This window comes from Streptomyces sp. NPDC090083 (assembly GCF_044747445.1).
GTDB lineage: Bacteria > Actinomycetota > Actinomycetes > Streptomycetales > Streptomycetaceae > Streptomyces.
On sequence record NZ_JBIVED010000011.1, the window covers coordinates 115344 to 227551 of the forward strand.

The window sequence follows — 112208 nt, forward strand, 5'->3', positions numbered from 1 at the left end:
CGGGGCGCAGCAGTCCCCGCTCGTACGCCTTCGCCAGCCGCTGCGGGACGAGATGGCGTACGCCGTCGACGGTGACCGGCACCAGTGCGGGCGTCGTGGCCTTCCACTGGGCGCGGCGGTGGCGGGTGTTGCTGCGGGACATCTTCCGTTTGGGGACGGCCATGGGGATTCCTCCTCGGTGGGCGGGCGGGCACCGAGGACGCTATATGAAAATGGATGCCATTAGCAATTGGGGGGTCGGGCAGGCTCCTCACCGCCGTGACCGGACCCGCCCTTCCCGGGGCGGGTCGATGAACTGCAGCTCCAGGGTCACGGGCGGCGCGGCGATTCCGGGCCCACCCGCGGCGGCCCACTCCAGCACTTCCTCCGTGCAGTCGTCGTCCATCGCGAAGCCGACCCAGGTCGGCCGCCCGCCCGCACGGCGCCCCGCGGCCGACGGCTGGACGACGATCACGTTCGCCTGGTCGCAGGGGCCCAGGCAGTCCGTCGTCCGGACCGCGAAACCGTGCTCGGCGGCGCCGGACCGCAGCCGTTCCAGCTGCCGGGCGTGGTCCGTCCCGGGGTGTTTGCGCGGGTCGCCGCAGCAGCAGCCCCGGCACACGACCAGGGTGCAGGGCCGGGCGGCGCCGATCAGGAAGGTGCGGGGGACGGGAATCGCGGCAGACATGGGAGAAGCATGAGGCCGGGCCGCTCGCGGGCCGCCGCCGGGGTGCCGGGTCCGGCTGTCTAGGGTGGCCGGGTGACTGCCGACAACAAGCGCCCGCTGGCCGTGTTCGACCTCGACAACACCCTTGCCGACACGGCACACCGGCAACGGTTCCTGGAGCGGAGGCCGCGCGACTGGGACGCCTTCTTCGGCGCCGCGCCGCACGACCCGCCGCTCGCGGAGGGCGTCGCGCTCGCGCTGGAGCAGGCCGAGGAGTGCGAGGTCGTCTACCTCACCGGGCGCCCCGAACGCTGCCGCCGTGACACGCTCGCCTGGCTCGCCGCGCAGGGGCTGCCCGAGGGCCGGGTCCTGATGCGCCGCGACGACGACCGCAGGCCCGCCCGGCGCACCAAGCTGGAGAAGCTCGGGCAGCTCGCCCGCGACCGAGAGATCCGGGTCCTCGTGGACGACGACGAGCTGGTCTGCGACGACGCCGAACGGGCCGGATTCCGTGTCGTACGGGCCCGCTGGACCGCCCCCTCCGCCGCGCTCGACGCGGCACAGGAGGGGGAGGGCCGGACCTGAGGTTCGTGGCCGCCGCGGCGGTCAGTCCTCGTCCTCGATACGGAAGCCGACCTTCAGGCCGACCTGGTAGTGCTCGATCCGGCCGTCCTCGATCTGGCCCCTGACCTGGGTGACCTCGAACCAGTCGAGGCCGCGGAGGGTCTGGGCGGCGCGGGCGACGCCGTTGCGGATGGCCTGGTCGATGCCCTCGTGAGAGGTGCCGACGATCTCGGTGACCCGGTACGTGTGCTCGGACATGCGGGTGCTCCTCTCGGCCGTGACGGGCGCGTCACGCGTCACTCCACCGTGCCCCACGGCGCGGCGGCGCGCGAGACGGCCCGTCACCCGGGATCAGCGCACCACGCTCAGTGACAGCGCGAAGCGTCCCTCCCGGTCGGTCCACCAATGGGTCAACTCCAGCCCGGTGGCGGCCAGTTCGGACCGCACGCCCTCCTTGCGGAACTTCGCGGAGATCTCGGTGCGCAGGTCCTCGCCCGCCGTGAAGTCGACGGCGAGATCGAGCGCGGGGATCTTCACGGTCTGGTCCGCGCGGGACCGCAGCCGCATCTCGATCCACTCGTGGTCGCGGTCCCAGAGGGCGACGTGGTCGAAGGCGCCGGCGTCGAAGTCCGCGCCGAGTTCGCGGTCGACGACGGTCAGGACGTTCTTGTTGAACGCGGCCGTCACCCCGGCCGCGTCGTCGTACGCCCTGACCAGGACGTCCTCGTCCTTGACCAGGTCGGTGCCGAGGAGCAGCGCGTCGCCGGGGGAGAGGAGCGAGCGGAGTCCGGCGAAGAACGTGGCGCGTTCCGCCGGGAGCAGGTTGCCGATCGTGCCGCCGAGGAACGCCAGCAGACGTGGGCCCGGGGTCTCCGGCAGGGTGAGGTCGCCGGTGAAGTCGGCGATCAGGGCGTGCACGGCGAGCCCGGGACGCTCCTCGACGAGGGCGTGCCCGGCCTGCGTGAGCGCGCTCTCGCTGACGTCGACCGGGACGTACACGGCCAGGCCGGTGAACGCGTCCAGTAGATGGCGGGTCTTGTCCGAGGAGCCGGAGCCCAGCTCGACGAGTGTGCGGGCGCCGGTCGCCGCGGCGATCTCGGCCGCGCGGTCGACGAGGATCTCCCGTTCGGCGCGGGTCGGGTAGTACTCGGGCAACTCGGTGATCCGCTCGAAGAGTTCACTGCCGTGGGCGTCGTAGAACCACTTCGGCGGGAGGGTCTTCGGGGTGCCGGTGAGGCCCTCCAGGACGTCGGCGCGCAGCGCCGCGTCGGTGGCGTCCTCGGGCAGGGTGCGGGTGAGAAGGAACGGACTCACGTGCGGGGCTCCTTCGGTGGTGCGAGGTCTTTCAGGGGGGTGAGGAGGACCTCGGTGCGGGTCGCGGTGAGCAGTGTGCGGTCGGGAACCTCCTGCCAGTGCGGGTCGTCGTCGTGGGGCTCGGAGGCCACGACCGTGCCGTGGCCGGGCCGCGCGAGGTGCCAGAGGGTGTCGCCCCAGGCGGTGGCGGCGATCGTCTCGCCGTCGGTGAGAAGGAGGTTGAGGCGGGAGCCGGGGGCCGCGTGGGCGACCTCCGTCACCGTGTCGGCCAGTGCCTGGCCCATGTCGTCGCCCGCCCGGAGCCGGGCGAGGACCAGGGCCCAGACGAACGCCGAGTCGCAGCGTGCCTCCAGGGACAACAGGTCGACCGGCGGCAGGTGCCGGGCCAGTGCCGCCACTGTCCGGGGCCAGCCGGTGACGGCGCCGTTGTGGCTGAACAGCCAGGGGCCCGCGGCGAACGGCGCCGCCGCGGCTTCCCCGTCGGCGCCCGCGAACGTCGCGTCCCGCACGGCGGCCAGCAGCGCCCCCGAGCGGACCACGCGGGCCAGGTCGGCGAAGGACGGGTCGCCCCAGATGGGCACGGCCCGCCGGTAGCGGCCCGGCACCGGGTCGCCCTCGGCGTACCAACCCACCCCGAAACCATCGGCGTTGACCGTGCCGTGCCGCTGCCGCCGGGGCTCCCAGGACTGCCGGAACAGGCTGTGCTCCGGGTCCACGAGGAGCCGGCCGAGCGGCTCCTCGGGTCCCAGGTACGCCAGGTGGCGGCACATCAGACGGCTCCCGAGCGGGCTGTGCGGAAGCCGGAGAAGATCTGCCGCCGGATCGGATAGTCCCAGTTGCGGAACGTGCCCCGGCAGGCCACCTCGTCCACCGCGAACGAACCGCCCCGCAGCACCTTGTACTCCGGGCCGAAGAACACCTCCGAGTACTCCTTGTACGGGAACGCCCTGAACCCCGGGTAGGGCAGGAAGTCGCTCGACGTCCACTCCCACACGTCACCGATCAACTGCCGCACGCCCAGCGGTGATTCGCCCGCCGGATAGCTGCCGGCCGGGGCCGGGCGCAGATGGCGCTGGCCGAGGTTGGCGTGTTCGGGCGCCGGGTCGGCGTCGCCCCACGGGTAGCGCATCGAGCGGTCCGCCGTCGGGTCGTGGCGGGCCGCCTTCTCCCATTCGGCCTCGGTCGGCAGCCGCCGTCCGGCCCAGCGGGCGTAGGCGTCCGCCTCGTACCAGCAGACGTGCACCACCGGCTCGTCGAGCGGCACGGCCTCCGTGACGCCGAACCGGCGCCGCAGCCACTGGCCCGCCTCTCGGCGCCAGAACCCGGGCGCGGTGACGGAGTTGCGGCGGATGTGCGCCCAGCCCTCCGTCGTCCACCAGCGCGGGTCGTCGTAGCCGCCGTCCTCGATGAACGCCAGATACGCGCCGTTCGTCACCGGGGTCGTGTCGATGTGGAACGAGGCCACCTCCCGCCGGTGCGCGGGCCGTTCGTTGTCCAGCGCCCACGGCTCGGTGGAGGTGCCCATCGTGAACGGGCCGCCGGGGACGAGGACTTCGGACGGACCCGTGAACAGCGGGACCGGCTCCGGGTCCGGGGCCGTCAACGCCTGCGGCCCGGTGCGGAGCTGATGGGTGATCAGCATCGTCTCGTCGTGCTGCTGTTCGTGCTGGGCGACCATGCCGAAGGCGAAGCCCATGTCGGTGAGCCGGTCCCCGCGGAAGGCGTGGCTCTCCAGGACGTCCGTGACACGGCCGCGCACCTCGGCCGCGTACCGTCGTGCCTCCTCGGGCGGCAGCAGCGGCAGCGAGGGGCGTTCCGAGCGCGGGTGCTCGAACGCGTCGTAGAGGCCGTCGATGTCGGGGCGCATCGCGTCCCGGCCGCCGACGGCGCGCAGCAGCCACAGCTCCTCCTGGTTGCCGATGTGCGCGAGGTCCCAGACCAGCGGGGACATCAACGGCGAGACCTGGGCGGTGAGTTCGGGCTCGTCCACGCAGCTCGTGAGCAGCGTGGTGCGGTCCCGGGCCGTGGTCAGGGTGGTCAACGCCCGTTGCCTGAGCGCCTCGATGTCGATGTCGGCCGAGGTGTCGGCAGGGATGCCTGCGTCGGCGGCGATGTCGGCGTCGGTCATGTGCGGATGTCCTTCCCGTGCGGGCGGCTGTCCGTACCGCGCACGCGGTCGAGCAGATCGTCGGCGGGGCAGCGGCCCCTCACGACGTAGCGGTCGAAGAACGCGCGGACGGCGTCCATGACTCCGGCGGTGGCGCCCAGCCGGGGCAGGGCCTCCAGCGCCGCGGCGAAGCAGACGAGGGCGGCCTCCTGAAGCTCCGGGTCGGACAGGCCGTGCCGGGCCGCGTCGATCCACAGCGGATTGTGCGGCGCGGGCAGGCCCTGGGCCCGTTCGGCCAGCGGCTTCACGGCCCGGTACGCGGTCTCGGCCGCCTCCGGGTCGTCGAACAGCGCCGTCGTCACGGCCAGCGGCACGATCCAGCCGTCGTCCCCGGGCTGCGCGTCGATCATGCGCAGTTCGAGATGGCCGCGCGGTCTGACCGGCGGGAACAGCGTCGAGACGTGGTAGTCGAGATCCTCCCGGGTCGGCGGTCTCGGCGAGCCCGATCTGATCCACTCCCGGAACGTCAGCCGTTCCGGGACGTCCCACGGTCCGCTGTCCCGCCGGATGCACATCACCGGCGCGTCCAGGACGAGGTCGGTCCAGGCGTCGCGCGGCGCCGCGTCCAGACGCGGACCGCCCGCGCGGCCGGCACCGATCTCCATCCAGATGAGCTGCCGGGTGGAGCGCCAGCCGGTGGGGCCGCGGCCGACCAGCGGTGAGTTGGCGAACGCGGCCACCAGGACCGCGCCCAGCTGGTGCGCCAGCCACCAGCGCCGCCCGAGGCCGAGCGGGCCCGGTTCCTCGTGACCGGCGTCCAGGCACACCTGCACGGACGCCGAGGTGCACATCATGCGGCGGCCCGCGGGACCGGTGCGGTCGAGACAGCGCTCCATGGCGTCGTAGCGCGGCTCGTGCAGGAACCGGCGCGGCGGATGCCAGGGGTCGTGGCCGATACCGACCAGTCCCAGGCCGTCGCGGCGCAGGACGGCGCGGACGGCGTCCAGGTCTTCGGAGACGGAACCGATGCACTCCATCAGGGAGGCGGCGGGCGACGAGCTGAGTTCCAGCTGGCCGCCGGGCTCGACGGTGAGCGCCGACCGCAGAGGCACGGTCCTGAGAGCGGAGTAGGCCGCTTCGAGTCGTTCGGGTGTCACGGGGAGCTGCGGCAGGCGCAGCTCGTGGACGAGCCATTCCACTTCGACCCCGAGCGTGCGGGGCGGACCGGTCTTGAAGCAGATGCCCCTGACCAGGGCTTCCACCTCGGGTTCGGTGACCGCGGTGCGGGGCTCCGTACAGTCGCCGCAGTCACTTGCCGTATCGGACATGTCGGGATCCTCCTGAGATTCCACCATGCCACCGGCCCGGTTTCTGTTGGGCCCGGGGCGGCACACTCGTCCCACCCAAGACCCTCGCGGCTGGTCGCACAAGGGTGCGTATTGCCACGTTCGGGATTGGTAATCTCCGGTTCGCCGGCCGTTGGCGGGGCCCGGAAACTCCGTTGCACCGCACGACCAGCATCGCTCACGATGAACGTATGAGCACGACGGGGGAGAACCCGGGAGAGATCGCGGGGGAGATCGCGGGGGAGATCGCGGGGCGCGCGCTCATGGCGTACACGGGGGTTATGCCATGAGCGCGCGCCTGCGCGGCATCGCACAGCAGACCGAGCGGATCGTCGCGGCCGGGGCCTATCGCGCCGCGGACGGGCGCGAGGTGTCCATCGCCGCCGAGACGGAAACCGCCCGCGCGGGCACCCGCCTGTACGGCCCGGAACCGGTGCCGGCACCGCCGTTCCCACCCGCCGGGACGGTCATCGAGGTGACCGGCGAGAGCAGCCTGGAGGTCGCCCGCCGTCTCACCGGCCCGGTCGCCGTCCTGAACTTCGCCTCGGCCCGCAACCCGGGCGGCGGTTTCCTGAACGGCGCGCAGGCCCAGGAAGAGGCCCTGTGCCGCGCCTCCGCGCTGTACACCTGCCTGCTGGAAGCCCGTGCCTTCTACGACCACCACCGCGCCCACCGCGATCCGTTCTACACGGACCGGGTCATCCACTCACCGGCCGTCCCGGTCTTCCGCGAGGACGGGGGCCGCCTCCTGGACGAGCCGTACACGGCCGGTTTCCTGACCGCCGCCGCGCCGAACGCGGGGGTGGTGCTGCGCACGGCACCGGAGCGCGCGGCCGAGCTGCCGCGGGCGCTCGCCGTCCGGGCGGAGCGGGTGCTGGAGACGGCCGTCCTGCACGGCTACCGGCGGCTGGTCCTGGGCGCCTGGGGCTGCGGGGTGTTCCGGAACGACCCGGTCCAGGTCGCGGGCGCCTTCCACGCGCTGCTCGGGCCGGGCGGACGGTTCGCCGCGGCCTTCGAGCACGTGGTGTTCGGCGTCCTGGACCGCACACCGGGTGCGACGGTCCGGGACGCGTTCCTGCGGACGTTTCCGGAGCGCCTGCTCCGGAGCTAGCCGTGCGGACCGGGCCGGTCAGGTCCAGCCGTAGCGCTCGTGCAGCCGGTGCCGGACGAGGTTGAAGCGCATCTGGTCGATCGCGCAGGCCTCGCGCCGCATGCCGTCCTCGTGCAGGCGCAGGACGCGGTCCACGTCGACCCACGAGTCGCGCCCGGACTTGTCCCAGGGGCCGCTGCCGATCGCCACCCACTCGCGGTCGCCGTCGTGGCGCTTGCTGGACAGCTGGACGGCGAGCAGGGTCCCGCCGGGCTCACGGGCCACCACGAGCACCGGGCGGTCCTTGCCCCGGCCGTCGTTCTCCTCGAACGGCACCCAGGTCCAGACGATCTCGCCGGGGTCCGGGTCGCCGTCGTGCTCGGGGGAGTACTCGGTACGGACCCTGCCGACCTCGCGCGGGTCGGCCTCGGTGGTGGCGGTGGGGCCGAAGCGGCCCGGAACGTTCTCATCGGTATAGGCGGTCACGGAGGCACCTTAGAACGTGCCTCCGTGACCCCGGACGCCGGGCACCGGTCGGACGATCACTCCTCCTCGGCGCTGCGCCCTTCTACTCCTTGTCCTACTCCTTGTCCACCGACACCTTCTGCGCCGGCGGTGCGGTGACCCCGTTGAGACCCGAAGTCCCGGTCAGGGGCTGCCCGTTCGGGACGGGCTCGTTCTGGTTCATCGAGGCGAGCAGCTGACGGGCCAGACCGAGACCCGTGCCGCCCATGGTGAGCGCCTTGGCGAGCATGTCCGCCATGCCGTCGGCCCCGTTGAGGACCACCATGTTGTCGACGCTGCCGAACGCGGACGCGCCCGCCCGCACGATCTCCGGCCAGTTCTCGGCCAGTTGCTGCGCGACCACGGCCTCCTGGTTCTCGGCGAGGGCCGCGGCCCGCGCCTTGATGGCCTCCGCCTCGGCGAGACCCTGTGCCCTGGTCGCCTCGGCCGCCGCGAGACCCTTCGCCTGGGCGGCCGCCGCCTCGGCCTCACCGGTCGCCCTGGTCGCCGTGGCCGCCGCCGCACCGCGTGCCTTGGTCGCCTCGGCCTCGGCGACCGCCGCCGCCTTGACGCGATTCGCCTCGGCCGCCGCCGCCAACTCGGTCTCCTGCGCCTTGGCCTGGGCCGCCGAGATCCGTGCGTCGCGCTCGGCCTCGGCGCGCGCCCGGGTCTCGTAGGCCTGGGCGTCCGCGGGCTTGCGGACGTCCGCCTGGAGCTGCTGTTCCCGCCGCAGCGCGTCGAGTTCGGCGATCCGGGTCTCCTGTACGACGACGTCCTGCCGGGCGGCCGCGTCGGCGAGCGGGCCGGCCTGGCGGGCCTTCGCCGCCGCCTTGTCGCGCTCGGCCTGGTAGCCGGCCTGGAGGATCTCGCTGTCCCGGGTGGCCTCCGACATCCGTGCCGCGGCCTTCTGTTCGGCCTCGGTGGCCAGCCGGTTGGCCTCGGCCTGCGCGATGCGCGCGTCCCGCTGCACGGCCGCCGCGTGCGGCATCGCGAGGTTCTTGATGTACCCGGTCGGGTCCTCGATCTCGTGGATCTGCAGCGAGTCCACGATCAGACCCAGTTTCTCCATCTCCGTACCGCACGCGGCCCGGGTCTGCCCCGTCAGCTTGTCCCGGTCGCGGATCATGTCCTCGACCGTCAACCCGCCCACGATGGACCGGAGATGACCGGCGAACACGTTGTGCACCCGCTCCGACATCATCTTCTGCTGGTCGAGGAAACGCCGTCCCGCGTTGGCGATCGACACGAAGTCGTCGCCCACCTTGAAGATGACCACGCCCCGCACCTTGAGCGGAATCCCCTGCGTGGTCACGCAATCCACGTGCAGCTCGGTCTCGTTGAGGTCCAGCGAGATCTTGCGCACCGCCTGCACTCCGGGCATCACGAGCGTGCCGCGCCCCGTGACGATGCGGAACCCCATGCCTTCCTCAAGGCCTTCGGTGCGGTGCTTGGAACCCGAGATGATGAGTGCCTCGTTGGGCTCGGCGACCCGCCACATCGCCTTGAACAGACCGATCAGTACGAGCACGGCGACAACCGCCGCCCCCGCCACGACGCCGATGACCATCGGCATTCGCCCCCTTGTGATGGTGCCCTTTCGGCACCGAACGAAGGGAGTGTGCTCCCGCCCGGGAGCGGGGTACAGACGCTGACGGATCCTTGTTGCAATCTTGACGCATGCGCCCCCGGACAGCTCTCACCTGCGAGGGAGCCGGCTCAACTGTCGTATGCCTGGGTGACGTAGACCGTCCGCGGCGGCAGGTACTCCACCACCATCACCACCGTCCCCGGCTCGATCCGGTCCGTGCCCGCGGCGGCGTACGCGAGGAAGTGCTCGGCGCCGCCGCGCACCCGGACGATCACCTCGCCGACGAGTCCGGGTCCGATCGTCCCGGTGACCCGTCCCATCAGCCCGACCATCGACGCATCCTGCATGGTCACAGGGTACGGGCCCGACCCGCCCGTGCCGCCGGGGAGTTAGCGGCGGGCTCCGGCCACCGCTCGTGCCAGCGCAGTTCCGCCTCCGCCTGCGCGGCGAGCGACAGGAGCAGCGGTTCGCTGTGCGAGGGGCCCAACAGCTGGGCGCCGACCGGGAGTCCGTCCGCCACGAAACCGGCGGGGACGCTGACGCCGGGCCAGCCGAGGACGTTCCACGGCCAGGCGTAGGGGCAGGCGGCGACCATCGCGCGGTCGGTGGCGGGACCGCCGAGGTTGTGCAGCGCGCCGACGAGGGGCGGGGGAAGGGCGGTTGTCGGTGCGAGGACCACGTCGTACATCCCGAAGAACGCGCCGATCCGGTCGTGCAGGACGGCCTCCGCGCGCCGGGCCGCCCGCAGCGGGGCCCCGCCCAGCAGCCGGCCGAGGCGGGCGGCCTCCAGGGTGCGGCGGTCGAGGAGTCCGGGGTGCGGTGCCTCGCGGACCCGCTCGGCGATGCCGGCGGTGGCGCGGGGGAGGAAACCCAGTCCGATCCGGCCGTAGGGCGGATCGTCCTCCACGACCGTGTGGCCCAACCGCGCGAGTGTGTCGGCCAGTTCGAGGACCCGGGCCCGTACGTCCGGGCGCAGCCGGGCGGGCAGCGCGGTGAACGGCGGTTTCAGGGCGAGGGCGATGCGCAGGCGGCCGGGGTCGCGGCCCACCGCGTCGGTCAGGGTGAGCGCGGGCGGGCGGTGCGGGTCCCGGGCGTGGTTGCCGCTCGCCGCGTCCAGGAGCAGGGCCGCGTCGGTGACCGTGCGGGTGAGGGTGCCGTTGACCGTGATGCCGTGGAAGGCCTCGCCGCGCGGCCAGGTCGAGATGCGCCCGCGCTGCGGTTTGACGCCGACGAGGTGGGTCCAGGAGGCGGGGATGCGGACCGAACCGGCGCCGTCCGAGCCGAGCGCGGCCGGGACCAGCCCCGCGGCCACCGCGGTCGCCGAGCCGCCGGACGAACCCCCGGGCGTGTGGCGGGAGTTCCACGGATTGCGGGTCGCGCCGAACGCCGGCCCCTCGGTGAACGGCCACTGCCCGAACTCGCAGGTGTTGGTCTTTCCGACGACGATCGCTCCGGCCGCCCGCAGCCGTCGTACCGCCTCTCCGTTCTCGGCGGCCGGCGGGAACGTGCCCCGGCAGCCGAACGCGGTCGGTTCGCCCGCCACGTCCATGTCGTCCTTGACGGCGACCGGCACTCCGAGGAGCGGTTTCCTTGCTCCGGCGGCGAGTTGCGCGTCCGCCGCGTCGGCCTCGGCGAGCGCGGCCTGCCTGCGGACGATCCGGAAGGCGTTGAGGGAGCCCTGGGTCGACTCGATCCGCGCCAGGGCCTGTTCGGTGAGGGCGCGGGAGGTCACCTCGCCGGCGGCCAGGGCGCGGGCGGACTCGGCCAGGCCTGCGGAGCGGTCGGGCGTCATGGCGGGCACCTCCGGGAGCGCGCGGGTCTACCGAACGGTAACGTCCGGCGGCCCGGTGCGCCGCGGATGCGGCAACTTCCTCTGACACGCGGGTAGTTCGGTCTGCGTCACAGCTGCCCCACAGAGATCAGCGGGTGCTGCGCGCACCATTGACGTGTTCCTGTCCCACCCCTACCTTCTGATCGAATTGACGAACCGCGTTCGAGATCGCGAACGTCCGAGTCTCCGGGAGAGCCGCCCGTGACCACACGTCCCCCCACACCGTCCCGCCGCACCCTCCTGCGCGCGCTGGCCACCCTGCCCGCCACGGCGCTCGTCCTGGGCGAGGCCCCCGGACTGCTCGGCACCGCCCAGGCCGCCGCACCGGCGAGCGGCTACGCCACCCGGTACACCATCGTCCCGTTCCTCAACAGTGACGACGGCACCGTCGACGTCTACCAGTCCGACGACGCCACCGACTTCCGGCTCGTCCGCTCCGCCGCGTACACCCCGCCGAGCAACCGCATCCGCGACGCGTCCGTGTTCCGGCACACCGACGGCTACTACTACCTGACGTACACCACCCACACCTGGCAGGACGTCAGCACCACCATCGGCTTCGCCCGCAGCGCCGACCGGCTCGGCTGGACGTTCCTCTACGACTACCCGGTCCCGATCACCGGCCTGTCGCGCGCGTGGGCGCCCGAGTGGTTCGTCGACGCCGACGGCAGTGTCAACGTCATCGTGTCCTGCTCCACCACCGACGACGAGTGGATCTTCACGCCCTACCGGCTGAGGGCCACCAACTCCGCGCTGACGGAATGGAGTTCACCGGTCGCCCTGTCCGGCATCGGCCCCAACCACATCGACACCTACATCGTGCGGACCGGCTCGACCTACCACGCCTTCACCAAGAACGAGACGGCGAAGTACATCGAGTACGGCACCGCCACCAGCCTCACCGGCCCCTACACGCTCACGAGGACCGGCGACTGGGCCGGCTGGGGCAGCTACCGCGAGGGCCCCTCGGTGGTGCGGCTCGACAACGGAGGCTGGCGGATCTTCTTCGACGGCTACGGCGACGGGAACTACTACTGCAGCGACAGCTACGACACCTTCGCGACCTGGTCCGCGCCGACCGCGCTGACCACCCTCTCCGGCACGGCACGCCACTTCACGGTCATCAAGGAGACCGTGACCGGCGGCCCGAGCCTCGCGACCGGCGTCACCCGGTCCTTCCAGTCCGCCAACTACCCGACCCGCTACTGGCAGGAGCAGTCCGGACTGCTCAACCTGCCGGTCGTGACCGGCTCCAGCACCACCGCCCTGAAACAGGCGTCCACGTTCAGCGTCGTCGCGGGACTCGCCGACGCGACCGGCTTCTCGTTCCGGGACACGGCCGGCAACTACCTGCGCCACTACGACTTCCGGGGCCGCTTCGACGCCTACGACGGCACGGCCGCCTTCGCTGGGGACGCCACGTTCTACGCCCGGACGGGCACCACCACGGGCGCGCTGCGCCTGGAGTCGTACAACTACCCCGGGCGTTACCTGCGCCACTACAACTACCAACTGCGCGTGGACCCGACGGACGGCACGGACCTGTTCCGGACGGACAGTTCGTTCGTACCGGTGACGGCGTGGGCCTGAGACCCGACCGCACTCCCCGCGCCCGGTCGCCCCGCGCCGGTGAACTCGCCGCCTCTACACGGTGGTTGACGGGGCGCGGCGGCGGGTCTCCGTGAGGTGGACGTCCACGTACCGGGCAAGGATCATGCCGCTCTGCGGGTTGTCCGCCGCGTGGCTGATACAGCGGAGCAGGGTGACCGAGTCCAGGGCGACGCCCTCGCGGGCCAGCACGAAGACCAGGGCGAGGAAGGCGGCGCGGGCGTTGCCGTCGTCGAAGGGATGGAAGAAGCACACGTCGAGACAGGCGCGGGCGGCCCGGGCGGTCAGCGGGAGGGGGCGGCCGGCGTCCCGCGCGCTCTCGGCCAGGCAGGCGTCCAGGCGTTCGCGGAGGCCGGGGCCGAGGCCGTAGCGCTCCCGGCCGTTCTTGGCGAAGGCCGGGAGGGTGCGGAGCGGCGGTGGTCCGGGTGTGCCGAGGACGTGCCGCTGCCAGCCGCGCAGCACCTCGACATCGAGGGTCACACCGCGTGTCGCGTCGGCCCTCACCAGGTCCAGAGCGGTGAGCAGGCCCTCGCCGCGGGCGGTGGAGACGGCGCGGTCGAAGGCGCGCACGTACTCCGCGGCGCCGTCGCGCGCGGGAGTCACCGGCCCGTCACCGCCGCCGTCCGGCGCGTCCTCCCACCGTGTGGCCGCGCGGACCGCGAGCCAGCTCCGCAGGTGGTCCGGCAACGGGCCGGAGGCGGGCGGTCGTACGGCGTCGTCGGGCCGCAGGGAGAGGGCGAGGCGTTCCGCGACGTCGTCGACCAGGACCCGGTCGGGGCCGGTCCAGCTCCTGAACCGGCCGTCGATCGCCTCGTCGACCAACTCCCGTGCCATTTCGGGGTCCACGTGCCAGCGGCTGAGGAACCAGAAGAGGACCTGACGGCAGTGTCCGTACCAGCCGCTGCCGGAACCGGTGCGGTCGTAGGCCTGGAGGATCAGGTTGCGGGCGGCGCACTCCCACAGGATTCGCTGGTCCGTCACGTCCGACAGGTCCAGCGGGAACGCCTCGAACCGCTCCGCGAGCCGTTCCAGCCAGTCGCGCCACTCGCACAGGCCGTCGACGACCCGGTCGAGGGTCTCCTCCGGCGTGGTGAACGAGTGCGGCACACAGCACCAGCTGCCGACCGGCCCGCCGCCGTAGTCCCCCTCGTCGTGCGCCCAGCGCCAGCCCGTGGCCCAGGCGCCGTAGTGCTCGGCCAGGGCATACGACATGGCGTCGGCCCAGGGCCTCGCCAGGTCCCGACTCCACTCGTGCAGAGCGGAGTCGCCGAAGGGGACGTCGGGGCGGGGAGGCATCCGGTGGGCCGGGCCGAGTGAACGCACCGTCTCCGCCGCCTCCTCCGGGTCGAACGGATGACGAGCGGGGTCGACCTCGTCCCAGTCCAGACAGCCCGGGTTCAAGTCCTTCTGCACCGCGCAAGCCTGCCGATGCGCGGGGCGCGCGGACAACCGAATTACGGCGAGGTCACCGCGGGCTCGGCGACGGCTCGTTCGGGAGCACGGCGTGGCCGGACGCGCGTAGCGTCGGCTCGTGGCGGAGCCGCGCGAAGGTGATGGCCAGGGCGACGGCCTGGACGGCGGCGCAGCACAGGACGACCGTGTCGAGCCGGGTCGGCGGGGTGACGGCGACGAGGATGCCGGCCACCGGGAAGGGCAGCAGCAGGAGCAGCATGGTCAGCGAGAGCGTGGTGCCGAAGGCCGAGGCCGGGATGACCAGCGAACGCAGGGTCCGCAGCACCACGGTGAGCCCGCCGTCGCCCGCCATGAACAGCGCGATGAGCACCGTGTAGGCGGCGTAGGACGGGGCTTGGGGCAGAGCGAGACAGGCCGCCGAGGCGAACGTCGCGCACACCACTCCCACCCCCCACAGGTCGACGCGGCTCAGCGCGAGCCGGCAGCAGGTGATCGCGAGCAGGGTGGCGGCGGCGGCCACCGACCAGAGGGTGCCCACGTCGGCGGAGGAGCGGCCGAAGTTCTCCACCACGATGACGGGGCTCGCCGACTGGAGCAGGCCGAGCGCGAGGTTGGAACAGGCCAGGCCCGCCACCAGCCAGCGCAGGGACGGCAGTCGGCGCAGCATGCGCAGCCCGGTCCGCAGACCGCCCGGGGTGCGTTCGCCGACCGGGCGGCCGGCGCGCAGCGGGGTGGGCGGGGTCTGGAGGCCGAGCACGGCCGCCAGCAGGGAGAGTCCGGTGAGACAGCCGAGCATCCAGCCGGGTCCGACCAGCAGCAGGAAACCCGCGAGCAGCGGGCCGACCAGCATGGCGGTCTGGTCGATGCCGATGAGCACCGACTGCACTCCGTGGGGCCGGTGCTCCGCCCGCCGGGTGACGATCGCGCCCACCGCCTCGTTCGCGACGAAGCTGAACTGGGTGAGGGTGCCGGTCACCGCGGCCAGCACCAGCACGGTCACCGTCTCCGCGGTGCCGCGCGGCAGCATCGTCAGCGCCACGGCCGCCCCCGCCAGCACCAGGGCCCGCAGTAGCGAGGCCACGAAACACACGATGGCCGCGCCGCGCCGGTCCACCACGTTCCCGGCCAGCACGAACGCGGCGATCCGCGGCGTCCACTCCAGCGCGAACGCCAGACCCGTCAGCGACGCCGAGCGGGTGATCGTCAGGACCAGCAACGGCATGGCGTACGTCGCCATGGAGAACGCCAGGGCGTCGCTGGTGCGGGGTGCGTAGATCCGTCGGAACAGGCTGCCGGACGGAACGGCTGCATGGCGACCGGCCGGCGGCCGGTCCTCGTGCAGGGTGATGGCCACGGAGTGGGGGGCTTTCGGTGAGGCGTATCACGGAGGGGGAAACGAGTGGTGACGTCCCGGGCGAAAAGAATTCGCGGAAGGCGGAAGGCGGAAGGCGGAAGGGGAGAGCGGAAAACGCCCGCACGCAAAGGGAGTTGAGGCGTGAAATATAGCGCAGCCAATTGAGTTGCGGCATATCCCGTGCGGCTGTCACCGCAAGAAGAGGAGAGGCATTCACGGCATTTCCCATCACATCCGCTGCGCGGGGTCCCGGCCCGCCCCGCCTACCGGTGGTCCCGGTTCCGTTCAGCGGAACCGGACGCGACAGGCGCAGGCCGGGGGCTCACGGTGGTCGTGACCGGGTGCCGAATTCACCGGTGGGTCCGACGCGGAGGGAACGGATGAATGCAGGGACGACCGGGCCGCACCCCGGTGACGTTCGATATTCCGTACTGGGGCCTTTGGCCGTCGCCGGTGCCGCGGGTGGGGCCCCGCCGCTCGGCCCGCTCAAACAACGCATGCTGCTCGCCATGCTGTTGTGCCGCCCCAACACCGTCGTCTCCGTCGACGTACTGGTGGACGCCTTGTGGGAGGACGGGCCGCCCCGGACGGCCCGCAAGAACGTCCAGGTGTACGTCTGGGCGCTGCGACGGCTCCTGGACGGCGTCGGCGCGGGCGGACGGCTGGTCCGGGGAGTCGGCGGCTATCTGCTGAGCGTGGACGACGGTCAGCTGGACTCGCTGCGGTTCCGCGAACTCGCCGACGCCGGACGCGAGGCGGCGGACAAGGGGGAACTCCCGCTCGCCGCCGCTCTGTTGAAACGGGCGTTGGGCCTGTGGAACGGACCCGCGCTCCCGGAACTCCGCCGTTCGCGGGCCCTGTCCGACGAGGCCGAGCGCCTGGATCTCGGGTACTTGCAGGGCTACGAGGACTGGGCCGAGGCCGAGTTGTGGCTCGGCAACGCCCGTGCGGTCGTCGGCACCATCGCCGAGCTGACGGTCCTGCACCCGCACCGCGAACGCCTGCGGGCCGCCCACATGACCACGCTGTTCCAACTCGGCCGGCAGACCGAGGCGTTCGCCGTCTACGACGACTACCGGCAGTTCCTCGCCGGGGAGTTCGGCCTGGGCCCCAGTCCGGTGCTCGAGGCCCGGTACCGCTCGATGCTGGCCGGCGGCGAGAACCTGACCGGCCGGCCCCGAGGCCTCCCGGCCGTTCAGGAATGGGCCGGGCGCCCGGCCCCCGCCACCGCCAGATGCGTCGAGACCGGCCCCTGACGCCCGGTGAGCGTGCGCAGGGTCCGGCGGCGTTCCGCCCCGGTCGGGTCCACGGGGACGACCATGATCTCGTCGGCGCCCAGGGCGTCCGCCAGATGGCCGACGGCCTCGGCCACCGTGTCCCGCCCGCCGTACACCACCTGCTGGTCCTCCAGGAACCTGCGGGCCAGGAAGTCCTCCCGGGCCGACGGCGGGGACGCCTGCGCGGCGGAGCCCGTGCGTTGCCGGACGGAGACGCGCGCCGCGTGCAGGGCCAGCCGCTCGGCCTCGTCGTCGCTGCCCGCGCAGAGCACGTTGAGCGAGGCGATCAGATGGGGGCGGGCGTCGTGCGGGCCGGGGACGAAGGCCGCCCGGTACCGTTCCACCGCCGCCGGGCGGCACTTGGAACGGCCCAGGTGGTGGCCGTAGACGAAGGGCAGGGACCGTTCGGCCGCGGTACGGGCCGAACCCTCGCCCGCTCCGAGGACGTGCACCTCGGCCGGTGCCTCGACACGGGGGGAGAGGTGCAGGGCCGGGTTGTCCGGCAGGCGGGACGGGTCGTCCGACGGGTCGAGGAACTCGGTGAGTTCGTCGATCAGCGCGGGGAACTCGACCATCGCTCTGGCGTCGCGGCGCAGTGCCGACTCCAGGGCCGCGCGGTAGGCCGGGGTGCCGGCGGTGTTCGAGGAACGGCCCAGGCCCAGGTCGATGCGGCCGGGGTGCAGGGCGCCCAGGGTGGCGAACTGTTCGGCGACGACGTACGGGGCGTGGTTGGGGAGCATCACGCCGCCCGAGCCGACCCGGATGCGCCGGGTGCGGGCGGCGATGTGGGCCATGAGGACCGGCGGCGCGCTGCTGACGAGGTCGGGGGAGCCGTGGTGCTCGGCGACCCAGAACCGGTGGAACCCGCACTCCTCGGCGACCTGCGCCAGCTCGGCGATCTCCTGGACGGCCCGGCCGGGCGGGACCCGGCCGTCCGTCGCGCCCACGTCCAGCACGGAGAGGCGGACGGCCGGACCGGTGCCGTCGGTGTCGAGGTGGCGCTGTGCTGTGCTCACGAGGAACTCCTGTCCTGCGCTGGGGTGGTGGACCGGGCGGACGGCTCGGGCAGGACGAGGGGGACACCGGCCAGCAGGGCCAGCGCCACCGCGAAGAGCGCAGCCGCCGAGGACAGCGACATCTGGGCCAGCAGCAGCCCGGCGGCCAACGGCCCCAAGGGCTGGAGGAGTTGGGCGAGCAGACTGCTGGTGGTGGCGACCCGGCCGTAGATCTCCTCCGGCACCGCGACCGCCATGATCGTGGCGAACGTCGCCGAACTCACCGGGGTGAGCAGGCACAGCGCGCAGAACCCGGCGACGAACGCGACGGTGCTGCCGCAGGTCCAGGCGACCGCCAGCAGGGCGGCCCCCAGCGCGGGCGCCGCCGCCAGGGTCACCTTCAGAGGGACATGCCGCTGGAACAGCGGGGTGAGGAGCGAGCCGGTCAGGCCGACGACCGCCGCCGCGCTCATGGCCGTTCCCACCAGGACCGCGCCGTGCGGCCGGCGGCCCACGCCGAGGATCAGCGCGAACGCCAGGGCGGAGAACGCCACGTTGAGCCCCGCGAAGTACGCGGCGGAGCAGCGCATGAAACGGTCCCTGATCAAGTACCGCCATCCCGCGGTGAATTCGGTACGGAAGCGGACGCGCTGCGGAGGTGGTTCCGCCGGGGCGCGCCTCGACCGGACCGCCGCCGCCACGCAGAGCGCCGAGGCGCCGAAGGTCAGCGCGTCCACCGTGAACGGCACGGAGGGGGAGAGCGACAGCAGCAGCCCGGCCGCGGCGGGCGCGGCGATGTCGGCGCCGTAGGCCCGCGCCTGGTTCAACGACATCGCGGCGCCGAGCTGTTCGGGCGGGACGATGCGGCGGATCACCTTGTTCTGGGACGGCCGGAACACCTCCAGGGCCGTGTCCGAGACGATCACGGTCGCCAGCGCCAGCGCGATCGGCACCGGGCGCAGCAGGACGTAGAGCGCCACCGCCCCCACGGCGCACATCCGGAGCAGGTCGCAGACGAGCATCAGGGTGCGCTGGTCGTAGCGGTCGCTGAGGTAGCCGGCGGGCATGCGGGTCACCAGGGCGATGACGAGGGAGGTGGTGCCGATGGTGGCGGCCACCGTGGCGGAGTAGCCCGCCGCCAGCAGGACCAGCGGCAGCACGACGAACGTCATCGACGAGCCGAAGTCCGACAGTGCCTGCCCGATCCACAGCAGCCGGAACTCCCGGTTGCGGCCGAGGCGTTGGGTCTGCACCGTGTTCAGGGGCGCGGTGGCGGTCATGCGCCGGGCCCGGTCGGCGCGAGCAGGTCGTCCAGCAGGAAGTTGGTGTTGGTGCGCGCACCGGGGCGGGTCGTGCGGAACCGGTCGAGGAAGAGCGCGACCCCGGCCGAACCGGTCGCCAGGTCGCAGCTCTCCCGCACCGTCTGCTCGCCCGGGAACACCACTCCCTCGGGCCGCTGCACCGCGCTGCACAGCGCCGCCTCGGCCGCCCGCTCCGCGTCGCCCAGCAGCTCGGCGTCGCCCAGGAACTCGTAGGCGTCCAGGAGGGCGTTGCCGAGTCCGCTGATCCCGTGGAACAGCTGGGGGAACGTCGTGTACTTGCGCCGCACGTCCGGCAGCAGCGCCTCGATGTGCGCGCGGAGCGACGCGTCGCCGGTCACCTGGTGGTAGCGCAGCAGGGTGGTGAGGATGCCCGCGGTGCCCTCGTCCCAGTAGTGGCGCAGCACGGCGGCCGGTTCGTCGGTGGCGGCGACGGGCGGGAAGGACAGCAGCCCGGAGGGCGCGTACGTCCCGGACGACAGGTCGAACTCCAGCCCGGCGCGGCCGAGTTCGAGGGTGGCCGGGTCGCCGGTCGCCGCGTGCAGGGCCAGCAGGAACATGGCCACACCGGACGCGCCCTCGCCGTAGCCGACCGGGGTCTGCCCGCCCGAACCCGGCCAGTGGGCCCGGCCGTTCTCGTGCCGGGCGCTCACCGCGGTCTGCGCGAAGTGCTTGCCGATGTCACGGGCCCGGTCGAGGAACTCGGTGCGTCCGGTGTCGCGCCACAGCCGCAGACAGGCCATGCCGTGCCCGGCGGCGCCGGTCAGCACACCCGGCTCGGTGTGCAGCAGCGGATGCCCGGCGGAGTCGCGCAGGACCCGCACGGCGATGTCGTGGTGGCCCAGCTCCGAGAGCACCCAGGCGACGCCGGCCGAGCCGTAATAGAGGCCCGGCGGCAGCGACTTGGGACCGGCCGGTCTGCGCAGCGCCCAGGCCAGGAAGGTGTCCGGCACCTCGTTGCCCGTGACGTGCAGGGCGTGGAGGCAGCCGTAGACGCCGTGCGCGACGGACAGCGGGTTGGTCTCGAAGACCAGCATGTCCGCCGGGAAGAGCCGGTCCTCGCGTTGCGGGTCGGCGGTGGTGCGCAGGTACTGTGCGACGCCGTCGAGGGTGGCCGCGATGCGCTTGCGCAGGCCGGTCTCCGACTCCGGGGCCGGGGTCACGCGCTCGGCCAGCGGCGGCAGTCGGCGCCAGGCGGTGGTGAACGGCAGGTCGGTCAGACGGCGGCGCAGGACCGCCGGGTCGGGCAGCGGCGCGTCCTCGTCGTAGAGGTCCCGGATCAGCGCGACCAGTTCGGCGGGCAGCGCGAGATCGGCGGCCACCGAGTCGAGCAGGCGCAGGGGTACGGCGTGGTCGACGAGGTCGTTCTGCTGGCAGGTCAGGACGCAGCACAGGATGATCCCGCCGAGCGCGTAGTAGTCGGAGCGCCGGTCGCCCTGTCCGTTGGCCATCGCCCGCCGGGTGACCGCGCCGGGAGTGCCCAGCCCGGCGCCGCCGCCGACCCCTTCGTGGAAGGCGGACTCCAGGTCGATGACACGGATGCGGTCGTCCGCGGTGACCATGATGTTGGTCGGGGACAGGTCGCCCAGCACGATGCCGCGTTCGTGGCAGGCTGCTATCGCGTCCGCGACCTGGAGCCACAGCAGCCTGAACCGGTCGTAGTAGTCGGTCAGTCCGGCCGCCGTCAGGTCCAGGCCGTACAACGGGTTGTGGGTGACGCTGAGATGACCGAGGTGGCTGCCGTCGATGTGCTCCTCGGCGATGAACGCGTGCTCCCACTGCTCGAAGTACGCGACGGGGCGCACGAACAGTCCGGTGTCCGCCAGTTCCGTCAGCAACTCGTACTCGTGGCGCAGCAGATGGACCGCGTCGATGCCCTCGGGCCCCACCTCGACACCGGGCCGGGCCTCGCGCAGGACGACGTCGGCGCCCGTCTCGGTGTCCACGCCGCGGTAGATGCCGCCGCGGTTGCTGAACGCCAGCGCGCTCTCGACCTTGAACCGGTCGTGGAGCAGGCCCTGGCTCGTACCGGCGGTGCCCTTGGGGGCCGCAGCGGTAGTTTTCCCGGTGGAGGAGGCGGCTGCGGTGGCGGCCGTGCCCGTCGCCGGTTCGGCGTCGGCGTACGGGTCGCGGGCCCAACTCGGCGCGTGCCAGAAGGGGGTGCGCACGTCCCGGACGAGTGAGCCGTCCGGAGCCCTCATCATCAGGTCCCGCAGCCCCAGCGGCTGGAGCTCGAAATGGCTGACGAACCCGCCGTAGCGGTAGGACACCACGCGCGAGCCCGGACAGCGCCGGTCGGACAGGACGTACGGCCCCTCGAAACCCCGCAACGCCTCCGTCAACTCCGCTGCGACAGACCGGAATTGAGTGTCGTCCTCGGGATAGACCGTGATGAACTTCCCGCTGGAGGCGCGCGGGAACGTCTTGCCGTTGGCCTCGCGCACCGCCATCGGGTCCATCAGGAACTTGAAGCGCACTCCCGCGTCCCTCAGCACCGGCAGCGACCGCCGCAGGGTCTCCGCGCTGGTGCGCGAGGTCGCCGAGACATGCAGCTTCCAGCCCTCGCCGACCACGGGCGCGCCCGGCGGCTCGGCGATGACCCAGTAGCCGCGGCGCCAGGTCCGCCAGGCGTCCGGCACGACCGCCTGGTACTCGCGCAGATGCTCACTGCTCGGCGCGCGCCGGCTGAAGTCCTCGAACCACCGCGGATCGTGGTTCATGTACGGCAGTACGTTCTCCCATGGCAACTGCATCTCGGCCCGCCCCTTTTTCGCCTGCGTGAATACGAACCCGGAGGTGGTCCCGGACGGCGCCGCCGCAAGGTGGCCGGTGCCGTCGGGACCGCCGTGTTCAGGTGGTGTCAGCAGCTCGTGATGGCACAGGAGCTGCAGCTGAAGACGATGGAGCTGGTCGGGGTCTCGATCTCCATGCTCTGGAGGGACAGCACGAATGCCGCGTCGACGGGCTCGATGGTGTGGGTCATGACAGTCTCCAGTCTCAGATGATGTCGGCGGGATCCGCTGACAAGTCCCAGGCTGGGGAGAACCGCTTCGGGAATGGCATGACGGCGGTTTGGATCCGGTATGCCCTCACGCGGGACCGGCGCCGGACCAGCCGGCGTTCTCGGTGACCTGGCCGTCCTTGCCCGTTCTGGACGCGGCGAGACTGGCGGAGGTGACAGCGGGCGGGATCCCGTCGGTGTGCGACAGGGCCCCGCCCGTGGGTGCTTCGTGGCTCAGCGGCGCGGCGCCGGGTCCGTTCCCGCTGTCGCGACCGGGGCCGGCGTCCCGGTGGTGGCGGTGCTCCCACCGGCCACCGGAGCCGACGCGGAAGCGGCGTCCTGCCGCGGGCGGCGCAGCAGCAGCACGCACACCAGGGCCGCGAGGAGCGTCAGCGACCCGGCGACCACCAGACACAGCCGCATGCCGTCGAGGAAGGACTCGCTCAGCGCGCCCAGGGCCCGGCCGGTGTCCGCGCCGAGGTTCATGTGGGCCACGGCGCCGAGGCCGTTCGCGTCGGCGGTGGAGACGATGCTCTGCCGGGTCGCGCCGGTCACCCCGGCGTCGGTGAGGTGACCGGGCAACGTGTTGAGCGCCCTGGTGGAGAGCAGTGCGCCCAGGACGGCCGGCCCGAGCGCGCCGCCGACCTGGCGGAACGCGTTGTTGCCGGCCGCCGCCATGCCCGCCTGCTGATGCGGCACGGAGGCCACGGCGGTCGCGGTCATCGGTGTCAGGACCGTGCCGATGCCCAGGCCCAGCAGCGCCAGCCGCCAGGCGATCGACCCGAACGAGGTGCCGGAGTCGACGCCGGTCAGCGAGAACAGCGCGCCGGAGATCACGAGCAGACCCCCGGTGATCAGGACGCGCGGGGCGACCCGGTGCATGAGCCGGCCGACCGGCTGGCCGACCACGATCGCCGCCGCGGTGACCATGAGCAGCCGCCAGGCCGCCTGGAGCGTGTCGAGCTGCTGCACCAGGCCGAAGTACAGGCTGAGCAGGAAGAAGAAGCCGATCAGCGCCAGGAAGGTGATCATCGCGACCAGGGTGGTGGCGGTGAACGCGGGGCTGCGGAACAGCGTCAGATCCAGCATCGGGCTGTCGCTGCGCCGCTCGGCGAGCACGAACGCGATCCCGCCGGCCACCGCCGTGAACAGGGCCACCATGACCTTGACGTCCGTGAACGAACCGGCGCCGCCCTCGATCACGCCGTAGACGAGCGCGGTGATGGCGAGGGTCGCGGTGAGCTGGCCGGGCCAGTCGAGCCTGCGGCCGTGCGGGGCGCGGGAGTCGGGGAGCAGCCGGGCGGCGACGCCCAGCGCGATCAGCGGGACCGGTACCGAGACGAGGTAGATCCAGCGCCAGGAGGTGTGGTCGAGGATGACACCGGCGATCAGCGGGCCGATCGCCAGCGCGGCCATGAGCGCGGTCGCCCACAGGCCGATGAACTTGCCGCGCTCCCGGTGGTCGGGCACCGCGTGGCTGATCAGCGCCAGCGTGGTCGGCAGCAGGGTCGCCGCGCCGAGTCCGGCGAAGGCCTGGCCGATCCACAGCACGTGCACCGACTGCGCGGACAGTGCCACGGCGGCACCGGTCGCGGAGAACAGCAGACCCGCCTGGAACACCTTCTTACGTCCGTGCACATCGCCGAAGACACCGGCTGTGAGGATGAACGCGGCCATGGGCAGGACGAACGCGTCCTGGACCCAGGACAGTTGGGCGGTCGACGCGTGCAGCGCCGACTGGATGGCGGGCAGGCTCACGGCGACCGTGGTCACCGGCAGGTAGGCCACGAAGACGCCGAGGCAGGCCATCACGAGGGTGGCAGCCCGTCGATCGGGCCGCCCGCTCGCCGGGGTCGTGACGTTCACGGGGAACTCTCCTTCTGGAAACGCGGTGCCCTCGAACTCGAACAGGCACGCGCCCCAGGATCGGCTTCCCCATGCACAATCACCAACGTGGAACCGGGAAGCGTCCCATAACATCCATCGAGCCGCTCACTGATGGCAGACTTTCTCCATGACCGACGAAGTCGACGGGAAAATCCTCCGCGCACTCCAGTGCGCGCCACGCGCCTCGTTCCGGGTGATCGGCGAGGTCGCGGGGGTCTCGGAGCAGACCGCCGCCCGCCGCTTCCACGCCCTGCGCCGGGCCGGGGTGATGCGGGTCGTCGGTCTGATCGACCCCTCCGTGCACGGCCAGGCGCGCTGGGTGGCCCGCATCCGCTGCCGCCCCGACCGGGTCGGCCCGCTGGCCGACGCCCTCGCCCGCCGTCCCGACATCGCCTACGCGGGCCTCGCGTCCGGCGGTTCGGAGATCATCTGCGTCATCAGCGCACCCGTGCACGTGCCGCGCGACGACGTCCTGCTGCGTCAACTCCCCAAGTCCGCCTCGGTCCTGGACGTCAGCATCGACCTGCTCATCCATCCGTTCGGCAGGTCTGGAGTGAGCGACTGGACGGGCTACGGCGGTCACTTGACGCCCCATCAGATCCAAGGCCTCGTGGGCGACCGGTCCGACCTGCCGACGGGCCCGCCCGTGCGGCTCACCGACGAGGACACCCCGCTGCTCGGCGCGCTCGCGGACGACGGCCGCGCCACGCACACCCAGCTCGCCGACGTCACCGGCTGGTCCACGGCCCGCGTGGCCCGCCGGCTGGACGCCCTGGAGAGTTCGGGAGCGCTCGCCTACGACGTCGAACTGCTCTCCGCGCGCCTGGGGTTCGCGCTCAACGCCACCCTGTGGCTGCGCGTCGCCCCGGCCCGCCTGGAACGCGTCGGGGAAGAGCTCGCGGCCCACGACGAGGTCGCCTTCGCCGCCGCGATCAGCGGTGACTCCAACATCATGGTCGTCGTCATCTGCCGCGACACGGAGGACCTGTACCGCTATCTGACCACCAGGGTCGCCGCCGTCCCGGGCATCGACGGCTACGGCGTGAGCATCCACGTCCACCGCCTCAAGCAGGCCACCTCGCTCATCTCGCGCGGGCGACTGGTGCCGCCGGCGTTCGGGTAGCGGGGGCGGGACGCGCGGTGCCGGATCACCCGTGGTCGGCGGATGATCCGGCCCACGACCGGCCTGCGGTGTCGCCGGGTCGCGCGGTCCGTCAGCGCTTGGTGTAGATGAAGCCGACCTTGTCGACCTCGTCGCCGGAGCGCCCGTGGAAGCCGGCGATCTGCCAGCCGGACGGGGCGGTGCGGGTCACGCAGTCCGAGGTGGTGGTGCCACCGGCCAGGGTGTTGCCCAGGTTGGTGGTGAACTTGGCGTAGTAGATCCGCGTGGTGTCGCTGTACTTGCCCTCGCACAGGTACGCCGAGGTCACGTACTCGCCGCTGCCCAGGGTCAGTGAGGACGCGGTGCCGCCCGTGCCGCCGTGGGTGAGCGTGGTGCCGTTGGCGAGGGTGACGCCGACCTGGTCGACGCGGGAGCCGGAGCGCAGCGAGATCCGGGTGGCGCGGGCGGCGGCCGGGACGCTGTCGATGTCCTGGTAGTAGTCGCCGTGCGGGCCGCCGAACTGGTCGCTGAGCTGGAAGTCCGCGTTCTGCGACCAGGTGAAGCCGACCGTGATCGGGTCGTGGTCGGAGAGCATCAGCCCGTCCGAGGTGAGGAACTTGGCGTGCTCGTTGTTGTACGAGGTCGCGTTGAGCGTGACCAGCTTGCTGCTGCGGTAGAGGACCTTGTCCACGACCTCGCAGGTGTTGGGCACGGTGGCGCCGGTCTGGTCGCACACCAGCGCGTCGCTGCCCTTGGCCGGTGCGGAGCCGCCGCGGATCAGCTTGACCCAGGCGTCGGTGAGGCCGTTGGCCGCGCCGAACTCGGCGATGGTGTCGGCGGAGCGGGTGTAGCGGGTGTTCGTGTCACCCATCACCACGACGGCGTTGCCCGCCGAGTGGGTGCTGATGAACGAGGTCAGCTGGGTGAGGTTGTCGGCGCGGGAGGCCTCGTCGCCGTCGTTGGTGCCGGCGTTGGTGTGCAGGTTGTAGAAGTCGACGTACACGCCTTCGGAGAGGCGCTCCCGCATGAACGTGAAGCCCTTGGGGGTCAGGCAGTCGCCCGAGTCGATCTGGCAGGAGTTCCAGCGGACGCGCTCGAAGTCGTCCCCGTCCCAGGCGTAGTCGGAGACCGTGTTGAGCCCGCTGCCGATGCCCGCGCCGCCGCTGGTCGCGGTCCGGTAGGGGTGGGTGTCGGTGGAGTACAGGTAGGCGTGGTAGTTGAAGTCCTCCTGCACGTTCACGATGTCGTACGGGGCGATGCGCGTGCCGATCGCGGTGGTGCTCGTGTCGCGCGGCGTCGAGGCGCTGGACAGCGACTCGGGCAGCCCGGCGACGTTGTAGGTGAGCACGCTGAAGCTGCCCGAGGTCGCGGCGGCGGCCGGTGTGGCGGCGGCCACCGAGAGCCCGCCCAGGGCCGCGGCAGTTGCCGCCAGGCCGGCGAGGAGTCTGCGCATGGGGAAGTGCCTCCTGCGGAGTGACAGAGGGGGAGATTGATGCGGCGAGCATGTCAAAATGTAGCGACAAGCGCTTGCTATGACTCCCCCTCGGACGTACCGAACAAGGAATTCCGGGTGGCGTGGAGATGGCCACGTCCCGCTGTTCGCCCGGTTGTTGCCGGTACGGGGGGATGCGGTCCGTGGGCGATGGGCGCCGGGCGCACGTCATCGGGGTTGGGCGATGCGCGCGGACCGGTGCTACGGACGCGCCAAGTGCCGCATCGTGAGGGCGAGTTGGAGACGCAGCCGCCCCTGGGGTGTGCGTACCGGCCAGCCCAGCAGGGACTCCGCGTGGGTCAGGCGGTCCTGGAGGGTGGAGTGGTGGACGTTGATCTCGGTGGCCGCCGCGCGCAGGCTGGAGGTGTTGGCGACGGCGTTCAACGTGGCCAGCAGCCAGGGCGCGTTGGCCGCCGCGGCCTCCAGGTCCCGCACGTCCGACGGTGGTTCGGCACCGGGCGCGACCAGGTCGGCGAGGAGGGCGATGCCGCCGAGTTCATCGGCGCGGACGATGCGCCGGCCGGGGTCCTGTGCGGTGCCGTCGGAGGTGAAGCGCAGGGCGGTGCGGGCGGCGGACCAGGAACGGGGCAGGTCCAGGACACGGACGGCGGGTCCGATGCCCAGCCGGCCCGCGGGCAACTCGGTCTCCGGGTGCGGGGGTTGAACGCCGTGGCCGTCGGAGAGCGCTTGCTGATCGCCGTCCGGGACGGATCGAAGGCCGGACCCGCCCGTCGTCTCCCGGGACGCGGCGACGACCCGGGGCGGCGCGTCCGGCGCGGCGACGACCCTGGCCCTGGTCGCCGGGTCGGCCGGGTCGAGTCCGAGGCGCCGGGCCGCGTGCAGCCGGGCCGCCTCGGGAGCGGTGGCGTCGAGCAGGGTCTCGGTCGACTCCGGGTCGTCGGCGGGAACCCGGCCCCGGGTGCGGTCCAGCACCACGCGGACGGCACCGGCCGCCCGCTCCAGGATCATCGCGTCGACGACACTGGGCGCCGACCCCGCCGTACGCTCCAGCCACAACGCGGAGGCCCCGCCCGGTGTCAGCGCGACGGCCGGCCAGGCGGGATCCGGCGGTGCCGCGCTGTCCCGGCGCGTCCCGTCCGCCTCGACCCGCACCCGGACCCGCCGCTCGGCGTCGACCAGGCGCGCGGCGCACCCGGCGAGCACCGCCGCCCCGCGCACCAGCGCCTCAAGACCGGCCCGCGACTCGGCGAGCCGATCGAAGTACCCGATGACCCGCACGGCGGCACCGGCGTCCGGATCCAGCGCGGTCAGGCGCCCGGCCAGCTCTTTCATGGGTCCATGGTGCGCCATGGGCGGGGCGGAGAGGAGTGACGGGAGCGGGCCGGCGGAAAACCGGTCGGCCCGCGACGGCTGCCGGACAGACCGGGGCCCTGGCCGGGGTCCCGCCCCTCGCGCCGAGTGGGTCAGTCCTGGGGCGCCTTCGCCGCGGTCACGTTCTCGATCACGTGGCCGAGCCGGGTCTGGGCCCGGGTCAGGTCCTCGATACGGGCGGCGATGCGGTCGCGTTCGACGATCAGCCGGTCGAGCATGGCGGGGGTCGCGACGCCGGTGCTCACACACGGCAGGAGTTCGACGACGGTACGGCTGGAGAGGCCGGCCGCGAAGAGGTCCTGGATGAGCTGGACCCGGTCCAGGGCCTCGTCGGGATAGTCGCGCTGTCCGCCGGACGTCCGCGCCGATTCCAGGAGCCGCTGTTCCTCGTAGTAGCGCAGGGCCCGCACGCTGACCCCCGACCGTCTGGCGAGCTGTCCGATGCGCATGGCGCAGGTGACTCCCTTCCCGCTCGTATCCCGCTGGTGTCCCGCTCGTACCTCACGTCGATGTGAGGTTCAGGCTAGCGACACGGGCTCCGGTGGCACGCCCCGGGGGCGGTCGGCCGTGCGAGGTGCGGGGTCGCCGGGACCGTCCGAGTGCACAGGGGCGCGACCGTGCCGGGCGGCGGTTGTGGCTTGCACCTCACGTCGACGTCAGGTTCTAGAGTGCCGGGCGTCGGGACGAAACACGTCGTTCCGGCCCGTCGAGGTAAGGCAGACCCCTATGCGCGCAGCCCGGTTCCACGAGTACGGCGGAGCGGAGAAGCTGGTGATCGAGCAGGCTCCCGAGCCCCGTCCCGGACCCGGTGAGATCCGGATCCGCGTCGCGGCGGCCAGTGTCAATCCCATCGACTGGAAGCTGCGGGCCGGTGCCCTGCGGGAGCTGATTCCCGTGGAGCTGCCCGCCGTTCCCGGGCGCGACGCCGCCGGTGTGGTCGACGAGATCGGCGACGGGGTGGAAGGGGTCACCATCGGCGACCGGGTCTTCGGACTGGGTGGCGTCACCGGCGCGACCGCGGAGCTGTTCGTCCTGTCGGCCTGGGCGCACGCCCCGGCCACCTGGAACGACGAGCAGGCCGCCGGTGCCGGTCTCGCGTCGGTGACCGCGATGCGGGGGCTCGACGCGCTCGGCCCCCTCGCGGGGCGGACCCTCCTGGTGGAGGGCGCCTCCGGAGGCGTGGGCAGCGCGGCGGTGGAGATCGCGGTGGCGCGCGGAGCCACCGTGATCGGGACGGCCAGTGAACGCAACCACGATTTCCTCACCGCACTCGGCGCCGTACCCACCACCTACGGCCCCGGCCTCGCGCAGCGCCTCGCCGCCCTCGCTCCGCACGGCGTCGACATCGTGCTCGACACCGCGGCCTCCGGCTCCCTGGACGACCTCGTCGCGATCGCCGGTGACCCCCAGCGCGTCGCGACGGTCGCCGACCACGCCCGCGGGCAGCGCCTGGGCACGCACGTGGTCAACGCGGAGAACGACCCGAGTCTCCTGGCCGCGGCGGCGGAACTGGGCGGGCAGGGCCGCTACACACCCCGTATCGAGGAGGTCTGTTCCCTGGAGCGGATCGCCGAGGCCCACGCGCGCGCCGAGGGCGGACGCACCCGGGGAAAGATCGTGATCCGCATCTGAACGGGCCGGCCCGCGATCGGTACCGGAGGGAACCGGCTGGAGCGGTCTCCGCCCCGCCCGGCCCCCGCCCGGTTCCCGCGCTTCTTACACCGTGGCCAGCAGCCTCCGCAGCCAGCTCAGGTGGGCCGCCCTCGCCGCCTGGGACACCGCCGCCTGGGGGGCGAAGCCGTCGAAGCCGTGGAAGCCGCCCGGCCAGACGTGGAGTTCGGCCACTCCGCCCGCCTGCCAGAGGCGGGACGCGTAGGCGACGACCTCGTCGCGGAAGGTCTCCGCCGAGCCGACGTCCAGGAAGGCCGGGGGGAGGCCCGTGAGGTCCTCCGCGCGGGCCGGAGCCGCGTACGGGGAGACGTCGGGGCCGCCCCGGCTCTCGCCGAGGAGGGCGGTCCAGCCGGTCTCGTTGGCCGTGCGGTCCCAGATGCCGACGCCCGCCATCTGGTGCGCGGACGGGGTGTCGTTGCGGTCGTCGAGCATCGGGCACAGGAGGAGCTGGCCGATCGGGCGCGGGCCGCCCCTGTCCCGGGTCAGCAGCGCCAGCGCCGCCGACAGGCCGCCGCCCGCGCTCGCGCCCATGACGACGATCCGCTCCGGGTCGCCGCCGATCTCCTCGGCGTGCTCCGCCGTCCAGAGCAGACCGGCGTACACGTCCTCGACCGGCGCCGGATGCGGGTGCTCGGGCGCGAGCCGGTACTCCACCGACACCACGACCGCGTCCAGCTCCCGCGCGTACTCCAGTGCCCCGGTCACCCCGACCCGCCGGTCGCCGAGGACCATCCCGCCGCCGTGCACGTGGTAGACGACGGGCAGCGCCCCCGACGTCGCCGGTGCGGTCGGGCGGCAGATCAGCAGCGTGATGGCGGGGGCGCCTGCCGGTCCCGCGACCTCGCGGTCCTCGACCGCGAAGGCGCCGTCCAGGGTCAGGTCCAGCTCCAGCGACTGAGTGATCGCCGGGCCCCGGCGGATCTCGTCGATGTCCTCCGGCGACATCCCGGGAGAGATGTACTCCCTGATCAGTTCGAGTGCCGCGGCGAGCTCCGGGTCGAACGGGGGCGGGGGAGGGACGGCGGTCATGGGCTTCTCCTGACGCGTGATGCGGCAGCTCGTACAGCCATGGTCCGCGTGTCCGTCCCCGATCGGCCCACCGCCGGACGGCGGAACCTCCCCGCCGTCCGGCGGGTGCCTTGTCGGGACGTGACCCGTTGTTCACCGCCGGGACGTGGAAGGGATCCCGCACGCCCCCGACGATGTCCGAACCCCTACGGGCCACCCCATGTGGCGCCCCACACGCCGTTCCCGCACCAGGAGCACCACCCGTGACCATCTCCCTGACCGTCTGGCTGCTGACGATCGCCGCCCTGTGCGCCCTCGTCGGCGTCGACTTCCTCATCGGCCGCACACCCCACGACGTGTCCATCAGAGAAGCCGCCGTCTGGACCGTCGTCTGGGTCGTCCTGGCCTGCCTGTTCGGCCTGGGACTGCTCTTCCACGGCGGCAGCGGGCCCACCGGCGAGTTCTTCGCCGGGTACATCACCGAGAAGTCGCTGAGCGTCGACAACCTCTTCGTCTTCGTCCTGATCATGGGCAAGTTCGCGGTGCCCTCGCAGTACCAGCAACGCGTGCTGATGGTCGGCGTGCTCGTCGCGCTCGTGCTGCGCGCCGGGTTCATCGCGGCCGGTGCCGCGATCATCTCCACCTTCTCCTGGGTCTTCTACCTCTTCGGCGCGTTCCTGATCTGGACCGCCTGGAAGCTCGTCCAGGACGCCCGCAAGGGCCACGGGCACGACGAGACCGAGGAGTACGAGGAGAACAAGCTCCTCAGGATCGCCGAACGCCGCTTCGGTGTCGCCGACCGCTACCACGGCACCAAGCTGTGGATCCGGGAGAACGGCAAGCGGGTCATGACCCCGATGCTGGTCGTGATGCTCGCCATCGGCTCCACCGACGTCCTCTTCGCGCTCGACTCCATCCCCGCGATCTACGGCCTGACCCAGGACCCGTACATCGTGTTCACCGCCAACGCCTTCGCCCTGATGGGCCTGCGCCAGCTGTACTTCCTCATCGGCGGCCTGCTGAAGAAACTCGTGCACCTCAGCTACGGCCTCTCGGTCATCCTCGGCTTCATCGGCGTCAAGCTGGTGCTGCACGCCCTGCACGAGTCCGGCGTGCACGTCCCGGAGATCTCGATCCCCTTCTCGCTCGGCTTCATCGTGCTCGTCCTCGCGGTGACGACGTTCACCAGCCTGCGCGCCACGAGGGACCGGGAGACGTGACCCGCCGTCGAGCCGCAGGCGTGGAGGTTGACTTCGAGAGCGCTCGAAGACCTACCGTCACGAGGGAAGGCGAAGGTCCGTGAGGACCGGGCAGCGGACGTGACGAGGGAGTCGGGCATGCGGGTCGGCGTACACATCAACCGGTTCAACCATTCCGGAGGTCCCGCGGCGATCGGGCCCGAGCTGGCCGCGTCGGCGGTCGCGGCGGAGGCGGCGGGCGTCAGCTGGCTCTCGGTGATGGACCACTACTTCCAGATGGAGTTCAACGGCGGCGCCGAGGACGCCATGCTGGAGGCCTACACGACGCTCGGCTTCCTGGCCGGGAACACCTCCACGGTCCGTCTCGGCGCGCTGGTGACCGGTGTGACGTACCGCAATCCGGGGCTGCTCGCGAAGATCGCCACCACGCTCGACGTGCTGTCCGGCGGCCGGGCCACGCTGGGCATCGGGGCGGCCTGGTACGACCGCGAGCACCACGGACTCGGCGTGCACTACCCGCCGCTCGCGGAGCGTTTCGAGCGGCTGGAGGAGACCCTGCGGATCTGTCTGCAGATGTGGGACCCGGAGGCGAACGGCCCCTTCGAGGGCAAGCACTACCGCCTCGCCGAGACCCTCTGCGTGCCCGCGCCGGTCAGCAGCCCGCACCCCGAGATCATGATCGGCGGCAGCGGGGAGAAGAAGACCCTGCGGCTGGTCGCCCAGTACGCCGACGCCTGCAACCTGATCGTGTCGACCCCGGACGAACTGCGGCACAAGCTCGGCGTGCTGCGCGGGCACTGCGACACGCTGGGGCGGGACTACGACCGTATCCGCAAGACGATCGTGCACACCGGCGAGTCGGTGACCACGGGTGACCTGGACGCGTTCCTGCGCGAGATCGACGGCTTCACCAAGCTGGGCGTCGACACGGTGATCCTCGGCCCGCGCACGGGCGAACCGGCCGAGTGGATCGAGCGGTTCGTGGCGCCCGCGGTGCCGCGGCTGGCCGAACTGGACTGACCGGAGAGGCCGTCGCGAGACGAAGGGGCCGGAGTCCGGGCGGACTCCGGCCCCTTCACGCGCGGTGCCTGGATCAGGCGGCGACGACCTCGCCCGCGTGGCCCTTCAGCGCGGAGAGGACCTCGGTCAGCTGGGACACGACCTCGGCGTCCTCGGACGGGTGGGTCTCGGCGAAGCGGGTCACGGAACCGGGGATCGAGAGCTTGAGCTCCTCGATGACCTTGCCACCGGCGATGCCGACGGCCTTGCGGGCCTCGTCCTGCGCCCACACGCCGCCGAACTGGCCGTAGGCGGTGCCGACCACGACGACCGGCTTGCCGCCGAAGCCGCTGGCGCCGTAGGGGCGGGACAGCCAGTCGATGGCGTTCTTCAGGACGGCCGGGATCGTGCCGTTGTACTCGGGGGAGAAGAAGAGGAACGCGTCGGCGGCACCGGCGGCCTCACGGAGCTTGGCGGCGGCGGCCGGAACGTTGCCCTCGACGTCGATGTCCTCGTTGTAGAACGGGATGTCGGCGAGACCCTCGAAGATCTCGATGTCGGCGCCCTCGGGCGCGAACTTCACCGCGGCCTCGGCGAGCTGGCGGTTGTGCGAACCGGCACGCAGGCTGCCGACGAGCGCGAGGATACGAACAGACATGGGGGACTCCAAGAGGGGGGCTGAAACACTGCCGTTACGATCCGGACCGAGGTCCGTTTAGATTTGTATCAGGCTAAGCGGACCGCGGTCCAGTTTTGTTCCTAGTGCTTTACGCTGTCTTCATGTCCAGCGCCCTGCCGCCCTTTCCGAAGCCCGAGGAGTCCATAAGCGAGCCCCAGTTGCTGGAGGTCCGCTCCTTCGCCGACGAGCCCTGCCTGCGCGCCGACGCGGCCCGCAACCGCGCCAAGCTGCTGGAGGCGGCCGCCCGGCTGATCGCCGAGCACGGGGTGGCCGGCGTGACCATGGAGGCCGTGGCCGCCGCCGCCGAGGTCGGCAAGGGCACGGTCTTCCGCCGCTTCGGCGATCGCACCGGTCTGCTCATGGCCCTGCTCGACCACTCCGCGCAGACGCTCCAGGCCGACTTCCTCGGCGGCCCGCCCCCGCTGGGCCCCGGCGCCCCGCCGGTCGAGCGGCTGCGGGCGTTCGGAGTGGCCGTGCTGTACCGCTCCGCCGAGCAGCTGGACCTGCAGCTGGCCGCACAGCCGGAACCCACCCGCCGGTTCGCGCACTCCGCACTCCGCGCACTGCGCACACATGTCACGGTGCTCCTTCGGCAGATCGTGCCGGACGCGGACTGCGAGCTGCTGTCCCACACGCTCATGGCCTCTCTGGACCCTGCCCTCATCCACCATCTGACACGGCAGTGCGGTATGCCCATGGAGCGGCTGGAGACCGGCTGGATCGACCTGGTCGACCGGGTGACGGGGACTCAGGCGCCGCGCTGAGCAAGCCGGTTGGACCGGGCGCGGCCCAACCACCCTGCCGGGTCGGCCTGTTGAACCCCGCTCAACCCCCCTGGCTCGCGAAGAAGTCCAGCATCCCCTGCGGTGCGTCCTCGCGGAACATCAGCGTGCCGTTGGCCGCGGACCCCGCCGCCGACTCCCCGGCGCGCGGGAACAGCGTCGCCTCGTAGGCGGCGAGTGCGGCCTCGGTGTCGTCGGGGTGGGCGGCGAGGGCCCGGCCCAGGTCGGCGGCGTCGATCATGGCGAGATTGGCGCCCTCGCCCGCGAACGGTGACATCACGTGGGCCGCGTCGCCCAGCAACGTCACCCCGGGCACCCGCTCCCAGCGGTGCCCGACCGGCAGGGCGTGGATCCGGCGCGGGACCAGCGCCCCGTCGGCGTCGGTGACCAGGGCCCGCAGGCTCTCGTCCCAGCCCTCGAAGTGCTTCAGGACGTACGCCTTGGCGGCCTCGGTGTCCGTGAAGTCGACGCCGTCGAACTCGTCCTCCGGGACGGTGAGCGCCACGTAGACGTGCAGGCTGCCGTCGGTCTCGCGGTGGGCAAGGAAGCCCTGGCCCGCGCCGAGCGCGAAGAGCATGCCGCCGCCCACGACCTCGGCGCTCGCCGGATGCCGGGCATCGGCCTCCAGCAGGTCCAGTTCGGCGAACGAGATGCCGGTGTACGAGGGCCGCGCGTCCGAGAGCAGGGGCCGTACCGCGGACCAGGCGCCGTCGGCGCCGATCAGCAGGTCGGTGGTGAAGACGGAACCGTCCGAGAGGGTGACCTCGTGCCGGCCCTCGCCCAGCGCGCGCACGTCGGTGACCCGCGCGCCCCAGCGGACCGTGTTCTCGGGCAGGCCGTCGAGCAGCAGGTCGCGCAGGTCTCCGCGGTCGACCTCGGGGCGCTCCCCGTCCTCGTCGTCGGCCTCCTCCAGCCGGACGGTGCCGTGCTGGTCCAGGATGCGCATGGCCTGACCGCCGGGGTGGATCAGCTTCCGGAACTCGTCGTGCAGCTGCGCCGCGCGCAGCGCCTCCTGGCCGGTGTCGTCGTGGATGTCGAGCATGCCGCCCTGGGTGCGCGCGGCGGGGGAGTCGTCCCGTTCGAGGACGGCGGACTCGATGCCGTTCACGTGCAGGACCCGGGCGAGCGTGAGCCCGCCGAGTCCGCCGCCGATGATCGCGACGGGGTGGTGGAGGGTGGTCATGGTGAACCTCCTTGAAAGGGAAGGGACTTGAGGGGAGTTGAGGGGAGTTGAGGGGGCGTCAGTCCGGTACGGCGGTCCGCTCGATGCCGGTGATGAGCGCCTGGATCCGCCAGGAGAGGCGGGCCTCGTGCGCCCCGGAGAGCAGGTCGCCGGAGAGCGCGGCGATGTGCGGGTGGGTCCGGTCGGACACCCGGCGCAGGGCGCCGGTCAGGGCGTCCCAGTCGTCCTGGGCGGTGTCCTGCGCCGGGTCCTCCACCGCGTGCTCCGCGGCCGTCGCCGTGGCCTGCTGGAGCAGCAGGTCCACGCCCCACGCCGCCTGCGCGGGCGGGACGCCTCCCTCGTCGAGCAGGGTCAGCAGGGTCTCGATCAGGTTCAGGTAGTGCGGGCCGCTGGGCCAGGCGGTCAGTGCCGAACGGGCGAGGCTCGGGTGCTCGAAGAGCATCCCGGTGTAGGCCGTGAGCACCTGCTCCAGCCGCTCGCGCCAGGAACCCTCCGCCGGGACGGGCCCGATCGTGCCGAGCAGTTCGTCCAGTACCGCCGCGTGCAGCTCCGCGGTGTTGCGGACGTACACGTACAACGAGGCCGGGCCGGTGTCGAGCTCCTGGGCCAGCCGCCGCATGGTCACCTTCCGCAGACCGTCGGCGCGGAGCACCGCCACCGCGGCGGCGACGATGGCCTCCCTGCTCAGGGCGGGTTTCGCCGGCCGTTCACGGCGGCTGCGCGGGGAGTCGGGGCGAGCTGTCATGCCTCGACGGTAACGAACATGTTCGCTCCGAACAAGTTCGTGACGAACATGTTCGTAAAAACCCGGACCATGTTGCCCTCGTGACGACCGTTCCCCCGCCGCACTGCGGGGCCCCGGCTTCTGCCAAGATGCCGTACGTCATGGTGCAGATACCGAAAACGCCCGAAGCCCCGTCCCCCGCACCGCGCTCCGTGCCCACGAGTGCCGATGTGGCCCGCCTGGCCGGCGTCTCACGCGCGACCGTCTCCTACGTCCTCAACAACACCAGCGCCGTACGGATCAGCGAACCCACCCGCCGCCGCGTCCACGAGGCCGCCAAGGAACTCGGCTACGTCCCCCACGCGGCGGCCCGCAGCCTGCGCGCCGGACACAGCCGCATGGTGCTGATGCCCGCGCCGACCGTTCCGGTGGGCCTGCTCTACAGCAAGTTCATCAACGACCTGCAGTGGGCGCTCGGCCGCCTCGACTACACGGTCGTCCAGCACGGCTCCGTCGGGCTGCACGGCGACGAGGCCGCCCGCGCCTGGGCCGAACTCCGCCCGGTGGCCGTGCTGGTGCCCGGCGCCGGACTCGGCCCCGAGAGTGTCGCAGTCCTCAAGCGCTCCGGCGCGCGGGCCGTCCTCACCCTCGGCCCCGAGAAGGTCGAGGGCGCCCACGCCCTCCTCCTCGACCACGAGGCCGTCGGCCGCCAGGCGGGCCTGCACCTGTACGGCCGCGGCCGGCGCCGGATCGGCGTGGTCGTCCCCGAGGAACCCGGCCTGGAGGCGTTCTCCCGCCCCCGCCTCGAAGGGGTGCGGCGCGCCCTGCTCGGCACGGACGCGACGACCACCGAACTCCCGCTCGGCTACAGCGAGGAGAGCGCCGCCCGGGTCGCCCTGCGCTGGCGCGACCTCGGCCTCGACGCGGTGTTCGCGTACAACGACGAGTACGCGATGCTCCTGATGCGCGCCCTCCAGGACGAGGGCATCCGCATTCCCGAGGAGACGGCCGTGATCGGCGCCGACGACCTCATGATCGGCCGTCTGCTGCGCCCTCGCCTGAGCACCGTCCGCCTCCAGCTCCCCTCCGGCCGCGACCTCGCCGAACTCGTCGACAACGCGGTGCAGGAGCCGGGCGGTGCACCGGGCACGCATGAGCTGCTCGGCGCGTCGGTGGTGCATCGCGAGTCCAGCTGACCGGGGCCGCGAAACGGCCGTACCGGACTAGGATGTTGCACGCTCAACCATGATGTTGCACGCTCAACCAGACAGGGATGCGTGCGACACCGGACGCGGCTCCCACGGCCGTGTCCGGAAGAGCGCATCCCGTCGCGCGGCCGTCCAACCGGCCGCGCCGACACGGGACTTGCGCTGCCCGGGTGGGTCCCGCCGGTAACGGATCGGAGAACCGCCATGACGCTGCTCGACCCCAAGACCTGGCAGTCCCGCCCCCTGTCGGGCCCCGAGTACCCGGTCACCGAGCCCGCCACCGGCGACACGCTCGGCACCGTCACGCTCGCCGCCGCCGAGGACGTCCGCACCGCCGTGGCGGCGGCCCGCGGCGCGCAGGCCGCATGGGCACGCCTCCCGCACTTCGTCCGCGCCGGTGTGCTGCGCAAGGCCGGTGACCTGTTCGCCGCGCACGCCGAGGAGTTGCGCGAGTGGATCGTGCGCGAGTCCGGCTCGATCCCCGGCAAGGCGGACTTCGAACTGCACGTGGCCGCCCAGGAGTGCTACGAGGCCGCCGCTCTCGCCTCCCGCCCGGCCGGCCAGGTGCTGCCCACGGAGGCGCCCCGGCTGTCGTACACCCGGCGCGTCCCGGTCGGGGTCGTCGGCGTGATCGCACCCTTCAACGCCCCGCTGATCCTCTCCATCCGCTCGGTCGCCCCGGCGCTCGCGCTCGGCAACGGGGTCGTCCTCAAGCCGGACCCGCGCACCGCGGTCTGCGGCGGGCTCTCGCTCGCGGCGGTCTTCGCGGAGGCGGGCCTGCCCGAGGAACTGTTCCAGGTCCTGCCGGGCGGTGCGGAAACGGGCGCGGCCCTGGTCGCCGACCCGCAGGTCCCGGTGATCTCCTTCACCGGCTCAACCGCCGCCGGGCGCGCGGTGGGTGAGGCGGCGGGGCGTCATCTCAAGCGCGCGCACCTGGAGTTGGGCGGGAACTCGGCCCTGATCGTGCTGGCGGACGCCGACCTGGACGCGGTGATCTCGACGGCCGCCTGGGGTTCGTTCTTCCACCAGGGCCAGATCTGCATGACGACCGGCCGCCATCTCGTGCACGAGTCGCTGTACGACGAGTACGTCGAACGCCTCGCCGCCAAGGCCGACCTGCTCGCCGTCGGCGACCCGCACCGCGCACAGGTCCACCTCGGCCCGATCATCGACGGGGCCCAACTGGCCAAGATCCACGGCCTCGTCGAGGCCAGCACCGCCAAGGGAGCCAGGCTCGCGGCCGGCGGCACGCACGAGGACCTCTTCTACCGGCCGACCGTCCTCGCGGGGGTGGACGACGAAAGCCCCGCCTACACGGAGGAGGTCTTCGGCCCGGTCGCGCCGGTACGGTCCTTCGCCACCGCGGACGAGGCGGCGGCGCTGGCCGCGGCGGGGCCGTACGGACTGTCGCTCGGCATCGTCACGCGCGACAGCGCCCGCGGCCTCGACCTGGCGGAACGCATCCCGACCGGGATCGTCCACATCAACGACCAGACCGTCAACGACGAGGCCGTCGCCCCCTTCGGCGGGGTCGCCGCGTCCGGCACCGGCGCCCGCTTCGGCGGCGAGGCCAACCTGGAGGCCTTCACCGACGTGCGCTGGACGACGGTGCGCGGGGACGTGGCGTCGTACCCGTTCTGAGGTCCGGAGAACGGGACCTGGAGGAAGACCCGGAGAAACGGTCCCCGAGTCCCCGGGGCCTACTGACCGTTCTGCTCGGCCTGCGCCTGCTGCTCGGCGACCGACTTGCGGACCTCGTCCATGTCGAGCTTGCGGGCCTGGCCGATGACGTCCGTCAGGGCGGCCTCCGGCAGGGCACCGGGCTGGGCGAACACGGCCACGCGGTCACGGACGATCATCAGCGTCGGGATCGACTGGATGCCGAAGGCCTGCGCCAGCTCGGGCTGGGCCTCCGTGTCGATCTTGCCGAAGACGAGGTCCGGGTTCTCCTCGGCGGCCTTCTCGTAGACCGGGGCGAACTGACGGCACGGCCCGCACCAGGACGCCCAGAAGTCGATCAGCACGAAATCGTTGTCCGTGACCGTCTGGTCGAAGTTGTCCTTGGTGAGCTCCACGGTGCTGCTCATGACGTACATCCCTCTTCCTCGATGTGGGGGGCGAAGCCGTCCCGGACAACACGGTCGTCCGGTCCCGTATTCCGCGCCCCTACCCGTGTGGCCTCGGCGCACACCACCCAGCAGACTGACCCCATGACGGAAACGGAATCCAACGTGTACGACGTCGTGGTGCTCGGGGCCGGGCCCGTGGGGGAGAACGTCGCCGACCGCACCCGTGCGGCCGGCCTCTCCACCGCGATCGTGGAGAGCGAACTGGTCGGCGGAGAGTGCTCGTACTGGGCGTGCATGCCCAGCAAGGCCCTGCTGCGCCCGGTCATCGCCCGCGCCGACGCCCGCCGCGTACCCGGCCTCGGCCACCTCGTCCAAGGCCCCCTCGACACCTCCGCGGTCCTCGCCCACCGCGACTACGAGACCTCGGGCTGGAAGGACGACGGCCAGGTCCAGTGGCTCGACGGCATCGCCGCCGACCTCTACCGCGGCCACGGCCGCCTCGACGGCCCCCGCACGGTGACGGTCACGGGCCCCGACGGCGTACGGCACGTCCTCACCGCACGGCACGCCGTCGCGGTCTGCACCGGCACCCGCGCCCTTCTGCCCGACCTGCCCGCCCTCGCCGACGTCAAGCCGTGGACCAGCCGCGAGGCCACCAGCGCCCAGGCCGCGCCCGGCCGGCTGATCGTGGTCGGCGGCGGAGTCGTCGCCGTGGAGATGGCCACCGCCTGGCAGGCACTGGGCTCCCAGGTCACCCTCCTCGTCCGCGGCAAGGGCCTGCTGCCCCGCATGGAGCCGTTCGCCGGCGAACTGGTCGCCGACGCGCTCGCCGAAGCGGGCGTCGACCTGCGCACGGGCACGTCCGTCACCTCGGTGACCCGCGAGAACGGCACCGTCGTCGCCGTCACCGACGGCGGCGACCGCATCGAGGGCGACGAGATCCTCTTCGCCACCGGACGCGCCCCGCAGACCGACGACATCGGCCTCGACACGATCGGCCTGGCACCGGGCTCCTGGCTCACGGTGGACGACACCCTGCGCGTCCAGGACAGCGACTGGCTGTACGCGGTCGGCGACGTCAACCACCGCGCCCTCCTCACCCACCAGGGCAAGTACCAGGCCCGCATCGCGGGCGCCGCCATCGCCGCCCGCGCCGAGGGCGTCCCGCTCCTGGAGACCGACCCGTGGGGCGCCCACGCGGCCACCGCCGACCACGACGCCGTACCCCAGGTCGTCTTCACCGACCCGGAGGCCGCGTCCGTCGGCCTCTCCCTCGCCGAGGCGGAAGCGGCCGGCCTCCGCGTCCGCGCCGTCGACGTCGAGTTCGCCTCGGTGGCGGGCGCGGGCCTCTACGCCGACGGCTACCGAGGCCGCGCCCGCATGATCGTCGACCTGGACGACGAGATCCTCCGCGGCGTCACCTTCGTGGGCCCCGGCGTGGGCGAACTGATCCACTCGGCCACGATCGCCGTCGCCGGCCAGGTCCCGATCAACCGCCTGTGGCACGCGGTCCCGTCCTACCCGACGATCAGCGAGGTGTGGCTGCGGCTGCTGGAGGCGTACCGGGGCTGACACCCCGGCCTGCCGCCACGTAACCCAACACGCCTGATCCCCAGGCCGGTTGACGGCCGGTCAGCCGACGGCCGGACAGCCGGCCGGCCGATTCCCTACGGCAGCTCGAAGCCGAGCGCAGCCGACGCCGCATCCGGTGTCGGCTGCGCCCAGCGCTCCGCCATCGCCTCGTTCGAGGACAGCGAGCGCAACTCCGCCCGGTCCAGGTAGAGCATCCCGTCGAGATGGTCCGTCTCGTGCTGGACGATCCGCGCGGGCCACCCGGTGAACACCTCGTCCACCGCCCGCCCGTGCTCGTCGAGGCCGGTCAGCCGCACCGACGCGTGCCGCGCGACGACCGCCTGCCAGCCCGGAACGCTCAGGCATCCCTCGAAGAACGCGGCCCGCTCCTCGCCGACGGTCTCGTACCGCGGATTGACCAGCACCCGGAACGGCTGCGGCACCCGCCCGCGCGCCGCCCGCACCTCGTCCGACCCCGGGGCCGGATCCTCGATCACCGCGATCCGCAGCCCCACCCCGACCTGTGGGGCCGCGACGCCCACCCCCGGCGCGGCATGCATGGTCACGCGCAAGGCCTCGACGAACCGGGCCAGCAGCGCGGGCTCCAGCTGGCCGTCGAAGGGCTCGGTGACCCTCCTGAGCACCGGATCTCCGGCCGAGACGATGGGCAACGGGCCTTCTACGGCGAGGAGTTCCTCGATCCGTTCGGCCAGGGGTGCGCGATCACTGGGAAGTGCCATCGCGCCAGGATGCCATGGCCGCCGACCCAGTCCGATGTGACCCACGCCACGCGAAGCCACGGGAACTCGCGGCCTCCACGCGCCGACTACTGGACCACCAAGGCCCGACACATCACCCGCCCGACCCCGTCCCCCCCCTCCTCGCCCCCGGAGAGACCTGCCCATGTCCACCGCTCCCTCGACCACCACGGCCGAGGCCCCGCAAGAGCCCGCCCCGGCACCGTCCCCCAGCCGCTGGGCCCCGCTGCGCCCCCTCGTCCTGCGGCTGCACTTCTACGCCGGAGTCCTCGTCGCGCCGTTCCTGCTCGTCGCCGCGGCCACCGGCTTCCTGTACGCCGGCGCCTTCCAGGCCGAACGGCTCGTGTACGCCCATGAGTTGACCGTCCCCGTCGGCGACCGCGAGCTGCCGATCTCGCAGCAGGTCACCGCCGCCCGCACGGCCCACCCCGAGGGCACGGTCTCGGCGGTACGGCCGTCCCCCGAGGCCGGTGCCACCACCCGCGTGATGCTCTCCGGCGTCAAGGGGATCGCGGCGGACCACACCCTCGCGGTGTTCGTCGACCCGTACACCGGCAAGGTCCGCGGCGCGCTCGAACAGTACGGTTCGACGGGCGCGCTCCCGCTGCGCACCTGGATCGACGAATTCCACCGCGATCTCCACCTCGGCCAAACCGGCCGTCTCTACAGTGAGTTGGCCGCGAGCTGGCTGTGGGTCATCGCGGGCGGCGGCCTGGTGCTGTGGTTCTCCCGGCGCCGCGCGCTGCGCAAGGTGCGCGGCACGAGCGGTCGCCGCCGCACCCTCGGCCTGCACGGCACGGTCGGCGTCTGGGCCGCCGTGGGCTTCATCTTCCTGTCGGCGACCGGACTGACCTGGTCGACCTACGCGGGCGCCAACATCGACCAACTCCGCACCTCCCTGGGCCAGTCCACGCCCTCGGTGTCGGCGGCGGCGGGCGGCGAGCACGCGGGGCACGGCGGTTCCGCCGCGACCGGCGACGCCCAGCACGGCGTGGGACTCGACAGGATCCTCGCCCGCCGCACGCGCCGAGGGGCTCGGCAACCCCGTCGAGATCGTCCCGCCCGCCGACGCGAACTCCGCGTACGTCGTCCGGCAGGTGCAGCGCAGCTGGCCGGAGAAACAGGACGCGGTCGCCGTCGACCCGGCCACCGGCAAGGTCACCGACGAACTCCGTTTCGCGGACTACCCGTTGCTCGCCAAACTGACCCGCTACGGCATCGACCTGCACACCGGCGTCCTCTTCGGCCTCGTCAACCAGCTGGCCCTGATGCTGCTCGCGGGTTCCCTGATCCTGCTCATCGTGTGGGGCTACCGCATGTGGTGGCAGCGCGGCCGGGGTTCGTCCTTCGGCCGTCCGATACCGCGCGGGGCGTGGGCCCAGATGCCCCCGCTGCTCCTCGTCCCGTGCCTGGCGGCGATCGCCGTACTCGGCTATTTCGTACCGCTGTTGGGGATCCCGCTGGCCGCGTTCATCGCCGTGGACGTGGCGCTGGGCGAGATCGCGCACCGCCGGGGGAGCCGGACGTACGCCAAGTAGCGGCGTGCCGGGGTACGCGAGGGGCCCGGTTCCTGACCGGAACCGGGCCCCTGTCGATGCGAGCCGCGGAGTCTCAGACCTGCTCGAAGTCGCCCGCGAGCGCCGAGGCGATCCGCAGGTGCGAACCCGCCTCCTCGTGCCGCCCCTGCCGCTCCAGCGTGCGGCCGAGCATCAGCCGGGCGTAGTGCTCCACCGGGTCACGCTCGACCAGGACGCGCAACTCGGCCTCGGCGCGCCGCAGTTGGGCCGAGTGGTAGTAGGAGCGCGCCAGCAGCAGGCGCGGCCCGGTCTGCTCGGGCACCTCCTCGACCAGCCCGTCCAGCACCCGCGCCGCCGCGGCGTAGTCCTTCGCGTCGAAGAACATCCGCGCGCGCTCCCAACGCTCCGCCGGTGTTCCGTGGTCGTAGTACGTCATGTCCACTTGACCTCCTTCGAGCTGCACAACGGACCGGGTTGGTTGAATATTCCACTACCTCTCCGGCCGTCGCGCTCGCCCCGCGTCCCGGCGTCTCAGCTGCCGGCGGCGGCCAGTTCCGCGTTCGCCCGCTCGGTGACCAGGGTCAGCACGCGGCCGGCGGCGAGGAGGTCCGCCTCGGGGATGCCGCCCCAGATCCTGGCGCTCGCGACACTCGTCTCCTGGGTGATCCGTTCGTACAGGGCTCGGCCCGTGTCCGTGATCCGCACGTCGGACGCGTCCGCCGCGAGGAGCCCGGACGCGATGAGGCCGTCGATGGTGCCCCGCACGGAGTCCTCGTCGGCCTTGAGGGCCGCGACGGTGTCCGCGGTGAGCCGGGCGCGGCCGACGGGCGCGGCGGCCAGGGCGACCGGCCGCAGGACGATCTGCTGCTGGAAGCCGAGGCCCTGGCGGGCGAGGACGCTCTCCAGGACGGCGCGGGCGGCGTAGTGGGCCAGGCCGAGCGCGCGGGCGTCCGCGGGGGCCGTGGTGGTCGAGGTCATGGCTGCTCCTTCTCGTGCTCACTCGTGTGGTCCAGAGGTGTGTCGAGCAGGGTCGTCAGATCCCGGCCGAACTCCCGGGCCCGTGCGCTGTCGAGCCCGCCGAGCGGCTCCAGCAGCTGTTCCAGGAGTCCGTGGACGACCGTGATCGCCCGCCGGGTCACCTCGCGGCCCTGCTCGGTGAGGGCCAGTTGGATCGCGCGGGGGTCGCGGGGGTCCCGGGCGCGCTCGACGAGACCCGCCGCCTCCAGAGCGCGGGCCAGCTTCGAGACGTAGAGCGCCTCCAGGCCGGTGTGGTCGGCGAGGTGCCGCTGACTGGGGCGCAGCCCGGAGTGCTGCATGCCGTACAGCGACGCCACCAGGGAGTACTGCGCATGGGTCAGCCCCAGGGGCGCCACCGCGCGGTCGACGGCCACGCGCCACTTCATCGACAGCCGCCAGACCAAAAAACCGGGCGTCGCGCCCTCGGGTACCGTGCTCATGCTCGATACAGTACATGGCTACTATGTCCATGGCTACTATTTCCGACCGGCAAGACGGCGGAACGGTGAAGAGGCGAAGAGGCGAAGAGGAAGAACGGCGGGACGCCAGAAGGGCAGAACGGCAGAACGGAAAGGAGGCAGGGGGACGGTGGGCGGGAGCACGGGGTGCGGGGCGCGGGAAGGTGCGGGGGACTCACGGCCTGACGGAACGGCTCCGGCGGGGCTAGGTTGTCGCCATGAGCAATCTTGATCGCGAAGCGGTTCCGGCCCTGTGCGGCGGCCGCGGTTTCGTGGTGGCGGAGCCCGTCCGTGAACTCCTCAGCCCGCGCCGGGTACAGCTCGGCGCCTCCACCGAAGTCCGCCGCCTGCTGCCCAACCTGGGCCGCCGTATGGTCGGCGCCTGGTGCTTCGTCGATCACTACGGCCCCGACGACATCGCCGACGAGCCCGGCATGCAGGTGCCCCCGCACCCCCACATGGGCCTGCAGACGGTGAGCTGGCTGCACGAGGGCGAGGTGCTGCACCGCGACTCGACCGGCAGCGTCGCCACGATCCGCCCGCGCGAACTGGGCCTCATGACCTCCGGCCGCGCGATCAGCCACGCCGAGCAGAGCCCGAAGACCCACGCGCGCTTCCTGCACGGCGCGCAGCTGTGGGTCGCGCTCCCCGACAGCGACCGGCACGTCGAGCCGCACTTCGAGCACCACGCCGAACTGCCCGTCGTCACCGCGCCGGGCCTGCGCGCCACGATCGTCCTCGGCGACGTCGACGGGGCGACCTCGCCCGGTACGACGTACACCCCGATCGTCGGCGCGGACCTGGCCCTCGCCGCCGGAGCGGACGTACGCCTGCCGCTGGAACCCGACTTCGAGTACGCCGTCCTCGCCATGTCCGGCGAGGCCCACGTCGACGGCGTCCCCGTCCTCCCCGGCTCGATGCTCTACCTCGGCTGCGGCCGCACCGAACTCCCGCTGCGCGCCGCTTCGGACGCGGGCCTGATGCTGCTGGGCGGCGAGCCGTTCGACGAAGAGCTGATCATGTTCTGGAATTGGATCGGGCGGTCCCAGGAGGAGATCGCGCAGGCGCGGGAGGACTGGATGACGGGGTCGCGGTTCGGTGAGGTGAAGGGGTACGAGGGTGCTCCGCTGCCCGCGCCGGAGTTGCCGCCCGTGGGGTTGAAACCTCGCGGGCGAGTGCGCTGAACTGCGGATACGTCTGAGTGCGGGTGGCGTTGACGGTGATCAGGAGGGTGACCACGTCGCGTTCGACCCGGTTGCCGATCTGACGCGGGTCCCACCCTGACAGTGCGTTCAGCGCACGCCAGCGGGGTTCGCCGGGGCCGCCGCGGCGCACCGCGCGGGAGATGATGGGGCGGGAATGACGGAACGCGAGATCAGAGGCTTCCATGGCGAAGCGGGTTCACCAACCCCGTGAGGACGCGGAGTTCGACTTCATCCTCGGGATGAGCGGAGTCCCGGTCCTCGCGTACTTCATCGGGACATGGCCCAAGGCGGTGGAGCCCTGCCGGGCGATGGACCTCGTCATGGGCGGGATCGCCGACGACTCCACGGGCCGTGTGACGGTCGTCCGCGCCGACATCACGCGGTGCCCGGCCGCGACCGAGCGATACGGGATCACCGGAGCCCCGTCCTACGTCCTGCTGAAGGAGGGAGAGGCCGTGGCACGCGCCACGGGGCTCATGACCGTCGCCGAGGCGCGGGAGTTCTTGCACGGCCACCTCTGAACGGCCGTGCCGCACGCGCCGGTTCAGCAACCACGCGCTGGCGCGGGCGTATCCGGCGACCGGCTCGCCGTGCAGACCTCCGGCAGCGGCCGTCGTCACAGTCCTACGCCACTCCGCGACCCCGCCACACTGTCCTGCCCTGTCCCGCCCGCGCGACGGCGGTGTGCCGGTCGGCGCCCCGACCGCCGCAGGGCCTCCGTGGCCCCCGTCCCTCGTTTCCCGCGGCGGCCTACCCTCCGGCCCTGATCTCCCCGGACCCCCGCTCGATCAGCCGGGTCGGCACGGTGACGGTGCGGGTGGGGGACTGGTCGCCGTCGAGTCTGCGGAAGAGTGTCTCGGCGGCCGTCCTGCCCACCTGCTCGGTGTCCTGGGCGATGACGGAGATGCCGGGGCTGAGGACGTCGGCCAGCGGGAAGTCGTCGAAGCCGACGTGGGCGACGCCGTGTTCGAGGCCGAGGGCGCGCAGTGCGCGGACGGCTCCGATGGTGACCAGGTTCTGGCTGGTGAACAGTGCCGTGGGCGGGTCCGGCAGTGCGAGGACCCGCTTGGTCGCGGCGATGGCGGCGGCCTCGCTGGCCCCCGCGTGGTGGACGAGTTCGTCGTCGTAGGCGATGTGCGCCAGTTCCAGGGCGTGCCGGTAGCCGTCGAAACGCTGGGCGGCGGTGAAGATGGTCGCCCGGTCGCCGAGGTAGGCGATCCGGCGGTGGCCGGCCTTCAGCAGGTGGTCCACGGCGGTGATGGCGCCCTGGCGGTTGTCGGAGACGACGCTGTCCGCGTCGAGCAGGCTGGGTTCGCGGTCGACGAAGACCATGCAGGTGCCCGAACGCTGCTCACTGATCAGGTAACTGTGGTCGTGGCCGGCCGGGACGATCACCAGCCCGTCGACCCGCCGGTCGATGAGCGCGCGGGCCAACTCCCTTTCCCGGTCCGGGTTCTCGTCCAGGCTGCCGACCAGGACGAGGACTCCGCGTTCGCGGGCCACGTTCTCGACGGTGCGGGTGAGGGCGGCCGAGAAGGGGTTCGCGGCGTCCTCGACGAGCATGCCGATCATCGAGGTCCGGCCGTCTCCGCGGCGCAGGCTGCTGGCGGTCAGGTTGGGCCGGTAGCCGAGTCTGTCGGCCGCCTCGCGCACCCGGGCGGCGATGGCCGGATCGACGGTGGGGACCTCGTTGACCACGCGCGACACCGTCTTGATGGCCACGCCGGCCAGCGCCGCCACCTCACGCATGGTGGGGCGGCTGCGGGGGGACCGCGAGGGCGGTTCGCCCAGAGTCATCGTTGTCTCCCACTGATTCTGCGTTACCTACTCGTTGCCCACGCATGTCTACCAGTGCCTTGACGGGCTCGTCCACGCGGGCCCACTATCCCGTCCAGTCAACGTTGTCTCAACGTCGACCTCGGGACGGCTCCGAAAGGGATCAAGCCATGAACATGTCCACGAACATGTCCACCAGCCACGCGTCGGTCCGACGCGGCAGGCGCACCCGGGCGGCGGCGGTCGGCATCACCGTATGCCTCGGCGTCACCCTCGCGGCCTGCGGTTCCTCCGACGGAAGCTCCTCATCGTCCGGGTCGGGCGGCGGCGGCAAGGTGGGTGTGTCGCTGATCCTGAAGACGCTGAGCAACCCCTACTTCGTGAGCATGGAGAAGGACGCCAAGACCCAGGCCGGCAAGGACAACGTGAGCCTCACGGTGGCGGCGGGCACCACCGACGGCGACACCCAGACCCAGATCACCGCCATCGACAACGCCATCTCGCGCGGCGACAAGGGCATCCTGATCACCACCAACGGCGACGCGGTGAACACCGCCCTGAAGCGGGCCAAGCAGGCCGGCCTCTTCGTGATCGCCCTCGACACCGCGCCGAACCCGGCGAACGTCGCGGACATCACCTACGCCACCGACAACGAGCAGGCCGGCAAGCTCGACGGCCAGTACGCGGCGGCGGCCCTCGACGGCAAGCCCGCGGTCATCGCCATGCTCGACCTGTTCAACAACCAGGTCGTCAGCGTCGACATCGACCGCGACCACGGCTTCCTGGAGGGCATGGGCATCGACCCGGGCAGCAAGACCGAGAACGGCAAGGAGGCCAAGTCCGGGAAGTACACCGGCGGCAAGGGCGGCACGTACACGATCGCCTGCCACCAGCCCACCCAGGGCGCCATCGACGGCGGACGCACGGCGATGGAGAACTGTCTGTCGGCCAACCCGGACATCAACGTGGTCTACGCGATCAACGAACCGGCGGGCGAGGGCGCGTACAACGCGCTGAAGGCGGCGGGCAAGGAGAAGAACGTCGCGATCTACGCGATCGACGGCAGCTGCTCCGGCCTCAAGAACGTCACCAGCGGCAAGTTCGCCGCGGACGCCGTGCAGTACCCGGGCAAGATGGCCGCCCTCGGCGTCAGCTCCATCGCCAAGCTGGCCCGCGGCGGCAGCAAGCCGGACGTGACCAGCGGCAAGACGTTCTACGACACCGGCACGGCCCTCGTCGCGGCCAAGGCCGTCAGCGGCATCACGGTCCAGTCCCCGTCGCAGGCCGCCTCCGCCTGCTGGGGCGGCTGACCCGCTCCGAGCCGGGTGCGCCGTCGGCTCCGGCCCCGGCCCCGGCGGCGCACCCGCACCCCATGAGCCCCGAGCACGGACGAAGGCCCGCACGAGGGCTCACACACAGGCCCGCACACAGGCCCGCACGAAGGTCCGCACGAGGGAATGAACCGGAAGGATCCCCTGTGACCACCCACGTGGACAGCAAGGCCACACCGGCACCGGCGGAGGAGTTCCTCAACCGGCCCGCCACACCGGCCCAGCGCATACACGCGGTGCTGCACCGTCAGCCGGCGCTCAGCCCGGCGATCGTCCTGGTGCTCGCCGCGATCGTGTTCTCCCTGGTCAACGAGCGCTTCTACGCCCTCCAGAACCTGTCGCTCGTCGCCCAGCAGGTGGCTGTCGTCGGCTCGCTCGCCGTCGGCCAGACCGTCATCATCCTCACTGCCGGCATCGACCTGTCCATCGGCGCGGTCATGGTGCTCTCCTCGCTGCTGATGTCGAAACTCGTCGCGGACAACCACCTGCCGGGCGTGCTGGCCCTGCTCGCCGGAGCGGTCGTCGCCATCGCCGCGCAGGTGGTCAACGGACTGCTGGTCACCAAGATCAAGCTGCCCCCGTTCATCGTCACCCTGGGCACCCTCAGCGTGTTCACCGCGATCACCCTGATCTACGCCAAGGGCCAGACCGTCTCCCTGGAACCGGGCAACATCCTCATGTGGAGCGCCGACACGATCTCCATCGGCCAACTCAACCTGACCACCGGTGTCCTGCTCATGATCGGCCTGTACGTGGTGATCGGCTACGCGCTGCGCTACACCGCCTGGGGCCGCCACCTGTACGCCGTCGGCGACGACATCGAGGCCGCCCGGCTGGCCGGCATCTCCGTCAACCGGGTCCTGCTGAGCGCCTACATGGTCGGCGGTTTCGCCATCGCCGTGGGCGCCTGGATCCTGGTCGGCCGGGTCGGCGGCGGGGACCCCAACAGCGGTCTCAACGCCAACCTCCAGTCCATCACCGCCGTGGTCATCGGCGGCACCAGCCTCTTCGGCGGACGCGGCGTGGTGATCGGCTCGCTGATCGGCGCTCTCATCGTCCAGGTCTTCGTCAACGGCCTCGCGCTGGCCGGCATCGACCCCAACTACCAAGTCCTCGCGGTCGGCATCCTGGTGATCGCGGCCGTCTCCGTCGACCAGTGGATCCGGAGCGTGAAGTCGTGACGACCGCCACCGCCACCCCCGTCCTTCAGGCCAAGGGCCTGGTCAAGGTGTTCGGCAGGGTCGTCGGCCTCGACGACGTCGACCTCACGCTCCACGCCGGCGAGGTCCTCGCCGTCATCGGGGACAACGGCGCCGGCAAGTCGACCCTGATCAAGTGCCTGTCCGGCGCCCTCGTCCCGGACCGGGGCAGCATCCTCGTCGACGGGAAGGAGGTCGCCTTCAAGCGGCCTCAGGACGCCCGCGAGTCCGGCATCGAGACCGTCTACCAGACCCTCGCCGTCGCCCCGGCGCTGGACATCGCCAGCAACCTGTTCCTCGCCCGCGAGATCCGCCGCAAGGGCGTGCTCGGCTCGGTGTTCCGGATGCTCGACACCGGCGAGATGAAGAAGCAGGCGTCCGACCACATCAAACGGCTCGGCATCAGCACCCTGCAGAACATCAACCAGGCGGTGGAGACCCTCTCCGGAGGCCAGCGCCAGTCCGTGGCCGTCGCCCGCGCGGGTGCCTTCGGCGGCCGGGTCGTCATCCTCGACGAGCCCACCGCCGCCCTCGGCGTCCGGGAGACCGGTCAGGTGCTCAAGCTCGTCCGCGACCTGCGCGACCAGGGCCTCGGCGTCATCCTGATCAGCCACAACATGCCCAACGTCTTCGACGTGGCCGACCGCATCCACATCCAGCGGCTCGGCGGCTGCGCCGGGGTCATCACCCCGAAGTCCCACTCCATGGAAGACGCGGTCGCCATCATGACGGGCGCGAAGAAGCTGGTCGCGGAGACCGGCTGACGGCACGTGGAGGCGCAGTACCGACGCCGTTCAACCCCCTCCATGCCCACGCCCACGCGCACGCCCACACCACGCGAGGACTCGACACCATCGTGAAGAAGACCCTGTACGCCGAATTCACCGCTCGCGAAGGGGCGCAGGACGACGTGGCCCGCCTGCTGGGGGACTACGCCCGGAAGGTCCGCGAGGAGGACGGCAACCTCGCCTTCGACGTCTACACCAAGGCATCCGACCCACGTGCCTTCTGGATCTTCGAGGTGTACCGCGACGACGACGCCTTCCGGACGCATGTGAAGGCTCCCTACGGCGCCCCGTTCAACGCGGCCCTCGCCCCGCTGATCGAGGAGGACGCCTCCGCGCTGACGTTCCTCGACGAACTGGACTGAGGAGGGTGTCCATCATCGGTCTGTGACGGCCGAGTCGGGCACCCTCTTGACCGCACGGCAGGGCACGGCGACGACGGGACCGGCGCGACTCCGTCCTGCGCCGCCCAGCCGTCCCGTTCCCAGTAGTGCGGTCACCGACCGCTCTCCGGTCCATCGGCTCCTGACCGTCCGACGGTCGTCGGGTGTACGGGAGCCGGGTCCAGGCGGAGCGTCATGTACGTCTCGCCACTTGCCGGAGGGCGGGTCCAGGAGCGGGTGGTGAAGGTGTGCAGTCGTCCGGCCGTGAGGGCGTGACGTGGCAGGGACGCACCGAACTCCCTGGTGACCGCCTCCAGTAGCCGTCGTTCCGCTTCGGCGTCGGATCCGTCCTCCGTGTCACGGAAGAACTGGTCCGGTTCCAGCGCCGCCGGTATCTCCCCGCTCCGCCGGATCTCGCCGCCCTCGTACGTGAACGCGTACTGCTCGGCGCCGTCCTGGGCCACCGAGAGATGGAAGAACGGCTCCCCGGGCCCTGCCCTCAAGCCGCTCCACACCACCACCGCACGGGTGCCCGCGCCGGCCGTCGCGGCCGGGGAGACGAAGCGCGGGCGGTTGAAGGGGGCGGGGTGGTCGTCGAAGGCGAAACTCCAGCGGGCGCCGGCCCGGCCGACGGCCACGAGAGCCTTGTCGTCGTAGGACGAGAACTCCCGCTGATGGCCCATCGACGCGTGGCGTGCGTCCCAGAGGGTCATGGGGGCGTTCAGCACGGTGTCGTGCCCGTCCTCGTCCTCGTCCGCGAGACGGCCCGGCAGCTCCTCCGGGCTCACGCCCTCCACCAGGACGAACCGGTACGACGTGCGGTTGTTGCCCCGGTCCGGTTCCGCGAGCCAGGCCAGGTCGCCCGGGTCGAGGTCGGGCGCCGGGACCGGCGGCCCGCCTGTCTGGCCGGCTCTCGGTGTGGACAGCAGCTCGCGCCCGCGCTCCGGGGTCAGCAGGTGACCCAGCAGCGGGTCGGCCACCCACGCCAGCGGAGCCAGGTGGTCCGGGCCCAGCGGTTCCCACAGGGGCAGCGCGCCCATCAGCGTCCGCCACGCCTTGTCGGACTCGCCCCACCGCGCCAACTCCCGTGCCCGGTCGACCGCTTCACCGAACGGACCGGCCGGTGCGTACCGGTACGTGCCGTTCCGCACCTGATCGAGCGTCGCGAAGGCCAGGGACATCAAGTCGTCGTCGGCGCCGCGCAGATGGAACTTCAGGGTGGAGTCGTCCCGGTACGAATGCTGCGCGTGCTCGGCGACCAGCGCGGGCAGCAGCTCGGGCGCGTACCGCGGATCCGTCACGAGACCCTCGAAGTACACCATGTACGTCTCCCCGAGCAGCCGGCGTATCTGGTCCCGCAGTCCGGCCGCCCGCGGTCTGCCGTATCCCTTGGCCTCGTCGAGCGTCTGCTCGGCCTGCTCCCAGCCGCCGCGCAGCGCCGCGAGCCGGGCCTCCTCCACCCTGCTGTCCAGCTCGCGTGTCGTGTCGTTGGCGAACACCGGCTCCGCGTCGGTCTCCCGGGCCGCCAGGCTGTGGAACTCCCGGTGCATGTCCCGCATGAACGCGAGGAAGTTCGCGTGCCGCTCGGGCGGCTCGGCTCGCCAGCTCGCCCAGGTGTAGACGGCCCACTCGCCGTCCTCGTCCACGTCCTCGGGGTCCATGAGGACGTGGGTGATGTCGGACTCGACGTCGAGCTGGAGCCCGCGCCGCCACAGGTCCGCCTCCCGCCAGTCCTCGGGCCTGGAGTCCTCGTCGAGGTGCTCGGAGCAGATGTCCGCGAGGCCCGACTCGTTGTTGTGCCAGTGCGCTTCCTCGGTGCCCGCCAGCAGCCACACGAACGCGCCCGCGTTCCGCCATCCGTCGCTGACCTTCAGGAACTCCCGGTACGACGGGGGTAATTGCCGGCCGAGACGCTCCTCCGCGGCCGCTATCCGGTCCTCCGAGGCAGGCGGGAGACCGAGCCAGCGCGCCTGTCGGGCGGCCTCGTCGTCCGCGCTCCGCGTCTCGCTGTCCGGCAGGGAATCCGCCCATTCCCCGCTCCACTTGAGCAGGAAGGACCGCCAGTCGAATGCCGTGGAATCCGTCATGTTCCCGATGCTGGCACCCACCACTGACAACGCCCGTGCGCGCTGTGGTGAGGGGTACTGGGGAGGGCTGGTGGGGGACCGGGCGGTGCAGGGCGGGGCGGTGCGGCGCAGGGGCGGTGTTGGACTGAATGTATAGTGTCTGGACACACAGTCTGACGCTGGAAGGGTGGGACATGACGGACGGCGGTCCGGCCCTGGATGCCGAGCGGGACGCGATCATCGGTGCGCTGGTGCCCGTGGTCGACGGGATCGCGGCGACCTTCGGCGCGGTGTGCGAGGTGGTGCTGCACGACTACCGGCGCCCCGAGCGGTCCGTCGTCGCCGTCGCGGGATCTCTCACCGGGCGCTCCGTGGGCGGGGCGATGAGCGAGATCGGGCTGCGGATGCTGGCGCGCGGCGACGAGGCCGCCGACGAGCTCAACTACCTCACCCGCACGAAGAACGGCCAGCAGCTCAAGTCGTCCACGATGGTCCTGCGGGACTCCACGGGTGCGGTGTTCGGCGCGCTCTGCGTCAACGTCGACGTGACCGCCGTGCAGCAGGCGCAGGCCTTGTTGACCGGGATCGCCGGTACCGCGGCGACAGCCGGGGCCACCGGGATCGCCGGGGCCGCCGCGGCCCGGACGTCGGCCACCACCACCTTCGGCAACGACATCGGCTCCGTCGTCGAAGCCATCGTCGACGCCCATCAGCTGCGGCGGAACAGGACGTGGGTCCAACTCGACCGCGCGCAGCGGCTGGAGCTGTTCCGGGGTCTCGACGAGCACGGGGTCTTCGCTGTGCGCCGGGCGATCGAGCAGGTCGCCGCCCGGCTCGGCATCTCCCGCGCCTCCGCCTACAGCTACCTCTCACAGGCCCGCGCGGCGACGGCCGCATCACCCGGACCCGCAGCCGATACGGCTTCTGATTCCGTCTCCCCTGGAGGACACCCGTGACGACCGGCACCCCGCCCATCACCCTCGACGACGTCCGCGACGCCGCCGCGCAGATCAAGGGCGTCGCCCACCGCACACCGGTGCTGCGCTCACGCACCCTCGATCAACTCGTCGGCGCTGAGGTGCTGTTGAAGTGCGAAAACTTCCAGCGGATCGGCGCCTTCAAGTTCCGCGGCGCCTACAACGCGGCCTCCCGGCTCACACCCGAGCAGCTCGCGCGCGGCATCGCCGCCTACTCGTCCGGCAACCACGCCCAGGCCGTCGCCCTGGCCGCCCGCGAACTCGGCACCACCGCGGTGATCCTGATGCCCGAGGACGTCCCGGCCTCGAAGCGGGCCGCCACCGAGGGATACGGCGCCGAGGTCGTCACCTACGACCGCTACAACGGCGACCGGGTGGCCATCGGCGAGGCCCTGGCCGCCGAGCGCGGGCTCGCCCTCATCCCGCCCTACGAGCACCCGCACGTCATGGCCGGACAGGGCACGGCGGCGCTCGAACTCGTCGAGGAAGTCGGGGAGTTGGACGCCATCGTGGTGCCCGTGGGCGGCGGCGGACTGATCTCCGGCACGGCCACCGCCGTCAAGGGGCTGCACCCCCGTACCCGCGTGATCGGCGTGGAGCCGGAGGCCGGGGACGACACCAAGCGGTCCCTGGAGGCCGGCCGGCGCGTGTCCGTCCCGGTGCCGCGCACCATCGCCGACGGCCAAGCGGCCGACATCCCGGGGGAGTTGACCTTCTCCGTCAACCAACGGCTGGTGGACGAGATCGCGTTGGTCACCGACGAGGAGATCAAGGACGCGATGCGCTTCGCCTTCGAGCGGCTGAAGATCGTCGTCGAGCCCAGCGGCGCGACCCCGCTGGCCGCGCTCCTCGCCGGGCGGGCGGGCCGACTCCCGGGCCGGGTGGGGATGATCGTCTCGGGCGGCAACATCGACAGCGAGCGGTTCGCGCAGCTGTGCGCGCGTGCCTGACGCCCGCCACCCCTCCCTCACTTGACGCCTGACGCCCGTTCCCGTCTCCGCCGTCAGGCGTCTGGCGTCACGCCTCGTACCGTACGACCTGCCCCTCGGCGTACGTCACCGCGTCGGCGTGGCCGAACAGCCCGGGCAGGCCGCCCGTGTGCACGAACACGGTCCGTTCGCCGGGCCGGATGTCGCCGTCCCGGACGGCCGCGATCAGGCCCGCCATCGCGCGTCCGGTGTAGGTCGGGTCCAGGACGAGCCCGGCGGTGCGGGCGGTGAGGGTGAGGGCCTCGGCGGTGGCGGCGGTGAGGGTGCCGTAGCCGTCGCCGATCTGGTCACGTCGTACCCGAAGTGCCTCCGACGGGGGCAGGCCCGCGAACTCCCTTACGGCGGGGGCCGGTTCGGGCAGTGCGCCCACGTCGACCCCGAGGACCGCGTCCGGCCCGAGCGCGGTCACCAGCCCGGCCATCGTGCCGCCCGAGCCGAGCGCGACGACGGCCGTACGGAGATCGGGGAGTTCCTGGCGCAGCTCCTCGCCGCAGCGCGCGTAGCCGCGTGCGCCGAGTGCGCTGGAACCGCCGAACGGGATCGGCGCGGGCCGTGCGCCCGCCGTGCGCAGCCGTTCGCACACCCCGGCCGCCGCGCGGTCGAGTCCGGCCTGGTCGACCTCGCCCGCCCAGGCGATCCGGGCGCCGAACAGGCCGTCGAGGGCGAGGTTCCCGGAGCGCGAGGCGCCCGGCGAGCCGCGCAGCACCAGCACCACGTCCAGCCCCAGCCGCGCTCCGGCCGCCGCCGTCAGACGGGCGTGGTTGCTCTGCGGAGCGCCGGTCGTGACCAGCGTGTCGGCGCCCTCGGCGAGGGCCGCGCCCACGGTCCACTCCAGCTTGCGGATCTTGTTGCCGCCGCCTCCGAGGCCGGTCAGGTCGTCGCGCTTGATCCACAGGTCGTCCGGACCGAGCCCGATGGCGGCGGCGAGTCTCGGCGCCGGTTCGACGGGGGTCGGGAAGGTGGCCAGTTCCACGTGCGGGGTGCTGTGCAGGTCGCTCATGTCGCCATCATCGCGCGTCCCGGGCTTGCCGATGGAAACCGATCGGTTTACTGTTGTCGACGTGAGGAAACCGATCGGTTTCCGATCTCCTCCGCCTCACACCCCTCCTCATCCTCATCCTCATCCCGGGAGTTCCCATGACGAACATCGAAGGCGCCGTAGTCCTCGTCACCGGCGGCAGCCGCGGCATCGGCCGGGCGCTGGTCTCGGCCCTGTACGAGCGCGGCGCCAAGAAGGTGTACGCCACGGCCCGCGACCCGAAGACCGTCACGCACCCGGACGCGGTGCCGCTGGCGCTGGAGGTCACCGACCCCGCGTCCGTCGCGGCGGCGGCCGAGCAGGCGCAGGACGTCACCATCCTGATCAACAACGCGGGCGCGTCCGTGAACGCGAACTTCCTGGACTCGCCCGTCGAGGACATCCGGCGCGAGTTCGAGACCAACTTCTACGGCCCCCTCCTCGTCACCCGCGCCTTCGTGCCGATCATCGAGCGCAACGGCGGCGGACACCTCCTCAACGTCCACTCGGTGCTCTCCTGGGTCGGCATCCTGGGCTCCTACAGCGCGTCCAAGGCGGCCTTCTGGTCGCAGACCAACTCCCTGCGCCTGGACCTGAAGCCGCGCGGCATCGACGTCACCGGACTGCATGTCGGCTACGTCGACACCGACATGGCCGCACACGTCGACGGGCCCAAGTCCGCCCCCGAGAGCGTGGCCGCACAGGCTCTCGACGGCATCGAGTCCGGCGCGTTCGAGGTGCTCGCGGACGACCTGACCCGTCAGGTCAAGGCCGGCCTCTCGGCCGAAGGGGCGGCCCTGTACCCGCAGTTGGCGGCCTAGCCGGAGCCAGGCCGTGGTCAGATCGGCAGCAACCGGCCGACCAGTGCGCTCAGTTGCCGCACGTTCCGGCACTCGTGCATCTCGACCAGCTCCGCGTACTGCGGTGCGGCCGAGTCGCCGGTGCCCCACTGGGAACGCTGCTCGGGGTTCAACCAGTAGACGCGCCGGGCCCGTTGGGTGATCTGCCGGACGGCCGGGAGATTCGGGTCGCTCATGTTGGTACGGGCGTCACCGAGTACGAACACGGTCGTGCGCGGGCCCACCGCGTCGCCGTACCGCTCGGCGAACTCGCCCAGCGCGACGCCGTAGTCGCTGCTTCCGTGCCAGCCGGTGAGGGTGGCCTCGTCGCGGATGCGGGTGCCGAGGCCCTCGGGATCGGCCGTGCCGTGCACGAGGAGCGGGGTCACCTCGTCGAGCCGGTTGACGAAGGCGAACACGCGCACCTTGCTGAACTGGTCGTGCAGCGCCTGCACCAGCAGCATCGTGAAGTCGGAGAAGCCCGACACCGAGCCCGACACATCGCACAGCAGCACCAGTTCGGGCCGGACCGGCCGTCGCCGGCGCAGCACCGGCCGCATCGGCACCCCACCCGTGGACAGCGAGCCGCGCAGAGTGCGGCGGAGGTCGATCGTGCCCCGGGACGCGCGACGGCGGCGCGCGGCGAGCCGGGTGGCCAGCTTCCGGGCCAGCGGCTGAACAGCCCTGCGCAGTTCGGCCAGTTGGGCGCGACCGGCGAACAGGAAGTCGACGCGGTCGGCGGTCGGCGCGACGGCCCGCCGCGCGATCTCGTCCCGCCCGCGCCGCTCGGCCACCCGCCTCCGCGCCTCCACGGCGACCTGGCGCCGGAACCCCTCGATGCGCTGCCGGATCTCGTCGTCCAGCAGCCGGTCGGCGAACCCGGACTGTCCACCCTGCTCCCGGATGCTCGCCCGCACCCGCGCGAGCAGCGTCTGCGGACGCAGTCGGTCCAGCGTCTGGTACGACGACCAGCCGTCCGACGAGGGGGAGTTGCCGTAGCCGCCGAATCCGTCGACGGCCTCGGCCGCCAACTGGCCCATCATCGCCCGGTCGTTGGCGGCGAGGGCCGCCGCCAGCCGGTCGCGGAGATCCTCGCGGTCGGCGGCCGGCTCGCCCTGCGGCGCGCCGACGCCGTGCGGGAAGTAGAGGTCGAAGACCGGGTCGAACACCGGGCGTTGGGCGGCGCCGTGCAGCAGGGTCGAGGCCAGTCCCTCGCGCAGCAGCTCGCGGTCGCCGAATCCGAGCGCCTCCATGGCCAGTGCGGCGTCCACGGTCTCGCCGGTGCCGATGCGCAGACCGTGCGCGCGCAGCGCCCCGACGAGGCCGGTCAGCCGCCCGGTGACACCGGCGGCGGTCACACGGCGTCCAGGTCGAGCTTCGCGGCGGCCCGCAGGATGTCGTCCTGATGCTTGAGGAGGACGCCGAGGGTGTCCCGTACGACCGTCTCGTCGAGGGTGTCGGCGCCGAGCGCCAGGAGGGTGCGCGCCCAGTCGATGGTCTCGGCCACCGACGGCACCTTCCGCAGCTCCATCTCGCGCAGTGCCCCGACCACCCGGACCACCGACTCGGCCAGCGCCGCACCGAGCCCCGGCACCTTCAGCCGTACGATCCGGCGCTCCAACTCCTCGTCGGGGAAGCCGATATGGAGGAACAGGCAGCGGCGGCGCAGGGCCTCCGAGAGTTCGCGGCTGGCGTTCGAGGTGAGGACCACGAAGGGCCGGCGGGTCGCGGTGACCGTGCCCAGTTCCGGGACGGTGACCTGGAAGTCGCTGAGGATCTCCAGCAGCAGGCCCTCCACCTCGACGTCGGCCTTGTCGGTCTCGTCGATCAGCAGGACCTTGGGGTCGTCGCCGCGGATCGCCGTGAGCAGCGGGCGGGGGAGCAGGAACTCCTCGCTGAAGATGTCGGTGCGGGCCTCGTCCCAGCTCTCGTCGCGGCCCGCGCTGATGCGGAGCAGCTGCTTGGCGTGGTTCCACTCGTACAGTGCGCGGGACTCGTCGACGCCCTCGTAGCACTGGAGCCTGACCAGCCGGGCCCCCGCGACCTCGGCGACGGCCTTGGCCAGTTCCGTCTTGCCGACGCCGGCCGGGCCCTCGACGAGGAGCGGCTTGCCGAGGCGGTCGGCGAGGAACACGGTCGTGGCGACCGCCGGCGAGGCCAGATAGCCGGTCTCGGCGAGGCGGGCGGCGACTTCGTCGACGGAACGGAACACGGGGCCTCCGGCGGATCGCGGGTGGTGCGTCGGTGCGCGACAGCTTTCCAAGCGCTTGTTCACCTTTACTGTCACCCGGGATCGGGGGTCCGCGCAAGCGTGTACACCGATCGGTTTCCTCTCCGTCCCCGGCGCGGTAACCTCGGGGTATGGCCACGACAGACAAGGCGTCCCCCCGCGATCGGCTGCTCGACGCCGCGACCGAGTTGTTCTACCGCGACGGCGTCTCCATCGGCGTGGAGGCGCTGTGCAGGTCCGCCGGGGTCTCCAAGCGGTCGATGTACCAGCTCTTCGACAGCAAGGACGAGGTGCTCGCCGCGAGTCTGGAGCGGCGGGCCCCCGGGTACGCGGCGCGGCTGATCGCCGGGCCGGACGACGCCGGTACGCCGCGTGAGCGCATCCTGTACGTGTTCGAGCAGGCGGAGAAGTCGTCGACGGAGGCCGGCTATCTGGGCTGTCCCTTCCTCGCCACGATGATCGAGCTGAAGGATCCCGCGCATCCGGCGAGCAAGGTCGCCCGGGCGGCGAAGGAGGCGCTCCAGGAGGCGTTCCGGGACCAGGCGGAGGCGGGTGGCGCGCGTGATCCTGGGCTGCTGGCACGCCAGTTGATGCTGATCTTCGACGGGGCCAGTGCGCGGGCCGGGGCGCGGCTGGAGTCCCTCGACGGGCTGACCGTGGAGACCGTGCGGGTCTTGCTGGACGCGGCGGGGGTTGCCTGAGGGGTCGGGCTGTCGTCGGTCGGCCGCGGGTGTGTTGTGGCTGGTCGCGCAGTTCCCCGCGCCCCTAAGGGGGGTGCAGAACGGGGGTGTTGTGGGGGGGGCCGGGGGGGGGGGGGCCCCCCCCCCCCCCCCGGGGGGGGGGGGGGGCCCGGGGGGCCCCCCCCCCCCCCACAACACCCCCGGGCGGGCTCAGGCGGCCAGGGCTACCGCCTCCGTCGCCGGGGTGCGCAGCACGCGGCGGGCGGTCAGAAGGCTGGTGCCCAGGGTCACCGTCGCGGCCACCGCGGTCACCGTCAGCCAGATGCCCAGGCCCTGGTGCGGGAGCACCCCGTCCGTGCGGACCATCGTGAACGGGATGATCCCGGCCAGCGCGGCCACCGTGCCCGACAGGACGCCGGTGAGCGTGAGGATCGCCGTCTCCGTGCCCACCGTGCGCAGGACCTGGCCCGGTGTCGCGCCTGCCAGGCGCTGGCCGCCGAACTCCCGGGAGCGGTAAGTCGTCGCCGCGTAGAGGGAGTTGACCAGCATCACGCAGACGAAGACGACGATGATGCCGACGACCGTGAAGTTGAGGGTCTCCAGGTTCTTCGCGTCCACCGACTTCGTCAGGCCCGTAGCGCGTACCGCGTCGCTCTCCACCGCCTGCATGGACAGCGTCGCCGTGGACACCGCCGTGAAGAGGATCAGGGACATCAGGATTCCGGCGAGCTGGTCGGTCCGTTCGCGGAGGTTGCGGACGGCCAGCCAGCCGGAGGATCCGGCCGGTCGGAGGTGGCCGAGCACGGTCTTCAGCAGGCGGGGCGCGAGGAGCGCGAGGCCGACCGAGAGCAGGATCGCGCCGTAGGCCGGGGCCGCCATCAGTGCCGCGTCCGTGGCGGAGAACGCGAACGTTGCCGTCACCGACAGCCCGCCCGCGATCAGCGCGGCGTAGGTCAGGAAGGTGCGGGCCCGGCCCTGCCGCCGTCGCCCGCGGGTGGCGCGTCGTACGGCCAGGAACGCGGCGCCCGCCGACGCCGACAGTGTGATGCCCAGGCCGGATTGGAGGGCGAAGGGGCCGAAGGAGTAGTCGACGGACCGGGCCACCTGGCCGCTGTCCTCGAACGCGCCGAGCAGAGCGCGACCGCCGAGCATCGCGGGGCCCACGGCGAGGAGCGCGCCCAGCAGGGCGACGGCCACCGCCTCACCCACGACCATGCGCTTGAGCTGAGCCGGCGTCGCTCCCGAGCAGCGCAGGGTCTCCAACTCCCGTGCGCGCTGGCGGACGTTGACCGTGAGGGTCGACGCGACGGCGAAGAAGACCAGCAGGGTGCCGTAGCCGCCGACGACGCTCGCCGACGTGGACAGGGTGTCGGCGCTGACCGGGTCGACGCCGTGCCGATTCGCCGTGTCCTGAAGGGAGTTGAAGGTCATGATGATCGCCGCGCCGAGGAAGGCGGCCAGCAGGGTGGCCAGGAAGCGGCCCGGCCGCTGCCGGATCGAACGCATCGCCAGGACGAACATCGCTCACACCCCCGCCGTCATGTCGTCGCCCAGGTGCGCCAGCCGCTCGGCGACCGCGTCCACGGTCGGCGCGTGCATCCGGCCGGCCAGCCTGCCGTCCGCGAGGAACACCACCGAGTCGGCGTACGAGGCGGCGACCGGGTCGTGCGTCACCATCACCACGGTCCTGCCGTGCACGCGCACCGCCTCCCGCAACAGCAGCAGCACACCCCGCGCGCTGCGCGTGTCCAGGGCGCCGGTCGGCTCGTCCGCGAAGATCACCCGGGGCTCGGTGACCAGCGCGCGGGCGATCGCCACCCGCTGGCGCTGACCGCCGGAGAGCTGGTCGGGGCGGTGGCCGAGCCGGTCGCCGAGACCGACCGAGGTCAGCACCTCCCGGGCCCGCGCACGGTCGACGCGCCGCCCGGCGAGCTTCAGCGGCAGCACCGTGTTCTGCGCGACGGTGAGCGTGTCCAGCAGGTTGTACTGCTGGAACACGAACCCGATCCGACTGCGCCTGAACCGGGTCAGCTCGGCCTCGGTCCCGCCCGTCAGCTCCGCGCCGTCGACCATCACGATCCCGCTGTCCGGCCGGTCGAGCCCCGCCGCGCACTGCAGCAGCGTCGACTTGCCGGACCCCGAGGGACCCATCACCGCCGTGAACGTGCCGCGCTCCAGGCTCAGCGTGACCCCGTCCAGCGCGGTCACCGCGCTGTCGTCACGGCCGTAGGTCCTGCTCACCCTGACCAGCCGCAGTGCCTCGGCGGCGGGTTCCTTGTCGTGTGTCCGTCGTGCGCTGCGGAACATCGCCCTCACCCTCCGTGCGGCACGCCCTGTGCCTCGTCAACGACGCTACGGAGAAGGCCGGTTGCCCACACTGGGCGCAGAACCCGTATCGCGGGGTGTACTCAGCGACACCCCCGGCGGACGACAAGCGGCTTCCCGGCGCGCGTCCTCCTCACGCCCGCCACGGCGTTCGTCGCGTCCCTCTGCACCCGCTGGAATCCCTGGGGGACCGCCCGTACGGGTCACCAGAACGCGCCGCGGCCCGGTCCACCCGGTGCAATGGACCTGTGACCGCGCCCCCGGACGACTGCCTCGCCCGCAACGAGTGGATCTGCGGCGAGTACCTGAGCACCCGCCGCCACATCCTCGTCGACGCGGTCGTCCAGCATCTGCAGCTGACCGCGGTCTCCGTGCTCATCGGCCTCGCCATCGCCCTCCCGCTCGCGGTGGCGGCCCGCCGCTGGGGCTGGGCCGCGGGCCCGGTCCTCGGGGTGACGACGATCCTCTACACGATTCCGTCCCTCGCGATGTTCTCGCTGCTCCTGCCCGTCTACGGCCTCTCGGCCACGCTCGTCGTCGCCGGACTCGTCCTCTACTCGCTCACCCTGCTCGTCCGCAACGTCCTCGCGGGCCTGCGCGCCGTCCCCGAAGAGACCCGCCAGGCCGCACGCGGCATGGGATACGGCCCGATCCGCCTCCTGCTCACCGTGGAACTGCCGCTCGCCCTCCCGGCCGCGATGGCCGGCCTGCGCATCGCGACCGTCTCGGCGGTCTCACTCGTCACGGTCGGCGCGATCGTCGGCTTCGGGGGACTCGGCAACCTGATCTACGCGGGCATGAACACCTACTTCAAGGCACAGGTGCTCACCGCGTCCGTGCTCTGCGTGGTGATCGCGATCCTGGCCGACGTGCTCCTGCTGCTCGTCCAGCGCCTGCTCACCCCCTGGACGAGGGCGGTACGCGGATGAACACCCTCACCGACGCCTGGCACTGGCTCACCGACTCCGCCCACTGGTCGGGCGACGACGGCATCTGGCACCGGCTCACACAGCACCTCGTCCTCACGGTCGTCTGCCTCGTCATCAGCTGCGTCATCGCGCTGCCGATCGCCCTCGTCCTCGGCCACCTCGGCAAGGGCGGCGCACTCGCCGTGAACATCTCCAACATCGGCCGCGCGGTGCCCACCTTCGCCGTCCTGGTCCTGCTGCTCCTCACCCCGGTCGGCAGGTGGGGCGAGGGGCCCACGGTGGTCGCCCTCGTCCTGTTCGCCGTACCGCCCCTGCTCACCAACGCCTACGTCGGCATGCGCGAGGTCGACCGCGACGTGGTGCGGGCCGCGCGCGGCATGGGGATGACCGGGCCGCAGATGCTGTTCCGCGTCGAACTGCCGCTCTCCCTGCCGCTGTTGATGAACGGCGTGCGGATCGCGGCCGTCCAGCTCGTCGCCACCGCCACCATCGCGGCACTCGCGGGCGGCGGCGGACTCGGCCGCATCATCACCGCCGGATTCAACCTGGCGAACACCGCGCAGGTGGTCGCCGGAGCGGTCCTCGTCGCGGTGTTCGCCCTGCTCGTCGAGGGCGTCTTCGAGGTCGCCGAACGGCTCTCGCCGCGCTGGGCGAGGGGAGCGCGATGAGGCGCCGCGCGGCCCTCGCCGGCCTGCTGCTCCTGGCCACCGGGTGCGCGACCGGCCCGTCCCTGGAGAACAAGGGCGCCGTCACCGCGCCACCGGGCGACAGCCACCACCTCACCATCGGCTCGGCCGGCTTCACCGAGAGCGACCTGCTGGCCCAGATGTACGCGCTGCTGCTCAAGCAGGCCGGATACACGACGTCCCTGCTGACCGTCGCCAACCGCGAACTCTACGAACCCGCCCTGGAATCGGGGCAGATCGACGTCGTCCCGGAGTACGCGGCCACCTTCGCCGACTGGCTCAACGCCAAGACCAACGGCCCGGACGCACCGGCCGTCGGCTCACCCGACCTCGCCGCCACGATGAAGGCCCTGCGCCGACTGGCCGCACCCCGCGGCCTCACCGTCCTCCCCCCGGGGAAGGCCGTCGACCAGAACGCCTTCGCCGTGGCCCGCTCCTACGCGGCGAAACACCACCTCAGGACCCTCAGCGACCTCGGCGCCTCCGGACTGGAGGTCCGGCTCGCGGCGGGCGACGAGTGCGTCCAACGGCCCTACTGCGAACCGGGGTTGAAGAAGGTCTACGGCATCGACATCACCGCCGTCGACCCCAAGGGCGTCGGCACGACCCAGGCCAAGAACGCCGTGCGGAACGGCCAGGACCAGATGGTGCTGACCACCACCACCGACGCCACCCTCGACCAGTTCGGCCTGGTCGTCCTCGCCGACGACAAGCACCTCCAGAACGCGGACTACGTCGTCCCGGTCGTCAACCGTTCCCGGGCGGGCAGCACCGGCGTGACCGAGGCGCTGGGGAAACTGAACGACGTCCTCACGACGGCCGACCTCGCGTCCATGAACCAACAGGTCGACAGCTGGCGGCGGCTGGCACAGGACGTGGCGCGCACCTATCTCCAGGACAAGGGCCTGCTGAAGTGAGGGCGGGGCCGTTGTCAGTGGCGGCTTGTACCGTTCGGGCATGGGTGTCTATCTCGTCGATGTCGACGCGCAGGAGTGGTTCGGTGAGGACACGGGAGAAGGGGGGATGGGAGCGATAGCGAAGGGGCTCGACGCGGAGCTGGCCCGGCGCGGACTGCCGCCGTACACCTCCGTGCCCGCACGGGACACGGCCCCGGGCTTCGAGGAGAAGCTGAGCCCGTCCATGCAGGGGTTCGACGCGCTCTGCCGTGCCCACCTGACCCCCGAGGAAAGGGATGTGCTCGGCGACTGGTCGGTGCTGGTGCCCTTCTCCCTCGACCAGGCGATACGCCTGCCGGTCGGCTCCGCGTACACGGACGAGACGGTCATCGTGGGCGCGCCCCAGATCCTCGCCCTCGCCGAGCGCCTGGCGGCAGCCGTCGACCTGCCCGCCGAGACACCGGAGGCGACGGGCAACCTCGCCCTCACCTTCTGGTTCCTGGAGGGCGAGGCGGAGGAGCTGGCGACCGCCCGCCCCGGCCCCTGGGCCGAGGACCTGGACACCGCCTTCTACGTGGCCCTCTACCTGCGCGCGGCCCAGCACGCGCTACGGCGGGGCTGCCCCCTCACCTTCAGCTGAGCCGGAGCGCCCCTCAGGCGTCCGCCACCGAATCGAAGTCCACCTCCCCGCGCGGCACCCCCAGCGCATCCGCGTCCACCGACCGCCGCAACGCTTCGTGCAGCTTCGCCGGAGTCAGCACGCCCAGGAAGCGCGCCCCGTCCAGCACGGCCACCCACCCCGCGTCGTGCTGGAGCATCACACCGAACGCCTGCTTCAAGGGGGCGCCCACCGGCACCCACGCGTTCATCCGGTGCGCGAGGGCACCGACGGTGCCGCCCGCGGTGAGTTCGTCCGCCTTGACCCACCCCTGCAGCTCACCCTGCTCGTCGAGGACCACCGCCCAGCGCGCGCCCTCCACCCGCAGCCGTTCGGCGGCGCGCTGCGCGGGCTCGTCCACCCGGGCGACCGGCGGCTGCTCCAGGTCGTCCGGCTCGATCTCGGTGACCGACAGCCGCTTCAGACCCCGGTCCGCGCCCACGAACTCGGCGACATACGGCGTCGCCGGGGTGCCGAGGACCGCGCCGGGGGTGTCGTACTGCTCGATCCGCCCCTGCCCGTACACGGCGATCCGGTCCCCGAGCCGTACCGCCTCCTCGATGTCGTGCGTGACCAGCAGCACCGTCTTGCGCACGGCGGCCTGCATCCGCAGGAACTCGTCCTGCAACTGCTCGCGCACCACCGGGTCGACCGCGCCGAACGGCTCGTCCATCAGCAGCACCGGAGGATCGGCGGCCAGCGCCCGCGCGACCCCGACACGCTGCCGCTGGCCGCCCGACAACTGCTCCGGATAGCGCGGGCCGTACGTCTTCGGGTCCAGGCCCACCAGATCGAGCAGTTCGGCCGCCCGGGCCCGGGCCTTCGCGCGCTTCCAGCCGACCAGGGACGGCACGGTCGCCGTGTTGTCGAGGACCGTGCGGTGCGGGAAGAGGCCGACCTGCTGGATGACGTAGCCGATCCGGCGGCGCAGCCGCACCGGGTCGACCGTGGCGATGTCCTCGCCGTTCACGAGGATCCGGCCGGAGGTGGGCTCGATGAGCCGGTTGACCATCATCATGGTCGTCGTCTTGCCGCAGCCGGACGGACCCACGAGCGTGACGAGTTCGCCCTCGCCCACCTCGAAGGACAGTCCGTCCACGGCCGTCGTACCGTCCGGATACCGCTTGCTGACCTGCTCGAACCGGATCATGTCCTCACGCTAACGGCGCCGGTCCCGCACCGCCCTTCCACGGCGTCCCACCGGCTGGTGACGCGGGCACGCGGGCCCTGGGATGATCCGTAGCACCTCCATCTCCCGGCGGGCCGAAGGGACAGCGGCATGAACGACGGAGCCGACGGAGCACCGGCGGACGACGACGCCGGCGGTATCCCCGCGACCGGCACCACGGTGTCGGGCCTGACCGTGGAACACCGCACCGACCCCCTCGGCATGGACGTGCCGCACCCCAGGTTCGGCTGGCGCATGGCGTCCCCCGTGCGGGGCCGCCGCCAGACGGCGTACCGGATCTCGGTCGCCACCTCGTCCCGGCACCTGACCCACGGCCGCCCCGACGTCTGGGACAGCGGCCGGGTCGACACGGCGGACTCGGTCGCCGTCCGCTACGGCGGACCCGACCTGCACGCCACCACCCGCTACCACTGGACGGTGACGGTGTGGGACGAGCACGGCCGCGCCACCACCGCTCCCGCGGCCCGCTTCGAGACCGGCCTGCTCAGCACCGACGGTGTCACCGGCTGGGACGGCGCACGCTGGATCGGCATGGCGGGCAAGCGCCCGAACACCCCCGGCGCACCCCTCCTGCGCTGCCAGACGCCGCTGACGGGCGAGCGGGTGACCGAGGCCCGGCTGTACGTCTCCGCGCTCGGCGTGTACGACGTCCACGTCAACGGCCGGCGCGTGTCCGTACCCCAGGGCGACGGCACCACGTACGAGTTCCTGCCCCCGGGCTGGACCAACTACGACACCACCGTCAACTACTTCACCTACGACGTCACGGCCCTGCTGACGGACCCGTCCCGGGTGACCCTGGCCGCCGTGCTCGGCAACGGCTGGTACAACTCCCGCATCTCCGAGAACAGCACCCACTACTACTCGGCCGACGGCAACTCCCTGGCCCTCAAGGCGAAACTCCTCGTCCGGTACGCCGACGGCTCCACCCAGACGATCGTCACCGCCCCCGGCGAGGACTGGCGCGCCACCGACACCGGCCCCTACCGCGCCGACGACCTCTACGACGGCCAGTCCTACGACGCCCGCAGGGAACTCCCGGGCTGGACGGCGAACGGCTTCGACACCTCGGCCTGGTCGCCCGTCGAGGCCCAGGACCCCTTGCCGCACGCCCGGTTGACCGCCTACCCCGGCGAGAGCGCCCGCCTGATGCCCGAGTGGGACCGCAGGCCCGAGTCCGTCACCGTCTGCACCGGCGTGTCGGACCAGGAGGGCAGCGCGAACGGCAGGGGCCGGATCGTCGTCGACCCCGCCCGCACGGTCACCGACCCCGTGCGTGCCGCCACCGCCTCCGTCACCCTGCACCCCGGCGACACCGCCGTCGTCGACCTCGGCCAGAACCTCGTCGGCGTGCCCCGCTACACCCTGCGCGGCCCGGCCGGCGCCCAAGTCGCCTTCCGGCCGGGGGAGATGCTCAACGACGACAGCGCGGGCGCCGACGGCCCGGCGGGCTCGGTCTACCGGGCCAACCTGCGCACGGCCGGGGCCACCAGCACCTACGTCCTCAAGGGCGACCCGGCCGGGGAGACCCACCAGGACTCGCTGACGTTCTACGGCTTCCGGTACGTCTCCGTCACCACGACCGAGACCGTCACCCTGGTCGCCCTCACCGGCAGGGTCGCCACCTCCGCCCTCCACGACACCGGGACCGTCACCACCGACGACGCCGACGTCAACCAGCTGTTCAGCAACATCCGTTGGGGCCAGCGCGGCAACTACCTCTGGATCCCCACCGACTGCCCGCAACGCGACGAACGCCTCGGCTGGACCGGCGACACCCAACTCTTCGCCCGGACCGGCCTGTTCAACTGCGACGCCGTCCCCTTCCTCAGCCACTTCCAGGACAGCCTGATCGACTCGCAGCGCGCCTACGGCGCGGACGAGGCCCAGTTCCCCTGGGTCGCCCCCGGCCACCGCTACGGCCAGGCACGCCCGGCCGGCGGCTGGGCGGACTGCGGGGTGGTCGTGCCGTGGACGGTGTGGCAGATGTCCGGCGACACCACGATCGTCGACCGGAGCTGGGCGTCGATGACCACGTACCTGGACTGGATCAGGAGCCGCACCGGCGACAGCCGTGCCGGTCAGGGCGCGATCTTCGGCGACTGGCTCGCCTTCCAGGTCACCAGCACCCAGCTCATCAGCGACGTCTACTACGGCTACAGCGCCCGCCTCATGGCGGACATGGCCCGCGCCACCGGCCGCACGGCCGAAACGGCCGTCTACGAGGGGCTGTTCACCGAGATCAAGCAGGCCTTCGTCGCCAAGTACCTCGTCACGGACGCGCTCACCGGACGGCTGACCGTCCGCTCCGGCCTCGGCGAGCCGCCGCCGTACACCCCCGGCACCAGCGCGGGCCGGACCGAGGACGACACCCAGACCGCCCTGCTCTGGATCCTCAAACTCGGCTTCTACGACACGGAGTCCCAGCACCGCCGACTCGTCGGTCTGCTCGCCGACAACATCGGCAACAGCCCCGCCTACAAGGCGACGCACCCCGACAGCACCCGCGTCGACCACCCGGAGGACACCCTCTCCGTCGGATTCCTCGGCGTGAACGTCCTCGCCCCCGTCCTCACCGCCGAGGGCCGCGTCGACCTCGCCTACCGGCTCCTCCACCAGAAGGCGATGCCGTCCTGGCTCTTCTCGGTGGCCAACGGCGCCACCACGGTCTGGGAGCGCTGGAACTCGTACGCCAAGGACGTCGGCTTCGGCCCGGTCGACATGAACTCCTTCAACCACTACGCCTACGGCGCGATCGGGGAGTGGATGTACGAGAGCATGGCGGGCATCGCCGGGGACCCCGAACACCCCGGCTTCCAGCACATCCTGCTCCGCCCGCACCCCGACCCGACCGGCCGGATCACACGGGCGCGCGGCACCCACGTCTCGCCCTACGGCGAGATCGTCAGCGAATGGGCGGTACGGGAAGGGCAGTTGACGTACCGGGCCGTCGTCCCCGCGAACACCACGGCCACCCTGCGCATCCCCGCCACCGACCCGTCGACCGTCCAGGAGGGCGGCAGGCCGCTGGCCGAGGCACCGGGCGTGCGGTTCCTCGGTTTCTCGGACGGCACCGCCGCCTACCGACTCCCCTCAGGGCGCTACGAGTTGACCTCCGTGCTCGCCTGACCGCCGACCAGCACCACCTCCAGGGTGCGCGGGCCGTGCACCCCCTCGACCCGGTCCAGCTCGATGTCACTGGTCGCCGACGGACCCGAGATCCACGTCAACGGGCGGGCCGGGTCGAGGCGTTGGAGCGCCTGCGGGACCGAGGACACCACCTGGTCCGGCACCCGTACGACACAGATGTGATGGTCGGGGACGAGCGTGATCCGGCGGCGGCCCTGGTCCGGGCCGCCGTCCAGGACGATGGTGCCGGTCTCGGCGACGGCCACCGCGCACGCCGTGACGACACTGTCGACCCGGTCCAGCTCGGCCGGGGTGCTCTCGGCCCGGTCCGCGACCGGAGCGGCCTCGGCCGCGGCGAGCCAGGACGACTCCAGACCCGGCGGTACGACGACCGTCCTCGACCCCCGCGCGGAGAGCAACCCGGCGATCACGGCGGGCAGTTCGGCCTCCGTGCAGCGGTGCACGATCGCCCGGTAGTCGGCCAGGTTCTCGGCGAGCAGCTCCACCGTCCGCTCGACGCTCCGGTTCCCGTGCTCGCGCAGATAGCCCCGCTCGAAGGCCTGCTCGTAGGGCGTCTCGTCCCGTGGCACGGCCGCGAGCGCGCGCTCGACGCGGCCCAGAATCCGTTCCCTGCTGCTCACTTGGTCCCGCCCTTTCCGCCGTTCGTGCGCTGCCACCAGTCGCGGAACGGCTCCGCGGGCACGGCGGGCAGTTCGCGGGTGCCGGTCCAGGCCCTGCCGGGACCCGGCAGGGTCCGTGGATGGAAGCGGCGGGTGCGGGACGCGAGCCGCTGGCCGGTGCGCAGGGCGCCGGGGTGGGTGAACGTCCAGCGGGTCGCCCGCATCGCCGCGCGCTCGGCGGCATGCCCCTTGGCGGGCTGGAGGACGACCTTGTTGCCCTCGCGGGTCACCGGCCCGCCCTCCACCACCCGTTCCCGCAGGTGCACCAGCACCTCGGGGATGTCGATGGCGACCGGACACACCTCGTAGCACGCTCCGCAGAGGGAGGACGCGTAGGGCAGCGAGGCGTCGATCTCGCTGGCGGTGCCCCGGAGTTGAGGGCTGAGGATCGCACCGATCGGGCCGGGGTAGACCGAGCCGTAGGCGTGCCCGCCGGCCCGTTCGTACACCGGGCAGACATTGAGGCAGGCCGAGCAGCGGATGCAGCGCAGGGCCTGGCGGCCGACCTCGTCGGCGAGGGTGTCGGTGCGGCCGTTGTCGAGCAGCACCAGGTGGAAGGTGCGCGGTCCGTCGCCGTCGGTGGTGCCGGTCCAGGTGCTGGTGTACGGGTTCATGCGCTCGGCCGTGGACGAGCGGGGGAGGGTCTGGAGGAACACCTCCAGGTCCTGCCAGGTGGGCACGATCTTCTCGATGCCGACGACCGAGATCAGCGTCTCGGGCAGGGTGAGGCACATCCGGCCGTTGCCCTCGGACTCGACGACGACGAGCGTGCCGGTCTCGGCGACCATGAAGTTGGCGCCGGAGACGCCGACGCGGGCCCGCAGGAACTTCTCCCGGAGGTGGAGACGGGCGGCCTCGGCGAGTTCCGCGGGCGTGTCGGTCAGGCCGTCCGGTGCCGGGCGACCCCACTCGCTCATCTCGCGGGCGAAGATCTCCCGGATCTCACCCCGGTTGCGGTGGATCGCGGGGACCAGGATGTGCGAGGGGCGGTCCTTGCCCAACTGCACGATGAGTTCGGCGAGATCGGTCTCGTAGGCGCGGATGCCCGCCTCCTCCAGCGCCTCGTTGAGCCCGATCTCCTGCGTGGCCATCGACTTGACCTTCACGACCTCCGACTCGCCCGTCTCCTGGACGAGGCGCGTCACGATCCGGTTGGCCTCCTCCGCGTCGGCGGCCCAGTGCACGATGCCACCGGCGGCCGTCACCGACTCCTCCAACTGGACCAGATACCGGTCGAGATGACGGAGGGTGTGGTCCTTGATCCGCTTGCCGGCCTCGCGCAGCGCGTCCCAGTCGGACAGCTCCGCCACGGCGTTGGCCCGTTTGGCGCGGATCGTGTGGGTGGCGTGGCGCAGATTGCCGCGCAGGGTCCGGTTGCCGACCGCCTCGTGCGCGGCGACGGGGAAGGCCGGGAACGCGGGCATGCCGACGAAGGTGCCGCTCATACGCCCGTCTCCTCTTCCCTGACGGCCTCGCCGCCGGCTTCCGCGGCGCCTGCCGCGCTGTCCTCGGTCGCGGCCAGGATCTCCGCGATGTGCACCGGCCGCATGTCCGTGTGCAGCCGCGCCATCGTGCCGCCGATGTGCATCAGACAGGAGTTGTCCGCGGCGCACAGCACCTCGGCGCCCGTCGACCCGGCGTTGCGGACCTTGTCGGCACCCATCGCCGCCGACACGTCGGCGTTCTTCACGGCGAACGTCCCGCCGAACCCGCAGCACTCGTCCGCACCCGGCAACTCGACCAGCTCCAGCCCCTTGACGGCCCGGAGCAGCGTGAGCGGCCGGTCGCCGAGCCCGAGGCTGCGCAGCCCGTGGCAGGTGGGGTGGTAGGTCACCTTGTGCGGGTAGAAGGCCCCGACGTCCGTCACCCCGAGCACGTCCACGAGGAACTCGGTCAGCTCGTACGTCTTGGGCACCACGGGCGCCAGCGTGGCCGCGAGGGAGTCCCCCCGCCCCTCGGCCCGAGCGCGCTCACCCATGCGCGGATACAGCTCGCGCACCATCGCGCCGCACGACCCGGAGGGCGTCACGATCGCCTCGTACTCCCCGAAGACATCGGAGAAATGCCGGGCGAGCGGCTCGGCCTCATGGCGGTACCCGGTGTTGTAGTGCGCTTGCCCGCAGCAGGTCTGCGCCATCGGGAAGTCGACCTCGACGCCCATCCTGGTCAGCAGTTTCACCACGGCGCGCCCGGTATCCGGATACAGCGTGTCGTTGACGCAAGTCAGGAACAGGGCGACACGCATCGCGGCTCCTTCGTGATCGGTCATCGGATGGGTGCAGCGTAGTCGGCGGTCACCGTCTCGGGGAGTCCCCGGTTCACCGCGCGGCGAGCCGGGCCTCCGCGGCCTGCCAGCGCGCGGTGTCGCCCTGCGGTTCGTAGCGGGTCGACGGCTGGGTACGGGCCAGCAGCCGCCGCATTCCGGCCAGGTCGCCGACCAGCCCATGGGCCCGTGCCTGTACGAGCACGTTGCCCAGCGCGGCGGCCTCCGTGGGGCCCGCGACCACCGGCAACCCGCAGGCATCGGCGGTCAGTTGGCACAGCAGCGCGTTGCGCGTGCCGCCGCCGACGATGTGCACGACGTCGACCGGATGCCCGGCGAGTTCCTGGGCCTCGCCGACCGCCCGCCGATGGGCGAGCGCGAGCGAGTCGAGGATGCAGCGCGTGGTCTCGGCCCGGGACTCCGGCACCGGCTGACCGGAGGCGCGGCACGCGTCGGCGATCCGCTCGGGCATCCGACCCGGCGCCAGGAACGCCGGGTCCCCCGCGTCCACCACCGACCGCAACGCCGGCACCCGGGCCGCCCCGCGCAGCAGCTCGCCCAACTCCGGCTCGCCCCAGGCCCGTACGCACTCCTGGAGCAGCCACAGCCCCATGATGTTGCGCAGATAGCGGACCGTGCCGTCGAGCCCCAGCTCGTTGGTGAAGTTCGCGGCCCGGCTCGCCTCGGTGAGCACGGGCGCGTCCAGTTCGAGACCGGCCAGGGACCAGGTGCCCGTGCAGATGTAGGCGAACCGCTCCTCGACCGCCGGAACGGCGGCGACCGCCGACGCTGTGTCGTGCGACCCGACCGCCGTCACCGGCACCGGCCCCCGAAGCCCCGTCTCCTCCAGCACCTCGGCCAACAGGACCCCCGCGGGATCGCCCGGTTGCCGCAAGGGCGCGAACAGCCCGAGGTCGATGCCGAGCCGCGAGGCGATGCCGTACGACCACCCGCGCGTCCGGGGATCGACGAGTTGCGTGGTGGAGGCGTTGGTCAGCTCGGTGCCCTGCTCGCCGGTGAGCCAGTAGGACAGCAGGTCCGGGATGAGCAACAAGCGCTCCGCGTGCGCGAGTTGGGCCGAGTCCCGGGCCGCCGTGAGCTGGTAGAGGGTGTTGAACGGCGCGTACTGCAGCCCGGTCGAGGCGTACAGCTCATCCGCCGGCACCGTCGCCCACACCTTCTCGGCGATCCCTTCCGTGCGGGCGTCCCGATAGTGCACGGGATTGCCCAGCAGGGCGCCGTCCGCGTCCAGCAGGCCGTAGTCCACGGCCCAGCTGTCGATGCCGACGGAGTCGAGAGCGGGTCCCGCCGCCCGGAGCCCGTCCAGGACGCCCGCGTACAGCGCGAGGACGTCCCAGCGCAGTCCCTCCGGGGTGCGGACGGGCCGGTTGGGGAAGCGGTGCGCCTCCGTCAGCTCCAGGGAGTCGGGGCCGACCCGGCCGACCATGACGCGTCCACTGGACGCGCCGAGGTCGACCGCGGCGTACCTCCTCATGTCGGCGCTCACCGAAGGAAGGCGGCCGCGACACCGGCGTCGACGGGGACGTGCAGCCCGGTGGTGTGCGTCAGGTCCCCGCCGGTGAGGGCGAAGACGGCGTTCGCGACATGCTCCGGCAGCACCTCACGCTTGAGGATGGTCCGCTGGGCGTAGAACTCGCCGAGCTTCTCCTCCTCGATCCCGTAGGTCGCCGCCCGCTGCGCACCCCAGCCGCCCGCGAAGATGCCCGAACCGCGCACGACACCGTCCGGGTTGATCCCGTTGACCCGGATCCCGTGCTCCCCCAACTCGGCCGCGAGCAGCCGGACTTGATGGGCCTGGTCGGCCTTCGTCGCGGAGTACGCGATGTTGTTGGGACCGGCGAACACGGCGTTCTTGGACGCGATGTAGACGATGTCGCCGCCGAGCCCCTGCGCGATCATCGCGCGGGCCGCCTCACGCGAGACCAGGAAGGAACCACGGGCCATGATGTCGTGCTGGAGGTCCCAGTCCCTGGCCGACGTCTCCAGCAGGGGCTTGGAGATGGAGATCCCGGCGTTGTTGACGACGAGATCGACCCCGCCGAAGGCGAGCAGGGCGGCCTTGAAGGCGGCGGCGATCTGCGCTTCGTCGGTCACGTCCACGGCGACGGCGACGGCCCTGTCGGGCCCGCCCAGTTCCTCCGAAACGGCCCGCGCGCTCTCGGAGTCGAGATCCGCGACGACGACGCAGGCCCCTTCGTCGACCAGGCGCCGGGCGATGGCCTTCCCGATGCCGCTGCCCGCACCGGTGACGAGCGCGATCCGGGTGGCCAGCGGCTTGGGCTTCGGCATCCGCTGGAGCTTGGCCTCCTCCAGCGCCCAGTACTCGATACGGAACTTCTCCGACTCCTCGATGGGCGCGTAGGTGGACACGGCCTCGGCGCCGCGCATCACGTTGACGGCGTTGACGTAGAACTCGCCGGCCACGCGCGCCGTCTGCTTGTCCTTGCCGAAGGAGAACATCCCCACGCCCGGGATCAGCACGATCGCCGGGTCGGCCCCGCGCATCGCGGGGGAGTCGGGCAGCGCGTACCGCCGGTAGTAGGCGGCGTACTCGTCGCGGTAGGCGGAGTGGAGTTCCTTCAGCCGTGCGACGGCCTCGTCGAGCGGGGCGGTCGGCGGCAGATCGAGGACGAGCGGCCTGACCTTGGTCCGCAGGAAGTGGTCGGGGCAGGAGGTGCCGAGCGCGGCGAGCCGGGGATGCTCGGCCCGCGCGAGGAAGTCGAGCACGACGTCGGAATCGGTGAAGTGCCCCACCTGCGGCCGGTCCTGGGACGCGACGGCGCGGACGTACGGCGCGAGTGCGGCTGCCCGCTCCCGCCGCTCGGCCTCGGGCAGCGCACCGTACCCCTCGACGACGGGCCCGAAGGGCTCCGGCTCGCCGTGCTCTGCGAGGAACGCCTCGGCGGTGCGGATGATGTAGAGCGAGTTCCGCTCGCACTCGTCGGAGGTGTCACCCCACGCGGTGATCCCGTGCCCCCCGAGCACACAGCCGACGGCCTGTGGATGGGCGGCCTTGACGGCGGCGATGTCCAGCCCCAGCTGGAACCCGGGCCGCCGCCAGGGCACCCACACCACGCTGTCCCCGAAACACTCGGCGGTCAGCTTCTCCCCGTCGGCCGCACAGGCGAGCGCGATCCCGGAGTCCGGGTGGAGATGATCGACATGAGCGGCGTCCACCAGCCCGTGCATGGCGGTGTCGATGGACGGCGCCGCGCCTCCCTTGCCGTGCAGGCAGTAGTCGAACGCGGCGACCATCTCGTCCTCGCGCTCCCTCCCCGGGTACACGTCGACGAGCGCCCGCATCCGGTCGAGCCGCAGCACGGCGAGCCCGCCCTCGGTGAGCGTCCCGAGGTCGCCCCCGGACCCCTTCACCCACATCAGCTCGACATCACCGCCGGTGACGGGATCGGTGTCGGTGCCCTTCGCGGACGTGTTCCCGCCGGCGTAGTTGGTGTTGCGGGGATCGGAGCCAAGCCGATTGGAACGAGAGAGGAGAGCGTCAGCGTCGGGGTGCGGTCCCATGAACTTCCAGTCCTTTTCGAGAGAGGGCGAGCGTGTTGCTTGCGGGGGCGCGGAGAACTGCGCGACCGGGCACGACGGGCCCGGACCCCGCGACGAACAGAACGTGGCAGACGCTTACGCCCCCCACCCCGCCTGCTGCCCTCCGACCCGCTCGGCGACGATCCGCTCCTGCCAGCCGTCGGCGCGATACGCGGCCATCGGGTCGCCGGCCAGCCCCTGCTCCTCGCGCAGTTCCCGCAGCAGCGGCCGCACATCCGTGTTGTACGCGTCCATCAGCACGGCGTTCGCCTCCAGCACGTCCCCGGCCCGCTGCGCCGCGGCCAGCGCGACCGGGTCGACGAGCAACGCCTTCGCCGTCGCCTCCTGCACGTTCATCACCGACCGGATGATCGCCGGAATCTTCGCCTCGATGTTGTGGCACTGGTCGAGCATGAAGGCCACGTCGGCGGTCAGTCCTCCGCCCCGGATCACCTCGTACATGATCCGGAACAGCTGGAAGGGGTCGGCCGCCCCGACCATCAGGTCGTCGTCGGCGTAGAACCGCGAGTTGAAGTCGAACGCCCCGAGCTTCCCCTCCCGGAGCAGCGTCGCGACGATGAACTCGATATTGGTGCCCGGCGCGTGGTGACCGGTGTCGACGACGACCTGGGCCTTGGGCCCGAGCTTCAGGCAGTGCGCGTAGGCCGTCCCCCAGTCGGGCACGTCCGTCGCGTAGAACGCCGGCTCGAAGAACTTGTACTCCAGCAGCATCCGCTGCCCGTCCCCGAGCCGCTCGTACACCGCCGCGAGCGCCTCGGCCAGCCGGTCCTGGCGCCCGGAGAGATCATCCTGTCCGGGATAGTTCGTCCCGTCCGCGAACCACAGCTTCAGGTCGGTGGAACCCGTCGCGTCCATGATGTCGACGCACTCCAGCAGATGGTCGAGCGCCTTGCGCCGCACCGCGGCGTCGGGATGGCACACGCTGCCGAGCCGGTAGTCGTCGTCCTGGAACGTGTTGGTGTTGATCGTGCCGAGCCTCAGCCCGTGGTCCTCCGCGAACTTGCCCAGCGCCGCGAAGTCCTCGACCCGGTCCCACGGGATGTGCAGGGCGACCGAGGGAGCCACACCGGTGAACTCGTGGACCTTCGCCGCGTCCTCCAGCTTCTCCTGCGGGGTGCGCGGTACGCCCTCCTGGGCGAAGACCTTGAACCGGGTCCCGGAGTTCCCGTACGCCCATGACGGCGTCTCGACTGCCTGGGTCCTGAGAGCGGCCTTCACCGCGGCGAGATCGGTCACTTGAGGGCTCCTGTGACGTGCGACGGAACGATGTGTGTATGAAACGATTCAGAGAGCGAAGTTATGAGCCTCCCGTAGGGGTGTCAAGCCCTACGGCGAAGCCTGTGTCCCGTGACTCCAATGTGACCTTTGGCTATCGAAAGTTTTTCGACGCGGACCCATTGACGTGACAAGGCTGGCGCGCCTAACGTCCCGGCAACCAAGTTGAAACCTTTCACGACGCCGTGACGGCCCACCCGCCGGTGTCGTCGAGGAGCCCCTCATGACCCACCCGTCAGACGCGGGTCCGGCCCCGGTGCTCGCGCTCAAGGGCATCTCCAAGTCCTTCGGCGCGGTGCGCGCCCTGCGGGACGTGTCCCTCGAACTGTTCCCCGGTGAGGTGCACGCCCTCGCCGGCGAGAACGGCGCGGGCAAGTCCACCCTCATCAAGACCCTCGCCGGTGTGCACCGGCCCGACGCCGGCCAGGTGCTGCTCGACGGCGCGCCCGTGCTCTTCCACGGACCCGGCGACGCCCGCGACGCGGGTATCGCCGTGATCTACCAGGAGCCCACGCTCTTCCCGGACCTGTCGATCGCCGAGAACATCTTCATGGGCCGCCAGCCCCGCCGCGCCCTGGGCCGTATCGACCACAAGGCCACCTACGCGGTGACCGCCGAGCTGATGAAGCGGCTCGGTGTCGAACTCGACCCCGACCGCCCGGCACGCGGCCTGTCCATCGCCGACCAGCAGATCGTGGAGATCGCCAAGGCGCTCTCCTTCGACGCCCGAGTCCTGATCATGGACGAGCCGACCGCGGCCCTCACCGGCAGCGAGGTCGCCCGCCTCTTCGGCGTCGTCCGCACCCTGCGCGAACAGGGCGCCGCCATCCTGTTCATCTCCCACCGCCTGGAGGAGATCTTCCAGATCTGCGGGCGGGTCACCACCCTGCGCGACGGCGCCCTGATCTCCAGCGAGCCGATCGACGGCATGACCGAGGACGATCTCGTCCGGCGCATGGTCGGCCGCGATCTCGACGAGCTCTACCCCAAGCAGGACGTCGAACCCGGTGAAGTCGCCCTGAGCGTCAAGCGGTTGACCCGCGAGGGCGTCTTCACCGACGTCTCCTTCGACGTACGGCGCGGCGAGATCGTCGGACTCGCCGGGCTCGTCGGCGCCGGCCGCACCGAGGTCGCGCGGGCCGTCTTCGGCATCGACCGGTGGGACGCCGGCGGGGTCGAGGTCGACGGCAGGCCGCTGACGAACGGCGCTCCCTCGACCGCGATGGCCGCGGGCCTCGCCCTGGTCCCCGAGGACCGGCGGGCGCAGGGCCTGGTGATGGACATGTCCATCGAGCGCAACATCGGCCTGACCGGCCTGCGGACGACCGTCAGGGCGGGGCTCGTCGACCGGGGTGCCGAGCGCAGCCGTTCCCTCGACTGGGCGGTGAAGCTGCACGTCAAGTACGCGCGGATCGCCGACACCGTCAACACCCTCTCCGGCGGCAACCAGCAGAAGGTCGTCCTCGCCAAGTGGCTGGCCACCGGCCCCAAGGTGCTGATCGTCGACGAGCCCACCCGCGGCATCGACGTCGGCACCAAGGCCGAAGTGCACCGGCTGCTCAGCGAGTTGGCCGCCGACGGGGTCGCCGTCCTGATGATCTCCTCCGATCTGCCCGAGATCCTCGGCATGGCCGACCGCGTGCTCGTGATGCACGAGGGCCGCCTCACCGCCGAGATCCCCCGCTCCGAAGCCACCGAGGAAACCGTGATGGCCGCAGCCACCGGGAGGGCCGCCGCATGAACCGGGCCTTCATGACGACCGCAGCCGCCGGGAGGGCCGCCCTGTGACGGTCACCGCGCCCAAGTCCGCGCCCGCCGCCGAGATGCCCGAGTCGAGCAGCACGCGGCTCGTCGACCGAGTGTTCAAGATGCGCGAACTCGCCATCCTGGTCGTCTTCCTGGTGATGATCGGCATCACCCAGGCGGGCAACAGCGAGTTCCTGTCCGAGCAGGGCATCAAGGACCTGCTCCTCAACGCGACCATCCTCGTGCTGGTGGCCACCGGCCAGTCGCTGGTCGTCATCACCCGCAACGTCGACCTGTCCGTCGGCTCCACGCTCGGCATCACCGCCTTCGCCACCGGCACCTATCTCCAGGGCGGCGGCAACGCCGTCGTCGCGATCGTCCTCGCGGTGCTGCTCGGCGTCGGACTCGGCCTGGTCAACGGGCTGTTGGTCAGTCTCGGCCAGGTGCCCGCGCTGGTCGTCACCCTCGGCACGCTCTACATCATCCGGGGCGTCGACTCCATCTGGGTCGGCTCACGGCAGATCACCGCCGCCGATCTCCCGGGCGGATTCGTGGACTTCGGCTCCGGCGGCCTGTCGGCCGTGCCCTGGCTGGCGCTGATCGCGCTCGCCGTGCTGCTCGCGACCGCCTACTACCTCAAACACTTCGGCAGCGGGCGGGAGTTGTACGCGCTCGGCTCCAACCCCGAGGCCGCCCGGCTCGCCGGCATCCCCGTCCGCAAGCGGATCCTCGCCGCCTACACCTTCTGCGGCGGGCTCGCCGGACTCGCCGGCGCGATGTACCTCGCCCGCTTCGGCAACGTCGACTCCGGCACCGGCACCGGCTACGAACTCACCGTCGTCAGCGCGGTGGTCGTCGGCGGAGTGGTCTTCACCGGCGGCTCCGGCAGCGTCTACGGCGCGGCCCTCGGCGCCCTGCTGCTGACCTCGATCAACAGTGTGCTGCCCGCCCTCGGCGTCAGCTCCGTCTGGGTGCTGGCCATCAACGGCATCCTGCTCATCCTGGCCATCGCCGTCGACCGGATCGTCGCCCTGCGCGTGGCCACCGCACTGAAGAAGAGGAACGCCCGCCATGCCTGAGCCAGCGTCCTTTGCGAGCCGCGCGATCCGCTGGGACACGGTCGTCGGCGCGCTGCTGATCGTCCTGCTGCTGTTCTCCTTCTCCTTTGTGGACGGCTTCGGCAACGCGCTGAACCTGTCGTTCCTGATCGGCAACACGCTTCCCATCGCGCTGATCGCCCTGCCGATGACGCTGCTCGTCGTCTCCGGGGAGATCGACCTGTCGGTCGCGTCCACGGCGGGCCTGTCGGGCGCGGTGATGGGCAAGCTGTGGAACGACGGCATGACCATCGAGACGATCATCCCGATCTGCCTGCTGCTGGGCGTGGTGTGCGGGCTGGTCAACGGGCTGCTCGTCACCCGGCTGGGGCTGCCCTCGCTGGCCGTCACGATCGGCACGCTCGCCGCGTACCGCGGGATCGCGCAGATCGTCCTCGGGTCCGATGCCGTGACCGATTTCCCCTCCCAGTACCTGGACTTCGCGTCCGGGCGGCTCGGGGGCACGTTCCTGCCGCGGGCCTTCCTGCCCTTCCTCGTGCTGCTCGCCATCGCCGTCGTCCTGCTGCACGCCACGCCGTTCGGGCGGTCGCTGTTCGCGATCGGAGCCAACGTGGAGGCCGCGCGGTTCGCCGGCATCCGGGTACGGCGGCAGAAGCTCATCCTGTTCACGGCGACGGGGCTGATGGCCTCGCTGACCGGAGTGTTCTGGGCGCTGCACTACGCCAGTGCGCGCTACGACAACGCCACGGGGCTCGAACTGTCCGTCGTCGCCGCCGTGTTGCTCGGTGGGATCGATTTCGACGGCGGGAAGGGAACGTTGGGCGGGGCCGTCGCGGGTGTCTTTCTGCTCGGGGCGCTGCAGAACGTGATGAGTCTCCTGAATGTCTCCGCGCAGTCGCAGATCGTCGTCACCGGTGTGCTGCTCGTCGTTTCGGTGCTCGGCCCCCGGGTGGCCAAGCAAGTGACCGTCGCCAGGGCCGCGGCCCGTTCCACTGGATAGGTCGTCTGGCGTCCGCGGCCGGTCTGTGGCCGGTCGCGCCGTTCCCCGCGCCCCTGAAGGGGCACTCCTGCTCGCCCTCGTATCGAAGGAATCCATGCCATGCGCAAGTCGTCTCTTCGTCGTGCCTGTGCGGCGGTCGTCGCCGTCACCTCCCTCACCCTCGTCGCCACCGCCTGTGGTGGTACCACCAAGAAGGATGTGAAGGACGAGAACACCGGGGCGGCCGTCTCCGGTGGCAAGGCGGACCCCGGTGCCGCGCTCAAGAAGGGGCTCACCGTCGCCTTCCTGCCGAAGGCCGTCAACAACCCGTACTTCACGACCTCCGACAAGGGCGGCGAGAAGGCCCTGACCGAACTCGGCGAGAAGTACAAGGAGGTCGGTACGACCAGCGCCACCGACACCGCCGGCCAGGTCTCCTACGTCAACACGCTCACCCAGCAGCAGGTCAACGCGATCGCCGTGTCCGCGCAGGACCCGGGCGCGCTGTGCACCGCGCTCAAGCAGGCCATGAGCAACAAGATCAAGGTCGTCACCTACGACTCCGACACCAACCCGGAGTGCCGCAACGCCTTCGTGTCGCAGGCCAGCGCCGAGGACCTCGGCCGTACCGAGGTGCAGCTGCTCGCCCAGCAGATCGGCTACAAGGGCGAGATCGCGATCCTGTCGGCCGCGCAGACCGCGACGAACCAGAACACCTGGATCGGCTTCATGAAGGAGGAGCTGAAGGACCCGAAGTACAAGAACATCAAGCTGGTCAAGGTCGCCTACGGCAACGACGACGCCCAGCAGTCCTTCCAGCAGACCCAGGGCCTGCTCCAGGAGCACCCGAACCTGAAGGGGATCATCTCCCCGACCACCGTCGGCATCAAGGCCGCCGCCCAGTACCTGTCCGGCTCCAAGTACAAGGGCAAGGTCAAGCTGACCGGTCTCGGTACCCCCAACGACATGCGCAAGTACGTCAAGAACGGCACCGTCGACGGCTTCGAGCTGTGGGACCCGGCGCAGCTCGGCGACCTCGCCGCCCGTACCGCCGTCGCGCTCGCCTCGGGGCAGATCACCGGCAAGGAGGGCGAGACCTTCAAGGCCGGCTCCACCACGTACACGATCGGCAAGGACGGCGTGATCAACCTCGGCAAGCCGACCGTGTTCGACGCCAAGAACATCGACCAGTTCAACTTCTAGTCCCCTTCGAGTTCCCATTCGGTCCCCGAAGTCGCTTTCCCCCAAGGGGTGTTGATGCAGCGCGTGTGCTTCCTGCTGAAGGTCAGGGCGGACCGCCTCGACGAGTACCGCGAGCGGCACGCCGCCGTGTGGCCCGAGATGCTCGACGCGCTCTCGGCCACCGGCTGGCACAACTACTCGCTCTTCCTGCGTGAAGACGGCCTGCTGGTCGGCTACGTGGAGACCGAGGACTTCGCCGCCGCCCGGGCCGGCATGGAAGCCACCGACATCAACTCCCGCTGGCAGGCGGAGATGGCGCCGTTCTTCGAGTCCCTGGACGGCGCCCGTCCCGACGAGGCGATGAAGCCCCTCACCGAAGTCTTCCACCTCGCGTGATCCCCCCACAGGAGCCGTCATGAGAAGACGCACCGTGCTGACCACCGCCATACTTGCGGCCGTGGCAACGCCGGGCATCGCACGGGCGGCCGACCCCGGCCCCTCCGTCACCAAGAAGAGCACCACCCGACTCGACGCCCAGGCCGTCTACTTCGTCTCGTACGACGGCCTGGTCAACAACAACTCGTTCCAGAAGAACGGCCTGTTGACCTACAAGGGCTACCAGTACGCGGCCTGGTACACCGCCGACAGGCATGCCGTCGTCGCCCGCCGGGCCCTGAACGCGACCGCGTGGTCCACGATCACGCTCTCCCACACCCTCAAGAGCGACGACTCCCACAACGTCATCTCCATGGGAGTCTCCAGGGTCGACGGCCGGCTCCACCTCAACCTGGACTCCCACAGCGACGGCTTCTTCTACGTCAAGTCGGTCGCCGGCCTCCTCGACACCCCGGCCTCCACCGCCTGGAGTCCGGCCGTCCTCGGAGCCGTACAGACCTCGCTCGACGGCGTCGCCCTCACCTCGCAGTTCACCTACCCCCAGTTCATCGCCACCCCCGAGGGCAGGCTCCAGCTCAGCTACCGCGTCGGCATCTCCGGCAACGGCCGCAACGCCCTTGCCGAGTACGACGGTTCGGCCTGGACGGCGCTGGGGGAGTGGAGCGGCTCGACCGGCACCTACACGAGCGCGCACGGCTCCAGCACCGCCCGCAACATGTACCTCCACGGCATCGACTACGACGTGAACGGCCGCCTGCACTCCTTCTTCACCTGGCGCGAGCAGTCCGCCGCCGTGATGTGCAGCAGCGGCGGCATCACCAACCACGACACCGGCTACGTCTACTCGACCGACCGGGGCCGCAGTTGGCGCAACGACGCCGGAACCGTCGTAGGGACGACGGGCAGTTCGAACACCGTGTCCGTCACGGACGCGGGTCTGGTCGTCGACCCGCTCGACCCGGACCACTCCCTGATGAACCAGGAGAGCCAGTCCACCGACTCCGCCGGGCTCCCGCACGCGATCATCAGCTATGTGCCGGGGCGCTTCGGCCAGTGCACCACCGACTACGTCGCCGACCGCACCGCGAACGGCCGCGCCTTCCACGTCCGCAAGAACGCCTCGGGCGGCTGGCAGAAGACCGAGATCCCGGTCCCGCTCGACTCCAGCCAGCGCACCAGGCTGATCCTGGACCGGTACGACAACGCCTACGCCGTGCTGCCCCACGGCCGCGTCGCCGGCGCGTCGAAGGCCTCCGGGTACACCGACTGGGCGCTGCTGTACGACGGCACCGGTCTGAACGCCTTCGGCGAGGTCGTCGTCGACGAGCTGCGGGTGAGGGCCGACAACGTGCTGTCCTTCATGTACCAGGAGAAGTCGAGCGGCACGACCCCCTCGGCACTCCATGTCGTCGACTTCGGCCTGCCCGCGTGAGGGGCACGGCCGGAGGAGTCGGTACAGGTCATGGCGGTAATGTGAAGACCTTCCCGCCGTCCCACGTCACCCTGGAGGTCTCCGTCTGATGGCCCAGCCGGTGGGTATCAAGGACGTCGCCCGCGCCGCCGGAGTCTCCGTCGGCACGGTCTCGAACGTCATCAACCGCCCGGACACCGTCGCCACGGAGACCCGGGCCCGGGTGCTGTCCGCGATCGACCGCCTCGGCTACGTCCGCAGCGAGTCCGCGCGCCAGCTGCGCGCCGGGCGCAGCCGGATCATGGGGCTGCTCGTCCTCGACATGGGCAACCCGTTCTTCGTGGACGTGGCCCGCGGTGCCGAGCGCGCCGCACGGGAGTCCGGGCTCGGGGTGATGGTCTGCAACAGCGCGCAGAGCCCCGTCGAGGAGGCCGACTACCTCGCGCTCTTCGCCGAACAGCGGGTGCGGGGCGTGCTGTTGACCCCGGCCGACGCGACCGGGCGCAACATCGACTCGTTCCGCAGGCACGGCATCCCCTTCGTGCTCGTCGACCGGGTCGCCGAGGGCACCACCGAGTGCTCGGTCTCCGTCGACGACGTCGCGGGCGGCGCGCTCGCGGTGCGGCACCTCGTCGACGCGGGACACCGCTCCATCGCGTACGTCAGCGGGCCGCCCGGCTTCAACCAGGTGCGGGACCGCCGTACCGGCGCGAAGAACGCGCTCGCCGAGGCCGGTCTCGACCCCGACGCGCTGCGCGAGCTGCCCACCGACCGGCTCGACGTGGCCGCGGGACGCGACGCCGGAGCCCGGCTGCTCGGTCTCGCCGACCGGCCGACGGCCGTCTTCTGCGCCAACGACCTCCTCGCGCTGGGTGTGCTTCAGGCCATGTACGCGGCCGGCGTCGGTGTCCCGGACGACCTCGCGATCGTCGGATACGACGACATCGAGTTCGCCGCGGCGGCGGCCGTACCGCTCACCTCGGTGCGCCAACCGGCCGTCACCATGGGCGCGTTGGCCGCCGAACTGCTGCTGGAGGAGACCGAGGCGGAGGCCGACACGGCGGCCCGCCCGCACCAGCACCGACGGGTCGTGCTCCAGCCGGAACTGGTCGTGCGCCGCTCGAGTCTCGCTGCCCGCTGATTCACCGGTCAGTAGGATTTCATGATCCGGGGGTCGGATATCGGACGCACATGTGCTGAACTGTGTCGCGGCCCGCACACCGTCCGTCCCAGGAGCCCCGTTGTCCGTCAGCTACCGCCAGCCCGGCGTCGTCCTCACCGACCGCCACTTCACCGTGCCCCTCGACCACGAGGACCCCACGGGCGAGACCATCGAGCTCTACGCCCGTGAGGTCGTCGCCGGCGAGAAGGCCCACCGCGAGGACCTGCCGTGGCTGGTCTACCTCCAGGGCGGACCCGGTTTCGGGGCGAATCGTTTCGTCGGCCGGCAGGCCTGGCTCGGCCGTGCCCTGGAGGACTACCGCGTCCTCCTCCTCGACCAGCGCGGCACCGGCCACTCCACCCCGCTCACCCGCCAGACGCTCCCGCTGTACGGCGGCCCCGCCGAGCAGGCCGAGCGCCTCACGCACTTCCGCGCCGACTCGATCGTCCGGGACTGCGAGACGATCCGCCCGGCCCTCACCGGCGGCGCCCCCTGGACCGTCCTCGGGCAGAGCTTCGGCGGCTTCTGCACGGTGAACTACCTCTCCACCGCCCCCGAAGGCCTGAGCGCCGCGATCCTCACCGGCGGCCTGCCGTCCCTCGACGCGCACGCCGACGACGTCTACCGGGCCGCCTACCCGCGCATCGAGCGCAAGGTCGCCGCCCACTACGACCGCTACCCGCAGGACGTGGAACGCGCCCGGCGCATCGCCGAGCACCTGATGCGGCACGAGCCGGTCCTGCCCAACGGCTACCGGCTCACCGTCGAGGCGTTCCAGTCCCTCGGCATCATGCTCGGCGGCGGCGACGGCAGCCACCGCCTCCACTTCCTCCTGGAGAACGCCTTCGTCCGCACCCCGGGCGGCCACGAACTCTCCGACGCGTTCCAGGAAGAGGTCCAGAACTCCCTGTCCTATGCCGGTCACCCCCTCTACGCCCTCGTCCACGAGGCGGTCTACGGCCAGGACAGCCGCCCCACCGACTGGTCGGCGGAGCGCGTCCGCGCCGAGTTCCCGCAGTTCGACGCGGCCAAGACCCTCGCGGGCGACGGCCCCCTCCTCTTCACCGGCGAGTCGATCCACCCCTGGATGTTCGACTGCGACCCGGCGCTGCGCCCGCTCCGCGACACCGCCGAACTCCTCGCCGCCCGCACCGACTGGCAGCCGCTCTACGACCCGGCACGCCTCGCCGCCAACGAGGTCCCGGTCGCCGCGGCCGTCTACCACGACGACATGTACGTCGACGCGACCCACTCCCTGGAGACCGCCCGCGCGATCCGCGGACTGCGCACCTGGGTCACCGACGAGTTCGAGCACGACGGCGTACGGGCGGGTGGACCGCGGGTCCTGGACCGGCTGATCGCCCTCACGCGCGACGAGGCGTAGGGCAGGGGGTTCGCGGTGGGGCGCGGGCTCCACCGAGTGGCCGTCGAGGACATGCCGCGCCGAAAATTCCGGCATAGGGTTCATTTCGATGAATACCAAGTCACTTCGCCGGGCCCGCCCGGCCGCCCTGGTCCTCGCCGTCGTCGCGGCGAGCACGGTCGCGCTGGTGTCCTGCAGCGACGACAACAACAGCAGCAGCTCGCAGGCCTCGGCCTCGGCTCCGGACACGGCCTCCTTCTCGGGCATGACACCGTCGGCCCTGAAGTCGGCCGCGTCCTCGGCGGTGGCCTCGGCCCAGGCCCGGGTCTCCGCCGCCGCGTCCTCCGCGTCGGCCGCCGCGTCCTCCTTCGAGGCCTCGGTGTCCTCCGAGGTGGCCCGCGCGGGCAAGGACGCGCAGAACGAACTGAAGGACGTCAAGGGCCAGGGCAACGCGGTGTCGGACGTCGCCCTGACCGGCAAGCCGCGCGCCCAGACCGGCGGCCTGCTCGCCGTCGTCGTCAGCATCACCAACAAGACCGACAAGAAGGCCTCGTACGCCGTCCAGGTCGACTTCCTCGACTCCTCGGGGAAGGTGGTGGAGACCCGCTACGTCGGCGCCGAGAACCTCGCGCCCGGGGCCAAGGCCCAGCCGGTCGCCATCAGCACCAAGCCGCCGGAGTCGGTCCTGACCCCCAAACTGGCCAAGGCGCAGCGCTATTGAGCAGACTTTTGGGCAACAGGTGCCTCAGCGCTCGGAGTTGAGCGCGTCCACGGCGCCGCCCGCGTCACCGATCGTCGTGTAGTCGACGGCGACGAAGTTCACCGGCCGGCCGCGTTCCCGCTCGCAGCGGTGGACGCGGTCGAGCACGTACTGCCGGGAGTTGACCTTGCCCGCGTCCAGACGGCTGCCGCCGTCGACGGTGATGAAGTGGTTGAGCAGGAACAGCCGTTTGTCGCTGCCACCGCGATGCGGGACACAGCTCATCTCCTCCGGAGCGCGGAACGCGAACGGCGTCTCCATCCCGTAGTCGTAGAAGTTCCGGTACCAGGGCGCCGGGCCGTCGGCCCGCTCCGCGAAGACGACGAGCCGGCGCCCGCTGTCGATCAGCTCGCCCAGCGTCGGCCACGGCTTCGCGGGATCGGGGTCCGGGGTGTGCACCATGTCGTCCAACCCGGCCTGCGCGAAGGCCTTCCGGGTGTCCTCGCCGCTGATCGCGTCCTGCACGATCAGGGTCACCACCTCGGTCGGATGAGCACGCATCCAGTCACCGATCCCGCGCAGCGCGGGCACCAGCGCGACGGCACCGGCCCGGCACACGGAATGGCACAGCCACAGGCCCGCGCGCGGCGGGTTGAATGTGTCGACGGCGGTGGCGACGAACCGCCGCTGCTCCGGGGTGAAGTCGGACTCGGCGAGCCGCTGGGTGATCTCGTCGGGCCGCTCCCACCGGTAGGTGTCGATCTGCAGCGCGCGCACGCCGTCGTCCAACTGGGCCGGGATTCCCGGGTCCTGGAGCGGGCCGATGAAGCGGTCCACGGTCGTCGACATCGCGTTGTGCGAGGTGAGGTAGGCGACCTCGTCGTAGGACCGGCCGCACAGCGCCGCACTGCCCTCGCAGGTGCGGGGCGCGACGGGCGTGACGGCGTACGGCACGAGCAGGACACCCGCGACGGCGGCGCCGCCCGCGACCAGGGCCGGCCCGCGGAGGCGGGGCAGCGTGACCCTCGGCCTGACCAGGAGGGCCCAGCCGACGCCGGTCAGGAGGGCGCCGGCCAGCACGGGGACGAGGGCGGTCGTGACGGCGGTGGCCGTCAGCCGGTCCAGGGCGGTGCGCTGGACGTCGTCGACCAGCCGGGCCAGGCTCGGCGGCCAGGAATCCGGCGGATCGATCACCCGGCCGCCGCTGATCAGCCGGAACGCGAGCGCGAGCAGCCCGGCCAGCACCCCGCCCCCGGCGAGCGACCGGCCCAGCGGCAGCAGACGCCGGCCGGGAGGCACGGACCTCCCGAGCCGCCAGAGCACGACCAGCGCCACGACGAGCAGGGCCGCGGCGAGGGACTCCGCGAGGCCGAGGCCCACGGCGGTGCCGGCGCGGGCGCGATGGAGGGCGGCCAGGTCGTTGCCGGACGCGGCGAGGGCGTCGGTGAGGTTCCAGGTGCCGCCGTCGACGGCCGCCCGGAGCCGGTCGGCCGCCGTCCGCGTGCGGTCCGTCACGACGGCGGGGGCGACGGTGGCGAGTGCGGTGGCGACGTCGCCGTCCCGCAGCGCCGTCTCCACGGCGGGGCGCAGGGCATCGCGTTCGGCGGCGGGCAGACCGCTCACCAGCGTCGCGGCCGCCTGGTCCGCCTGCGCCCCGGTCAACGGCAGGGAGGGCAGCCCCGCGGGCGCGTGCCCGCCGACGACGGCACCCAGGGCGGCGGTCAGGTCGGTCGAGAAGCGCCGGAAGTCCGGTTCGGGACGGCCCTGGACGGAGGCGACGAGATCGCCGAAGTAGATCCGGGCGAGGTCGTGGAGGTTCGCCAGCACCGGCCGCAGGTCGACCGTGAGGTCCAGCGTGTCGCGCTCGCCGCTCAGGTAGCCGACCACGGCGTCGATCTGCCGCTCGGTGAGATCGCGGACCGTCTCCGGTGGCAGCACCAGCTTGAGATTGGCGGTGACCTGGGCCTCGGGGACGGGCAGCCGGGCCAGCAGCTCCCGGGTGACGGCCGCCGTCCTCGGATCGACCAGGACCTGGTCGTAGAGGCGGTCGTAGGCCTTCTGCTCGTTCAGTGCGGAGCGGTAGAAACCCGGTGAGACCACGGTCGAGCGGGCCGTGGCGGTGGTGGTGAGGACCGCCGTGGCGAGGACGGCGAGGACCAGGGCCGCGAGGCGCGGCAGGCTGCGGGACGGGACGCCGAGCGGGTCCATGGGTCACATCGTCGTCCCGCCCCGGCGGCCCCGCAAACGCGTGGCCATCAGGACTGCGCACGTGTTTTGATCATCCGGGTCTGCCACGTCACGACGGGGAACGGGGACAGTGTGAACGACGAGGATCTGCTGGCGGACCGCTTCGAGGAGCACCGCGGCCGGCTGCGCGCGGTGGCGTACCGCATGCTCGGGTCGGTGCCGGAGGCGGAGGACGCCGTCCAGGAGACGTGGCTGAAGCTCAGCCGGACCGGCGCGGACGGGATCGCGAACCTCGGCGGCTGGCTGACCACGGTCGTCGGCCGGGTCTGCCTCGACCTGCTGCGCTCCCGTGCGGCGCGCCGCGAGGACCCCCTCGACGACACGTTCGTGCCCGATCCGCTGATCGGCCCCCTGACGCGGCCCGGCCCCGAAGAGGAACTGCTCCGGGCCGATGCGGTGGGCCTCGCCCTGCTCGTCGTCCTGGAGACCCTGGAACCCGCCGAACGGCTCGCTTTCGTCCTGCACGACCTGTTCGCGGTGCCCTTCGACGACATCGCCCCGATCGTGGAACGGACGCCGGCCACGACCCGCCAACTGGCCAGCAGGGCCCGCCGCCGCGTCCAGACCGCCGGCCCCGCGACCGCCCCCGACCTCGGCCGTCAGCGCGAGATCGTCGAGGCCTTCCTCACCGCCGCCCGTGAGGGCGACTTCGAGGCGCTCGTCGCCCTCCTCCACCCGGACGTGGCCCTGCGCGCGGACTCCGGCGCCCTGGTCCGGGGCGCGGCCGCCTCCAAGGCGCTGCGCGGCGCGCGCACGGTCGCCGAACAGGCCCTGCTCTTCGCGCCGTTCGCCCACCACGCCCGACTGGCCCTGGTCAACGGCTCGGTGGGCGTCGTCAACGCGCCCGAGGGCCGGGTGCTCTCGGTCATGGGCGTCACCGTCACCGACGGCCGCATCACCGAGATGTACATCCTGTCCGACCCGGCACGACTGGCCCGCCTCGACGCGAACGGAAGAGCACGCTGAACGACATGGACGAGCAGACAGCGGCCCGCACCGACCTCCGCGGCGACTGCGGGCGGTGCTTCGGGCTGTGCTGTGTGGCGCTGCCCTTCATCGCCGCGAAGGACTTCGCGATCGACAAACCCGCGGGGACACCGTGCCCGAACCTCCGGGACGATCACCGGTGCGGCATCCACGCCGAGCTCCGGCGGACGGGCTTCAGCGGCTGCACGGTCTACGACTGCTTCGGCGCCGGTCAGAAGGTCTCGCAGCTCACCTTCGGCGGCCAGGACTGGCGCACGGGCGACCCGGAGCTGCTCCGCCGGATGGTCGACGTGTTTCCCGTCGTACGGCAGCTGCAGGAACTGCTCCGGTACCTGGCCGAGGCGCTCACCCTGCCCGCCGCCGCGCCGGTCCATCCCGGCCTGCGCCGGGCCCTGGACCGCACCGAGCACCTCACGCGCGGCACGCCCGAGGAGCTGGGCGCGCTCGACGTGGGCGCGCACCGGCAGGAGGTCAACGTGCTGCTGCTGCGGACCAGCGAGCTGGTGCGGGCCGGGGTGCGCGGGAGGAAGAAGAACCGGCGGGGTGCCGACCTCATGGGCGCCCGGCTCAGGGGTGCCGATCTGAGCCGGGCCGATCTGCGCGGCGCCTACCTCATCGCCGCCGACCTCACCGGGGCCGATCTGCGCGGCGCGGATCTGATCGGCGCCGATCTGCGGGACGCCGACCTCACGGACGCCGATCTGACCGGCGCGTTCTTCCTCACCCAGCCGCAGGTCGAGGCGGCCCGGGGGAGTGCGGGGACCAGGCTGCCGGGGTCAGTCGTCCGCCCGGTGCACTGGGCAGCGGGCCGCTGAGGCGGCCTCGTCCGGGACCGTGACCGGTGCGGTCGGCGGCGCGGACGCCGTGCGCCGGTCGAGGTGGAGCCGCAGCCCCTCCGGCATCAGCGTCAGGCGTTCCGTCACCCGCAGCCGGTACGTGGGTTCCGGGCGCAGTTCGTAGCGGCGCAGCAGCAGGCCCAGCACCAACGTCGCCTCGTGCAGGGCGAACTGGCGGCCGATGCAGGCCCGCGCGCCCGTGCCGAACGGTTTGAAGGTGTGCGGGGCGCGCGAGCGCACGGCCTTGGCGTCGAAGCGGTCCGGGTCGAACTCCTCGGCGTCCGGGCCCCATACCTCCGGGGCGCGGTGGAGCATCGGGGTCAGGATCAGCGCCCAGGCGCCCCGGCGCATCGGGTGGGTCCCGGCCAGCTCGGTGTCCCGGATGGCCTCCCGTGCGTACGCGGGGGCCGTCGGCCACAGCCGCAGCGACTCGTCGAGGACCCGGCGGACGTAGCGCAGCTTGGCGACCTGGTCGTAGCCGGGGGTCTCGGTGTCGCCCCACACCTGGTCGACCTCGGCGCGGGCGCGGGCCGCGATCTCCGGGTGGCGGGCGAGGTAGTGGAGCGCGAAGGACAGGGAACCCGAGGTCGTCTCGTGGCCGGCGACCAGGAAGGTGATGACCTGGCGGCGGACGTTCTCGGGGGAGAGGCGTTCGCCGGTGTCGGGGTGGGTGGTGTCGAGCATGCGGTCCAGCAGGTCGCCGCCACCGCCTCCGCCGGCCCGGCGGGCCGCCACCATCTCGTCGACCGTGCGGTTCAGGTGGGCGATGTCCGCCTCGTTGCGGCGGGTCGCGGTCCGCAGCAGGAGCGGGGCCAGCGGGGACGGTACGGAGTTGAGGCGCTGCGCGTAGCTGAGCGTGCCCACCATCGAGGTCACGAAGGGGTGCGGGCGGTCGCGTTCGAAGGAGCCGAAGTCGTGGCCGAAGCCGGTGCGCGAGATCGTCTCCAGGGTCAGCTTGGTCATGTCTCCGGGGACGTCCACCGGGCGTCCGGCCGCGAGTTCGCGGTCCCAGTGGTCGGTGAGGCGGTCGGCCATGGCCAGCATCATCGGGTGGTAGCCCGCCATCGCCTCGCGGCTGAAGCCGGGGGCCAGTACGTCGTGCGCCAGCTGCCAGTTGGGCTCGTGGTTGTACGCCGTGAACAGGCCGTCCCCGGCGACGGGCCGCAGGTTCGCGACCCCGAGCCCCACGTGCTTGGCGAACCGTGACTCGTCCGCCATGTCGGCGACGAGGTCCGCCCCCCACACGAACACGAACTCCTTGCCGAACGCCTTCCGCCGGAAGATCGGGCCCAGTTGACGGGCGAAGCGCAGCGAGTCCTGGAGCGGAGTGCGGCGGTCCGCGCCGAGCACGTCACCGAGGAACGGGATCCGGCGTGGGGGATGGGGGATGCGGTCGAGTCCGGGCCAGCCCTGCTCGGCGTCCCGGAATCCCTTCGGCAGCCCGGTCGGCGTCACCGTCGTCGTCTCCGCCATGACGCGATCTCCCTTGAGCCAGCGGCAGGTTGAGCCTGTTGTACGTGGGTTCAATAACGGGTTTCAGTCTGGTCCCGTTGTTGAACCGACGTCAAGTAAAGTGCGGGAATGGCCGCCAATCAGGGTGAGCGCACGCGCCGCCGGCTCAGCACCGAGGAGCGCCGGGAGCAACTCCTCACGGTGGGCGCGCGGTTGTTCTCCGAGGACCCCTACGACGACGTGTGGATCGAGCAGGTCGCCGAGATCGCCGGGGTCTCCCGCGGGCTGCTCTACCACTATTTCCCGACCAAGCGGGACTTCTTCGCGGCCGTCGTCGAGCGCGAGAGCGAGCGCATGCTGCGGATGACGGCCGCGGTGCCGGGCGTACCGGCCCGCGAGCAGCTCGCCGCCGCCCTCGACACGTATCTGGAGTACGTGCACACCCACGCGCACGGCTACCGCGCCTTCCACCGGGCCGACGCGGCCGGGGACCAGACCGTACGGCGGGTCTACCAGCGGGCGCTGGCCGCGCAGGAGCGGCAGATCCTGGCCGCGCTCGCGGCCGATCCGGAGTTCGGCCCGAGCGTGGGGGAGCGGCCCGACACGAAGCTCGCGGTGCGCGGGTGGCTGGCGTTCACCACCGCCGTCTGTCTGGAGTGGCTGCGCGGGCCGGAGTTGAGCCGGGAGCAGGTGCGCGATCTGTGCGCACGGGCCCTGTTGGGCGTCCTCTCGCCCTGAACGGCGGTTCGCCGGGGAAGCCGGGCAGTTTGCGTGGCGTGGTTGGCGTGCGCCCCGATCTTCGGTAAGTTAGGCAAGGCTTACCTAAGGAGGTTCAGGGATGGGTGACACCCAATCGTGGACGGCCGCGCCCGCCGCGGCCGAGCGGGCCCGCTCGGTGCTCGCCGCCGCATGGTCCTGCGCGGTGACCGCGGAGGGCGGTCGCGAGGAGTTCGTCGGCGCGCACACCGTGGCCGACGACGGCCGAGTGCTCCTGCAGGTGCCGGAGGACAGCGCCCTGCTGGCGGCCGCGATCTGCGCGCCGCGCGGCGAACCGTCCGCGGTCCTGGAGTTCGCGGACGTCGCACCCGTCCCCGTGCGCAACCGTATCCGGGCCCGGCTGTGGCTCGCGGGCTGGTTCGTCCCCGAGGACGAGCACCTGGCCTTCCGCCCGACCCGCGTGGTGCTGCGCCCGCCGTCCGGCGCGGTCGTCGTCGACCTCGACGAGTTCGCCGCCGCCGAACCCGACCCGCTCGCGCTGGCCGAGGCCCAACTGCTGACCCACCTCGCCGACTGCCACTCCGACGCCGTCGAGCGGCTCACCCGGCTGGTCGAACCCGACAGCCTGCACGGCGCGGTCCGCGTCCAGCCCCTCGCCGTGGACCGCCATGGACTGACCCTCCGCATCGAGCGCGCCCGCGCCCACGGCGACGTACGCCTGCCGTTCCACACGCCCGCCGACACCGTCGGCGACCTCACCGAGCGCATGCACGTCCTGCTCACCCATGCCAGCGCCGCGTCCTGCCCGCGTCCCCTACAGCGGCAGCGCACAGACGGCGACCGGTGACGCGAACGGCGTTCCCGCGAGCCGGAGTTCACCACTCGCGGCGTCCACGTGGAACACGCTGACCGTGCTCGACCTCTGGTTCGCCGTGAACAACAGGGTGCCGTCCGGGGAGAACGCGATCTGCCGCGGGAAGTCACCGGACACCGGCACCGTGTCCAGCAGCCTGAGCCGGGCGCCGTCGGCCTCGACGGCATACCGGGCGAGGGTGTTGTCGCCCCGGTTGGCGAGATAGGCGTAGGCGCCGTTCGGCGTCACGAGGATCTGCGCCGGGTAGTTGGTGGTGCCGCCCGTGCTGCCGCTGGGCTGCGGGGCGCCGATCGACAGGGCACCCGTGGCCGCGTCGTAGGCGCAGACCGCGACGGTGTCGTCGACCTCGTTGGCCAGGTAGGCGTACCGGCCGCCGGGGTGGAAGGTCAGGCTGCGCGGGCCCGCTCCCGCGCGGGTGTGCGCCTGCGAGACCTCGGTGAGCGTGCCCTTCGTGGTGTCCAGGCGGTAGCTGTAGACGGTGTCGGTGCCCAGGTCGACGGCGAGCACATGCCCGCCGTCGGGGCTGGTCACGAACTGGTGCGCGTGCGGGCCGTCCTGGCCGGGACCCGGCCGCGGTGTGGAGTGCGTGGCCAGCGCCGTGCGGGCGCCGAGCGCGCCCGAGGAGTCGATCGGGTGCACGGCCACGCTGCCGGACGTGTAGTTGGCGCTCAGCAGCCAGCGCCCGCCGGGATGCACGGACAGATGGCAGGGACCCGCGCCGCCGGTGCTCCGCGCGCCGAGGACCGTGCGGTCCGCCAGGCGTACGGCGGTCACCGCGCCGGCCGTCTGCTCGTCGACCGCGTACAGCGTGCGGCCGTCGGGATGCAGGGCGAGGAACGACGGGTCGGCGACGCCCGTGATGGTGCCCGCGCCGGTGATCCGGCCGGTCGACGCGTCGTAGGTCGCCAGGCCGATGCCCTTGCCGCCGCCGTCGACCGAGGTGTAGGTGCCGAGGTAGAGCGGGTGGGGGCCGTCGGCCCCGCCCGTGCGGTGTGCGCCGGGTGTCGGCGCGGTGGTGGAACCGGTCGGCGGGGCGGACGCGGGATCCGCCGGTGCCGAGGCCGGGGCGGGAACCGCGACCACCGCCGCCGCTCCGCCCAGGGCGCCGATGAAACGGCGCCTGCTCCAGCCCTCGCGTGACGCCTCCGCACCACTGGTCATGCCCACACCCTCAGGTCGTCGCTCGCCTCGGTCGTCACGGCAACCTTGGCGTGCCGGGCCTGTCGAGCGCAAGACCGACAACGGGCATTGCAGGGTGTGCAACGCCCGGCCGGGTCACCAGTCGCCGTCCTCCACCGGCTTGCCCTTCGCGTCCTTGAGCGGCTCGACCTGGCCGGGAGCGGGCGCCTGCCAGGGCTCGTGGTCGTCACCGAGCCAGTCGCCGACCGGTTGCACCGCGCCGAGGGCGTCCGTGGGCGCGAGATCCTCGGCGTCCTGGTCGTAGTAGTCGAACCAGGGAAGACCCGCCCGGGTGTACGCGGCTCGGTCCACCGGCGACGGCGGCGGGGCCTCGCCGGTGATGCGGCGCCACTCCGGGGGCGTGACCAGGTGCACGAAGACCCGGCCCGCTGGCTGCTCGGCCCAGGACGACAGCGGGCGGTCGTCCGCGTAGACCTCCTGATGCATCGAACCGCCGACGCCCAGGCCCATCGCGGCGGCCCGCCTGCCCGGGGCCGGGGGACCGCCGGGCGCGGGGGCGGCCTGCGCGGCCATCGGCATGGCGGGCATGCCGTAGCCACCGGCCGGGGCGGTCGCCGCACGCGCGCGTGCCTGCCGCGCCCGCCGCTGCTCGGCCTCGCGCCAGATCGCCAACTCCCGTTCGTTGAGCGGGAAGCACTGCAGTTGTACGCCGCCCCAGACCTCCTCGCCCGTGACCTGGCCCTCGACCGTCGCACCGAGGCCGAGCGGGACCGCCACGAACTGACGGACCGTGCCCTTCCCGGAGTTGATGCCGTCGAGCCACGGCTGGCGGGGCAGCACCACGTAGTTCTGCGGGTCCCGGGACAGCCGGTCGCTCCACGGCTCGCCCGAGACCGCGCACACCTTGCCCACCCCGACCTGGAGCGCGGCCGGACGGTGCGTGCCCGCGAAGCTCAGCCACATCGCCTCGCGCAGGTACACCGGGAGCATGACCCCGCCCCGCGCCCGCCACTCCTCGGGCACCGTGTCCGGGAAGTCCGCGACCCTCCGGACCGGGAACTCGCCGAGCCCCGGCGGCAGCGGATGCGTGCCCGTCTCCGGCAGCCGCAGCGTGCGGATGAACCGCACCGCCGCGCCGCCCGGCAGCTGCAAGGTGTTCCCGTCGATCCGTACGGTGCTGTCGGTCATACGCCCGCCCCCATTGATCCGCTGTGGTTCTGATCCGCCGTGGTGCACTGCCGGAGGCCCGCCCGCCCTCCCGTCCGGCCGCCGAAGGTCCCCGGCGACTCCGTCACCTAGAACGATCGGCGCCCTCGCCCCGGTTCCGGCGCAGCCGGTCCGGTACGCCCACCCGCTCCCGGAGCCGGGTCAACCGCGGCATGCGGGCGCGCTGCTCACGGGCGCAGCGGTCGAGCTCCTCGAAGAGCCGGCGCGAGCGGTGCTCGGTGTCCAGTTCGTCCAGCATGCGGTTGACCTCGGTCAGCATCGCACCCAGCAGCTGCCACTGGGCGGCATCGCGCTGGACCTCCTCCAGGAGCAGCTGGGCCAGTTTGTCGCGGGTCGCGGCGGCCGTGTGCAGCTCGGCGGCGAGCCGCGACTCCGCGGACTGCGCGCTCACCGACACATCGGTGGTCACCAGCACCGCGAAACTGACCACGGCGTCGCCCACCTCCGACAGCACCTGCTCCACGGCGGCACCCGTCGGCGCCGCGAACAGCGGCTCGGGCTCGCGCTCCTTCGCCAGGTCGGTGAAGGTGCGGGCGAGGACGCGGAGCACGACCGTGCAGATCTCCAGGGTGTCGAGACCGGTGCGCAGCACGATCCGATGCAGCAGGCCTTCCCGGACGCGCGGATTGAGCCGCAGACTGTCCTCGGCCCGCCGCAGCGCCGCGTCCACCTCGACGATGTCGTGGTCGAGCCGGCGGGCCTCGTGCAGCCGCGCGGTCGCGTGGTCGACGGGGGTGCGGCCCGCCGCCTCCTCGCCCATGCGCCGCATCAGTCGCCGCAGCCGACGGGCCAGGTCCTCGATGGACTCGCCGGCCTCGTCGACCCACACCGGGGGAGCGAGCAGCAGATTGCAGCCGAGGCCGACGACCGCGCCGATCAGGGTCTCCACGACCCGTGCCCAGGCCGTGTTCCCGACCGTGGTGACGCCGAGGACCAGCATCGCGCTGATCGCCACCTCGGGCACGTACTCGTCGACGCGCACCAGCCGTCCCACCACCAGCGCGGCCACGATCAGCAGGGCCAGGCTCCACCAGGTCAGACCGACCAGCAGGCTGAACGCGATCGCGACGAGCACGCCCGTGACCACGGCGGTCACCCGGCGGACGCCGTTGGTGAGGGTGGCGTACAGGGTGACCTGTACGACGAGGAGCGCGGTGAGGGGAGCGGTCAGCGGCGCGGGCTCGGGGCTCAGCCGGAGCGCGACGACGTAGGCGACGGTCGCGGCGGTCGCGGACCGCAGCGTCTGGACGACCACCGGGTCCCGGTGCCGCGCCACCAGCCGCGCCAGCGCCGCCGTCCACTCCCGGACATCTCGCATCCTTGGCCTATTCCCTCTCGTCGGACGGGCCGAACGTCTCCCTTGAGGACAGTAGCTGTCCGCAACTCGTCCTAGATTGTCGGTACCGGACAGAGCCAACGGGAGGGACAGTTCATGACGGACCACCAGGGCATCGAGGTGCTGCTGCGCTCGCACGCGTACCTGCGCGAGGTCGTCGCCGCCGTGCCCGGCACGGCCTGGGCCGCGCCGACGCCGTGCAGCGAGTGGACGGTACGGCAGGTCCTCAACCACGCCCGCATCGACCAGCAGGCCTACGGCCTCGTCCTCACCGGCGGCCGGCCCGACGCGGACCCCTTCCACCCGGAGGACGCCCTGGACGGCGACCCGGTCGCCGCACTCGACGAGGTGCTCACCATGGTCGCGGACGCCTATGCGCACCTCCCTGCCGACGCCGGGCAGGTGCCGACGCCGCTGGGTCCGATGCCCCTCGCCTCCGCCGCGGCGACGGCGGCCATGGACGCGGCGGTGCACGCCTGGGACATCGCCGTGGCCACCGGCCAGAACCGGCCACTCGGCACCGGCCTCGCCGCGGGCATCCGGCCGGTCGCGGACCGCCTCGTCGACCAACTCCGCGACGCCTTCCACGTGTTCGCACCCGCCCGCGAGACGAAGGAGACCTACGGCGAGGCCGAGAGCCTCCTCGCCTTCCTGGGCAGGGACCCGCACTGGACACCGGCCGCGTCCTGAGGGGGACCGCACCCCGCGGCGGCGGTCGGCCCCCGCACCACCGTCAGTCGGTCACGGCGGCGCGGCTGCGCGAGCGATAGCCCGCGATCTTCGCGAGGTTGCCGCAGCGGTCCATGGAGCACCAACGGCGGCGGCGGGCCTGGGAGTCGTCGAGGAACAGCAGGGAACACTCCGGGTTCTCGCACTCCTTGACCCGCTCCAGCAGCGGACCGCCCACCAGCAGGACGCCGTCCCGGGCCACCGTCGCCAGTGCAGCGCGCGCCGGGTGCGCCGACTTCCAGCGCCGCTCGCCCAGTTGGGGCGCGAGATCCGGCCGCGCGGCGGCCTCGTTGACCCGCTCGACATCGGCCGCCGCCGGTTCCCGCCCGGCCATCGCGGCGCGTACGACGCGGTAGAGCGCCTCGCGCAGGGTGCGCGCGTCCGCCAGCTCCCGGGCCGTGACCCGCACCGGCTCGGTCCCCGACGACAGCTCGGCCTCCGTGATCCACGCGGCCAGCGCCGCCGTGTCGGGCAGCCGCTCGACGGGCGTGCCGTGCCGCTTGCCGAGCGTCGCCGCGAAGTTCAGGCAGGGGCGACCGCCGATGAACGGGAAGGCGGGCGGGAGCGTCATGGCAGCGAGCTTACCTCGCGTACACCGGTTCATGTGGTGTACGCGAGGATGCCCGCCTGCCTTGACACCGGTTCATCGGGTGTCGCATGGTGACACCAGTTCAACAGGTGTCGGCCAGGGGTCGTGGCCGTGAGAGGGAGCGGGTGGGGTATGCGTGCGGTACGGATCGACGAGTTCGGCGGGCCCGAAGTGCTGGTGCCGGTCGAGGTGCCCGACCCGGTCGCGGGTCCCGGGCAGGTGCTGGTACGGGTGGCCGCGGCCGGCGTGAACCGCGCGGACGCCCTGATCAGGTCCGGGAACTACCACCGGGCCGGACGCCCGCCGCTGATCCCCGGAGTGGAGGGCGCCGGCACCGTCGCCGCACTGGGTGAGGGCGTCACCGGCTTCACGGTCGGGCAGCGGGTGGTCGCGCTCGACGGCATCGACTCACCCGGTTTCTACGCCGAGTTGGCCGCCGTACCGGCCACGCGGGTCACCGCCCTGCCCGACGGGATCGACTTCACCCACGCCGCCGCACTGCCCGTGGCCTGGCTTTCCGCCTGGTACTGCCTGCGCCGCCTCGCCCGGGTCGCCAAGGAGGACACGGTGGTCGTGAAGGCCGCCGCGAGCGGGGTCGGCAGCGCCGCCGTGCAGATCGCGGCGGAGACCGGCGCCCGGGTCATCGCGCTCGCCGGATCACCCGAAAAGGCCGCGTGGGCAGGGGAGTTCGGTGCCCACGCCACCCTCGACACCTCGGCCCACCCCGACGACGCCGAGGTCGAGGAGGTGCTGCGGCTCACCGGCGGACGCGGCGCGGACGTCGTCCTCGACACCGTCGGCGGCCGGGCCTTCGGGCGCAGCCTGCGCGAGATCGGCCAGGGCGGCCGGGTCGTCGCCCTCGCCAATGTCGCCCTGGAGGCCGGCACTGTCGACACCCGCGACTTCTACCCGAAGAACGCCTCGGTCCTCGGCTTCCAGCTCACCAACCTCCAGCTCCACGGCGGCTACGACCCCCGCCCCGACCTGCGCGAACTCGCCGAGCGGGTCGCCGCCGGCACCTATCGCGTGCCGATCGAGACCGTCGTACCGCTCGCCGCGGCCCGCGCCGCCCATGAGCGGCTGGAGAGCCGGGACAACCGGGGCAAGATCGTGATCGCCGTGCCGGGGGACTGACCTCAGACGTACAACTTGTCGAGGAACGCGGTCAGATGGTCCACCGTCCGCTCGATCTGCTGCTCCACGGTCAGACTCTCCTCGATGCGGATGCCCGACTCGGGGATCTTCCGGCCGCGCACATAGAGGGAACAGGCGAGGTCGGTGCACATGTACAGGCCGACCGAGTTGCCCTCACGGCCCGCCGGACCCGCCTTGCGCGCGGTCATCAGGGAGACACCGCCGCCCGGATGGGTCGTCACGCACAGCGAACACATGCTCCGGTGCAGGAAGCCGCGCTGCGCGGACGGGAACCGCAACGTGACCCCGACAGGCCCGTCCGCCCGCTCGGCGACGAGGTAACTGCGGTCGGGCGCACCGGGATCCCGCCAGCCCAGGAAGTCCAGGTCGCCCCAGGGGCGCGTGGCGAGATCACGGGGCACGGCCAGCCGTTTCGCCTCCCCCTTCGAGCAGTTGACGAAGGAACCGCGGATGTCCTGCTCGGTGAGTGATCTCATGACGAAGTCTCCTGGACCGACGCCGGCGGGCCGACACCTGTCGCGCGATACGGGTTTCCGAAACCTAGGGGGTCTAGGTTTCGGCCCAGGGTAAGGAGACGAGCGGCGGAGGGGCCAATGGATTTCGGGGAAGCGGGGGGCGTCGGGCCGTACCAGACGCGGGCATTGCGGCATGTGGCGGCGGGCTCGTCCGGTCCCGCCGTCGACCCGCGCCTGCGCATCACGCTCAACTTCCATCCCGACCGGACGGCGAGCGGCGACCGCCCGATCCTCGACGCGCTGGCCCAGGACGGCACGTACCACTCGCAGTTCGTCACCGGCACCAGCAACGGCGGCCTCACCGCCCACCCCGGCGGCGACCGTCATCGCTGGGAGAGCCGGATCTTCGCCGGTGCCTACGACGAGGCGCCCGCACCCGAGCGGCCGGTGTACGGCGCGCTGAACTTCCGGCGCCAAGTGGTCGGCGCCGCACCGCGGTTCGGTTCCTCGCACCTCCGGCTGACCGGTGCGGCCCTCGCCCGGGCGACCTTCTGCTACCCCGACAGCGCGGCCGAACCGGCCGACTTCGGCGTCGCCTCCGGCATGCACCTGATCGCGCTCGCCGAGACCGACGAACGGGACGCCCTGAACGACTACATCGAGACCCAGGTCCACGGAGGAGTCGACCTCGCCCGCGACACGGAGGCCCTCGTCCTCGACGCGAGCTACCGCGGCACCCCCGTCGAGACCGCCGCCCGCCGACTGCCCTGCCCCGTCGAGTGGCACCCCGGATACCGGCTCTCCGTACGGGAGTTGCGCCGGCACGCGGACTACCGGGGGCAGGAGTACGCCGACCTCGGCGCCCGCATCGCCGAGCGGGGGATCCTCGACCCCAGGATCATCGGTGACGCGGCCCGCGCCGGGCGCCACGCACTCCAGGACCTGAAGATGGTGTGGCACACCCTCGCCCGCTTCGGGGCACCGGAGGGCGCGGGCACGGCCTGCTCCTAGTCGGAGGCCGCGGCCGCGGCCGGTTCCGGTGGCCATACCCCCGGTGCGAGCACCCCGAGTGCGTAGGCGCGGGCGACCAGTTCGGTGCGGTTGGACGCGTTCCAGCGGGACGACAGCCGTCGTAGGTGATAGGTCACGCCGTCCGGGGTGAGGCCGGTCTCGCGGGCCGTGTGGGCGGTGGTGGCGCCGCCTGCGAGGAGCGCGAGGATGCGGGCCTCGATCGGGGTGACGTGCGCGGGCGCGTCCTCGCGGGGCGCGCCGTCGTGCGGGTCGCCCTCGCCCCGGACCCGCAGCATGACCAGCAGCGCCGGGGTCTCCTCGACCGTGTCGCTGACCGGGTCGGCCGTCAACTCCCCATGGCGCTCACAGCCGTTCGGGGCCCGCCAGCGCACCGACACCTGGTAGCGCGAGCGGTGCCGCAGCCGTAGGGCCTGCGCGATGCGCTCGACCTGGCCCGACTCCTGCGGCCGGAAGAGGTCGAGCACGTCCTGGCCGCGCAGCCGTCCCGGTGTCGTGCCGCACTCCGCTGCCATCGCGGGGTTCGCCGCCTGCACCGAGCCGTACACGTCGCACACCGCGACGGGCACCGCGACCCGGTCGAAGAGCATCAGCGCGCGGTTGCGCCACACCACGCCCTCTCTGCGCGCCCAGTCCACCGGTACCTCCCGTCACGTCGTACACCTCCCCCACCATCATGCGGCTCACGAGCATGTCCCGCTGCCGCTGTAGCAGGGCGTGTAGCCGGCCCTCGGCGTGGGCGCGGGGGCCGGATGCGTGCGGTCCCACTCGTGGTGCATGCCGGTGAGCAGGGTGAACACGAGGCCCGCGGCGGCGAGGTGCGACACCGCCGTCCAGGGCGCGCGGCAGATTGCCGCGAGGCCCGCCAGGGCGAGCAGGACGTAGAGGAAGTGTTCCGTCCAGGCGATGTTCGCGAGCGTGGCCGCGTCGATCCTGTCCTGGTCGCCCTGCGCGGCCCAGCCTTCCATGCCGGAGGCGAACACCGACCAGGCGAAGACGGCGGCCTCGGCGATGAACAGGGCGATGGCGGCGAGAACGTCCGACGTGCGGGACGTCCGGTGGGACCACGGCCATCGGCGGTGCCGGGACGGATGTTCGGGCGGTGCCTGCGTCATGGCCCCACCCTGCCGCGGGCCGCACGGGGAGCGCCTGAGTACGCGCACTCAGTCGGCGCCCCCGAATAGCCGGAGCGGGGCGTCGGCGCAAGACGCCGTCCGTGGTTTCCGCTACACGATCGTGTAGTCCCGTGGCGCGGTCCGCCGAGGCGGGGCGAGCACGCTGGAACGCAGTACTTCCGTACCGCGAAAGGCAGTTGTCGCGCCATGCCCCCCACCGCGCCGCACCCCCGTCCCGCCGACACGCTCCCCGGCGTGCCCCTCGTCGACATCACCGCGACCGGCCCCGGCCGCACCCCGATGCAGCAGATCATGGACCTGATGCGCCGTCACGGACCGGTGTTCGTACGGCGGTTGCACGGGCGGGACGCGCTGTTCGTCAGCGATCTCGACCTGGTGACCGAACTCGCCGACGAGCGGCGGTTCGCCAAGCACATCGGGCCCGCCCTGGAGAACGTCCGGGCCTTCACCGCCGACGGACTCTTCACGGCGTACAACGACGAGCCCAACTGGGCCAGGGCGCACGACATCCTGATGCCCGCCTTCGCGCTCGGCTCGATGCGCACCTATCACCCCGTGATGCTGAAGGTGGCCCGACGGCTCATCGAGGCCTGGGACCGGGGCGCGGGCGACGGGCGGCCGGTGAACGTGGCCGACGACATGACCCGGATGACCCTCGACACCATCGGACTCGCCGGATTCGACTACGACTTCGGGTCGTTCGAGCGGGCCGAGCCGCACCCCTTCGTCGAGTCCATGGTGCGCTGCCTGGAGTGGAGCATGACCCGGCTTGCCCGTGTCCCCGGCGAGGACCACGCGGCGGCCGACGCGGCGTTCCGGGCCGACGCCGGCTATCTCGCCCAGGTCGTCGACGAGGTCGTCGCCGCCCGCACCGGCACCGACCAGGGCGACGCACAGGACCTCCTCGGCCTCATGCTCAGCGCTCGGCACCCGGTCGACGGCACGGCCCTCGACACCGCCAACATCCGCAACCAGGTGATCACTTTCCTGATCGCGGGCCACGAGACGACGTCCGGCGCGATGTCGTTCGCGCTGTACTACCTGTCCAAGCACCCGGCCGTGCTCCAGCTCGTGCAGCGCGAGGTGGACGCGCTGTGGGGCGACGCGGCGGACCCGGAGCCGACGTACGACGAGATCGGCCGGCTCACCTACACCCGCCAAGTCCTCAACGAGGCACTGCGGTTGTGGCCCACCGCCGCCGCGTTCAGCCGGCACGCGCTGGAGGACACCGTGCTCGGCGGGCGCATCCCGCTGCGTGCCGGGCAGGCCGTCACCGTGATCGCGCCGATGCTGCACCGGCAGCCCGGATGGGGCGACAACCCCGAGCTGTTCGACCCCTCGCGCTTCACCCCCGAGGCGGAGGCGGCGCGTTCCGTGCACGCCTTCAAGCCGTTCGGCACCGGCGAACGCGCCTGCATCGGACGGCAGTTCGCGCTGCACGAGGCGACCATGCTGCTCGCGATGCTCGTGCACCGCTACCGGCTGCACGACCACGCCGACTACCGGCTCACGGTGAAGGAGACCCTCACCCTAAAGCCCGACGGCTTCACCCTCACCCTGACCCCGCGCACCCCCGCCGACCGCGCGCACGGTCCGCTGCCGGGCGCGGCCGAGTCCTCCGCGACTCCCACGGCGGACACCGGCACCCTGCCCGCCCGCGTCCGCCCCGGCACGTCGGCGCTCTTCCTGCACGGCAGCAACTACGGCACCTGCCGCGAGTTCGCCGCCCAACTCGCCGACGAGGCGGCCGTGGTGGGCTGCTCGGTGGAGGTGGCGCCGCTCGACGCCTACGCCGGGGGACTGCCCACCGACCGGCCCGTCGTCATCGCCTGCGCCTCCTACAACGGCCGCCCCACCGACGACGCCCTGGCCTTCGCCGCCTGGCTGGAGGAGACCCACGACCTCACCGGCGTGACCTACGCCGTCCTCGGGGTCGGCGACCGCAACTGGGCCGCCACCTACCAGCACATGCCGGCCCGCGTCGACGCCCGCCTCGCCGAACTCGGCGCCACCCGCCTCACCGACCGGGCCGCCGCCGACGCCTCGGGCGATCTCACCGGCGCCGTACGGGACTTCACGGCCCGGCTGCGCACCGCACTCCTGGAGACGTACGGCGATCCCGACGCCACGGACGCCGGCCCCGTGGAGCTGCTCGCCGCCTACGAGGTCCGCACCCTCACCGGCGGCCACCTGGATGCCCTCGCCGAACGGCACGGCCTCGTCCCCATGACCGTCACCGAGGCCCGCGACCTCACCGCTCCCGGCCACCCGCGCCGCAAGCGCTTCGTCCGTGTCGCCCTGCCGGACGGGTCCGGCTACCGGACCGCCGACCACCTCACCGTCCTGCCCGTGAACGCCCCGGCGCTCGTCGAACGCGCGGCCGTCGCCCTCGGCGTCGACCTCGACACGGTGCTCGACATCCGCCCGGCCCGCCCGCGCCGCGACGGCCTCGCGGTCGACCGGCCCGTGACCGTACGCCAACTGCTCACGCATTATGTCGAGTTGCAGGACCGCCCGACCGCCGCCCAGCTGGTGGCGCTCGCCGCGGCCAACCCCTGCCCGCCCGAGCGCACCGTGCTGGCCGCACTCGGCGACGACCCGCGCACCTTCGTCGAACTCGTCGAGGACCACCCGGCGTTGCGCGGCGCGCTCGACTGGCCCACCCTGCTGGACCTGCTCACGCCGCTGCGCCTCCGGCACTACTCGATCTCGTCCTCGCCCGCCGTCGACCCCGGCCACGCGGACCTGATGGTCTCCCTGCTGGAGGCACCGGCCCGCTCCGGCAGGGGCGTCTACCGGGGGACCGGCTCCGGCCACCTCGCGGGCGTCGGGCCGGGCGACACGGTGTACGCCCGCGTCCAGCCGTGCCGCGAGGCGTTCCGCATCGACGACTCGACCCCGGTCGTGATGATCGCGGCCGGCACCGGCCTCGCCCCCTTCCGCGGCACCATCGCCGACCGCACGGCGGCCCTCTCGGGCGGCGCGCGACTCGCCCCCGCCCTCTGCTACTTCGGCTGCGACGACCCGGACGCCGACTACCTCCACGCCGACGAGCTCCGCGCCGCCGAGAGCACCGGAGCCGTCTCGCTCCGCCCGGCCTTCAGCGCCGCCCCGGAGCGCGGGGTGACCTTCGTCCAGCACCGGATCGCCGCCGAGGCCGACGAGGTGTGGGCACTGCTGGCCGCGGGCGCCCGGGTGTTCGTGTGCGGCGACGGCGCGCGGATGGCGCCGGGTGTGCGCGCCGCGTTCCGTACGCTGTACCGGGACCGCACGCCCGGCGCCGACGGCACGGACGCCGAGCGATGGCTCAACACGCTGATGGCGGACGGGCGTTACGTCGAGGACGTGTACGCGGCCGGCTGACCGGTACGGAGAGGTGGGCGCACGGTGACGGACTCCTGGGAGCGGGCCCGGCGGGTGCTCGGCGCGGCGGGCGTCCCGCCCGGCGACCTCGTCCGCGTCCGCCCCCTGGGCGGCGGCACCTACAACCTCGTCGAGGAACTCACCCTCGCCGACGGCACGCGCCACGTCCTCAAGACCGCGCCCCGCGCCCCCGGCCTGTCCCACGAACGCCAACTCCTCGTCTCCGAGGCCGACTTCTACGGCGCCGCCGCCAAGGCCGGGGTGGCGGCGCCCCGGGTCGTGGTCCTCGACGGCGACACCCTCCTGATGACGCGCTGCCCCGGCGAACCCTGGGACGACACCCTCACCGACCCCGACATCACGCTCCTGCGCACGGAGTTGGGCCGCGTGCTGGCCCGCCTGCACGGGATCACCGGCCCCGGCTTCGGCTACCCCTCCGGCGCCCTCGGCCCCCTCGCCCCGGACTGGCGCACCGCGTTCACCACGCTCTACGCCGCCGTCCTCGACGACGCGCGCGGCTACGACGCCTGGCTGCCGCTCCCCGCCGCCGACATCGCCCGCACGGCCCGGTCGGCGCACGCGGCCCTGGACGAGGTGACCGTCCCCTGTGCCGTCCACTTCGACCTGTGGCGGGGCAACATCCTGGTCGACCGTACGGGCGGAACCCCGCGGATCGGCGGACTCGTCGACGGCGAGCGGATGTTCTGGGGCGACCCGCTGGCCGACTTCGTCTCCTTGACGCTGCTGGGGGACATCCGCAACGACGAGGCGTTCCTCGCCGGCTACCGGGCGGCCGGCGGGCGGGCCCGGTTCGACCGGTCGGACCGCCTCCGGTACGCCCTCTACCGCAGCTATCTCTACCTGATCATGCTCGTTGAGGCGGTCCCCCGGGAGTTCGGCGAGGAAGAGAACCGATGGCGGCGGGAGAAGGTCGGTCCCGAGCTGATCGCCGCCCTGGGAGAGATCGACGAGACGGCCTCGACCACGTAGTGTGCATTCTGTCGCCCCTTAGTTCAGGGCGTGAATTAAGAGGTCGCGGGGTTCGGAGGGAGCCACATGGCGGGGCGGAACGGGCGCACGGTACGCGACCTCAGGCGGGCCAACCGCACGGCCGTACTGCAACGGCTGTACTTCGACGGACCCCTCAGCCGCTTCGAACTGGGCCCGGCCACCGGACTCAGCTCCGGCTCGGTGAGCAACGTCGTCGCGGACCTCGTCGCGGACGGACTGGTCGAGGAGGCCGGCAGCGTCGACTCCGACGGCGGCCGTCCCCGGACCCTGCTGCGCGTCGCCCCGCACAGCGGCCACATGATCGGCGTCGACGTCGGCGAGACCCGCGTCCGCGTCGAGCTGTTCGACCTCACCCTCACCGAACTCGCCCGCGCCGAACGCCCGTTGGAGCAGCAGCGCTACGAGGTCGAGGTCATCGTCGGCCACATCCGCGACGGCATGGCCGAGGTCCTCGCCGCCGCGGGCACCACACCGGAACAGCTCCTGGGCGTCGGCATAGGCGTCCCCGGCATAGTCGAGCACACCCCGGACCGCGGCGCCGTCGTGCACGGCCAGACGATGGGCTGGGACGCGGTCCCCCTGGAGGAACTGCTCCGCAGCACCTCCCAACTCCCGGACACCGTCCCCTACTTCATCGACAACGGCGCCAAGACCCTCGGCCAGGCCGAGATGTGGTTCGGCGGCGGCCGGGGCGCGCGCAACGCGATCGTCGTCCTCTTCGGCTCCGGCGTCGGCGCCTGCCTGGTCACTCCCGAGGTCGAGAACGGCCGGGCGGTCGAGTGGGGGCATCTGACCGTACGGGTCAGGGGACGCCGCTGCCGCTGCGGGGCCCTGGGCTGCCTGGAGGCCTACGCGGGCGCCGAGTCGCTGCTCGACCGCTGGCGCGAACAGGGCGGACGGCCGCCCGAGGGCACCGACGAGGAGACCGCGATGACCGCGCTCCTCGTCGCCGCCTACCCGCCCGAGGGCACCGACGCCGACCCGGTCGCGCTCGCCGTCCTGGAGGAGACCGCCGAGTACCTGGGCGCCGGACTGTCCGACCTGATCAACCTCTTCCAGCCCGAGCGCATCCTCATCGGCGGCTGGGCCGGACTCCAGCTCGGCACCCGCTTCCTGCCCGCCGTGCGCCACCACGCCACCGCCTACGCGCTGCGCCATCCCGCGGGACGCGTCAGCATCGACCTCGGACTGCTCGGCCCCGACGCGGTCACCGTGGGTGCCGCGATCCTCCCGCTCGCCGACTTCTTCGCCCGCGGCGGCCGGCGGGCCGCACCCGAACCGGAGGGCCCGCCGCCCGCCTGGCGCACGGCGCTGGAGGAACGCGCACCGCACTGAGGGCACAGGCGCGTGAGGAATGATCACCCCATGAGTGAGATCATCCTGATGTCCGACGCCCGGGTCGCCGCCGTCCCCGTCGAGGAGTGCGGAGAGCCCCTCTTGGACGTGAGTGACGTCCTGCTGGTCGACGGCCGCAAGCACGACGACCCCCGGGGCCCCGAACTCCACCTGCGCCAGGGCGTGTTGGACCGGCTCCTCGCAGCGGAGGCACTGCTGCCCGACGGCCTGCGCCTGCTGTTCGTCGAGGGCTACCGGCCACCGTCCCTCCAGCGCAGCTACTTCGAGGAGTACGCCGACGAGCTGCGCGCCGCCCACCCGGACTGGCCCGCCGACCGCATCCGGTCCGCCGCCAGCCGCTATGTGTCACCGCCCGAGATCGCCCCGCACACCGCCGGCGCGGCCGTCGACCTGACCCTCGCCGACGCCGACGGCCGCGAACTCGACCTGGGCACCCCGATGAACGCCAACCCCGAGCAGAGCGACGGGGCCTGCTACACCGGCGCCGGCAACATCACCGCCGTGGCCAGGACCCACCGCACCGTCCTGGGCACGGCGCTCGGCGCGGCCGGCCTCGTCAACTACCCGACGGAGTGGTGGCACTGGTCGTACGGGGACCGCTACTGGGCGCTGACGACCGGCGCGCCCGCCGCCCTGTACGGGCCGAAGGACCTCGGCCCGTCGTGACACCGCGCCGGAACTAGCCGGCGAACGCGTCGACACCGGTCAGTTCGGCGGACAGCTTCCACAGCCGGGCGGCCTGCTCGGGGTCGATCGCCCACTCCTTGACGCCGGTGCGTGTGCCGTCGGCGGGGGCGGGCTCGGCGATGTCGCAGTCCTCCAGGTAGACGCCGCCGAGGCCGTCCAGCTGAGGCGAGGTCGCGGCCCAGACCTGAGTGGCCGCGCCCTGCTCCGGGGTCTTGAAGAGGTCCGGGTTCAGCAGGTTGCCGTCCGCGTCGATCCAGCCGCGCTCCACCATCTCCTCGGTGGCCAGGTGGCGTTGGAGCGGTGTGAGGATGCCGCCCGGGTGGAGCGCGAAGGCCCGTACGCCGTGGTCGGCGCCCAGCCGGTCGAGGTGGACGGCGAACAGGACGTTCGCCGTCTTCGCCTGCCCGTAGGCCTCCCACTTGTCGTACGCGTCGGTGCCCTGGTTCCAGTGGACGTCGTCCCAGCGGATGCCGGAGGAGTGGTGGCCGGTCGAGGATACCGAGACCACCCGCGCACCGCCCGCCGCGACGGCCGGCCACAGCCGGTTGACGAGGGCGAAGTGGCCGAGGTGGTTGGTGGCGAACTGGGCCTCCCAGCCGGGTCCGACCCGGGTCTCCGGGCAGGCCATGATGCCGGCGCTGTCGATCACGAGGTCCACGGTGCGGCCGGAGGCGAGGAAGCGGTCGGCGAAGCCGCGCACGCTCTCCAGGTCGCCGAGGTCCAGCTCGTCCAGCTCGACGCCGTCGATCCCGGCCAAGGCCTCGCGCGCGGTGTCGGGGCGGCGGGCGGGGACCACGACCCGGGCCCCCGCCCTGGTGAGTGCGCGGGTGGTCTCCAGGCCGATGCCCGAGTAGCCGCCGGTGACGACGGCGAGCCTGCCGGTGAGGTCGATGCCGTGCAGGACGTCGTCGGCGGTGCTCTTCGCACCGAATCCGGAACCGATCTTGTGCTGTGCAGTGGTCATACCGGAACGCTACGAATTGAAGTGCGCTCCAAGTCAAGGAGAAGCCCCGGCCGTGACGGGGGAATCACGACCGGGGCGGTCAGGGGGCGGGCGCGACCCCGCTGACCGTTAAACGCAGAACTACCTGCGTGCGTTCCGGCGGGGCCCGCGGCGACCGGTGAGGTGCGTCACTTGCCGGAGGTCCACTCCAGCAGCTCGTCCGCCGACCAGGTGGTCAGCACCCGTTCGGCGGGCACCCCGCACTCCTCCGCCCGCGCACAGCCGTTGATCTGCCAGTCGAGCTGGCCGGGCGCGTGCGCGTCCGTGTCGATCGAGAACAGCACCCCGGCGTCGACGGCCTTCCGCAGCAGCCGCCTGGGCGGGTCGAGCCGCTCCGGACGGCTGTTGATCTCCACGGCCGTGTCCGACGCGGCGCACGCGGCGAACACCTCGTCCGCGTCGAAGGCGGACTCCGGCCGGGCGGCACCCCCGTCCCGCCCGATCAGCAGCCGCCCGGTGCAGTGCCCGAGGATGTCCGCGTGCGGGTTCCGTACGGCCGCCACCATGCGCCGGGTCATGGCGCGGGCGTCCATCCGCAGCTTGGAGTGCACGGAGACCACGACGACGTCGAGCCGTTCCAGCAGCTCGGGCTCCTGGTCGAGCGAGCCGTCGTCGAGGATGTCGCACTCGATGCCGGTCAGCAGCCGGAAGGGCGCCCAGGTCTCGTTCAGCGCCGCCACCACGTCCAGCTGCTCGCGCAGCCGCTCCGGGGACAGCCCGCGCGCCACGGTCAGCCGGGGGGAGTGGTCGGTCAGCACCGCCCACGCGTGCCCGAGCCGGGCCGCCGTACGGCCCATCTCCTCGATCGGGCTGCCGCCGTCCGACCAGTCGGAGTGGAGGTGGCAGTCGCCGCGCAGCAACGCCCGCAGACTCTCGCCGCCGGGGCCGGCCGGGGCGGGCGCCTCGGCCTCCAGCTGCTCCAGATAGGCGGGCACCCGGCCGTCCAGGGCCTCGCGGGCCACCTGGGCGGTCTTGGGGCCGATGCCTTTGAGGGACTCAAGGGACCCGGCCGCGGCGCGTTCGGCGACCTCGCCCTCGGGGAGGGCCGCCAGGACCCTGGCGGCCGTACGGAAGGCGCGTACGCGGTACGTGGGGGCCAGGGAGCGTTCCAGCAGGAAGGCGATCCGGTCCAGTGCCTGCACGGGATCCATCGAGCCTCCTCCCGCGAGGGACCCCGG

At 72.2% G+C, this 112208-nt stretch carries 101 protein-coding genes and 2 pseudogenes (1 of these 103 only partly in view); 48 read left to right on the forward strand and 55 right to left on the reverse strand.

Annotated features, from left to right (window positions below):
- Positions 1-163: the 5' portion of a 50S ribosomal protein L32 gene (gene rpmF / locus ACIPTO_RS32515; RefSeq protein WP_401198086.1), read on the reverse strand. The gene continues 8 nt to the left of window position 1, outside the view; the window shows 163 of its 171 coding nt (coding positions 1-163); the start codon lies at positions 161-163; its stop codon lies beyond the left edge, outside the window.
- An 87-nt stretch (positions 164-250) separates the two neighbouring features.
- Positions 251-667: a (2Fe-2S) ferredoxin domain-containing protein gene (locus tag ACIPTO_RS32520; protein WP_401198089.1), complete on the reverse strand. Its 417-nt coding sequence runs from the start codon at positions 665-667 to the stop codon at positions 251-253.
- A 72-nt stretch (positions 668-739) separates the two neighbouring features.
- Here ACIPTO_RS32520 and ACIPTO_RS32525 point away from each other — a divergent pair, with 72 nt between their 5' ends.
- Positions 740-1231 (forward strand): hypothetical protein, encoded by a 492-nt coding sequence (locus tag ACIPTO_RS32525; RefSeq protein ID WP_366322883.1) that lies wholly within the window; start codon positions 740-742, stop codon positions 1229-1231.
- A 21-nt stretch (positions 1232-1252) separates the two neighbouring features.
- On the opposite strand, the gene ACIPTO_RS32530 is transcribed toward ACIPTO_RS32525, so the two are convergent.
- The 5 genes from ACIPTO_RS32530 to egtA all read right to left on the reverse strand — a co-directional run bounded on the left by ACIPTO_RS32530 (position 1253) and on the right by egtA (position 5959).
- The gene (locus ACIPTO_RS32530; protein ID WP_366322884.1) at positions 1253-1468 is read right to left on the reverse strand and encodes a dodecin; all 216 of its coding nucleotides are present in this window, start codon (positions 1466-1468) and stop codon (positions 1253-1255) included.
- A gap of 93 nt (positions 1469-1561) precedes the next feature.
- Positions 1562-2524, reverse strand: a complete 963-nt coding sequence (gene egtD, locus ACIPTO_RS32535; protein ID WP_366322886.1) for an L-histidine N(alpha)-methyltransferase — start codon at positions 2522-2524, stop codon at positions 1562-1564.
- Complete coding sequence (gene egtC / locus ACIPTO_RS32540) at positions 2521-3294, reverse strand: ergothioneine biosynthesis protein EgtC (RefSeq protein ID WP_401198093.1); 774 nt, start codon at positions 3292-3294, stop codon at positions 2521-2523. The genes egtD and egtC overlap by 4 nt, the downstream gene beginning before the upstream one ends.
- Positions 3294-4652, reverse strand: a complete 1359-nt coding sequence (gene egtB / locus ACIPTO_RS32545; RefSeq protein ID WP_401198096.1) for an ergothioneine biosynthesis protein EgtB — start codon at positions 4650-4652, stop codon at positions 3294-3296. The genes egtC and egtB overlap by 1 nt, the downstream gene beginning before the upstream one ends.
- The gene (gene egtA / locus ACIPTO_RS32550; protein WP_366322892.1) at positions 4649-5959 is read right to left on the reverse strand and encodes an ergothioneine biosynthesis glutamate--cysteine ligase EgtA; all 1311 of its coding nucleotides are present in this window, start codon (positions 5957-5959) and stop codon (positions 4649-4651) included. Before egtA ends, egtB begins: the two co-directional genes overlap by 4 nt.
- Positions 5960-6263: 304 nt before the next feature.
- Here egtA and ACIPTO_RS32555 point away from each other — a divergent pair, with 304 nt between their 5' ends.
- Entirely contained in the window at positions 6264-7088 is an 825-nt protein-coding gene (locus tag ACIPTO_RS32555; protein ID WP_401198099.1) for a TIGR02452 family protein, read from the forward strand.
- Positions 7089-7106: 18 nt separating this feature from the next.
- Here the strand turns inward: ACIPTO_RS32555 and ACIPTO_RS32560 are convergent, their stop codons facing one another.
- The 4 genes from ACIPTO_RS32560 to ACIPTO_RS32575 form a co-directional block, all read right to left on the reverse strand.
- Positions 7107-7553, reverse strand: a complete 447-nt coding sequence (locus tag ACIPTO_RS32560; protein WP_366322896.1) for a type II toxin-antitoxin system PemK/MazF family toxin — start codon at positions 7551-7553, stop codon at positions 7107-7109.
- Positions 7554-7647: 94 nt separating this feature from the next.
- Positions 7648-9144 (reverse strand): SPFH domain-containing protein, encoded by a 1497-nt coding sequence (locus ACIPTO_RS32565; RefSeq protein WP_366322898.1) that lies wholly within the window; start codon positions 9142-9144, stop codon positions 7648-7650.
- A 143-nt stretch (positions 9145-9287) separates the two neighbouring features.
- A complete protein-coding gene (locus ACIPTO_RS32570; protein ID WP_401198102.1) occupies positions 9288-9506 on the reverse strand; it encodes a hypothetical protein in 219 nt (72 codons plus the stop codon).
- 2 nt (positions 9507-9508) lie between these two features.
- Positions 9509-10951, reverse strand: coding sequence for an amidase (locus tag ACIPTO_RS32575; RefSeq protein WP_401198105.1), 1443 nt, complete (start codon positions 10949-10951; stop codon positions 9509-9511).
- 240 nt (positions 10952-11191) lie between these two features.
- On the opposite strand from ACIPTO_RS32575, the gene ACIPTO_RS32580 reads away from it, so the two are divergent.
- Positions 11192-12580: a glycoside hydrolase family 43 protein gene (locus ACIPTO_RS32580; RefSeq protein ID WP_401198107.1), complete on the forward strand. Its 1389-nt coding sequence runs from the start codon at positions 11192-11194 to the stop codon at positions 12578-12580.
- Between the two features lie 54 nt (positions 12581-12634).
- Here the strand turns inward: ACIPTO_RS32580 and ACIPTO_RS32585 are convergent, their stop codons facing one another.
- Positions 12635-14011, reverse strand: a complete 1377-nt coding sequence (locus ACIPTO_RS32585) for a Fic family protein (protein ID WP_401198110.1) — start codon at positions 14009-14011, stop codon at positions 12635-12637.
- 52 nt (positions 14012-14063) lie between these two features.
- Complete coding sequence (locus ACIPTO_RS32590) at positions 14064-15365, reverse strand: MFS transporter (protein WP_401198113.1); 1302 nt, start codon at positions 15363-15365, stop codon at positions 14064-14066.
- Positions 15366-15862: 497 nt separating this feature from the next.
- Between ACIPTO_RS32590 and ACIPTO_RS32595 the strand changes: the two genes are divergently transcribed.
- On the forward strand, positions 15863-16621 hold the full coding sequence (locus ACIPTO_RS32595; RefSeq protein ID WP_366322909.1) for an AfsR/SARP family transcriptional regulator: 759 nt from the start codon (positions 15863-15865) through the stop codon (positions 16619-16621).
- On the opposite strand, the gene ACIPTO_RS32600 is transcribed toward ACIPTO_RS32595, so the two are convergent.
- The 5 genes from ACIPTO_RS32600 to ACIPTO_RS32620 all read right to left on the reverse strand — a co-directional run bounded on the left by ACIPTO_RS32600 (position 16561) and on the right by ACIPTO_RS32620 (position 23823).
- Positions 16561-17658, reverse strand: coding sequence for an MsnO8 family LLM class oxidoreductase (locus tag ACIPTO_RS32600; protein WP_401198115.1), 1098 nt, complete (start codon positions 17656-17658; stop codon positions 16561-16563). The two genes, ACIPTO_RS32595 and ACIPTO_RS32600, sit on opposite strands and share 61 nt — an antisense overlap.
- Positions 17655-18917 (reverse strand): MFS transporter, encoded by a 1263-nt coding sequence (locus ACIPTO_RS32605; protein ID WP_401198118.1) that lies wholly within the window; start codon positions 18915-18917, stop codon positions 17655-17657. The genes ACIPTO_RS32600 and ACIPTO_RS32605 overlap by 4 nt, the downstream gene beginning before the upstream one ends.
- Positions 18914-21709 (reverse strand): class III lanthionine synthetase LanKC, encoded by a 2796-nt coding sequence (lanKC, locus tag ACIPTO_RS32610; protein ID WP_401198121.1) that lies wholly within the window; start codon positions 21707-21709, stop codon positions 18914-18916. Before lanKC ends, ACIPTO_RS32605 begins: the two co-directional genes overlap by 4 nt.
- Positions 21710-21816: 107 nt before the next feature.
- Complete coding sequence (locus ACIPTO_RS32615; RefSeq protein WP_366322917.1) at positions 21817-21939, reverse strand: hypothetical protein; 123 nt, start codon at positions 21937-21939, stop codon at positions 21817-21819.
- A gap of 252 nt (positions 21940-22191) precedes the next feature.
- Complete coding sequence (locus ACIPTO_RS32620; RefSeq protein WP_401198124.1) at positions 22192-23823, reverse strand: MFS transporter; 1632 nt, start codon at positions 23821-23823, stop codon at positions 22192-22194.
- Between the two features lie 148 nt (positions 23824-23971).
- On the opposite strand from ACIPTO_RS32620, the gene ACIPTO_RS32625 reads away from it, so the two are divergent.
- Positions 23972-24967 carry an Lrp/AsnC family transcriptional regulator gene (locus tag ACIPTO_RS32625; protein WP_401198127.1) on the forward strand — a complete coding sequence of 332 codons (996 nt, stop codon included), beginning with the start codon at positions 23972-23974 and terminating at the stop codon, positions 24965-24967.
- A 91-nt stretch (positions 24968-25058) separates the two neighbouring features.
- Here ACIPTO_RS32625 and ACIPTO_RS32630 read toward each other — a convergent pair whose 3' ends face one another.
- From ACIPTO_RS32630 to ACIPTO_RS32640, 3 genes are all read right to left on the reverse strand, one after another.
- Entirely contained in the window at positions 25059-26399 is a 1341-nt protein-coding gene (locus tag ACIPTO_RS32630; protein WP_401198130.1) for a jacalin-like lectin, read from the reverse strand.
- 240 nt (positions 26400-26639) lie between these two features.
- Positions 26640-27731: a helix-turn-helix domain-containing protein gene (locus ACIPTO_RS32635; protein ID WP_401198132.1), complete on the reverse strand. Its 1092-nt coding sequence runs from the start codon at positions 27729-27731 to the stop codon at positions 26640-26642.
- 131 nt (positions 27732-27862) lie between these two features.
- Positions 27863-28219 carry a MerR family transcriptional regulator gene (locus tag ACIPTO_RS32640; RefSeq protein WP_401198134.1) on the reverse strand — a complete coding sequence of 119 codons (357 nt, stop codon included), beginning with the start codon at positions 28217-28219 and terminating at the stop codon, positions 27863-27865.
- Between the two features lie 277 nt (positions 28220-28496).
- Here ACIPTO_RS32640 and ACIPTO_RS32645 point away from each other — a divergent pair, with 277 nt between their 5' ends.
- Positions 28497-29402: an NADP-dependent oxidoreductase gene (locus ACIPTO_RS32645; RefSeq protein WP_401198137.1), complete on the forward strand. Its 906-nt coding sequence runs from the start codon at positions 28497-28499 to the stop codon at positions 29400-29402.
- A gap of 84 nt (positions 29403-29486) precedes the next feature.
- On the opposite strand, the gene ACIPTO_RS32650 is transcribed toward ACIPTO_RS32645, so the two are convergent.
- Positions 29487-30470, reverse strand: coding sequence for an alpha/beta hydrolase (locus ACIPTO_RS32650; RefSeq protein WP_401198139.1), 984 nt, complete (start codon positions 30468-30470; stop codon positions 29487-29489).
- Between the two features lie 242 nt (positions 30471-30712).
- On the opposite strand from ACIPTO_RS32650, the gene ACIPTO_RS32655 reads away from it, so the two are divergent.
- On the forward strand, positions 30713-31669 hold the full coding sequence (locus ACIPTO_RS32655; protein ID WP_401198142.1) for a TerC family protein: 957 nt from the start codon (positions 30713-30715) through the stop codon (positions 31667-31669).
- 117 nt (positions 31670-31786) lie between these two features.
- The gene (locus ACIPTO_RS32660) at positions 31787-32668 is read left to right on the forward strand and encodes an LLM class F420-dependent oxidoreductase (RefSeq protein WP_401198144.1); all 882 of its coding nucleotides are present in this window, start codon (positions 31787-31789) and stop codon (positions 32666-32668) included.
- A gap of 73 nt (positions 32669-32741) precedes the next feature.
- Here the strand turns inward: ACIPTO_RS32660 and ACIPTO_RS32665 are convergent, their stop codons facing one another.
- Positions 32742-33305: an NADPH-dependent FMN reductase gene (locus ACIPTO_RS32665; RefSeq protein WP_366322935.1), complete on the reverse strand. Its 564-nt coding sequence runs from the start codon at positions 33303-33305 to the stop codon at positions 32742-32744.
- 104 nt (positions 33306-33409) lie between these two features.
- Between ACIPTO_RS32665 and ACIPTO_RS32670 the strand changes: the two genes are divergently transcribed.
- A complete protein-coding gene (locus tag ACIPTO_RS32670; RefSeq protein WP_366322986.1) occupies positions 33410-34090 on the forward strand; it encodes a TetR/AcrR family transcriptional regulator in 681 nt (226 codons plus the stop codon).
- 61 nt (positions 34091-34151) lie between these two features.
- Here ACIPTO_RS32670 and ACIPTO_RS32675 read toward each other — a convergent pair whose 3' ends face one another.
- Together ACIPTO_RS32675 and ACIPTO_RS32680 are read right to left on the reverse strand one after the other, a co-directional pair.
- A complete protein-coding gene (locus ACIPTO_RS32675; RefSeq protein WP_401198148.1) occupies positions 34152-35291 on the reverse strand; it encodes an FAD-dependent oxidoreductase in 1140 nt (379 codons plus the stop codon).
- Between the two features lie 58 nt (positions 35292-35349).
- Positions 35350-36036 (reverse strand): TetR/AcrR family transcriptional regulator, encoded by a 687-nt coding sequence (locus tag ACIPTO_RS32680; RefSeq protein WP_401198150.1) that lies wholly within the window; start codon positions 36034-36036, stop codon positions 35350-35352.
- A 140-nt stretch (positions 36037-36176) separates the two neighbouring features.
- On the opposite strand from ACIPTO_RS32680, the gene ACIPTO_RS32685 reads away from it, so the two are divergent.
- Positions 36177-37211 carry a LacI family DNA-binding transcriptional regulator gene (locus tag ACIPTO_RS32685; RefSeq protein WP_401198408.1) on the forward strand — a complete coding sequence of 345 codons (1035 nt, stop codon included), beginning with the start codon at positions 36177-36179 and terminating at the stop codon, positions 37209-37211.
- A gap of 216 nt (positions 37212-37427) precedes the next feature.
- Complete coding sequence (locus ACIPTO_RS32690) at positions 37428-38864, forward strand: aldehyde dehydrogenase family protein (protein WP_401198153.1); 1437 nt, start codon at positions 37428-37430, stop codon at positions 38862-38864.
- A gap of 59 nt (positions 38865-38923) precedes the next feature.
- Here ACIPTO_RS32690 and trxA read toward each other — a convergent pair whose 3' ends face one another.
- Positions 38924-39310: a thioredoxin gene (trxA, locus tag ACIPTO_RS32695; protein WP_328826880.1), complete on the reverse strand. Its 387-nt coding sequence runs from the start codon at positions 39308-39310 to the stop codon at positions 38924-38926.
- A 123-nt stretch (positions 39311-39433) separates the two neighbouring features.
- Between trxA and ACIPTO_RS32700 the strand changes: the two genes are divergently transcribed.
- Positions 39434-40864 (forward strand): dihydrolipoyl dehydrogenase family protein, encoded by a 1431-nt coding sequence (locus ACIPTO_RS32700; RefSeq protein WP_401198158.1) that lies wholly within the window; start codon positions 39434-39436, stop codon positions 40862-40864.
- A 95-nt stretch (positions 40865-40959) separates the two neighbouring features.
- Here the strand turns inward: ACIPTO_RS32700 and ACIPTO_RS32705 are convergent, their stop codons facing one another.
- Complete coding sequence (locus ACIPTO_RS32705) at positions 40960-41604, reverse strand: peptide deformylase (protein WP_401198160.1); 645 nt, start codon at positions 41602-41604, stop codon at positions 40960-40962.
- Positions 41605-41767: 163 nt separating this feature from the next.
- Here ACIPTO_RS32705 and ACIPTO_RS32710 point away from each other — a divergent pair.
- Positions 41768-43160: pseudogene (locus tag ACIPTO_RS32710) on the forward strand (PepSY-associated TM helix domain-containing protein).
- 73 nt (positions 43161-43233) lie between these two features.
- On the opposite strand, the gene ACIPTO_RS32715 reads toward ACIPTO_RS32710, so the two are convergent.
- From ACIPTO_RS32715 to ACIPTO_RS32725, 3 genes are all read right to left on the reverse strand, one after another.
- Positions 43234-43581 carry a tetratricopeptide repeat protein gene (locus ACIPTO_RS32715; RefSeq protein WP_366322950.1) on the reverse strand — a complete coding sequence of 116 codons (348 nt, stop codon included), beginning with the start codon at positions 43579-43581 and terminating at the stop codon, positions 43234-43236.
- 89 nt (positions 43582-43670) lie between these two features.
- A complete protein-coding gene (locus ACIPTO_RS32720) occupies positions 43671-44117 on the reverse strand; it encodes a MarR family transcriptional regulator (RefSeq protein WP_401198163.1) in 447 nt (148 codons plus the stop codon).
- Complete coding sequence (locus ACIPTO_RS32725; protein ID WP_401198165.1) at positions 44114-44596, reverse strand: MarR family winged helix-turn-helix transcriptional regulator; 483 nt, start codon at positions 44594-44596, stop codon at positions 44114-44116. Before ACIPTO_RS32725 ends, ACIPTO_RS32720 begins: the two co-directional genes overlap by 4 nt.
- A 236-nt stretch (positions 44597-44832) precedes the next feature.
- Here ACIPTO_RS32725 and ACIPTO_RS32730 point away from each other — a divergent pair, with 236 nt between their 5' ends.
- Positions 44833-45798: a pirin family protein gene (locus tag ACIPTO_RS32730; RefSeq protein WP_401198168.1), complete on the forward strand. Its 966-nt coding sequence runs from the start codon at positions 44833-44835 to the stop codon at positions 45796-45798.
- A 203-nt stretch (positions 45799-46001) separates the two neighbouring features.
- Positions 46002-46340: a thioredoxin family protein gene (locus tag ACIPTO_RS32735; RefSeq protein WP_366324095.1), complete on the forward strand. Its 339-nt coding sequence runs from the start codon at positions 46002-46004 to the stop codon at positions 46338-46340.
- A 229-nt stretch (positions 46341-46569) separates the two neighbouring features.
- Here ACIPTO_RS32735 and ACIPTO_RS32740 read toward each other — a convergent pair whose 3' ends face one another.
- Positions 46570-47616 carry a LacI family DNA-binding transcriptional regulator gene (locus ACIPTO_RS32740; RefSeq protein WP_401198171.1) on the reverse strand — a complete coding sequence of 349 codons (1047 nt, stop codon included), beginning with the start codon at positions 47614-47616 and terminating at the stop codon, positions 46570-46572.
- Between the two features lie 155 nt (positions 47617-47771).
- Between ACIPTO_RS32740 and ACIPTO_RS32745 the strand changes: the two genes are divergently transcribed.
- From ACIPTO_RS32745 to ACIPTO_RS32760, 4 genes are all read left to right on the forward strand, one after another.
- Positions 47772-48905 carry a substrate-binding domain-containing protein gene (locus tag ACIPTO_RS32745; RefSeq protein WP_401198410.1) on the forward strand — a complete coding sequence of 378 codons (1134 nt, stop codon included), beginning with the start codon at positions 47772-47774 and terminating at the stop codon, positions 48903-48905.
- A 167-nt stretch (positions 48906-49072) separates the two neighbouring features.
- Positions 49073-50107: an ABC transporter permease gene (locus ACIPTO_RS32750; RefSeq protein WP_366324101.1), complete on the forward strand. Its 1035-nt coding sequence runs from the start codon at positions 49073-49075 to the stop codon at positions 50105-50107.
- A complete protein-coding gene (locus ACIPTO_RS32755; RefSeq protein WP_366324103.1) occupies positions 50104-50889 on the forward strand; it encodes an ATP-binding cassette domain-containing protein in 786 nt (261 codons plus the stop codon). The genes ACIPTO_RS32750 and ACIPTO_RS32755 overlap by 4 nt, the downstream gene beginning before the upstream one ends.
- Positions 50890-50981: 92 nt before the next feature.
- Positions 50982-51275, forward strand: a complete 294-nt coding sequence (locus tag ACIPTO_RS32760; protein WP_366324105.1) for an antibiotic biosynthesis monooxygenase family protein — start codon at positions 50982-50984, stop codon at positions 51273-51275.
- 131 nt (positions 51276-51406) lie between these two features.
- On the opposite strand, the gene ACIPTO_RS32765 is transcribed toward ACIPTO_RS32760, so the two are convergent.
- Positions 51407-53380 carry an SMI1/KNR4 family protein gene (locus ACIPTO_RS32765; RefSeq protein WP_401198175.1) on the reverse strand — a complete coding sequence of 658 codons (1974 nt, stop codon included), beginning with the start codon at positions 53378-53380 and terminating at the stop codon, positions 51407-51409.
- 173 nt (positions 53381-53553) lie between these two features.
- On the opposite strand from ACIPTO_RS32765, the gene ACIPTO_RS32770 reads away from it, so the two are divergent.
- Entirely contained in the window at positions 53554-54315 is a 762-nt protein-coding gene (locus ACIPTO_RS32770) for a transcriptional regulator (RefSeq protein ID WP_401198177.1), read from the forward strand.
- Positions 54312-55286, forward strand: a complete 975-nt coding sequence (locus tag ACIPTO_RS32775) for a pyridoxal-phosphate dependent enzyme (protein WP_401198180.1) — start codon at positions 54312-54314, stop codon at positions 55284-55286. Before ACIPTO_RS32770 ends, ACIPTO_RS32775 begins: the two co-directional genes overlap by 4 nt.
- A 67-nt stretch (positions 55287-55353) precedes the next feature.
- On the opposite strand, the gene ACIPTO_RS32780 is transcribed toward ACIPTO_RS32775, so the two are convergent.
- Complete coding sequence (locus ACIPTO_RS32780) at positions 55354-56325, reverse strand: D-cysteine desulfhydrase family protein (protein WP_401198182.1); 972 nt, start codon at positions 56323-56325, stop codon at positions 55354-55356.
- 137 nt (positions 56326-56462) lie between these two features.
- Between ACIPTO_RS32780 and ACIPTO_RS32785 the strand changes: the two genes are divergently transcribed.
- Entirely contained in the window at positions 56463-57164 is a 702-nt protein-coding gene (locus ACIPTO_RS32785; RefSeq protein ID WP_401198183.1) for an SDR family oxidoreductase, read from the forward strand.
- Between the two features lie 17 nt (positions 57165-57181).
- Here ACIPTO_RS32785 and ACIPTO_RS32790 read toward each other — a convergent pair whose 3' ends face one another.
- Both ACIPTO_RS32790 and ACIPTO_RS32795 read right to left on the reverse strand, forming a co-directional pair.
- Positions 57182-58540 (reverse strand): VWA domain-containing protein, encoded by a 1359-nt coding sequence (locus ACIPTO_RS32790; RefSeq protein ID WP_401198186.1) that lies wholly within the window; start codon positions 58538-58540, stop codon positions 57182-57184.
- Positions 58537-59394, reverse strand: a complete 858-nt coding sequence (locus tag ACIPTO_RS32795) for a MoxR family ATPase (RefSeq protein WP_366324119.1) — start codon at positions 59392-59394, stop codon at positions 58537-58539. Before ACIPTO_RS32795 ends, ACIPTO_RS32790 begins: the two co-directional genes overlap by 4 nt.
- Positions 59395-59543: 149 nt before the next feature.
- Between ACIPTO_RS32795 and ACIPTO_RS32800 the strand changes: the two genes are divergently transcribed.
- Entirely contained in the window at positions 59544-60113 is a 570-nt protein-coding gene (locus tag ACIPTO_RS32800) for a TetR/AcrR family transcriptional regulator (RefSeq protein WP_401198189.1), read from the forward strand.
- 189 nt (positions 60114-60302) lie between these two features.
- On the opposite strand, the gene ACIPTO_RS32805 is transcribed toward ACIPTO_RS32800, so the two are convergent.
- Both ACIPTO_RS32805 and ACIPTO_RS32810 read right to left on the reverse strand, forming a co-directional pair.
- Positions 60303-61613: an FtsX-like permease family protein gene (locus ACIPTO_RS32805; protein WP_401198192.1), complete on the reverse strand. Its 1311-nt coding sequence runs from the start codon at positions 61611-61613 to the stop codon at positions 60303-60305.
- A gap of 3 nt (positions 61614-61616) precedes the next feature.
- Positions 61617-62399 carry an ABC transporter ATP-binding protein gene (locus ACIPTO_RS32810; protein ID WP_401198195.1) on the reverse strand — a complete coding sequence of 261 codons (783 nt, stop codon included), beginning with the start codon at positions 62397-62399 and terminating at the stop codon, positions 61617-61619.
- A 266-nt stretch (positions 62400-62665) separates the two neighbouring features.
- Between ACIPTO_RS32810 and ACIPTO_RS32815 the strand changes: the two genes are divergently transcribed.
- Genes ACIPTO_RS32815 through ACIPTO_RS32830 form a run of 4 tightly spaced genes read left to right on the forward strand, consistent with a single transcriptional unit; the run spans position 62666 to position 65568 of the window.
- On the forward strand, positions 62666-63346 hold the full coding sequence (locus ACIPTO_RS32815; RefSeq protein WP_401198197.1) for an ABC transporter permease: 681 nt from the start codon (positions 62666-62668) through the stop codon (positions 63344-63346).
- Positions 63343-64014, forward strand: coding sequence for an ABC transporter permease (locus ACIPTO_RS32820; protein ID WP_401198199.1), 672 nt, complete (start codon positions 63343-63345; stop codon positions 64012-64014). Before ACIPTO_RS32815 ends, ACIPTO_RS32820 begins: the two co-directional genes overlap by 4 nt.
- Positions 64011-64949 carry an ABC transporter substrate-binding protein gene (locus ACIPTO_RS32825; RefSeq protein WP_401198201.1) on the forward strand — a complete coding sequence of 313 codons (939 nt, stop codon included), beginning with the start codon at positions 64011-64013 and terminating at the stop codon, positions 64947-64949. The genes ACIPTO_RS32820 and ACIPTO_RS32825 overlap by 4 nt, the downstream gene beginning before the upstream one ends.
- A 40-nt stretch (positions 64950-64989) precedes the next feature.
- A complete protein-coding gene (locus ACIPTO_RS32830) occupies positions 64990-65568 on the forward strand; it encodes a hypothetical protein (RefSeq protein WP_401198204.1) in 579 nt (192 codons plus the stop codon).
- A 13-nt stretch (positions 65569-65581) separates the two neighbouring features.
- Here the strand turns inward: ACIPTO_RS32830 and ACIPTO_RS32835 are convergent, their stop codons facing one another.
- Complete coding sequence (locus tag ACIPTO_RS32835) at positions 65582-66736, reverse strand: betaine/proline/choline family ABC transporter ATP-binding protein (RefSeq protein WP_366324135.1); 1155 nt, start codon at positions 66734-66736, stop codon at positions 65582-65584.
- 129 nt (positions 66737-66865) lie between these two features.
- Here ACIPTO_RS32835 and ACIPTO_RS32840 point away from each other — a divergent pair, with 129 nt between their 5' ends.
- Positions 66866-69904: a family 78 glycoside hydrolase catalytic domain gene (locus ACIPTO_RS32840; protein WP_401198207.1), complete on the forward strand. Its 3039-nt coding sequence runs from the start codon at positions 66866-66868 to the stop codon at positions 69902-69904.
- Here ACIPTO_RS32840 and ACIPTO_RS32845 read toward each other — a convergent pair.
- The 6 genes from ACIPTO_RS32845 to rhaI all read right to left on the reverse strand — a co-directional run bounded on the left by ACIPTO_RS32845 (position 69877) and on the right by rhaI (position 77665).
- A complete protein-coding gene (locus ACIPTO_RS32845) occupies positions 69877-70545 on the reverse strand; it encodes a lactate utilization protein C (RefSeq protein WP_401198209.1) in 669 nt (222 codons plus the stop codon). The genes ACIPTO_RS32840 and ACIPTO_RS32845 overlap by 28 nt on opposite strands.
- Positions 70542-72029 carry a LutB/LldF family L-lactate oxidation iron-sulfur protein gene (locus ACIPTO_RS32850; RefSeq protein WP_366324141.1) on the reverse strand — a complete coding sequence of 496 codons (1488 nt, stop codon included), beginning with the start codon at positions 72027-72029 and terminating at the stop codon, positions 70542-70544. Before ACIPTO_RS32850 ends, ACIPTO_RS32845 begins: the two co-directional genes overlap by 4 nt.
- Complete coding sequence (locus ACIPTO_RS32855; RefSeq protein WP_401198412.1) at positions 72026-72829, reverse strand: (Fe-S)-binding protein; 804 nt, start codon at positions 72827-72829, stop codon at positions 72026-72028. The genes ACIPTO_RS32850 and ACIPTO_RS32855 overlap by 4 nt, the downstream gene beginning before the upstream one ends.
- Positions 72830-72902: 73 nt before the next feature.
- Complete coding sequence (locus tag ACIPTO_RS32860; RefSeq protein WP_401198212.1) at positions 72903-74342, reverse strand: rhamnulokinase family protein; 1440 nt, start codon at positions 74340-74342, stop codon at positions 72903-72905.
- A gap of 8 nt (positions 74343-74350) precedes the next feature.
- A complete protein-coding gene (locus ACIPTO_RS32865; RefSeq protein WP_401198215.1) occupies positions 74351-76390 on the reverse strand; it encodes a bifunctional aldolase/short-chain dehydrogenase in 2040 nt (679 codons plus the stop codon).
- A gap of 114 nt (positions 76391-76504) precedes the next feature.
- A complete protein-coding gene (rhaI, locus tag ACIPTO_RS32870; protein WP_401198217.1) occupies positions 76505-77665 on the reverse strand; it encodes an L-rhamnose isomerase in 1161 nt (386 codons plus the stop codon).
- Positions 77666-77927: 262 nt separating this feature from the next.
- On the opposite strand from rhaI, the gene ACIPTO_RS32875 reads away from it, so the two are divergent.
- From ACIPTO_RS32875 to ACIPTO_RS32915, 9 genes are all read left to right on the forward strand, one after another.
- On the forward strand, positions 77928-79445 hold the full coding sequence (locus ACIPTO_RS32875) for a sugar ABC transporter ATP-binding protein (protein WP_366324151.1): 1518 nt from the start codon (positions 77928-77930) through the stop codon (positions 79443-79445).
- 43 nt (positions 79446-79488) lie between these two features.
- Positions 79489-80529, forward strand: coding sequence for an ABC transporter permease (locus ACIPTO_RS32880; protein ID WP_366324153.1), 1041 nt, complete (start codon positions 79489-79491; stop codon positions 80527-80529).
- On the forward strand, positions 80522-81508 hold the full coding sequence (locus ACIPTO_RS32885) for an ABC transporter permease (protein ID WP_401198220.1): 987 nt from the start codon (positions 80522-80524) through the stop codon (positions 81506-81508). The genes ACIPTO_RS32880 and ACIPTO_RS32885 overlap by 8 nt, the downstream gene beginning before the upstream one ends.
- A 99-nt stretch (positions 81509-81607) precedes the next feature.
- Positions 81608-82690: a rhamnose ABC transporter substrate-binding protein gene (rhaS, locus tag ACIPTO_RS32890; RefSeq protein ID WP_401198222.1), complete on the forward strand. Its 1083-nt coding sequence runs from the start codon at positions 81608-81610 to the stop codon at positions 82688-82690.
- A gap of 54 nt (positions 82691-82744) precedes the next feature.
- Positions 82745-83065, forward strand: coding sequence for an L-rhamnose mutarotase (locus ACIPTO_RS32895; RefSeq protein ID WP_401198224.1), 321 nt, complete (start codon positions 82745-82747; stop codon positions 83063-83065).
- 19 nt (positions 83066-83084) lie between these two features.
- On the forward strand, positions 83085-84497 hold the full coding sequence (locus tag ACIPTO_RS32900) for a BNR repeat-containing protein (protein ID WP_401198226.1): 1413 nt from the start codon (positions 83085-83087) through the stop codon (positions 84495-84497).
- A gap of 88 nt (positions 84498-84585) precedes the next feature.
- A complete protein-coding gene (locus ACIPTO_RS32905; RefSeq protein WP_366324163.1) occupies positions 84586-85617 on the forward strand; it encodes a LacI family DNA-binding transcriptional regulator in 1032 nt (343 codons plus the stop codon).
- Between the two features lie 100 nt (positions 85618-85717).
- A complete protein-coding gene (locus ACIPTO_RS32910) occupies positions 85718-87022 on the forward strand; it encodes an alpha/beta fold hydrolase (protein WP_366324165.1) in 1305 nt (434 codons plus the stop codon).
- 88 nt (positions 87023-87110) lie between these two features.
- Positions 87111-87722 (forward strand): FxLYD domain-containing protein, encoded by a 612-nt coding sequence (locus tag ACIPTO_RS32915; protein ID WP_401198228.1) that lies wholly within the window; start codon positions 87111-87113, stop codon positions 87720-87722.
- Positions 87723-87746: 24 nt separating this feature from the next.
- Here ACIPTO_RS32915 and ACIPTO_RS32920 read toward each other — a convergent pair whose 3' ends face one another.
- The gene (locus tag ACIPTO_RS32920) at positions 87747-89909 is read right to left on the reverse strand and encodes a hypothetical protein (protein ID WP_401198230.1); all 2163 of its coding nucleotides are present in this window, start codon (positions 89907-89909) and stop codon (positions 87747-87749) included.
- Positions 89910-90020: 111 nt separating this feature from the next.
- Here ACIPTO_RS32920 and ACIPTO_RS32925 point away from each other — a divergent pair, with 111 nt between their 5' ends.
- Positions 90021-90914, forward strand: a complete 894-nt coding sequence (locus tag ACIPTO_RS32925) for a sigma-70 family RNA polymerase sigma factor (protein ID WP_401198232.1) — start codon at positions 90021-90023, stop codon at positions 90912-90914.
- Between the two features lie 5 nt (positions 90915-90919).
- A complete protein-coding gene (locus ACIPTO_RS32930; protein WP_401198234.1) occupies positions 90920-91750 on the forward strand; it encodes a pentapeptide repeat-containing protein in 831 nt (276 codons plus the stop codon).
- On the opposite strand, the gene ACIPTO_RS32935 is transcribed toward ACIPTO_RS32930, so the two are convergent.
- Positions 91712-93244: a cytochrome P450 gene (locus ACIPTO_RS32935; protein ID WP_401198236.1), complete on the reverse strand. Its 1533-nt coding sequence runs from the start codon at positions 93242-93244 to the stop codon at positions 91712-91714. The genes ACIPTO_RS32930 and ACIPTO_RS32935 overlap by 39 nt on opposite strands.
- 108 nt (positions 93245-93352) lie before the next feature.
- On the opposite strand from ACIPTO_RS32935, the gene ACIPTO_RS32940 reads away from it, so the two are divergent.
- Positions 93353-93961 carry a TetR/AcrR family transcriptional regulator gene (locus ACIPTO_RS32940; protein WP_366324176.1) on the forward strand — a complete coding sequence of 203 codons (609 nt, stop codon included), beginning with the start codon at positions 93353-93355 and terminating at the stop codon, positions 93959-93961.
- A gap of 100 nt (positions 93962-94061) precedes the next feature.
- Positions 94062-94787, forward strand: a complete 726-nt coding sequence (locus ACIPTO_RS32945) for a DUF2470 domain-containing protein (protein WP_401198238.1) — start codon at positions 94062-94064, stop codon at positions 94785-94787.
- Here the strand turns inward: ACIPTO_RS32945 and ACIPTO_RS32950 are convergent.
- The 3 genes from ACIPTO_RS32950 to ACIPTO_RS32960 form a co-directional block, all read right to left on the reverse strand.
- Positions 94755-95975 (reverse strand): lactonase family protein, encoded by a 1221-nt coding sequence (locus tag ACIPTO_RS32950; protein ID WP_401198240.1) that lies wholly within the window; start codon positions 95973-95975, stop codon positions 94755-94757. The genes ACIPTO_RS32945 and ACIPTO_RS32950 overlap by 33 nt on opposite strands.
- A 114-nt stretch (positions 95976-96089) precedes the next feature.
- Positions 96090-97142, reverse strand: coding sequence for a hypothetical protein (locus ACIPTO_RS32955; protein ID WP_401198242.1), 1053 nt, complete (start codon positions 97140-97142; stop codon positions 96090-96092).
- A gap of 103 nt (positions 97143-97245) precedes the next feature.
- Positions 97246-98499, reverse strand: a complete 1254-nt coding sequence (locus ACIPTO_RS32960; RefSeq protein WP_366324184.1) for an FUSC family protein — start codon at positions 98497-98499, stop codon at positions 97246-97248.
- Positions 98500-98613: 114 nt separating this feature from the next.
- Here ACIPTO_RS32960 and ACIPTO_RS32965 point away from each other — a divergent pair, with 114 nt between their 5' ends.
- Positions 98614-99207: a TIGR03086 family metal-binding protein gene (locus ACIPTO_RS32965; protein ID WP_401198244.1), complete on the forward strand. Its 594-nt coding sequence runs from the start codon at positions 98614-98616 to the stop codon at positions 99205-99207.
- A gap of 43 nt (positions 99208-99250) precedes the next feature.
- On the opposite strand, the gene ACIPTO_RS32970 is transcribed toward ACIPTO_RS32965, so the two are convergent.
- Positions 99251-99817, reverse strand: a complete 567-nt coding sequence (locus ACIPTO_RS32970; protein ID WP_401198246.1) for a CGNR zinc finger domain-containing protein — start codon at positions 99815-99817, stop codon at positions 99251-99253.
- Between the two features lie 150 nt (positions 99818-99967).
- Between ACIPTO_RS32970 and ACIPTO_RS32975 the strand changes: the two genes are divergently transcribed.
- Positions 99968-100969 carry a zinc-binding alcohol dehydrogenase family protein gene (locus tag ACIPTO_RS32975; protein WP_401198248.1) on the forward strand — a complete coding sequence of 334 codons (1002 nt, stop codon included), beginning with the start codon at positions 99968-99970 and terminating at the stop codon, positions 100967-100969.
- A gap of 2 nt (positions 100970-100971) precedes the next feature.
- On the opposite strand, the gene ACIPTO_RS32980 is transcribed toward ACIPTO_RS32975, so the two are convergent.
- The gene (locus tag ACIPTO_RS32980) at positions 100972-101466 is read right to left on the reverse strand and encodes an FBP domain-containing protein (protein ID WP_401198250.1); all 495 of its coding nucleotides are present in this window, start codon (positions 101464-101466) and stop codon (positions 100972-100974) included.
- Between the two features lie 117 nt (positions 101467-101583).
- Between ACIPTO_RS32980 and ACIPTO_RS32985 the strand changes: the two are divergent.
- Positions 101584-102447: pseudogene (locus ACIPTO_RS32985) on the forward strand (DUF3626 domain-containing protein); the annotation flags it as partial.
- 5 nt (positions 102448-102452) lie between these two features.
- On the opposite strand, the gene ACIPTO_RS32990 reads toward ACIPTO_RS32985, so the two are convergent.
- Entirely contained in the window at positions 102453-103064 is a 612-nt protein-coding gene (locus tag ACIPTO_RS32990; RefSeq protein ID WP_401198414.1) for a helix-turn-helix transcriptional regulator, read from the reverse strand.
- A 93-nt stretch (positions 103065-103157) separates the two neighbouring features.
- Entirely contained in the window at positions 103158-103589 is a 432-nt protein-coding gene (locus tag ACIPTO_RS32995) for a DUF6234 family protein (protein ID WP_401198252.1), read from the reverse strand.
- 207 nt (positions 103590-103796) lie between these two features.
- Between ACIPTO_RS32995 and ACIPTO_RS33000 the strand changes: the two genes are divergently transcribed.
- The 4 genes from ACIPTO_RS33000 (at position 103797) to ACIPTO_RS33015 (ending at position 110006) form a co-directional block, all read left to right on the forward strand.
- Positions 103797-106973, forward strand: a complete 3177-nt coding sequence (locus ACIPTO_RS33000; protein WP_401198254.1) for a cytochrome P450 — start codon at positions 103797-103799, stop codon at positions 106971-106973.
- A 24-nt stretch (positions 106974-106997) separates the two neighbouring features.
- On the forward strand, positions 106998-107963 hold the full coding sequence (locus ACIPTO_RS33005) for a phosphotransferase family protein (RefSeq protein ID WP_401198256.1): 966 nt from the start codon (positions 106998-107000) through the stop codon (positions 107961-107963).
- A gap of 66 nt (positions 107964-108029) precedes the next feature.
- Complete coding sequence (locus ACIPTO_RS33010; protein ID WP_366324204.1) at positions 108030-109319, forward strand: ROK family transcriptional regulator; 1290 nt, start codon at positions 108030-108032, stop codon at positions 109317-109319.
- Between the two features lie 30 nt (positions 109320-109349).
- On the forward strand, positions 109350-110006 hold the full coding sequence (locus ACIPTO_RS33015; RefSeq protein ID WP_401198258.1) for a M15 family metallopeptidase: 657 nt from the start codon (positions 109350-109352) through the stop codon (positions 110004-110006).
- A gap of 13 nt (positions 110007-110019) precedes the next feature.
- Here the strand turns inward: ACIPTO_RS33015 and ACIPTO_RS33020 are convergent, their stop codons facing one another.
- Both ACIPTO_RS33020 and ACIPTO_RS33025 read right to left on the reverse strand, forming a co-directional pair.
- Positions 110020-110991, reverse strand: coding sequence for an SDR family NAD(P)-dependent oxidoreductase (locus tag ACIPTO_RS33020; RefSeq protein ID WP_366324208.1), 972 nt, complete (start codon positions 110989-110991; stop codon positions 110020-110022).
- 167 nt (positions 110992-111158) lie between these two features.
- The gene (locus ACIPTO_RS33025) at positions 111159-112181 is read right to left on the reverse strand and encodes a PHP domain-containing protein (protein ID WP_401198260.1); all 1023 of its coding nucleotides are present in this window, start codon (positions 112179-112181) and stop codon (positions 111159-111161) included.
- Positions 112182-112208 lie beyond the last annotated feature (27 nt).

Excerpts from the sequence above, each read along its gene's own strand:
- ACIPTO_RS32895 (WP_401198224.1), top strand. The coding sequence starts at position 82,745 with ATGCAGCGCGTGTGCTTCCTGCTGAAGGTCAGGGCGGACCGCCTCGAC.
- ACIPTO_RS32810 (WP_401198195.1), bottom strand. The coding sequence starts at position 62,399 with ATGTTCCGCAGCGCACGACGGACACACGACAAGGAACCCGCCGCCGAG.
- ACIPTO_RS32970 (WP_401198246.1), bottom strand. The coding sequence starts at position 99,817 with ATGACGCTCCCGCCCGCCTTCCCGTTCATCGGCGGTCGCCCCTGCCTG.
- ACIPTO_RS32770 (WP_401198177.1), top strand. The coding sequence starts at position 53,554 with ATGACGGACGGCGGTCCGGCCCTGGATGCCGAGCGGGACGCGATCATC.
- ACIPTO_RS32665 (WP_366322935.1), bottom strand. The coding sequence starts at position 33,305 with ATGTCTGTTCGTATCCTCGCGCTCGTCGGCAGCCTGCGTGCCGGTTCG.
- ACIPTO_RS32785 (WP_401198183.1), top strand. The coding sequence starts at position 56,463 with ATGACGAACATCGAAGGCGCCGTAGTCCTCGTCACCGGCGGCAGCCGC.
- ACIPTO_RS32900 (WP_401198226.1), top strand. The coding sequence starts at position 83,085 with ATGAGAAGACGCACCGTGCTGACCACCGCCATACTTGCGGCCGTGGCA.
- ACIPTO_RS32965 (WP_401198244.1), top strand. The coding sequence starts at position 98,614 with ATGACGGACCACCAGGGCATCGAGGTGCTGCTGCGCTCGCACGCGTAC.
- ACIPTO_RS32675 (WP_401198148.1), bottom strand. The coding sequence starts at position 35,291 with ATGACCACCCTCCACCACCCCGTCGCGATCATCGGCGGCGGACTCGGC.
- ACIPTO_RS32720 (WP_401198163.1), bottom strand. The coding sequence starts at position 44,117 with ATGACCTCGACCACCACGGCCCCCGCGGACGCCCGCGCGCTCGGCCTG.
- ACIPTO_RS32995 (WP_401198252.1), bottom strand. The coding sequence starts at position 103,589 with ATGACGCAGGCACCGCCCGAACATCCGTCCCGGCACCGCCGATGGCCG.
- ACIPTO_RS32625 (WP_401198127.1), top strand. The coding sequence starts at position 23,972 with ATGACCGACGAAGTCGACGGGAAAATCCTCCGCGCACTCCAGTGCGCG.
- ACIPTO_RS32680 (WP_401198150.1), bottom strand. The coding sequence starts at position 36,036 with ATGACAGCTCGCCCCGACTCCCCGCGCAGCCGCCGTGAACGGCCGGCG.
- ACIPTO_RS32725 (WP_401198165.1), bottom strand. The coding sequence starts at position 44,596 with ATGAGCACGGTACCCGAGGGCGCGACGCCCGGTTTTTTGGTCTGGCGG.
- ACIPTO_RS32800 (WP_401198189.1), top strand. The coding sequence starts at position 59,544 with ATGGCCACGACAGACAAGGCGTCCCCCCGCGATCGGCTGCTCGACGCC.
- egtA (WP_366322892.1), bottom strand. The coding sequence starts at position 5,959 with ATGTCCGATACGGCAAGTGACTGCGGCGACTGTACGGAGCCCCGCACC.
- ACIPTO_RS32745 (WP_401198410.1), top strand. The coding sequence starts at position 47,772 with ATGTCCACGAACATGTCCACCAGCCACGCGTCGGTCCGACGCGGCAGG.
- ACIPTO_RS32735 (WP_366324095.1), top strand. The coding sequence starts at position 46,002 with ATGGCGAAGCGGGTTCACCAACCCCGTGAGGACGCGGAGTTCGACTTC.
- lanKC (WP_401198121.1), bottom strand. The coding sequence starts at position 21,709 with ATGCAGTTGCCATGGGAGAACGTACTGCCGTACATGAACCACGATCCG.
- rhaS (WP_401198222.1), top strand. The coding sequence starts at position 81,608 with ATGCGCAAGTCGTCTCTTCGTCGTGCCTGTGCGGCGGTCGTCGCCGTC.
- ACIPTO_RS32520 (WP_401198089.1), bottom strand. The coding sequence starts at position 667 with ATGTCTGCCGCGATTCCCGTCCCCCGCACCTTCCTGATCGGCGCCGCC.
- ACIPTO_RS32905 (WP_366324163.1), top strand. The coding sequence starts at position 84,586 with ATGGCCCAGCCGGTGGGTATCAAGGACGTCGCCCGCGCCGCCGGAGTC.
- ACIPTO_RS32865 (WP_401198215.1), bottom strand. The coding sequence starts at position 76,390 with ATGGGACCGCACCCCGACGCTGACGCTCTCCTCTCTCGTTCCAATCGG.
- ACIPTO_RS32700 (WP_401198158.1), top strand. The coding sequence starts at position 39,434 with ATGACGGAAACGGAATCCAACGTGTACGACGTCGTGGTGCTCGGGGCC.
- ACIPTO_RS32635 (WP_401198132.1), bottom strand. The coding sequence starts at position 27,731 with ATGAAAGAGCTGGCCGGGCGCCTGACCGCGCTGGATCCGGACGCCGGT.
- ACIPTO_RS32575 (WP_401198105.1), bottom strand. The coding sequence starts at position 10,951 with ATGACGCCCGACCGCTCCGCAGGCCTGGCCGAGTCCGCCCGCGCCCTG.
- ACIPTO_RS32885 (WP_401198220.1), top strand. The coding sequence starts at position 80,522 with ATGCCTGAGCCAGCGTCCTTTGCGAGCCGCGCGATCCGCTGGGACACG.
- ACIPTO_RS32765 (WP_401198175.1), bottom strand. The coding sequence starts at position 53,380 with ATGACGGATTCCACGGCATTCGACTGGCGGTCCTTCCTGCTCAAGTGG.
- ACIPTO_RS32805 (WP_401198192.1), bottom strand. The coding sequence starts at position 61,613 with ATGTTCGTCCTGGCGATGCGTTCGATCCGGCAGCGGCCGGGCCGCTTC.
- ACIPTO_RS32820 (WP_401198199.1), top strand. The coding sequence starts at position 63,343 with ATGAACACCCTCACCGACGCCTGGCACTGGCTCACCGACTCCGCCCAC.
- ACIPTO_RS33025 (WP_401198260.1), bottom strand. The coding sequence starts at position 112,181 with ATGGATCCCGTGCAGGCACTGGACCGGATCGCCTTCCTGCTGGAACGC.
- ACIPTO_RS32840 (WP_401198207.1), top strand. The coding sequence starts at position 66,866 with ATGAACGACGGAGCCGACGGAGCACCGGCGGACGACGACGCCGGCGGT.
- ACIPTO_RS32640 (WP_401198134.1), bottom strand. The coding sequence starts at position 28,219 with ATGCGCATCGGACAGCTCGCCAGACGGTCGGGGGTCAGCGTGCGGGCC.
- ACIPTO_RS32605 (WP_401198118.1), bottom strand. The coding sequence starts at position 18,917 with ATGACCGCCACCGCGCCCCTGAACACGGTGCAGACCCAACGCCTCGGC.
- trxA (WP_328826880.1), bottom strand. The coding sequence starts at position 39,310 with ATGAGCAGCACCGTGGAGCTCACCAAGGACAACTTCGACCAGACGGTC.
- ACIPTO_RS32660 (WP_401198144.1), top strand. The coding sequence starts at position 31,787 with ATGCGGGTCGGCGTACACATCAACCGGTTCAACCATTCCGGAGGTCCC.
- ACIPTO_RS32530 (WP_366322884.1), bottom strand. The coding sequence starts at position 1,468 with ATGTCCGAGCACACGTACCGGGTCACCGAGATCGTCGGCACCTCTCAC.
- ACIPTO_RS32825 (WP_401198201.1), top strand. The coding sequence starts at position 64,011 with ATGAGGCGCCGCGCGGCCCTCGCCGGCCTGCTGCTCCTGGCCACCGGG.
- ACIPTO_RS32915 (WP_401198228.1), top strand. The coding sequence starts at position 87,111 with ATGAATACCAAGTCACTTCGCCGGGCCCGCCCGGCCGCCCTGGTCCTC.
- ACIPTO_RS32980 (WP_401198250.1), bottom strand. The coding sequence starts at position 101,466 with ATGAGATCACTCACCGAGCAGGACATCCGCGGTTCCTTCGTCAACTGC.
- ACIPTO_RS33010 (WP_366324204.1), top strand. The coding sequence starts at position 108,030 with ATGGCGGGGCGGAACGGGCGCACGGTACGCGACCTCAGGCGGGCCAAC.
- ACIPTO_RS32860 (WP_401198212.1), bottom strand. The coding sequence starts at position 74,342 with ATGAGGAGGTACGCCGCGGTCGACCTCGGCGCGTCCAGTGGACGCGTC.
- ACIPTO_RS32935 (WP_401198236.1), bottom strand. The coding sequence starts at position 93,244 with ATGGCGGAGACGACGACGGTGACGCCGACCGGGCTGCCGAAGGGATTC.
- ACIPTO_RS32920 (WP_401198230.1), bottom strand. The coding sequence starts at position 89,909 with ATGGACCCGCTCGGCGTCCCGTCCCGCAGCCTGCCGCGCCTCGCGGCC.
- ACIPTO_RS32855 (WP_401198412.1), bottom strand. The coding sequence starts at position 72,829 with ATGCGTGTCGCCCTGTTCCTGACTTGCGTCAACGACACGCTGTATCCG.
- ACIPTO_RS32850 (WP_366324141.1), bottom strand. The coding sequence starts at position 72,029 with ATGAGCGGCACCTTCGTCGGCATGCCCGCGTTCCCGGCCTTCCCCGTC.
- ACIPTO_RS32570 (WP_401198102.1), bottom strand. The coding sequence starts at position 9,506 with ATGCAGGATGCGTCGATGGTCGGGCTGATGGGACGGGTCACCGGGACG.
- ACIPTO_RS32650 (WP_401198139.1), bottom strand. The coding sequence starts at position 30,470 with ATGACCGCCGTCCCTCCCCCGCCCCCGTTCGACCCGGAGCTCGCCGCG.
- egtC (WP_401198093.1), bottom strand. The coding sequence starts at position 3,294 with ATGTGCCGCCACCTGGCGTACCTGGGACCCGAGGAGCCGCTCGGCCGG.
- ACIPTO_RS32705 (WP_401198160.1), bottom strand. The coding sequence starts at position 41,604 with ATGGCACTTCCCAGTGATCGCGCACCCCTGGCCGAACGGATCGAGGAA.
- ACIPTO_RS33015 (WP_401198258.1), top strand. The coding sequence starts at position 109,350 with ATGAGTGAGATCATCCTGATGTCCGACGCCCGGGTCGCCGCCGTCCCC.
- ACIPTO_RS32835 (WP_366324135.1), bottom strand. The coding sequence starts at position 66,736 with ATGATCCGGTTCGAGCAGGTCAGCAAGCGGTATCCGGACGGTACGACG.
- ACIPTO_RS32955 (WP_401198242.1), bottom strand. The coding sequence starts at position 97,142 with ATGACCGACAGCACCGTACGGATCGACGGGAACACCTTGCAGCTGCCG.
- ACIPTO_RS32945 (WP_401198238.1), top strand. The coding sequence starts at position 94,062 with ATGGGTGACACCCAATCGTGGACGGCCGCGCCCGCCGCGGCCGAGCGG.
- ACIPTO_RS32685 (WP_401198408.1), top strand. The coding sequence starts at position 36,177 with ATGGTGCAGATACCGAAAACGCCCGAAGCCCCGTCCCCCGCACCGCGC.
- ACIPTO_RS32875 (WP_366324151.1), top strand. The coding sequence starts at position 77,928 with ATGACCCACCCGTCAGACGCGGGTCCGGCCCCGGTGCTCGCGCTCAAG.
- ACIPTO_RS32950 (WP_401198240.1), bottom strand. The coding sequence starts at position 95,975 with ATGACCAGTGGTGCGGAGGCGTCACGCGAGGGCTGGAGCAGGCGCCGT.
- ACIPTO_RS32595 (WP_366322909.1), top strand. The coding sequence starts at position 15,863 with ATGCTGCTCGCCATGCTGTTGTGCCGCCCCAACACCGTCGTCTCCGTC.
- ACIPTO_RS32975 (WP_401198248.1), top strand. The coding sequence starts at position 99,968 with ATGCGTGCGGTACGGATCGACGAGTTCGGCGGGCCCGAAGTGCTGGTG.
- ACIPTO_RS32740 (WP_401198171.1), bottom strand. The coding sequence starts at position 47,616 with ATGACTCTGGGCGAACCGCCCTCGCGGTCCCCCCGCAGCCGCCCCACC.
- ACIPTO_RS32630 (WP_401198130.1), bottom strand. The coding sequence starts at position 26,399 with ATGCGCAGACTCCTCGCCGGCCTGGCGGCAACTGCCGCGGCCCTGGGC.
- ACIPTO_RS32940 (WP_366324176.1), top strand. The coding sequence starts at position 93,353 with ATGGCCGCCAATCAGGGTGAGCGCACGCGCCGCCGGCTCAGCACCGAG.
- ACIPTO_RS32730 (WP_401198168.1), top strand. The coding sequence starts at position 44,833 with ATGAGCAATCTTGATCGCGAAGCGGTTCCGGCCCTGTGCGGCGGCCGC.
- ACIPTO_RS33020 (WP_366324208.1), bottom strand. The coding sequence starts at position 110,991 with ATGACCACTGCACAGCACAAGATCGGTTCCGGATTCGGTGCGAAGAGC.
- ACIPTO_RS32555 (WP_401198099.1), top strand. The coding sequence starts at position 6,264 with ATGAGCGCGCGCCTGCGCGGCATCGCACAGCAGACCGAGCGGATCGTC.
- ACIPTO_RS32930 (WP_401198234.1), top strand. The coding sequence starts at position 90,920 with ATGGACGAGCAGACAGCGGCCCGCACCGACCTCCGCGGCGACTGCGGG.
- egtB (WP_401198096.1), bottom strand. The coding sequence starts at position 4,652 with ATGACCGACGCCGACATCGCCGCCGACGCAGGCATCCCTGCCGACACC.
- ACIPTO_RS32615 (WP_366322917.1), bottom strand. The coding sequence starts at position 21,939 with ATGACCCACACCATCGAGCCCGTCGACGCGGCATTCGTGCTGTCCCTC.
- ACIPTO_RS32565 (WP_366322898.1), bottom strand. The coding sequence starts at position 9,144 with ATGCCGATGGTCATCGGCGTCGTGGCGGGGGCGGCGGTTGTCGCCGTG.
- ACIPTO_RS32830 (WP_401198204.1), top strand. The coding sequence starts at position 64,990 with ATGGGTGTCTATCTCGTCGATGTCGACGCGCAGGAGTGGTTCGGTGAG.
- ACIPTO_RS33000 (WP_401198254.1), top strand. The coding sequence starts at position 103,797 with ATGCCCCCCACCGCGCCGCACCCCCGTCCCGCCGACACGCTCCCCGGC.
- ACIPTO_RS32645 (WP_401198137.1), top strand. The coding sequence starts at position 28,497 with ATGCGCGCAGCCCGGTTCCACGAGTACGGCGGAGCGGAGAAGCTGGTG.
- ACIPTO_RS32780 (WP_401198182.1), bottom strand. The coding sequence starts at position 56,325 with ATGAGCGACCTGCACAGCACCCCGCACGTGGAACTGGCCACCTTCCCG.
- ACIPTO_RS32990 (WP_401198414.1), bottom strand. The coding sequence starts at position 103,064 with ATGCTCTTCGACCGGGTCGCGGTGCCCGTCGCGGTGTGCGACGTGTAC.
- ACIPTO_RS32690 (WP_401198153.1), top strand. The coding sequence starts at position 37,428 with ATGACGCTGCTCGACCCCAAGACCTGGCAGTCCCGCCCCCTGTCGGGC.
- ACIPTO_RS32960 (WP_366324184.1), bottom strand. The coding sequence starts at position 98,499 with ATGCGAGATGTCCGGGAGTGGACGGCGGCGCTGGCGCGGCTGGTGGCG.